General features: G+C 59.4%; 108 protein-coding genes and 2 pseudogenes (1 of these 110 running past the window's edge). 57 read left to right on the forward strand and 53 right to left on the reverse strand.

Annotated features, from left to right (window positions below):
- The 4 genes from pstS to AWB69_RS14295 all read left to right on the forward strand — a co-directional run.
- A partial coding sequence (gene pstS / locus AWB69_RS14280) for a phosphate ABC transporter substrate-binding protein PstS (protein ID WP_331712672.1) occupies positions 1–1,242 on the forward strand: 1,242 nt, incomplete at its 5' end.
- A gap of 230 nt (positions 1,243–1,472) precedes the next feature.
- Positions 1,473–2,165 carry a CBS domain-containing protein gene (locus AWB69_RS14285; RefSeq protein WP_062085694.1) on the forward strand — a complete coding sequence of 231 codons (693 nt, stop codon included), beginning with the start codon at positions 1,473–1,475 and terminating at the stop codon, positions 2,163–2,165.
- Positions 2,166–2,530: 365 nt separating this feature from the next.
- Positions 2,531–3,205: a peroxiredoxin-like family protein gene (locus AWB69_RS14290; protein WP_062085696.1), complete on the forward strand. Its 675-nt coding sequence runs from the start codon at positions 2,531–2,533 to the stop codon at positions 3,203–3,205.
- Positions 3,206–3,295: 90 nt separating this feature from the next.
- The gene (locus AWB69_RS14295) at positions 3,296–4,018 is read left to right on the forward strand and encodes an SDR family oxidoreductase (RefSeq protein WP_062085698.1); all 723 of its coding nucleotides are present in this window, start codon (positions 3,296–3,298) and stop codon (positions 4,016–4,018) included.
- On the opposite strand, the gene AWB69_RS14300 is transcribed toward AWB69_RS14295, so the two are convergent.
- Positions 3,967–4,899 carry a LysR family transcriptional regulator gene (locus AWB69_RS14300; RefSeq protein ID WP_062085699.1) on the reverse strand — a complete coding sequence of 311 codons (933 nt, stop codon included), beginning with the start codon at positions 4,897–4,899 and terminating at the stop codon, positions 3,967–3,969. The two genes, AWB69_RS14295 and AWB69_RS14300, sit on opposite strands and share 52 nt — an antisense overlap.
- A 429-nt stretch (positions 4,900–5,328) precedes the next feature.
- Between AWB69_RS14300 and AWB69_RS14305 the strand changes: the two genes are divergently transcribed.
- Together AWB69_RS14305 and AWB69_RS14310 are read left to right on the forward strand one after the other, a co-directional pair.
- Complete coding sequence (locus AWB69_RS14305; protein WP_062085701.1) at positions 5,329–6,432, forward strand: alkene reductase; 1,104 nt, start codon at positions 5,329–5,331, stop codon at positions 6,430–6,432.
- A gap of 170 nt (positions 6,433–6,602) precedes the next feature.
- A complete protein-coding gene (locus AWB69_RS14310; RefSeq protein WP_062085703.1) occupies positions 6,603–7,436 on the forward strand; it encodes an NHL repeat-containing protein in 834 nt (277 codons plus the stop codon).
- A gap of 269 nt (positions 7,437–7,705) precedes the next feature.
- On the opposite strand, the gene AWB69_RS14315 is transcribed toward AWB69_RS14310, so the two are convergent.
- Positions 7,706–8,722: an Ldh family oxidoreductase gene (locus AWB69_RS14315; protein ID WP_062085705.1), complete on the reverse strand. Its 1,017-nt coding sequence runs from the start codon at positions 8,720–8,722 to the stop codon at positions 7,706–7,708.
- Positions 8,723–8,990: 268 nt separating this feature from the next.
- Between AWB69_RS14315 and AWB69_RS14320 the strand changes: the two genes are divergently transcribed.
- The 10 genes and pseudogenes from AWB69_RS14320 (at position 8,991) to AWB69_RS14365 (ending at position 20,187) form a co-directional block, all read left to right on the forward strand.
- Positions 8,991–10,403 (forward strand): MFS transporter, encoded by a 1,413-nt coding sequence (locus AWB69_RS14320; RefSeq protein WP_062085707.1) that lies wholly within the window; start codon positions 8,991–8,993, stop codon positions 10,401–10,403.
- Between the two features lie 2 nt (positions 10,404–10,405).
- Positions 10,406–10,945, forward strand: coding sequence for a GAF domain-containing protein (locus tag AWB69_RS14325; RefSeq protein WP_062085709.1), 540 nt, complete (start codon positions 10,406–10,408; stop codon positions 10,943–10,945).
- Between the two features lie 55 nt (positions 10,946–11,000).
- Positions 11,001–12,275, forward strand: a complete 1,275-nt coding sequence (locus tag AWB69_RS14330; protein WP_062085711.1) for an NAD(P)/FAD-dependent oxidoreductase — start codon at positions 11,001–11,003, stop codon at positions 12,273–12,275.
- Positions 12,276–12,350: 75 nt separating this feature from the next.
- Positions 12,351–13,250, forward strand: coding sequence for a dihydrodipicolinate synthase family protein (locus tag AWB69_RS14335; RefSeq protein ID WP_062085713.1), 900 nt, complete (start codon positions 12,351–12,353; stop codon positions 13,248–13,250).
- 119 nt (positions 13,251–13,369) lie between these two features.
- Complete coding sequence (locus AWB69_RS14340; protein ID WP_062085715.1) at positions 13,370–14,368, forward strand: 4-hydroxyproline epimerase; 999 nt, start codon at positions 13,370–13,372, stop codon at positions 14,366–14,368.
- Between the two features lie 41 nt (positions 14,369–14,409).
- Positions 14,410–15,645, forward strand: a complete 1,236-nt coding sequence (locus AWB69_RS14345) for a metal-dependent hydrolase family protein (protein ID WP_062085717.1) — start codon at positions 14,410–14,412, stop codon at positions 15,643–15,645.
- Positions 15,646–15,769: 124 nt separating this feature from the next.
- Complete coding sequence (locus tag AWB69_RS14350; protein WP_062085719.1) at positions 15,770–16,471, forward strand: GntR family transcriptional regulator; 702 nt, start codon at positions 15,770–15,772, stop codon at positions 16,469–16,471.
- Positions 16,472–16,738: 267 nt separating this feature from the next.
- A pseudogene (locus AWB69_RS14355) lies at positions 16,739–17,122 on the forward strand (ATP-binding cassette domain-containing protein); the annotation flags it as partial.
- A 16-nt stretch (positions 17,123–17,138) separates the two neighbouring features.
- The gene (locus tag AWB69_RS14360; RefSeq protein WP_062085721.1) at positions 17,139–19,592 is read left to right on the forward strand and encodes a penicillin acylase family protein; all 2,454 of its coding nucleotides are present in this window, start codon (positions 17,139–17,141) and stop codon (positions 19,590–19,592) included.
- Positions 19,593–19,680: 88 nt separating this feature from the next.
- Positions 19,681–20,187, forward strand: a complete 507-nt coding sequence (locus tag AWB69_RS14365) for a GAF domain-containing protein (protein WP_062085916.1) — start codon at positions 19,681–19,683, stop codon at positions 20,185–20,187.
- A 136-nt stretch (positions 20,188–20,323) separates the two neighbouring features.
- On the opposite strand, the gene AWB69_RS14370 is transcribed toward AWB69_RS14365, so the two are convergent.
- A complete protein-coding gene (locus AWB69_RS14370; RefSeq protein WP_062085723.1) occupies positions 20,324–21,322 on the reverse strand; it encodes an SDR family NAD(P)-dependent oxidoreductase in 999 nt (332 codons plus the stop codon).
- A gap of 115 nt (positions 21,323–21,437) precedes the next feature.
- Here AWB69_RS14370 and AWB69_RS14375 point away from each other — a divergent pair, with 115 nt between their 5' ends.
- Positions 21,438–22,469, forward strand: coding sequence for an AraC family transcriptional regulator (locus AWB69_RS14375; protein ID WP_063977810.1), 1,032 nt, complete (start codon positions 21,438–21,440; stop codon positions 22,467–22,469).
- A gap of 66 nt (positions 22,470–22,535) precedes the next feature.
- On the opposite strand, the gene AWB69_RS47690 is transcribed toward AWB69_RS14375, so the two are convergent.
- The 4 genes from AWB69_RS47690 to AWB69_RS14395 all read right to left on the reverse strand — a co-directional run bounded on the left by AWB69_RS47690 (position 22,536) and on the right by AWB69_RS14395 (position 24,657).
- Positions 22,536–22,724, reverse strand: a complete 189-nt coding sequence (locus AWB69_RS47690; protein WP_062085727.1) for a hypothetical protein — start codon at positions 22,722–22,724, stop codon at positions 22,536–22,538.
- Between the two features lie 54 nt (positions 22,725–22,778).
- The gene (locus tag AWB69_RS14385) at positions 22,779–23,393 is read right to left on the reverse strand and encodes an HAD family hydrolase (RefSeq protein ID WP_062085729.1); all 615 of its coding nucleotides are present in this window, start codon (positions 23,391–23,393) and stop codon (positions 22,779–22,781) included.
- A gap of 245 nt (positions 23,394–23,638) precedes the next feature.
- The gene (locus AWB69_RS14390) at positions 23,639–24,025 is read right to left on the reverse strand and encodes a potassium channel family protein (RefSeq protein ID WP_062085731.1); all 387 of its coding nucleotides are present in this window, start codon (positions 24,023–24,025) and stop codon (positions 23,639–23,641) included.
- Between the two features lie 197 nt (positions 24,026–24,222).
- The gene (locus AWB69_RS14395) at positions 24,223–24,657 is read right to left on the reverse strand and encodes a hypothetical protein (protein ID WP_062085732.1); all 435 of its coding nucleotides are present in this window, start codon (positions 24,655–24,657) and stop codon (positions 24,223–24,225) included.
- Between the two features lie 394 nt (positions 24,658–25,051).
- Between AWB69_RS14395 and AWB69_RS14400 the strand changes: the two genes are divergently transcribed.
- From AWB69_RS14400 to AWB69_RS14410, 3 genes are all read left to right on the forward strand, one after another.
- Positions 25,052–25,969: a PilZ domain-containing protein gene (locus AWB69_RS14400; RefSeq protein ID WP_062085734.1), complete on the forward strand. Its 918-nt coding sequence runs from the start codon at positions 25,052–25,054 to the stop codon at positions 25,967–25,969.
- 369 nt (positions 25,970–26,338) lie between these two features.
- Positions 26,339–29,152: a putative bifunctional diguanylate cyclase/phosphodiesterase gene (locus tag AWB69_RS14405; protein WP_062085736.1), complete on the forward strand. Its 2,814-nt coding sequence runs from the start codon at positions 26,339–26,341 to the stop codon at positions 29,150–29,152.
- Between the two features lie 123 nt (positions 29,153–29,275).
- On the forward strand, positions 29,276–30,682 hold the full coding sequence (locus AWB69_RS14410) for a phospholipase D-like domain-containing protein (protein ID WP_062085738.1): 1,407 nt from the start codon (positions 29,276–29,278) through the stop codon (positions 30,680–30,682).
- Between the two features lie 34 nt (positions 30,683–30,716).
- On the opposite strand, the gene AWB69_RS14415 is transcribed toward AWB69_RS14410, so the two are convergent.
- Together AWB69_RS14415 and AWB69_RS14420 are read right to left on the reverse strand one after the other, a co-directional pair.
- Complete coding sequence (locus AWB69_RS14415; protein WP_062085740.1) at positions 30,717–31,748, reverse strand: threonine aldolase family protein; 1,032 nt, start codon at positions 31,746–31,748, stop codon at positions 30,717–30,719.
- Positions 31,749–31,954: 206 nt separating this feature from the next.
- Positions 31,955–32,851, reverse strand: coding sequence for a LysR family transcriptional regulator (locus AWB69_RS14420; protein ID WP_062085918.1), 897 nt, complete (start codon positions 32,849–32,851; stop codon positions 31,955–31,957).
- 162 nt (positions 32,852–33,013) lie between these two features.
- Between AWB69_RS14420 and AWB69_RS14425 the strand changes: the two genes are divergently transcribed.
- Both AWB69_RS14425 and AWB69_RS14430 read left to right on the forward strand, forming a co-directional pair.
- Positions 33,014–34,393, forward strand: coding sequence for an NAD(P)H-dependent oxidoreductase (locus tag AWB69_RS14425; RefSeq protein ID WP_062085742.1), 1,380 nt, complete (start codon positions 33,014–33,016; stop codon positions 34,391–34,393).
- A gap of 76 nt (positions 34,394–34,469) precedes the next feature.
- Positions 34,470–35,774, forward strand: coding sequence for an MFS transporter (locus tag AWB69_RS14430; protein ID WP_062085744.1), 1,305 nt, complete (start codon positions 34,470–34,472; stop codon positions 35,772–35,774).
- 3 nt (positions 35,775–35,777) lie between these two features.
- On the opposite strand, the gene AWB69_RS14435 is transcribed toward AWB69_RS14430, so the two are convergent.
- Positions 35,778–37,043 (reverse strand): MFS transporter, encoded by a 1,266-nt coding sequence (locus AWB69_RS14435; protein WP_062085746.1) that lies wholly within the window; start codon positions 37,041–37,043, stop codon positions 35,778–35,780.
- Positions 37,044–37,177: 134 nt separating this feature from the next.
- Here AWB69_RS14435 and AWB69_RS14440 point away from each other — a divergent pair, with 134 nt between their 5' ends.
- The 3 genes from AWB69_RS14440 to AWB69_RS14450 all read left to right on the forward strand — a co-directional run bounded on the left by AWB69_RS14440 (position 37,178) and on the right by AWB69_RS14450 (position 39,030).
- Positions 37,178–38,128: a LysR family transcriptional regulator gene (locus tag AWB69_RS14440; protein WP_062085748.1), complete on the forward strand. Its 951-nt coding sequence runs from the start codon at positions 37,178–37,180 to the stop codon at positions 38,126–38,128.
- A gap of 270 nt (positions 38,129–38,398) precedes the next feature.
- Positions 38,399–38,689 (forward strand): hypothetical protein, encoded by a 291-nt coding sequence (locus AWB69_RS14445; RefSeq protein WP_082913401.1) that lies wholly within the window; start codon positions 38,399–38,401, stop codon positions 38,687–38,689.
- Positions 38,690–38,814: 125 nt separating this feature from the next.
- Entirely contained in the window at positions 38,815–39,030 is a 216-nt protein-coding gene (locus AWB69_RS14450; RefSeq protein WP_062085752.1) for a hypothetical protein, read from the forward strand.
- A gap of 39 nt (positions 39,031–39,069) precedes the next feature.
- On the opposite strand, the gene AWB69_RS14455 is transcribed toward AWB69_RS14450, so the two are convergent.
- Positions 39,070–39,993, reverse strand: a complete 924-nt coding sequence (locus AWB69_RS14455; RefSeq protein WP_062085754.1) for a LysR family transcriptional regulator — start codon at positions 39,991–39,993, stop codon at positions 39,070–39,072.
- Positions 39,994–40,125: 132 nt separating this feature from the next.
- Here AWB69_RS14455 and AWB69_RS14460 point away from each other — a divergent pair, with 132 nt between their 5' ends.
- From AWB69_RS14460 to AWB69_RS14475, 4 genes are all read left to right on the forward strand, one after another.
- On the forward strand, positions 40,126–41,010 hold the full coding sequence (locus AWB69_RS14460) for an intradiol ring-cleavage dioxygenase (protein WP_062085755.1): 885 nt from the start codon (positions 40,126–40,128) through the stop codon (positions 41,008–41,010).
- The gene (locus AWB69_RS14465) at positions 41,007–41,354 is read left to right on the forward strand and encodes a Dabb family protein (protein WP_062085757.1); all 348 of its coding nucleotides are present in this window, start codon (positions 41,007–41,009) and stop codon (positions 41,352–41,354) included. The genes AWB69_RS14460 and AWB69_RS14465 overlap by 4 nt, the downstream gene beginning before the upstream one ends.
- Positions 41,341–42,411 (forward strand): maleylacetate reductase, encoded by a 1,071-nt coding sequence (locus AWB69_RS14470; RefSeq protein ID WP_062085759.1) that lies wholly within the window; start codon positions 41,341–41,343, stop codon positions 42,409–42,411. The genes AWB69_RS14465 and AWB69_RS14470 overlap by 14 nt, the downstream gene beginning before the upstream one ends.
- A gap of 221 nt (positions 42,412–42,632) precedes the next feature.
- Positions 42,633–43,178 (forward strand): glutathione peroxidase, encoded by a 546-nt coding sequence (locus AWB69_RS14475; RefSeq protein ID WP_062085762.1) that lies wholly within the window; start codon positions 42,633–42,635, stop codon positions 43,176–43,178.
- A gap of 227 nt (positions 43,179–43,405) precedes the next feature.
- Here AWB69_RS14475 and AWB69_RS14480 read toward each other — a convergent pair whose 3' ends face one another.
- The 3 genes from AWB69_RS14480 to AWB69_RS14485 all read right to left on the reverse strand — a co-directional run bounded on the left by AWB69_RS14480 (position 43,406) and on the right by AWB69_RS14485 (position 45,548).
- On the reverse strand, positions 43,406–44,620 hold the full coding sequence (locus AWB69_RS14480) for an MFS transporter (protein ID WP_062085764.1): 1,215 nt from the start codon (positions 44,618–44,620) through the stop codon (positions 43,406–43,408).
- 12 nt (positions 44,621–44,632) lie between these two features.
- Positions 44,633–44,782, reverse strand: a complete 150-nt coding sequence (locus tag AWB69_RS50780; protein WP_231937113.1) for a hypothetical protein — start codon at positions 44,780–44,782, stop codon at positions 44,633–44,635.
- A gap of 112 nt (positions 44,783–44,894) precedes the next feature.
- Entirely contained in the window at positions 44,895–45,548 is a 654-nt protein-coding gene (locus tag AWB69_RS14485; RefSeq protein WP_062085766.1) for a DsbA family oxidoreductase, read from the reverse strand.
- A gap of 122 nt (positions 45,549–45,670) precedes the next feature.
- Here AWB69_RS14485 and AWB69_RS14490 point away from each other — a divergent pair, with 122 nt between their 5' ends.
- Positions 45,671–46,594, forward strand: a complete 924-nt coding sequence (locus AWB69_RS14490) for a LysR family transcriptional regulator (RefSeq protein ID WP_062085769.1) — start codon at positions 45,671–45,673, stop codon at positions 46,592–46,594.
- A 20-nt stretch (positions 46,595–46,614) separates the two neighbouring features.
- On the opposite strand, the gene AWB69_RS14495 is transcribed toward AWB69_RS14490, so the two are convergent.
- Positions 46,615–47,679, reverse strand: coding sequence for a HoxN/HupN/NixA family nickel/cobalt transporter (locus AWB69_RS14495; RefSeq protein ID WP_062085770.1), 1,065 nt, complete (start codon positions 47,677–47,679; stop codon positions 46,615–46,617).
- A gap of 293 nt (positions 47,680–47,972) precedes the next feature.
- Positions 47,973–49,727 (reverse strand): GGDEF domain-containing protein, encoded by a 1,755-nt coding sequence (locus AWB69_RS14500; protein WP_062085773.1) that lies wholly within the window; start codon positions 49,725–49,727, stop codon positions 47,973–47,975.
- Between the two features lie 441 nt (positions 49,728–50,168).
- Between AWB69_RS14500 and AWB69_RS14505 the strand changes: the two genes are divergently transcribed.
- Entirely contained in the window at positions 50,169–50,864 is a 696-nt protein-coding gene (locus AWB69_RS14505) for a P-loop NTPase family protein (RefSeq protein ID WP_062085775.1), read from the forward strand.
- A 181-nt stretch (positions 50,865–51,045) separates the two neighbouring features.
- On the opposite strand, the gene AWB69_RS14510 is transcribed toward AWB69_RS14505, so the two are convergent.
- The 5 genes from AWB69_RS14510 to phnF form a co-directional block, all read right to left on the reverse strand.
- Complete coding sequence (locus AWB69_RS14510; RefSeq protein ID WP_062085777.1) at positions 51,046–53,283, reverse strand: NADP-dependent isocitrate dehydrogenase; 2,238 nt, start codon at positions 53,281–53,283, stop codon at positions 51,046–51,048.
- Between the two features lie 387 nt (positions 53,284–53,670).
- Positions 53,671–53,967, reverse strand: coding sequence for a 4Fe-4S binding protein (locus AWB69_RS14515; protein ID WP_062085779.1), 297 nt, complete (start codon positions 53,965–53,967; stop codon positions 53,671–53,673).
- On the reverse strand, positions 53,964–54,284 hold the full coding sequence (locus AWB69_RS14520; protein WP_062085782.1) for a hypothetical protein: 321 nt from the start codon (positions 54,282–54,284) through the stop codon (positions 53,964–53,966). Before AWB69_RS14520 ends, AWB69_RS14515 begins: the two co-directional genes overlap by 4 nt.
- A 12-nt stretch (positions 54,285–54,296) precedes the next feature.
- Positions 54,297–54,884 carry an RNA polymerase sigma factor gene (locus tag AWB69_RS14525; protein ID WP_062085784.1) on the reverse strand — a complete coding sequence of 196 codons (588 nt, stop codon included), beginning with the start codon at positions 54,882–54,884 and terminating at the stop codon, positions 54,297–54,299.
- Positions 54,885–55,097: 213 nt separating this feature from the next.
- Positions 55,098–55,856, reverse strand: coding sequence for a phosphonate metabolism transcriptional regulator PhnF (gene phnF / locus AWB69_RS14530; RefSeq protein WP_062085786.1), 759 nt, complete (start codon positions 55,854–55,856; stop codon positions 55,098–55,100).
- Between the two features lie 477 nt (positions 55,857–56,333).
- Between phnF and AWB69_RS14535 the strand changes: the two genes are divergently transcribed.
- The 4 genes from AWB69_RS14535 to AWB69_RS14550 all read left to right on the forward strand — a co-directional run bounded on the left by AWB69_RS14535 (position 56,334) and on the right by AWB69_RS14550 (position 59,627).
- Positions 56,334–57,233, forward strand: coding sequence for a phosphate/phosphite/phosphonate ABC transporter substrate-binding protein (locus tag AWB69_RS14535; protein WP_062085788.1), 900 nt, complete (start codon positions 56,334–56,336; stop codon positions 57,231–57,233).
- Complete coding sequence (phnC, locus tag AWB69_RS14540; protein WP_231937103.1) at positions 57,230–58,090, forward strand: phosphonate ABC transporter ATP-binding protein; 861 nt, start codon at positions 57,230–57,232, stop codon at positions 58,088–58,090. The genes AWB69_RS14535 and phnC overlap by 4 nt, the downstream gene beginning before the upstream one ends.
- A complete protein-coding gene (gene phnE / locus AWB69_RS14545; protein WP_062085790.1) occupies positions 58,087–58,887 on the forward strand; it encodes a phosphonate ABC transporter, permease protein PhnE in 801 nt (266 codons plus the stop codon). The genes phnC and phnE overlap by 4 nt, the downstream gene beginning before the upstream one ends.
- Before the next feature lie 83 nt (positions 58,888–58,970).
- The gene (locus tag AWB69_RS14550) at positions 58,971–59,627 is read left to right on the forward strand and encodes an LbetaH domain-containing protein (protein WP_062085793.1); all 657 of its coding nucleotides are present in this window, start codon (positions 58,971–58,973) and stop codon (positions 59,625–59,627) included.
- A 219-nt stretch (positions 59,628–59,846) separates the two neighbouring features.
- On the opposite strand, the gene AWB69_RS14555 is transcribed toward AWB69_RS14550, so the two are convergent.
- Together AWB69_RS14555 and AWB69_RS14560 are read right to left on the reverse strand one after the other, a co-directional pair.
- Positions 59,847–60,692 (reverse strand): oxidoreductase, encoded by an 846-nt coding sequence (locus AWB69_RS14555; protein WP_231937104.1) that lies wholly within the window; start codon positions 60,690–60,692, stop codon positions 59,847–59,849.
- Between the two features lie 164 nt (positions 60,693–60,856).
- A complete protein-coding gene (locus AWB69_RS14560; protein ID WP_097273200.1) occupies positions 60,857–61,141 on the reverse strand; it encodes a hypothetical protein in 285 nt (94 codons plus the stop codon).
- A 311-nt stretch (positions 61,142–61,452) separates the two neighbouring features.
- Between AWB69_RS14560 and AWB69_RS14565 the strand changes: the two genes are divergently transcribed.
- A complete protein-coding gene (locus AWB69_RS14565) occupies positions 61,453–61,899 on the forward strand; it encodes a cupin domain-containing protein (protein ID WP_062085799.1) in 447 nt (148 codons plus the stop codon).
- A 6-nt stretch (positions 61,900–61,905) separates the two neighbouring features.
- On the opposite strand, the gene AWB69_RS14570 is transcribed toward AWB69_RS14565, so the two are convergent.
- Entirely contained in the window at positions 61,906–63,249 is a 1,344-nt protein-coding gene (locus AWB69_RS14570; RefSeq protein WP_062085801.1) for a polyhydroxyalkanoate depolymerase, read from the reverse strand.
- A gap of 244 nt (positions 63,250–63,493) precedes the next feature.
- Here AWB69_RS14570 and AWB69_RS14575 point away from each other — a divergent pair, with 244 nt between their 5' ends.
- Positions 63,494–64,147, forward strand: a complete 654-nt coding sequence (locus AWB69_RS14575; RefSeq protein WP_062085803.1) for a glutathione S-transferase family protein — start codon at positions 63,494–63,496, stop codon at positions 64,145–64,147.
- Between the two features lie 20 nt (positions 64,148–64,167).
- Here the strand turns inward: AWB69_RS14575 and AWB69_RS14580 are convergent, their stop codons facing one another.
- From AWB69_RS14580 to AWB69_RS14600, 5 genes are read right to left on the reverse strand one after another with little or no spacing between them, the layout of a single operon-like run.
- A complete protein-coding gene (locus AWB69_RS14580; RefSeq protein ID WP_062085806.1) occupies positions 64,168–64,533 on the reverse strand; it encodes a response regulator in 366 nt (121 codons plus the stop codon).
- 18 nt (positions 64,534–64,551) lie between these two features.
- Positions 64,552–65,511, reverse strand: a complete 960-nt coding sequence (locus tag AWB69_RS14585) for a chemotaxis protein CheX (protein WP_062890651.1) — start codon at positions 65,509–65,511, stop codon at positions 64,552–64,554.
- 30 nt (positions 65,512–65,541) lie between these two features.
- Positions 65,542–66,081 (reverse strand): hypothetical protein, encoded by a 540-nt coding sequence (locus AWB69_RS14590; protein WP_062085810.1) that lies wholly within the window; start codon positions 66,079–66,081, stop codon positions 65,542–65,544.
- A gap of 8 nt (positions 66,082–66,089) precedes the next feature.
- Positions 66,090–66,812, reverse strand: coding sequence for a methyl-accepting chemotaxis protein (locus AWB69_RS14595; RefSeq protein ID WP_062085922.1), 723 nt, complete (start codon positions 66,810–66,812; stop codon positions 66,090–66,092).
- Positions 66,813–66,867: 55 nt separating this feature from the next.
- A complete protein-coding gene (locus AWB69_RS14600; protein WP_062085812.1) occupies positions 66,868–69,234 on the reverse strand; it encodes an ATP-binding protein in 2,367 nt (788 codons plus the stop codon).
- A 497-nt stretch (positions 69,235–69,731) separates the two neighbouring features.
- Between AWB69_RS14600 and AWB69_RS14605 the strand changes: the two genes are divergently transcribed.
- Positions 69,732–71,102 carry an MFS transporter gene (locus AWB69_RS14605; protein ID WP_062085813.1) on the forward strand — a complete coding sequence of 457 codons (1,371 nt, stop codon included), beginning with the start codon at positions 69,732–69,734 and terminating at the stop codon, positions 71,100–71,102.
- Between the two features lie 480 nt (positions 71,103–71,582).
- Here AWB69_RS14605 and AWB69_RS14615 read toward each other — a convergent pair whose 3' ends face one another.
- The gene (locus AWB69_RS14615) at positions 71,583–72,539 is read right to left on the reverse strand and encodes an SDR family oxidoreductase (RefSeq protein ID WP_062085815.1); all 957 of its coding nucleotides are present in this window, start codon (positions 72,537–72,539) and stop codon (positions 71,583–71,585) included.
- 90 nt (positions 72,540–72,629) lie between these two features.
- On the opposite strand from AWB69_RS14615, the gene AWB69_RS14620 reads away from it, so the two are divergent.
- Positions 72,630–73,559, forward strand: coding sequence for a LysR family transcriptional regulator (locus AWB69_RS14620; RefSeq protein ID WP_062085817.1), 930 nt, complete (start codon positions 72,630–72,632; stop codon positions 73,557–73,559).
- Positions 73,560–73,581: 22 nt separating this feature from the next.
- Here AWB69_RS14620 and AWB69_RS14625 read toward each other — a convergent pair whose 3' ends face one another.
- The 4 genes from AWB69_RS14625 to AWB69_RS14640 all read right to left on the reverse strand — a co-directional run bounded on the left by AWB69_RS14625 (position 73,582) and on the right by AWB69_RS14640 (position 77,921).
- Positions 73,582–74,796 (reverse strand): O-antigen ligase family protein, encoded by a 1,215-nt coding sequence (locus AWB69_RS14625; RefSeq protein ID WP_062085818.1) that lies wholly within the window; start codon positions 74,794–74,796, stop codon positions 73,582–73,584.
- A gap of 570 nt (positions 74,797–75,366) precedes the next feature.
- Entirely contained in the window at positions 75,367–76,686 is a 1,320-nt protein-coding gene (locus tag AWB69_RS14630; RefSeq protein ID WP_062085822.1) for an ATP-binding protein, read from the reverse strand.
- Positions 76,683–77,423, reverse strand: coding sequence for a response regulator (locus AWB69_RS14635; protein ID WP_062085823.1), 741 nt, complete (start codon positions 77,421–77,423; stop codon positions 76,683–76,685). The genes AWB69_RS14630 and AWB69_RS14635 overlap by 4 nt, the downstream gene beginning before the upstream one ends.
- Positions 77,424–77,549: 126 nt before the next feature.
- Positions 77,550–77,921 carry a GFA family protein gene (locus AWB69_RS14640; RefSeq protein ID WP_062085924.1) on the reverse strand — a complete coding sequence of 124 codons (372 nt, stop codon included), beginning with the start codon at positions 77,919–77,921 and terminating at the stop codon, positions 77,550–77,552.
- A 182-nt stretch (positions 77,922–78,103) separates the two neighbouring features.
- Here AWB69_RS14640 and AWB69_RS14645 point away from each other — a divergent pair.
- A pseudogene (locus AWB69_RS14645) lies at positions 78,104–78,918 on the forward strand (epoxide hydrolase N-terminal domain-containing protein).
- Positions 78,919–78,975: 57 nt separating this feature from the next.
- Here AWB69_RS14645 and AWB69_RS14650 read toward each other — a convergent pair.
- Positions 78,976–79,896, reverse strand: a complete 921-nt coding sequence (locus AWB69_RS14650) for a PTS sugar transporter subunit IIA (RefSeq protein ID WP_075643918.1) — start codon at positions 79,894–79,896, stop codon at positions 78,976–78,978.
- Between the two features lie 120 nt (positions 79,897–80,016).
- Positions 80,017–80,457, reverse strand: coding sequence for a hypothetical protein (locus tag AWB69_RS14655; RefSeq protein WP_062085824.1), 441 nt, complete (start codon positions 80,455–80,457; stop codon positions 80,017–80,019).
- Between the two features lie 391 nt (positions 80,458–80,848).
- Here AWB69_RS14655 and dapA point away from each other — a divergent pair, with 391 nt between their 5' ends.
- Positions 80,849–81,721, forward strand: coding sequence for a 4-hydroxy-tetrahydrodipicolinate synthase (gene dapA / locus AWB69_RS14660; protein ID WP_062085928.1), 873 nt, complete (start codon positions 80,849–80,851; stop codon positions 81,719–81,721).
- A gap of 115 nt (positions 81,722–81,836) precedes the next feature.
- A complete protein-coding gene (locus AWB69_RS14665) occupies positions 81,837–83,012 on the forward strand; it encodes a porin (RefSeq protein ID WP_062085825.1) in 1,176 nt (391 codons plus the stop codon).
- A 192-nt stretch (positions 83,013–83,204) separates the two neighbouring features.
- Here the strand turns inward: AWB69_RS14665 and AWB69_RS14670 are convergent, their stop codons facing one another.
- On the reverse strand, positions 83,205–83,969 hold the full coding sequence (locus AWB69_RS14670; protein WP_197500234.1) for a transporter substrate-binding domain-containing protein: 765 nt from the start codon (positions 83,967–83,969) through the stop codon (positions 83,205–83,207).
- 443 nt (positions 83,970–84,412) lie between these two features.
- Here AWB69_RS14670 and AWB69_RS14675 point away from each other — a divergent pair, with 443 nt between their 5' ends.
- Genes AWB69_RS14675 through AWB69_RS14690 form a run of 4 tightly spaced genes read left to right on the forward strand, consistent with a single transcriptional unit; the run spans position 84,413 to position 88,418 of the window.
- The gene (locus tag AWB69_RS14675; protein ID WP_062085827.1) at positions 84,413–84,757 is read left to right on the forward strand and encodes a hypothetical protein; all 345 of its coding nucleotides are present in this window, start codon (positions 84,413–84,415) and stop codon (positions 84,755–84,757) included.
- Positions 84,758–84,769: 12 nt separating this feature from the next.
- Positions 84,770–85,960, forward strand: a complete 1,191-nt coding sequence (locus AWB69_RS14680) for a flavin-containing monooxygenase (RefSeq protein WP_062085829.1) — start codon at positions 84,770–84,772, stop codon at positions 85,958–85,960.
- Complete coding sequence (locus AWB69_RS14685; RefSeq protein ID WP_062085831.1) at positions 85,957–87,600, forward strand: acyl-CoA synthetase; 1,644 nt, start codon at positions 85,957–85,959, stop codon at positions 87,598–87,600. Before AWB69_RS14680 ends, AWB69_RS14685 begins: the two co-directional genes overlap by 4 nt.
- Before the next feature lie 11 nt (positions 87,601–87,611).
- The gene (locus tag AWB69_RS14690) at positions 87,612–88,418 is read left to right on the forward strand and encodes an enoyl-CoA hydratase (RefSeq protein WP_062085833.1); all 807 of its coding nucleotides are present in this window, start codon (positions 87,612–87,614) and stop codon (positions 88,416–88,418) included.
- 21 nt (positions 88,419–88,439) lie between these two features.
- Here AWB69_RS14690 and AWB69_RS14695 read toward each other — a convergent pair whose 3' ends face one another.
- Positions 88,440–89,144, reverse strand: a complete 705-nt coding sequence (locus AWB69_RS14695) for an SDR family NAD(P)-dependent oxidoreductase (RefSeq protein WP_062085836.1) — start codon at positions 89,142–89,144, stop codon at positions 88,440–88,442.
- Between the two features lie 173 nt (positions 89,145–89,317).
- On the opposite strand from AWB69_RS14695, the gene AWB69_RS14700 reads away from it, so the two are divergent.
- Both AWB69_RS14700 and AWB69_RS14705 read left to right on the forward strand, forming a co-directional pair.
- Positions 89,318–90,253 carry a LysR family transcriptional regulator gene (locus AWB69_RS14700; RefSeq protein ID WP_062085930.1) on the forward strand — a complete coding sequence of 312 codons (936 nt, stop codon included), beginning with the start codon at positions 89,318–89,320 and terminating at the stop codon, positions 90,251–90,253.
- A 140-nt stretch (positions 90,254–90,393) separates the two neighbouring features.
- The gene (locus AWB69_RS14705; protein WP_062085838.1) at positions 90,394–90,639 is read left to right on the forward strand and encodes a hypothetical protein; all 246 of its coding nucleotides are present in this window, start codon (positions 90,394–90,396) and stop codon (positions 90,637–90,639) included.
- Positions 90,640–90,930: 291 nt separating this feature from the next.
- Here AWB69_RS14705 and AWB69_RS14715 read toward each other — a convergent pair whose 3' ends face one another.
- Entirely contained in the window at positions 90,931–91,842 is a 912-nt protein-coding gene (locus AWB69_RS14715) for a CHAD domain-containing protein (protein WP_062085932.1), read from the reverse strand.
- Positions 91,843–92,095: 253 nt separating this feature from the next.
- Between AWB69_RS14715 and AWB69_RS14720 the strand changes: the two genes are divergently transcribed.
- Positions 92,096–92,464, forward strand: coding sequence for an NUDIX hydrolase (locus AWB69_RS14720; protein WP_062085842.1), 369 nt, complete (start codon positions 92,096–92,098; stop codon positions 92,462–92,464).
- Positions 92,465–92,622: 158 nt separating this feature from the next.
- Here AWB69_RS14720 and AWB69_RS14725 read toward each other — a convergent pair whose 3' ends face one another.
- Entirely contained in the window at positions 92,623–93,504 is an 882-nt protein-coding gene (locus AWB69_RS14725) for a LysR family transcriptional regulator (protein WP_062085844.1), read from the reverse strand.
- 106 nt (positions 93,505–93,610) lie between these two features.
- Between AWB69_RS14725 and AWB69_RS14730 the strand changes: the two genes are divergently transcribed.
- The 4 genes from AWB69_RS14730 (at position 93,611) to AWB69_RS14740 (ending at position 95,462) form a co-directional block, all read left to right on the forward strand.
- Entirely contained in the window at positions 93,611–93,889 is a 279-nt protein-coding gene (locus AWB69_RS14730) for a hypothetical protein (RefSeq protein ID WP_062085846.1), read from the forward strand.
- A gap of 270 nt (positions 93,890–94,159) precedes the next feature.
- A complete protein-coding gene (locus AWB69_RS49345) occupies positions 94,160–94,645 on the forward strand; it encodes a hypothetical protein (protein WP_231937105.1) in 486 nt (161 codons plus the stop codon).
- Between the two features lie 26 nt (positions 94,646–94,671).
- Positions 94,672–94,995 carry a helix-turn-helix transcriptional regulator gene (locus AWB69_RS49350; RefSeq protein ID WP_231937106.1) on the forward strand — a complete coding sequence of 108 codons (324 nt, stop codon included), beginning with the start codon at positions 94,672–94,674 and terminating at the stop codon, positions 94,993–94,995.
- A gap of 89 nt (positions 94,996–95,084) precedes the next feature.
- The gene (locus AWB69_RS14740; protein WP_231937107.1) at positions 95,085–95,462 is read left to right on the forward strand and encodes a cupin domain-containing protein; all 378 of its coding nucleotides are present in this window, start codon (positions 95,085–95,087) and stop codon (positions 95,460–95,462) included.
- A 126-nt stretch (positions 95,463–95,588) separates the two neighbouring features.
- Here the strand turns inward: AWB69_RS14740 and AWB69_RS14745 are convergent, their stop codons facing one another.
- The gene (locus tag AWB69_RS14745) at positions 95,589–97,283 is read right to left on the reverse strand and encodes a hypothetical protein (protein ID WP_062085850.1); all 1,695 of its coding nucleotides are present in this window, start codon (positions 97,281–97,283) and stop codon (positions 95,589–95,591) included.
- Positions 97,284–97,960: 677 nt separating this feature from the next.
- Here AWB69_RS14745 and AWB69_RS14755 point away from each other — a divergent pair.
- The gene (locus AWB69_RS14755) at positions 97,961–98,710 is read left to right on the forward strand and encodes a response regulator transcription factor (protein WP_062085855.1); all 750 of its coding nucleotides are present in this window, start codon (positions 97,961–97,963) and stop codon (positions 98,708–98,710) included.
- On the opposite strand, the gene AWB69_RS14760 is transcribed toward AWB69_RS14755, so the two are convergent.
- Both AWB69_RS14760 and AWB69_RS14765 read right to left on the reverse strand, forming a co-directional pair.
- Complete coding sequence (locus tag AWB69_RS14760; RefSeq protein WP_062085857.1) at positions 98,652–99,950, reverse strand: hybrid sensor histidine kinase/response regulator; 1,299 nt, start codon at positions 99,948–99,950, stop codon at positions 98,652–98,654. The two genes, AWB69_RS14755 and AWB69_RS14760, sit on opposite strands and share 59 nt — an antisense overlap.
- Positions 99,951–100,817: 867 nt before the next feature.
- A complete protein-coding gene (locus AWB69_RS14765) occupies positions 100,818–102,620 on the reverse strand; it encodes a hybrid sensor histidine kinase/response regulator (protein WP_062085859.1) in 1,803 nt (600 codons plus the stop codon).
- 630 nt (positions 102,621–103,250) lie between these two features.
- On the opposite strand from AWB69_RS14765, the gene AWB69_RS14770 reads away from it, so the two are divergent.
- Positions 103,251–103,517: a hypothetical protein gene (locus AWB69_RS14770; protein WP_062085861.1), complete on the forward strand. Its 267-nt coding sequence runs from the start codon at positions 103,251–103,253 to the stop codon at positions 103,515–103,517.
- A 1,088-nt stretch (positions 103,518–104,605) separates the two neighbouring features.
- Entirely contained in the window at positions 104,606–104,875 is a 270-nt protein-coding gene (locus AWB69_RS14775) for a hypothetical protein (protein ID WP_062085863.1), read from the forward strand.
- A gap of 70 nt (positions 104,876–104,945) precedes the next feature.
- Here AWB69_RS14775 and AWB69_RS14780 read toward each other — a convergent pair whose 3' ends face one another.
- The 4 genes from AWB69_RS14780 to AWB69_RS14795 are packed head-to-tail and all read right to left on the reverse strand — an operon-like array spanning position 104,946 to position 108,673.
- Positions 104,946–105,821: a type 2 periplasmic-binding domain-containing protein gene (locus tag AWB69_RS14780; RefSeq protein ID WP_062085865.1), complete on the reverse strand. Its 876-nt coding sequence runs from the start codon at positions 105,819–105,821 to the stop codon at positions 104,946–104,948.
- Positions 105,814–106,698 carry an ABC transporter permease gene (locus AWB69_RS14785; RefSeq protein ID WP_082913406.1) on the reverse strand — a complete coding sequence of 295 codons (885 nt, stop codon included), beginning with the start codon at positions 106,696–106,698 and terminating at the stop codon, positions 105,814–105,816. The genes AWB69_RS14780 and AWB69_RS14785 overlap by 8 nt, the downstream gene beginning before the upstream one ends.
- A gap of 23 nt (positions 106,699–106,721) precedes the next feature.
- The gene (locus AWB69_RS14790) at positions 106,722–107,537 is read right to left on the reverse strand and encodes an ABC transporter ATP-binding protein (protein ID WP_407923038.1); all 816 of its coding nucleotides are present in this window, start codon (positions 107,535–107,537) and stop codon (positions 106,722–106,724) included.
- Complete coding sequence (locus AWB69_RS14795; protein WP_082913407.1) at positions 107,534–108,673, reverse strand: ABC transporter substrate-binding protein; 1,140 nt, start codon at positions 108,671–108,673, stop codon at positions 107,534–107,536. The genes AWB69_RS14790 and AWB69_RS14795 overlap by 4 nt, the downstream gene beginning before the upstream one ends.
- 863 nt (positions 108,674–109,536) lie before the next feature.
- Between AWB69_RS14795 and AWB69_RS14800 the strand changes: the two genes are divergently transcribed.
- Positions 109,537–110,586: a DUF3466 family protein gene (locus AWB69_RS14800; protein WP_063977812.1), complete on the forward strand. Its 1,050-nt coding sequence runs from the start codon at positions 109,537–109,539 to the stop codon at positions 110,584–110,586.
- 169 nt (positions 110,587–110,755) lie between these two features.
- On the opposite strand, the gene AWB69_RS14805 is transcribed toward AWB69_RS14800, so the two are convergent.
- The 6 genes from AWB69_RS14805 to AWB69_RS14825 all read right to left on the reverse strand — a co-directional run.
- On the reverse strand, positions 110,756–111,226 hold the full coding sequence (locus AWB69_RS14805) for an RES family NAD+ phosphorylase (protein ID WP_156528851.1): 471 nt from the start codon (positions 111,224–111,226) through the stop codon (positions 110,756–110,758).
- Positions 111,223–111,678, reverse strand: a complete 456-nt coding sequence (gene parS / locus AWB69_RS14810; RefSeq protein WP_062085869.1) for a type II RES/Xre toxin-antitoxin system antitoxin — start codon at positions 111,676–111,678, stop codon at positions 111,223–111,225. Before parS ends, AWB69_RS14805 begins: the two co-directional genes overlap by 4 nt.
- Positions 111,679–111,815: 137 nt before the next feature.
- Entirely contained in the window at positions 111,816–112,037 is a 222-nt protein-coding gene (locus AWB69_RS50785; protein WP_075643919.1) for an FmdB family zinc ribbon protein, read from the reverse strand.
- 12 nt (positions 112,038–112,049) lie between these two features.
- Entirely contained in the window at positions 112,050–113,477 is a 1,428-nt protein-coding gene (gene hydA / locus AWB69_RS14815) for a dihydropyrimidinase (RefSeq protein WP_062085871.1), read from the reverse strand.
- Entirely contained in the window at positions 113,474–114,424 is a 951-nt protein-coding gene (locus tag AWB69_RS14820) for a dihydrodipicolinate synthase family protein (RefSeq protein WP_062085873.1), read from the reverse strand. Before AWB69_RS14820 ends, hydA begins: the two co-directional genes overlap by 4 nt.
- Positions 114,421–114,866, reverse strand: the end of a protein-coding gene (locus tag AWB69_RS14825) for an NAD(P)/FAD-dependent oxidoreductase (RefSeq protein WP_062085875.1). 718 nt of this gene lie beyond the right edge of the window; 446 of the gene's 1,164 nt are visible here — the last part of the coding sequence; the start codon falls outside the window, past its right edge; it ends in the stop codon at positions 114,421–114,423. The genes AWB69_RS14820 and AWB69_RS14825 overlap by 4 nt, the downstream gene beginning before the upstream one ends.

A 114,866-nucleotide genomic window follows, 5' to 3' on the forward strand; every position in this document is an offset into this window, starting at 1 on the left:
CGGCGAGCCGCAATCCTTGGGCGGGAGGGGCAGGCGCAACCCAAAAGCTCCATGGGAGTCGCTGCCGTGAACACCAAAGTCCAGCGAACCGCTGTCGCTCTGATCTCCGTACTGATTCCTGGAACGGCCCGCGACCTATGGCCGGTGTTTCGATGTATCGCGGTGACGTGCCTCCTCGCGAGTCAAGCGCTGGCGGCGCAGGCGGCAGGAGGAATCACGGGCGCCGGCTCAAGCTTCTTCGATCCCCTGGTGCAGAAGTGGGCCGCCTCCTATTACGACAAAACCGGCCAGCAAGTGAGTTTTCATCCCATTGGCTCCGGGAACGGCATCGATCAGCTGAAAGCGGCTACAGTGAGTTTTAGTGCCTCGGACATGCCGCTGAAACCAGACGAATTGCGCGCATCGGGACTCATCCAGTTTCCGGTGGCGGCCGGCGGCCTCGTGCCGGTGGTCCACCTGGATGGCATTGCGCCGGGACAGCTTCGCTTGACGGGTGCGCTGCTGGCGGACATCTACATCGGCAAGATCACCGAATGGAACGACCCGGCCATCAAGGCGGTCAATCCCGGACTCGCGCTCCCCGATCTGAAAATCGTCGTGATTCATCGCGGTGATCGGTCCGGGTCGACCTTCAACTGGACGAGCTACCTGTGCGCCGTGAGTGCGCAATGGCGCGAGCAGGTGGGCAGCGGCCTGACGGTCAAATGGCCAGTGGGGCTCAACGCCTCAAGCAGCCAGATTGTTGCCACCTATGTCAAGCGGATCACGGGCGCGATCGGCTATGTTGAGCTGGCCTACACGGGCCCTGCGCCCTTCGCCTATGCGACCATTCAGAATAAAACTGGCGCGTTCGTCGAGCCATCGGCCGCGAGTTTCAAGGCTGCGGTGGAAACAGTGGCCTGGGGCCGTGCGGATGATTTCTACCAGCTCGTCACCAATCCGCCGGGCGACCGAGCCTGGCCGATTCCTGGTGTCGTATTCATCTTGATGAGAACCGACTCCAAGCACAAGGCTGACGCGAACGCTGCGCTAGCGTTCTTCCGGTGGGCTCTCAATGAGGGCCGGGAAGAGGCAGCCGCTGAAAATTATGGGACCCCGCCGCCGGACCTGATCGGGAAGATAGAAGCGTACTGGGCGCAGAACCTGCCCAACGGGCAAGTTAGCGAAGTCGCCGCCGGCGGCTCGCCGAAGAGCCTCACAAGCATGGTCCGCGTAACCAGATCGCTGCCGCCAGGCTTTTGAGAGCCCTCCACGATTCGAGTAGACAGATCTGCAGCCGCTTTCAGATGGTTGCCCCGTGGATAGGGAATCGCGTCGTTCGTGTTTTTCTATTCATGTCGCGATTCGCGGCGTCAGCCTCATGAACCTGTCGGTGCCCCAGCGCCGCGCGCTTTGCCGCCGGTGCGTTTGCCGAAATCGTGCGACGGGAGCAACAGATGGGGACCCGTCGCGAACACACTGGAGGAGCGACCATGCGAGCACTCGACATCATGAATATGTCCGTCATCACCGCCACACCGGACATGACGATTCACGAGGCGGCACGACTGTTCGTTGACAACCGTATCAGCGGCATGCCGGTCGTCGATGCGAACAAACAGGTCGTTGGCATCGTCAGCCAGGGCGATCTGTTACATCGCGTGGAGAACGGCACTGTCCGTGGGAAGCGCAACTGGTGGCTTGAATTTCTGCTGTCGTCGCCTCGCGGGCAAGCTGCAAGGTATGTGAAGGAGCACGGGCAGGTCGTCGGCGACGTGATGTGCGGCCATGTGATTTCGATTTCCGAGGACATGCAGCTCGATCAGATCGCCGACCTCATGGAGCGCCGGCACCTCAAACGCGTGCCGGTACTGAAAGACGGCAAACTGGTCGGAATCGTCAGCCGTTCAAATCTGATCCGCGCACTCGCGAGCGTTGCTCCGGCCGCAGATTCGGTTTCGCACGATGATGCGAGCCTGCGCAACGCGATAGTCACGGAAATGCACGGGCAGCGCTGGGGGTTGCCGAAACAGGGCGTGCTCGTCAAGGACGGTGTCGCGCATCTATGGGGCGTGATCGAATCCGAAGAGGAAAAGCGCGCCATCCACATTGCGGCCGAGGGCGTGGCGGGCATCAAGCGCGTGGAGGACCATCTTGAGACTCCGAGCGTCATTCCGGCGCTGTAGTCCGGACACGGTGGCAAGACGCGTGCAGATTGGTCCGGGGTGAACGATGACTGCGATCGTGACGGTCACGTTCAATCCGGTGGTCGAGGTATCGATGGGTGTCAATCTGATTCAACGCGGTGCCGCTCCAGCCCACACTTCGCGCAATGGAGTAGCTGGCAGCAGGCACTCTCACCTGACTCTACGGGTTCGTGCGACGCCAAGTCTGCTGTTTGATGCGGAGCGGCCGCTCTGTTCTCTTTGTCGTCTCCCATGCCCAGCAGGAATGACAGTTATGCATTCGTGCTGTCTTCTCCGCCGGTTTCCATTGGCTGACTATCCCTACCACGCAATGTGCGTTAAACCTCATCAGGAAAGGGATTGTCATGTCACTTCAAACCAGGCTCGACGCATTCAAGGCCGATTTCAAAGGCGGAAAAGCCCCGTACTTTGCACCGCCGGAAATCCATCCGATCATGGAACGTGCGACAGCCGAACTCGTGGCGTCCGGTCAGGCCGCACGCGCTCTGAAAGCGGGCGACGTCGCGCCGGAATTTACCCTCAATGATCCGGACGGCAAACCCGTGTCGTCGGTCGACCTGCTGAAGCAGGGGCCGCTCGTGATCAGCTTCTACCGTGGCGTATGGTGCCCGTATTGCAATCTTGAACTGACGGCCCTTGAGGAAGCGCTGCCCTTGTTCAAGGCCGAAGGTGCCAGCCTGGTCGCGATCTCGCCGCAGAATGCCGTGAACAGCCGTAAATCGATCCGTACCAACAAGCTGAGCTTCCCGATCCTGAGCGACACGCGCAACGATGTGGCGGCCGCATTCGGCATCCGCTTTGCATTGCCCGACTATCTGGTGGATCTGTACAAGAACCTCAAGAACGATCTGCCGGCGTTCAACGGAGACGACAGTTGGACGTTGCCGATGCCGGCGCGCTACGTGGTCGGGCAAGACGGAACGATCCTGTACTCGGAAGTCAACCCGGACTATACGCACCGTCCTGAGCCGCAGGACATGTTGCCGGTTCTCCGCAAGAAGCTCGCTTCGGCGTCTTGATCCGGTCCTGCTTCGGTCCTGCTTCGTTCCCGGCCATGAACCGTCGGGAACGATGGGACAGGCAAGCTGATACATGAACATCGAGGCAATATGAAATCACGTACTTTTCTCGTAACCGGCGCCAGCAGGGGCATCGGGAGGGCCGTCGCACAGCGGCTGAACGCAGACGGGCACCGCGTAGTGGGGCTGGCACGTCATGGGGACGACCCTGGATTTCCAGGAACGCTCGTTTCTGTCGACCTGTCCGACCGCGTGAAAACGCAGGCCACGCTCGATAAGCTTGTGGCGGACTACAAGTTCGACGGCCTGGTCAATAACGTTGGGCTGGTCAAACCGCAGAGGCTGGGCGCCATCGATCTGGACGCGCTTGACTCCGTCATGTCGCTCAATCTGCATCCGGCTATCCAGGCGGCGCAAGCACTCCTGCCCAATATGAACGCCCAAGGCTGGGGGCGAATCGTCAACGTATCGAGCCTCACTATCCTTGGCATTGTGGAACGTACGGCTTATGCCGCCGCCAAGTCGGCCCTGGTGAGTTTTTCACGCTCCTGGGCGCTCGAGTTGGCGAGCACCGGCATCACGGTCAATTCCGTGGCTCCCGGCCCCACGGAAACCGAACTGTTTCGAGCCAATAACGCGCCAGGAAGCGAAGGAGAGCAGCGCTATCTCGCCTCCGTCCCAATGAAACGCTTCGGCAAGCCAGACGAGATTGCTGCAGCCATCACGTTCCTGCTGTCCGAAGATGCGGCTTTCATCACGGGTCAAACGTTGTTTGTCGATGGCGGCGCCTCGATCGGCAAGGCTTCAATCTGAGGGCCGAACATCTCCCCGATCCAGGCGACGAAAGCGCGTGCTTTTGCACTGACCATGCGCCCACTGGGAAAAACGGCCCACAGGTCGATACCCGGCAGTTCCCAGTCGGTCAGCACGCGTTTTACCGCACCGCTCGCGAGTTCCGGCGTGAACATCCATTCCGAAGCGATCGCGACGCCCATGTCGGCGAGCACGGCCGCGCGCACGCCTTCCGCCGCGTTCACGCGGACGCGCCCGGTGACGACAATCGCCGTTTCCGAATTGCCTTGCCTGAACGACCACACACTCCCGCCGCCGCCCTGCTCATACACGATCGCCTGATGCGATAGCAGATCCGCAGGTACCCGAGGTTCGCCGGCTTTTGCGAACCAGGCGGGCGTGCCGACGACGCAACGCCGACCGTGAGTGACCTTGCGTGCAGTCATGTTCGAGTCGCCAAGCACCCCCATCCTGAGTGCTACGTCGATGCCGCGTTCCAGCAGATCGATGTTTTCATCGTCGAGCACAATGTCGATGTTGAGTTCAGGGTGTTGATCAAGAAATGTCTGGAGCCGCGGAAGGATGTGAATCCGCGCAAAGGTCACCCCTGCTGAAATCCTGAGACGACCCGAGAGGGCGCCAGCCGATCCTCTTGCCGCAACCTCCGCCTCGTCGGCCTCTTCGATCGCCCGCTTTGCGCGCTCGTAAAATGCGTGACCCGCCTCAGTCGGCGTCAGCCCGCGCGTCGAGCGCAGCAGCAGTCGAACCGCGAGCCGCTCTTCGAGTTGCGCGATGGACTTGGAAACGGCGGGCTGCCCAACGTTCAGCAACCGCGCTGCCGCCGAAAAGGAACCGGACTCCACCACGCACACAAACGTTTCCATCGCTGTCAGTCGGTCCACGGTCGTCCCTCCAGGAACGGATGCCCGGGGCTCGAGCGTCGCCCCGTCAAACACGCACGGCAAAACCTGCTTGCCGGAAGATACACCGCCGCGCTGCGCTGTGTTACGTAGCGCTGTCATAACACCCACTGCGCACAGGCATACGGTAACGCGTTCTTATCCTCAGCGACTTCCGTTGCGCCGCAAGCTGTTCACCTACAGAGATGAGGTCCGCCCGATATGCCCCAAGGGAATGACTGTTATGCAATGACGCTGTCTACCCTGGCCAGTTCAATTCAGCGACGATGTTTCTGTGTCTGGCGAGCCGCTACCAGGCTCGTCTGACAGCAAGTCGCCGTTGTGGCTCTCTCCGCAGTTGCAAGAGCCATCGAACGTGTTACCGCACTCGTACCGCAAGCCGGTGCTAACTGATCCGCAAGGAGTAACTCCATGAGCAAGCTGTTTTCAGCCGTCAAAGTCGGTCCCTACACCCTTTCCCATCGCGTCGCGATGGCGCCATTGACACGTATGCGTTCGGAGCCCGGTGACGTGCCGGGCGATCTGATGGTCGAGTACTACACGCAGCGCGCAACCGAAGGTGGCCTTATCGTCACGGAGGCAACCCCCGTTTCGGTACAGGGCTACGGCTATGCAATGGCCCCCGGAATCTACTCTGACGATCAGATTGCAGGATGGCGCCGGATTACCGATGCCGTGCACGCCAAAGGCGCTCGCATCTTCCTCCAGTTGTGGCATGTCGGCCGTCAGTCTCACCCCGATCTTCAGCCAGGCGGCTCGGCGCCCGTCGCTCCGTCTGCGCTGAAAGCCGAAGGCCATGCGTATTCAGTGAACGGCGAAGTCGAATTCACGATGCCCCGCGCGCTTGAATTGCACGAAATTCCCGCCATTGTCGAGGACTTCCGCAGGGGGGCAGAGCGAGCATTGCGCGCGGGCTTCGACGGTGTGGAACTGCACGGCGCAAACGGCTACCTGCCGGACCAGTTTCTCCAGGACGGTTCGAATGCTCGCACCGACGAGTACGGTGGGCCGATCGAAAATCGCGCCCGTTTCCTCCTCGAAGTAGCGGACGCACTAATTTCCGTGTGGGGAGCGGATCGGGTTGGCGTGCGCATTGCACCGAGCGGCACCTATGGCTCGATGCATGACAGCGATCCGGAAACGACCTTCGGTTACGTGACGGAGCAGTTGGACAAGCGTGGCATTGGCTATCTCCACGTGGTCGAGCCACGCATCAAGGGCACGGAAACGATCGGCGAAGTTCACGATCCGGTCGCGGCGCGCCATCTGCGCCCGAAGTTCACCGGCACGCTGATCGCTGCAGGCGGCTTCACGAAAGAGACTGCGGGCGCGATCATCGAAGCGGGCCACGCGGACATCGTCGCGTTTGGCCGCCACTTCATCGCCAACCCCGATCTGCCCGAGCGCCTGCGGTTGAATCTGCCGCTCAACCGGTACGACCGTAGTACTTTTTATGGCGGCGACGCAAGCGGTTACACCGACTACCCGTTCCACGCTGAAACGCGGGCGGCGTAATTCTGCACCCCGCCATCCGGACCCGGAAGAGCGGATTCCGGTACCTGACTCCCTTCACACAAGCACGCCCTGAAGGACGCAACGACCCGCGTTAACGCAGCGCCGGTCGTTGCGTTGGCCACTACGGCACGGCAGGGTGAAAGGTTCTAATCTATCTCTTAGGACTCGATATGAGCATTCTGGTTACCAGCGCGTCTGGTTCGAACGGCGATGGATACGGGGCGCTCCTGTCATTCCGCCTCGACGGTACTTTCATTGGCTCGTTCAGCGACGACCCTCGCATCGTCGATCCTCGCGGCATGAGCGTCAGTCCGGATCGGCAGCATCTTTATGTCAATAGCGGAAACGACCGCATCCTTGCGCTCGACACCAAAGGGAGGGTGGTACGTGACACGGATTCCGTTCCGGGACTGAATGCCGGAGGCGGTAGCCTTGGGCCCGATGGGCGCTATTACGTTGGATTGCGTAGCGCGCGGACGATTGCTGCGTTTCCCCCCCATCTCGACGGCGTCGCGCAATCTGTGCTGCCCGCCAGTGCGGTTCCGTATCCTCGCGGGTTCGCCTTCGGTCCGGATGGCAAGCTTTTCCTTGCTTCCGGCATCGGTCCGGACGGTGAGGGTGAGAACAACATCGTCGTGTTTGACCCGGACGGCGGACTGCATGCTTCCCGATTCATTGCGGACGACGCTGTGAGTCCACTGGATCTCACGATTGGGCCGAACGGAAATGTGCTTGTGTCCAGCGAGTTTCCCTTCGGAAAGCCGGACGCGGTATGCACTGTACGCGAATACGACAGTTCAACCGGTAGCCTTGTCCGCGTGTTCCGGGTGGATCGGAATATGAGCTTTCATCGTCCCCGGGGTCTGCGCTTCGACCCTGAGGGAGTTTTGTTTTGCGTCGCTCGGGATACCGTCATTGCGTTCGACTTCGTCGACGGACGCTGCCTGGGCCCCGTTATCGATATGCCAGGGTTGAACGGCCAGGCGATCGCATTCTTTGCCTGACGCACCGATTCGACACGGACGTCATTCATCCAGTCTCCCGCGTTTCGGCGTTGCATCAGCCGCCCGGACGAGATCGCAGCGTTGCTGTTCCTGCGCTTGCCTCATGTGGTCGCGTCCGACTGGCTCGGCCGCTGGGTCCTGTTCCCGCAGGAGATGCCGGCGGGCGTGATGGCGACGCTGCTGGGCGGCGTATAGCTCATTGTCACGATGTTCAAACGCAGCCCGCGTGATACATCCGGTGCGTGATGCTTCGGGCTGTCAACTATGGCTCAGCTCGGGATCAGGGCCAACACATCGGCGAGAAGTTGGCGCGGCACTTGCACACCGTTGGCTTCGCTTCTAAGGCGGGCGTCAAACCGTCGTTGCGATGGCAAGCGAGCACCCTGGCCGACAATGCCGCCAAAAAGAGCTTCGGCACGCTGAAGGTCGTCAGCACTGTTGCCACTTGAAAACATGGCTGGATTAAACGCAAGGATCAATTCGCCGTGACACGGTGTTGCTCCAACACCTTGGTCGAAAGCCATCGACTCGGCAGAGGTGAGGTCTCCAATGAGTGGCCCAGCCAGTAGTTCGACCATCGCGGAGAGGGCGGAGCCCTTGTGACCGCCGAATGTCATCATCGCGCCGCGCATCGCAGCAGCGGGATCGTCAGTTGGTTGACCATTCGCGTCCATAGCCCAGTCCAGAGGAATTGTTTTTCCCGCGCGCCGGTGAAGCTCGATGTCACCACGCGCTATCGCGCTTGTCGCGAAATCAAACACGTATGGAAAACGCCCTGGTCGAGGCCACGCAAAGGCGATTGGGTTCGTGCCGAATAGAGGTTTGGTTCCTCCCGCAGGTGCAACCCAACTATGGCTCGGCGTCATTGCCAAAGCTGCAAGGCCCTCGCCTGCGAGATATTCCACCTCGGGCCACAGCGCCGAAAAGTGGAAGCAGTTGTTGATAGCCAGCGCTGCTATCCCGACCTGTCGGGCCTTTTGAACAAGCACCTTGCTTCCCATCTGAAACGCCAACTGGGAATAGCCGAACCTGGCATCTACACGCACCAGCGCTGGCGAAACATCAACCAGTTCAGGCTTCGCATCACGAACCACTTTGCCGTTTCGTAGCGTGTTGACGCAGACGATCAACCGGTAGATTCCGTGTGATTGACATTCATCACGCTGGCCCGCGACGATCACTTCCGCGATCGCTTGAGCGTGATCGGCTGCCATTCCGTTTGCAGCGAGGACCCGGTTGGAGAGTTCGGATAGCTCCGCCAGAGTCAAATTAACTGTGTTGTTCATGTCAGCCTAAGGAGTGATTCAAGCACCAATCTGCGTTTGCAAATGCTGGATCCAATATCCTACACTGCAAATTTAGTCCGAACCTTCGCCGCACAAAGGCAAGCGTACCCAAAGGATCCGGCTGGCAAGGGTTTACCCGTCAAAAAAGTGGCATAGGGCACATCCGGCTTGACACGGGATTTTGGATCCAAGATATTGGACGCACTCAAGATTGACCCGACGGTCGTTGTTCAAAATTGTTCAGCGATTCCTTCACTGCGGAGTCTATATGTCCCCCATTGCAGCGCGGCTTGAGCGGCTACCGTTCAGTCGTTTCCACTTCATACTGCTCATCATGGGCGGTTTGGGATTCATGTTTGAAGCGGTTGATGCCGGCATCATTGCTTTCATCCTTCCCGTGGTGCGTGCGAAGTGGCATCTGACCAGTTTCGAGACCGGGCTCCTCGGAAGCAGCACCTACGTGGGCTTCCTGGTGGGTGCGCTGTTTGCCGGACTGCTTGGCGATCGCTTCGGTCGCAAAGTCGTCATGATGTGGGCGCTTACGTTCTTCTGCGTCCTTACGTTTGCCAATGCGTTTGTGAGCGACTGGCACACATTTGCGCTGCTACGGGCGATCGCGGGCATTGGCATGGGTGCGGAAGGTGCAATCATCGCTCCGTTCCTTGTCGAGTTTGTGAGCAACCGCTACCGCGGCGCTTTCACGGGCGCACTCGCAGGATTTTTCTCTTTCGGTTTCGTTGCTTCGGCACTGATCGGTTACTTTTTGATCCCTCTCAACCCCGAAGGCTGGCGCATTTCACTGATAGTCGTCTCACTGCCCGTCGTGGTCCTGCTGTGGTGGCGCCGGTCGTTGCACGAATCACCACGCTGGCTGGAAATGCGTGGACGGCACGACGAAGCAGACGCAGTTGTCTCGGACATTGAACGTCGTATTGAGCGCTCCGGCGTGACGCTGCCGCCGGTTGTTCCGGTCGCGGGATGGACTTTCGAATCTCGGGAGTCGGGCTCTTTCTTCAGCAATCTGAAGCTTCTGTGGAAACCACCGCTGGCCAAAACGACCGCCATGTCCTGGTGTTTGTGGCTCTCAGTCACTTTCTGCTCATACGCGTTCTTCGTGTGGATCCCGGGCCTGCTGGTGGCGCGCGGCATGACGATTACGAAGAGCTTCTCCGTATCGATCCTGATCTATCTGGCGCAGATTCCCGGCTACTACTCGTCCGCCTATTTCTGCGAGAAGCTTGGCCGGAAGGTGACGATCGTCAGCTATATGGGGCTTGCCTGCCTCGCCGGCCTCTGGTTGGCGTATGCGCAAGGCGACACCGCGGTCGTACTCGCATCCATCTTCATGTCATTCGCAATGAATGGCGTGAATGCCGGTGAATATGCCTATACGCCTGAAGTCTTCCCGACGCATCTCAGGGCTACGGGCATGGGAACGGCTTCCGCGTTTGGCCGCATTGGCGCGATTTGCTCTCCAATGCTGGTGGGCTACATCTACCCGATCTGGGGTTTCGCCGGTGTATTTGGAATGACTACGTCCATCCTGCTGGTCGGCGCCCTTGCAGTGATCATCCTGGGTGTGTCAACCAGCGGTAAAACGCTGGAAGAGATCACGGCGGATGAATACGGCGTCGGTGACGGTCATGGCGGAAGCCTCCCTCACGCGAAGGCGAGGGTATAGATATGTCTGAAGCCAGTTCGATATCTGCAATCAGCGCGCTAGCATTTTCCTTGCATCGGAACGAGGCGGTTGACACCTTCTGGAAAGAGCTGGATCGCGGCTTGCAGGATGCGTTTGGTCACAAACTGTTCACGGTGCTGGCGTATGACGCTTCGAGCGGACTGCTGGGTCGCGTTTACAGCACGCAGCAGCAAATCAATCCGGTAGGTGGTCGAAAGCGTGTGACGAAGAGCATCTGGACCCAGCAGGTGCTTGAGGACGGAAAGGTGTTTCGCGGAGCAACGCGCGAAGACATCAAGGCGGTCTTCTCCGATTACGAGGTGTTGTGGTCGATCGGCTGTGAGAGCGTGTTGAATATCCCGATCCGTCAGCGAGGAATCGTCATCGGCTCGCTCAATCTCCTTGATGGTGCGGGGCACTATGACGAAGCGCGCATTGAGCTGGCCTACGTGTTCGCTCAGCTTGCCATTACTCCGTTAGAGGCGTGCCGTGAGGCGCTCCAACTTGACGGCGCTGACAGCGGTGATCTGGAGTACGTGTAAGTGTTTCTATTAAGCGGGCGGCAGCGCCGGTCGTCAGACGGGGGTTTTCAACGTAATGTCTAACCAGACGACCTCGACTGCAAGCATTTCCGATGTCCTCGTGATTGGAGCGGGGGTCGTTGGGCTTGCTTGCGCGTGGTCTGCACTCAAGGAGGGGTTGACGGTCACGATCGTCGATCGCGATTTCGACGGTGACCGTACCTCACACGGTAACGCGGGTGGTATTGCAGTGACCGAAAGCACGCCGATCTCGGTGCCCGGCCTGTTTTTCAAAGCGACGAAATGGCTGTTCGATCCGCTTGGTCCGCTCGCGCTCGATTGGAAGCACGTGCCAAGCGCGTTGCCTTGGTTCCTGGAGTTTCAGCGCGCTAGTAATCCTGCGAGGTTCAAGGAAATTTCCGTGGCGCTCGCAGCCCTTAATAACCGTGTTTATGACGACCTGATTCCGCTATTCGAAGACGTTGGTGCGATGAGCACATTTTATCGTCGTGGCGCGTTGACCTTATATGAAACCGACGAGGCCTTTCACGCCGATGCGGAAGAATGGAAGTTGAAAAAAGAGCTTGGCGTTCGTTGGCGCGCGCTGAACCAGCAAGAGGTGCAGGAGTGCGAACCCGCGCTGGCGCCGGTGTTCAGGCACGGGGTGTTTCTCGAAGACTGGTCGCATATCGGGGACCCGAAGCAGCTGGTTTCGCAGATTTGCACACGGGTCAAGGCTCTAGGCGCCCGCTTCGTCGAAGGGGCTGTGACCAGACTGGACGTAGCAAACCAGGACGCGCCATCTGCAGTTCTTCAGACCGGAGCATCAATCGCCGCGCGGCAGATAGTTGTTGCCACCGGGGCATGGTCGGCGTCGTTGGCTGAATCAGTGGGAGACAGGGTGTTGCTCGATAGCGAGCGCGGGTACAACACAACACTGCCGCAACCCGGCATTGCGCTGTCGAGAGAGGTCATTTTTGCGGAGCGCAAATTCGTGGCGACGCCGCTTGATATTGGCATTCGGATCGGGGGAGCGGCGGAGTTCGCAGGACTCGAGGCCAAGCCGAACTACAAGCGTAGCGATGCCTTGCTCACGTTAGGGAAGAGGTTCCTGCCTGGCATCCAGGACGAGGGCGCGGTGCAATGGATGGGACACAGGCCGGCCACGCCCGATTCTTTGCCGGTGATCGGTAAATCACCCTCAGCGAAGTCGGTGATCTATGCGTTCGGCCACGGGCATCTTGGGCTTACCCAAGCTGCCACGACCGGCGCACTCGTGGCAGATTTATTAGTGAATCGAATACCCCGGACGCCGCTGGATGAATATTCCATCGGGCGATTCCGGAAATAAGCGAGGCGTCCACGCGACCTCGGTTCTCGCGGCACAGCCCGCTTAAGCTTTTAGTTCATTCTCAGAGGTGTTGTCATGCAAGTTAACTGGAAAGGTGTTTTTCCCGCGGTTACAACGAAATTGAAGGACGATGGTTCGCTCGATCAGGAAGCCATCAAGGCGGGTCTGAATCGCCTCATCGACAACGGCGTAGGCGGCGTTGTCATGATGGGCATGGTGGGCGAAAATGCCCAACTGACGCCGGACGAAAAGCGCACCGTCCTCAAGATCGCGGTTGAAACGGTCAAGGGCCGTGTGCCGGTTGTGTCGGGTCTTGCTGAAACGAACACGGACAGCGCGATTCAGTTTGCGCGAGATGCAGAAGAAATTGGTGTGCAGGGCCTGATGGTTTTCCCCGGCCTGACCTACAAGTCCGATGATCGTGAAACGGTCGAGTTTTATCGCGCTATTGCTCGCTCCACCAGACTTGGCATCATGATCTACAACAATCCGCGCGGCTATGGCGTGGATATGCGTCCGGATCTGCTTGAGCAACTGAAGGGCGAAGCGAATATTGTCGCTGTGAAGGAAGAGTCATACGACACAACACGCGTGACCGATATCTACAACCAGTTCGGCGATCGCTTCCTGGTGTTCTGTGGTGTCGATGATCTGGTGCTTGAGTCGGCAGCGCTGGGTGTGACGGGCTGGGTGTCAGGTATGGCCAACGCTGTGCCGAAGGAATCGGTTGAGCTACTCGATCTGGCGGTGAAGGGCGACTTCGAAAAGGCTCGCAAGCTGTATCGCGTGCTTACGCCGCTGTTCCACCTTGACGTCCATGTCAAGCTGGTCCAATACATCAAACTCGCCGAAAACATCACTGCCGGCTACTCGGAAAACCTGAAGGCTCCGCGCCTCAAACTCGAAGGTGAAGAGCGTCAAAGGGTCGTCGCCATCATCGAGAAAACAATGAACGACTTGAAGGCATTGTCGTAAGCCTCTCGCGTGCTCTTTGCCGTGCCTGGGCTGGCATGGCAAAGACGATTCGAGGTTGAGCGTCGCGGGCAGCGGCAGCATACTCTCGAGCGAGGTTTAACGATGAACGGAGTCAAGCAATGAAAAGCACCTTCTTCTGTATCGACGGTCACACTTGCGGTAACCCGGTCCGCGTGGTCGCGGGCGGTGCGCCCGTGCTCCAGGGCGCGAACATGATTGAGAAACGGGCCTATTTCGAGCAGGAGTTCGACTGGATCCGCACAGCCCTGATGTTCGAACCGCGGGGGCATGAGGTGATGTCCGGGTCGATTTTGTATCCGTCGACCCGGCCGGATTGCGACATCTCCATCCTGTTCATCGAGGTCAGCGGCTGTCTGCCGATGTGCGGTCATGGAACGATAGGAACGGTCACGACCGCTATCGAGAACGGGCTTGTGCGTCCGCGTGAACCGGGCGTCGTCCGGCTCGACACACCTGCCGGCCTCGTGGTTGCCCGCTACAAGTTGAACGGGGATAATGTCGATTCAGTTCAACTGATCAATGTTCCCTCGTTCCTGCATTCGACCGACCTCAGCGTGGATCTGGCCGGGCTCGGTGAGATCCGTTTCGATGTGGCCTATGGCGGCAACTTCTACGCCATCATCGAGCCGCAACAGAACTTCGCGGGCATGCATACCTTGCGCCCAACTGATATCCAGCGGCTGAGCCCGATTCTTCGGCAGAAGGCGAATGAAAAATACCAGTTCGTTCATCCGGAAAAGCCCGAGATAAATGGCTTGAGTCATGTGATGTGGACGGGCGAGCCAACGGTAGCCGGTGCGAGCGCGCGAAATGCCGTCTTTTATGGCGACAAGGCGATCGACAGGTCGCCTTGCGGAACAGGCACGTCCGCTCGCATGGCGCACCTGGTGGCCAAGGGAAAACTCAGGATTGGTGAGACCTTTGTCCACGAAAGCATTATTGGCACGCTCTTTAACGGCGTTGCGACCGAGGCAACGAAGGTTGGCGAATACGACGCGATCATTCCAAGCATCGAAGGCTGGGCGCGAGTCACAGGCTTTAACACAATCTTTGTGGATGATCAAGACCCGCTTGCCAAGGGTTTCTTGCTCAAATGAATTCGAAGGAGTTCATCGGCCTGCTTGCAATGGAGTATTGAATGATTATCTTGAAGAACGCGCGGGTGCTGGACGCGAATCATGAACTCGACAAAGCCCTGTATTCGATCGTGATCGAGGGAAACCTGATCACTGACGTGTCGCGCGAGCCGGTTCCGGAACAAGGCGCGGAGATCATTGACGTGGCCGGCCGCACGGTCATGCCTGGCCTGATCGACTGTCATGCACACGTAATTGCGTCGGTGGCGAATCTGGGATCGAACAGCCGCTTGCCCAACACCTTTGCGGTGCTCAAGGCGGTGCCTATTCTTGAACGCATGCTCAATCGTGGCTTCACGACCGTGCGGGACGCCGGCGGTGCGGACTATGCATTGGCAAAAGCGATTGATGAAGGTGTGATTGCGGGACCACGCCTTTTCGTTGCAGGAAAAGCGCTCTCTCAAACAGGCGGTCATGGAGATTTCCGCGACAGATTCGACAATACCGATCCCGATCCATGCGGGTGCAATCGCAATCTCGGTGCCATTGGACGCATCGTTGACGGCGTGGATGAGATGCGCAAGGCAGTGCGCGAGGAAATGCGCGCCGGCGCCAACCACGTCAAGATCATGGCGTCAGGTGGAGTCGCATCGCCGACTGATCCGATCGGCAATTTTCAGTTTTCCGTCGACGAAGTCAAGGCGGCAGTAGAAGAAGCTCATTCGCACCAGACCTATGTGATGGCGCATGCCTACACGGGTGCGGCAATCAAGCGCGTGGTTGAACTGGGCGTTCGCACCATTGAGCACGGTAACTTGATTGATGATGAAGCGGCTGCGGTGATGGCGAAACACGGTGCCTATGCGGTCCCGACCTTGGTGACCTACGACGCAATGAGCAAGGTCGGCGCGAAATCCGGTGTTTCCGAGAGCGCGCTGAAGAAGAACGAGGACGTACGAACGCAAGGCTTGCGTGCACTTGAGATTCTCAAACGCAACGGTGTAAAGGTTGGATTGGGAACCGACCTGCTCGGTGACATGCATCAGTTCCAGAGCGACGAGTTGTCAATTCGGGCAGCTATCGTAGGGGCATTCGAGACCATCTGCCAGGCAACGAAGATTGGCGCCGAAATTGTTGGAATGGAGGGCAAGCTGGGCGTTGTTGCGAAGGATGCGTTCGCTGACCTGCTGATCGTCGATGGCGATCCTTTGGAGGATATCAACGTGTTAACGGGCCAGGGCGAACGTATTGCAGCCGTCATGAAAGATGGCTCATGGATACGGCGCGCGGCAATGTAAACAGGCATAAACAGCAGATTGGATTTTGGATACGAAAGCCGGTTCATGGTACATTTGTTTGTCCCTACCAAACAGACAGTCGGCAATGGCCACCGCAACTCCCACGAAAAGATCTTCCAGGACCATGACTTCTCCGGAACCGGAAGTCGTGGAGCGTGTGACGCGAAAAATTGTTCGCCCCACCGCGGTGGAACTCGTCACTGATGAAATTCGGCAGATGATCTTGAGTGGTCAGATCTCGCCGGGCAGTGTTTTGCGTCAGGAAGTGTTGGCCGAAGAGCTGGGTGTGAGCCGCGTGCCGGTCCGCGAAGCGATCACCAGGCTCCATTCAGAAGGCCTTTTGAATGTGGTTCCGCATAAGGGCGCGTACGTTCAGGAATTGTCGGTTGACGAGGTGCGAGAGACATTTAACATTCGCCTCCGCCTCGAACCGTGGGTATTCTCTGAAGCCATTCCTTTGATCACAGACGCGGAAATCGGCAAGGCAGAGCGAATCGTCAAGGACATGGACAAGGCGACGGGTGGGGAGTGGGGCTCGTTGAATTGGAAGCTTCACGAAACGCTTTATCGTCCCGCACGTTGCGACATCACGCTCCAGATGCTTCGCGTCTTGCATGACCGTTGCGACCGGTATTTCCGCTTTCAAGTGGTGAAGGTGCCTATTCGTGAGCAATCGCATGCAGAACACATGGCGATCATCGATGCCTGCCGTAATCGTGATGTAAAACTCGGTACCAAGTTGCTCGAGACGCACGTGAAAATCGCAAGTCAGCAGATCATGAGCATTGTTGAGGCGGTCATGGCGAAGGCGGAACGCGCTCGATAAGAAACGTTCAGGGAAGCGGGTGCCGACGAACATACTTCTACCTGGCGTCTCGCAGCCGGTCCCGGATGTTTGCAACTACGGCATATGGGTCGTTTGATCTTCCTCCGGATACCCGTCCAGCTTTTCTAAGCGTGGCCAAAGCTCCATCGTGCGGAGCTTGCGAAACACGAATAGCCGAATCACCCAATCCCTCCTGGAACACCCCTTTCCTGCATCAGGCCGAAAGCAGCACGGCGCGCTTCCTTGCGAGCCTGTCCTCCTTGCCCGCGTTTCGCGCACCGCACGGTGGACAGCCTCTCCGGCGGCGAGCGCCAGCGTGTGTGGATCGCCATGCTTGTTGCGCAGGACAGCGAATGCCTGCTGCGTGACGAACCTGTTTCGGCGCTGGACATTGCGCATCAGATCGAGGTTTTGCCCCTGGTGCGGATCTTGAGCGTGGAGCGCGGACTGGGCGTGGTGGTAGTGCTGCACGATGTCAACATGGCCGCGCGTTTCTGCGACAATCTGCTGGCGCTCAAGGGCGGCCGGCTGCTGGCATCGGGTACTCCTGCGGACCTGATGCGCGGTGAGACGCTCGGCGCAATCTACGGCATTCCGATGGGCACGGTCCCGCACCCTCACGGCGGTTCACCAATCGGTTTCGCCCATTGATTCGAGGCTCAATGTCATGAAGCAAGTTCTCAGGCTCACGGCTGCGGTGGTGTTCGCCACAGCCATGTTGAGCGGCTGTGTACAGTCTCCCCGAAACCTCGCGAGCGCCCAGTCGCGCTTTAGTGTCGAGATCCGCCGCACGCAAGATGGGATCCCGCATATCAAGGCCGACGATTGGGCCAGCCTCGGTTACGGCTACGGATACGTGCAGGCGCAAGATAACCTGTGCACGCTCGCAGATGGTTTCGTCACGTTTCGCGGCGAACGTTCGTCATATTTCGGCGCCGATGCCCATCCGCCATCAGAGGCTTCCTTCGGACAGCCTCGCAACCTTCAGGCCGACTTCTTCTTTCGTTTCGTCGACGACTCGAGCACCGTCGAGCGCTACAAGTCCGCTCAGTCCGCGCCCATTCGCGAGTTGATGGACGGTTTCGTGGCGGGCTATAACCGATACGTCGACGAACTGGACGCGGGACGCATGGGCGGCGCGAATGCCGAGTGCAAAGGCAAGCCGTGGGTCGGCAAGATCACTTCCGACGATATGATCCGGCGGCTCGTGGCAGCCAATCTCGCGGGGGGCGCTGCACGGTTTTTGCCGCAGATAGCGCACGCGCAGCCTCCTGCGAAACACGCACCGTCAGCGCCGGGCGTGCAAACCGGCGCTGTCGATATTGCACCTTCGCAGCTCGATATAGGCGGGCGGCGGGGTATCGGCAGTAATGCGCTCGCGTTTGGCGCGCCGGTCACGCAGGAAGGCCGCAGCCTCCTGTTCGGCAACCCGCACTGGTTCTGGCGCGGGCCTGACCGCTTCTACGAAGTGCAGTTGACCATCCCCGGTCAACTGAACGTGGCGGGCGTGTCGTTTCTCGGCGTGCCGGTCGTGATGATCGGCTTTAACAACGACATCGCGTGGACGCATACCGTGTCGAGCGCGCGGCGCTTCGGCATCTTCCAGCTGTCGCTCGATCCCGCCGATCCCACGCGCTACGTGTACCACGGCGTCAGCGAGCCAATGACACACGTGCCCGTCACGGTCCAGACCCGCAACGCCGACGGCTCGCTGACGTCCGTCACGCGCACGCTGTACCGCTCGCGATTTGGTCCGCTCGTCGATCTGTCTTCCATGTCACCGGCGCTCGCATGGAATGCGCAACATGCGTTCGCGCTGCGCGACGTGAACACCGACAACACGCGGTCCTTCGAGAACTTCCTGTTGTGGGACCAGGCGCGCTCCCTCGATGACTTCATCGCGATCCAGAAGCGCCTCGCGGCTACGCCGTGGGTCAACACCCTAGCGATCGGCCGCGACGATCCACGCGCATGGTTCGCTGACCTCGGCGCTGTGCCGGACGTGCCTGACTCACTCGCTGCCGCTTGCACGACGCCGCTTGGCCGCGCGTTCGACGCGAAAGCGCCCGGCGTGCCGTTTCTCGATGGGTCGAAAAGTGCGTGCGGATGGCGCGTAGACGCATCGAGCGCGCAGCCGGGCGCATTGCCGGTCGCCGAGATGCCGAGCATGGCGCGCGGTGATTACGTCGGCAACTTCAACGGCAGTTACTGGCTGACCAACGCCAATGCGCCAATGACGGGTTATCCGAATGTGGCCGGCATTACCGGCACGGAGCAGTCGCTGCGCACGCGTTTTGGCCACACGCTTGCGGCCGAATTGCAAGTGCAGAAGGGCGGCGTGACGCGACTCGCGCTTGAGACGAAGGTGCTGGATAGCCAGTCCATGTCGGAGCAATTGTTCCGCAAGCCTATCCTCGATACGGTTTGTGCTGATGAATCGGATTCGGTGGTTTCAGTCACGCAAGGCATGCCCGGCGGCAAGGCGCAAACGGTGGATCTCGGACCGGCGTGCAAGGTACTGCGTGAGTGGGACGGCACGGCCAACACCAATGCGCGTGGCGCCAATCTCTGGGACGAATTCTGGCGTCGCCTGGATGGGGCGGGGCTGGCGCATTTCTATCGCGTGCCGTTCGATCCAGCCGCACCGCTTGCGACACCACGCGGTCTCGACGTCTCCAATCCCGCGCTTAAACCCGCTCTTCAGCAGGCGCTTGGCGGGGCGGTGCTTGCCATGCAGCGCTACGGTTTTGCACTCGACTCCACGCGTGGCGAACTGCTGCACGTCGAGCGTAACGGCGAGCGTGTCCCGCTCTTTGGCGGTTGTGACGATGCGGGTTATTTCACGGTGATGTGCGCGGTCCATCCACTCGATGCAGGCGGCTACGCAATCGATCGCAGCGGCCACGGCGAGAGCTATTTGCAAGTGGTTTCGTTTGACGCGAACGGCGTGCAGGCGGACACCATGCTCGCGCATTCGGAATCCGACGACCCCGCCTCGCCCCATTTCAGCGATGCAACCCGCCGCTTCGCCGGCAAGCAATGGCTGCGCTTTCCGTTCACCGAAGAGGCCATTGCCGCTGACCCTGGCGTTACGACCGTGAAGCTGCAGGCGCCGAGGTAAGCCGGCTTCGGCGCGCTGTGCTATGGTCAAAAGACTCTCTTCTTTTAACAGCCATGACCTCACCGGTCATGGCTTCGACCCTGCCATCATGTCCTTCACCGTCCAGCCATCAACCGGTTCAAAAGCGGCGCAATACGACGAGCTTGTTGCTCAGGCGCGCTCGCTTCTCAGCGATGAAACTGATCGCATTGCCAATGCGGCCAACTTTTCGGCGCTGGTGTATCACACGCTGCCCGACCTGAACTGGAGCGGCTTTTATTTCTTCGATGGCGTTGAACTCGTCGTCGGTCCTTTCCAGGGCAAACCGGCCTGCGTTCGCATCGCGCTTGGGAAGGGCGTATGCGGCACCGCCGCGCAAACCCGGCTCACACAGGTGGTGCAGGACGTTCATGAGTTTCCCGGACACATTGCATGCGACTCGGCATCGCAATCAGAGATTGTCGTGCCGCTGGTTGCCAAGGACGGCAGCCTGGCCGGTGTGTGGGACGTGGACAGCCCGTCAGTGGCCCGCTTTGACGCGGACGACGCCAAGGGAATGGAAGCACTGTGCCGCGTATTCATGGAACTGGCATGGGAGCCGCGGGCGCCGGCATGAGGCGCTGCTGAAGCACTTGAAAGCTAGCCGGCGGATACAGCGGAGATCGCGGACAACCGGTCCAGCTCAGTGGTCCTCAGGATCTTGGCGGCGTTGCCATCCATGGCGAGCCGGAGCATCGCTTTAGCGAGAGTTCTCACACGGGCTCGAATGGCGCAAGCCCCAGCAGTGCTTCACTCACGCGCCAGAGACGATCGGCCGCTTGCGGGTCGACAGCATGGGGCATCACGCCGAGTGCCATCGAGCCGAACTGATTGGCCGCGATCTCATCAAGCACTAGCGGAGCGATGTCACTGTTGTGGCAATAGACGCCGCCCAAACCATCGAGTTGCGGGCTCGTTGCGCACCAGACGCTCGTTGCCGCGCCTTGTTCTACTGTCTTCAGGTTCCTGGCCGGATCGATGAGGGCCCTGCCTTGTTCATCGATAAGACGGGCCGCACGAAGCAGCTCGGGCGAGAGATATCTGGACAAACCCGTGTTGACGATACTGCCCGGATGCAAGGAAAAAGCCCGCACGCCGTGGGACTTGCCGCGTTCATCCAGTGCCAGCGCGAACAGGATGTTTGACGTCTTCGACTGGCCGTAACCCAACCACGGCGTATAGTCGCGACGCTCGAAATGAATGTCCTCGAACACCATGGGCGAGCGGCTATGCGCCCACGCCGATACCGCTACGACACGCGCGCCATTCGCTTGCCGCAAAGCGGGCCATAAGCGCATGACCAGCTGAAAATGGCCAAGATGATTCGTTGCGAAATGCAGTTCGTAACCGCGCGCATCGCGGGTCAGGGGCGCCCCGCCAATGCCCGCACTGTTGACGAGGATGTGCAGCGGCTCGCCGGAAGCGAGAAACTGATTGGCGAAGGTATCGATCGAGGACGGATCGAGCAGGTCCATGGTTTCGGTCTCGACATCGATACCTCGCAGCGCGATTGCGGCCTTGTCTCGGTCGCGTGCCGGCACGATGACTCTTGCGCCAGCCGCGCGCAATACTCGCGCGGTTTCCACGCCAATGCCCGAATAACCGCCGGTCACGATCGCAGTCTTGCCGGACAGGTCGATGTCTCCGATGACGTCGGCGGCGGTGGATGCCGGGCCGAAGCCGGAGCTAATGGGTTGTTGCAAGGTGACCATTGGATGTGCCTTATTAGTGAAGTACGCCGTTCTCGCAGGGTTCGCGCGTTTCCTCCCGTTCGGGGAAGGATTCGATGCGTTTCGACCAGTGTAGGGACGCTCTTCCAGTCTATGAATACTTGTAAATCCGCTTTACTTGCGCGATCGTACGGAAATGAGCGCTGACCCTTTCTCCGACATCCTCAAGCTGGTGAACGCCGAAACCGTGGTGTCGGGCGGATTCACCGCGGGCGGCGCATGGGCGATCCGTTTTCCAGCACCGGACAAGATCAAGTTCAGCGTGGTGGTGAAGGGGACGTGCTGGGTCATCATGGACGGCGAAGAAGAGCCGGTGCGCGCTGAAACCGGCGACGTATTCCTGCTCTCGGCGCAACGTTCCTTTGTTCTCGCGAGCGACCTGACAACGCCAGCGGTCGACGCGCATGCCCTGTTCTCCGGCAACCTGAGCAAGATCGCGAAACTTGGCGCTGGCGAGGACTTCATTCAGATCGGCGGCCATGTCCGCCTGGACCCAACCAACGGGGGCCTTCTGGCGGAGGTGCTGCCGCCGTTCATTCACATTCGCGCCGGCGCGCCTCAGGCAACGGCCTTGCGATGGATTCTGGACCAGCTTGTCAGGGAGCGCGAGGAAGGACTCCCGGGTGCGCACATTGCGTCATCGCAGCTCGCCCAGCTCATGTTTGTCCAGATCTTGCGCGTGCATTTGAAAGCCGCGGGTCCCCTTGCAGCCGGATGGCTTCGGGTCGCTGGCGATCAGCGGCTCGCGCCTGCCCTCCGGTTGATGCACGGCGACCCCGGCCGCTCGTGGCAGCTTGAAGAGCTTGCCAGGGCCGTCGCGATGTCCCGCACAACGTTCGCGTCGCACTTCAAGGCTGCTGCGGGTGTTGCTCCGCTGACGTACCTGACGCAGTGGCGCATGCATTTGGCGGAGCGGGCGCTGCGGGAGGAGGGCATCGCCGTTGTGGCTCTCGCGCGCTCGCTGGGTTATACGTCCGAGAGCGCGTTCAGCAACGCCTTCAAGCGCGCAACCGGCAAGGCCCCGAAACATTATCGAAGCGCGGCGCGAAGAGCTGCTTCACGTGGCGGGCCACAAGATCAAGGCGGCGCAAGTCTGGATCTGCTGGAGCCTGCCGAACTTGCGCAGTGAGAGAGTGGGTGTCCCGAGCAGCGGATGGAATTTGCCACCGCCTTTCGTCGTTCCAGTACGAGAGAATCATCGGGCGTCAGTCTTGACGACAAACTGCGCAAGATCGGCACGCACTGAGCGAGCCTTAAGCCGCTTGACTTCTACACCCAGTGCGGTCTGGGCAAGGTGGTCGACGTGTTGCGCCATGGCGCAGGCGGCATGTCGCTTGCGAATGAGTCGATTCGCGGCAAGCTCACTGATCGATTTGGCGTTCAATGGATGCTCGGTTGCGCGGCTTGATTTCCTTTGAACCTGGACTGATTGCACGCGCTAAAGCAATTGCCGGCGCGCCAGCTCTTCTGATAACGCATCGGCGTTGACGAACTTGTATCCGTGCAGACCGGCATCCATAGCCCCAGCTACGTTGGGGTCGGAGTCGTCGATGAAAAGCGTTTCGTCCGGGCTTACGCCGATCTGTTCGAGACAGCGAAGATAGGCTTGAGCCGCCGGCTTTGCTGCGCCGAACGAAGCGGATGCATACACGTGAAGACCGAAGAGTTGCGCCACGGGAGGATTCAGATAGCCGATATGGTCGGTGACCAGGCGGCAGTTGTTTGTCAGCACGGCAATCCGGGAGCGTTCGGCAACACGTGCGGCAAGTGCGATCACTTCCGTGTAAGGCGTGATCGACGCGCGGCGGGCAGCCAGCCAGTCGTCTCGATGGATCGGGCAGCCTAGCAACACGCCCAGTGCGTTCAAATACTCGTCGTCGCTGATCTGCCCTGCGTCGGCGCGCGCTTCGAGTCCGGAGCCCCAGATAGCGTGACGCACGGCGTCGGGCGTCTGGCCTGATACGGCGGACAAGTGCTCGACCCGCGCGGAGCGGTCGTAGTGAGACAGTACGCCTTCCATGTCGAACAGGACCAGCGCGGGGGATGCTGTCATGGTGTGGGTCTCGCGGCGAAAGCTTCCAGAAGGCAAAGCATTCATCGGGTGATATGCCTGCAGGCCGCTGGAAGTTTCTATTGTGCCTCGACGAAAAACACCGTGGTTACCTGGCTAAGCAACGCTTGACGCCGCTGGCCAGGTTGCTTGTATCGGCCTCAGTGCTTAACTCTCACATCGTGGCCTGATCATTGGGTGATAGAGCGCGGGGAGATATTCATCGGTCGGCCAGCAGCCATCCGCGCCTACCGGGGTAACAGGCCGGCCCGTTGCCCAGCCACCTGAATACCATACACAGCGGAAGCTGTTACCACGCCGGTCATCAATACGCCGAGCAACCCAAGCAATACCGCAACAATCCGGCCAAGCACGGTGGTGGGTACTGCGTCGCCGTAACCGATGGTCAGCGCCGTGACTGCACAAAAGTAGAAGGTTTGACCCAGCGATGATGGTGTTCGCGTGCTTGTGTCGACTGTGCCGCCAAAGTAATGCATTGTGACCGACAAAATGAGGAAAAGGATCAGCAGAAAAGTCAGAAAACTTCGCAGGTGCCAGAGGACCCTGGCAATCTCGGCAATCGCATGCCTTGGTTGGATCTGGGCGCGAACCGGGTTCTTGGGTGTATCGTTCATGTGATGAATCTCGCAGTGCTTCAGGCCACGTTTTCTAAATAAGAAATCGATAGTACTACGTGGTTTATCCTAAAAATGAGCGAAATCCGACATGGATTGAATCGATCGGCAGCGCTGCGGCTCCGCTACAGCGCCTGAAAGCCGCGGGTTTTTGACGACCTGCCCGGCACTGAGATAGTCGAATAGCTCGTGCCCTTCTATGCCGGCTTGTTGCCAACCGCCAGGAGGAGCTTTCTGGCGGGCCCGCTCATGTCCGTAGAGTCGTTGTCCAGGCCAGTGGGCCTCTTGACAATGTAGTCAGTCAAAGCGCCGGCCATGCACGCCTGCATGATACGGTTCCCCACCTTATTCGTGTCATGGTGCTCCTCGCCCGAGCCGTGAACCTCAATCTGCTTGATTGGCAAACCGGCTTTCAAGCCTTGCCGCGCGTAGTTATGTTGCGACGTGAAGCTGACCGCGCCGTCTGTCATGTCACTGGCAACGAACATACCGAAGCCCGGCATCGGACGCACGCGCGGCAACTGATCAACCGGATCCCACATTTGCGAGAACGGCGTGTGCGTTTCGACGTCTGCGCCCAAGCCCTTTTCCCAACACACGCTGACGGCAGCATTGAGCGCAACACCTGGCATCGTGACGTTCCATGGCTAAGCACCAGACACCACTTGAGAAAAAGAGGCTGAGCAGTATTTCGCGCTCGGTTTTGACTTCCAGAGTGAGCGTCCTTGAAGAGAGCCCTGCGCAATGGGTACTTGAACATGACCTCGCTCATCTTGCTCAGCCTCTGGTTTTGTCAACGCTGCATGAAGAAGGCGTATGAACCTTCAGTGCCGGCGCCGCCCAGCGCGGTTTGCTTGCCGGCCAATCACTGACCTTGATAAGACTATTGGTATGACATATTGAATTCATCTTGGAATGAGATCCTGTGAAATATTTGCGTCATATCAAAGTTTCGACTGGCTTACGCCGAAATTTCGGCGAAGGCATTCTGGAGGTCCGCGCGCACGGTTTGACTATATGCCTTTAATGAAAATCACTCGCCGCGACATCGCGCTGGATAGGGAAACTGATTTTCCGATTTATAGCCTCGACGGACAGCTTCTTCTCCAGAAAGGCCAGATCGTCTCATCAGAAAGCCTGCTGGAACGTCTGTATCGCCTTGGTCATCGGCAAGACGACGCTCCGCTGAATAAATCGACTTCGGGGCTTGCCGCGAAGCCCCCTGACCATAAGACCAATACTCAAGCGCAACGGCTCTTTGGGACTGCTGGCGTGAGAGATATCTCCACTCAGACGGCGCTGCCTGTCGCGGAAAAGCCGGCAGTATTGCCCGACCTGCAGCAGAAAATTGAATTCTTTCAGCTCACGCCGGTGGGTGTTGCCGAAGCCGTTCCAGTCGAGCTGGTAGGGGTTATTCAGGACAAGGCCGTGATTGTTCGCAGCCTCGGGGAGGAGGCGGCGTTGACTTTAGTCGCTGACACCCGGTACGAGGCACGACTCTTTACGGGGGCGCGCCTTTTCAAATTCTCCACGCAGTTGCTTCTTGACGTAGCGGGCCCTTTTGGTTGCTTCTATCTCGAATATCCCGCGAGCGTCGCTCAGGCGGCTGTTCGCAAGCACCAGCGAGTGACCACGTCGTTCCGAGGCAAGCTGCAATCAGGTGAATATAACCGCCCGACTGTCGATGTCACTGTCAATAACATTAGCTCTATCGGCGCTGGTGTTTCGGCGACGGAGGATTTTCTGTTGGTTGGTCAAAGCGCCCGGCTGTCCATGAATCTGGAGTTTGACCATCGCGTTCGCCCTGTCATGGCATTGGTCGAAGTACGCAATCGCCGGGAAGAAGCCGACGGCATTTCCTATGGCCTCGAGTTCGTTCGAATTCCTGAAGAAGTTCGCCGGGAGATCAAGGATTTCGTGCTCCACATCGTGGCGACGATGTAAGTTGGCTGCGGTCACGCCCAACGGGGCGAGGCTGCGGCCAAGGAGGTCGGGCCGGAAAAGTTTTTTCAGGGTGCTCAAACCCATAATTGAGGTGCGGCGCCGCTCCAATGTCACGGCACTGACAAATTGTGTCTGTAGCGTCCGCGCGAAAAATAACGGCCATCAAATTGGGGTAGCACCATGAATGCCAAATGCAAGGTCCTGTTCCTCTGTCGTGCGAATTCTGCGCGCAGCATCATGTCGCGATGAGTGCTTTCCGACAGATACGCGCGCTGAAGAGATTTGCAGCTCGATTGTCAGCAAGACGCCTCAAGAATCCTCAGTTTCGTCCGTTATACCGACGACGTGATGGGCTAATAGGCGGTTGAAGTGAAGCAAGCCGATGTTGCAACTGGCGAGATGTTCGAGAAGTATCGCGAGGGTACCCGCACAGCCGAACTCAAGGGCTCAGTGTCCCGCCGGACTCAGGTACTGACTTTTCTTGCGGTAGTTTTTATTCTTTCCGCCATTGGGTTGAACACCGTCCTGGCTACGCGCCAGACGCAGGAGCAGAACGGCGCGCTTGCCGCGTTGCAAGCATCGGGTAAAGTCAAACACAATCTTGACGCGCTCCAGCAGTTGTTACTCGAAGAGCATGCGGAGCTCTATACGCGCGTCGGAACGCGTCCATTTTATGCCCGGGCTCCTTACATCTTTCCCTCGGACCAGGTTACTGCGCTGACCCGAGCGGCCAGAGAGGGATGCAAGTCCCGGACTAGTTGCATCGGTCATTTGGACGAGTTGGACCGGATGGTGCATACCCTTTCGGAGCAAAGTGAGGCGGTCGCGACACGGGTATCGCTTCATTTCGGCAGCGTAAAGCTAAGTGACCCTGCGCTAGCGGAACTCGACGCCTTTTTTTATAGCGTCGTCGCGAAGGTGGTCGAAATACGCGTGGATGCCGATGCGGCGGTCGACGCGACAGTGAGTCGCGCAACATTCGATACCAAGCGAACCTCCAGCGTGCTTCTGGGCTCGGCTCTTTCCGCATCCTTGATTCTTCTCGCGCTCATACTCAGAAACGCGCGAAGCGCTCAACGGCTTCGGCTTGCGTGGCTCGTTGCGGACAGGGCGCGGGCTGACCTGTTTCGCTCCAAGCAAACACTCGAGTACGTCCTCGACCACATTCCTCACGGTATAGCCTGGAAGGACGCAGAACATCGTTATGGCGGCGGCAACGAGGTGTACGCTCATGATGCGGGTTTGACCTCGCGCGCGGACCTCGCAGGTCTTACTGATTGGGCCTTACGCTGGGGTGATGACCCGAAAGCAGTGCAAGCCGAGGACGTTCAAGTCATGGCCGGCGCACTCAGCAAGAAGCATTTTGAGCGGGAAGTCAATGCGGTAGATGGGTCGAAGCAATGGATTTCCGAAACCAAGTTACCCCTTATCGACCAGGACGGGGCGGTTACCGGCGTCCTTACGGCGTACGAGAATATTACCGCGCGACGGCATGCCGAACTCGCGCTACGGTTGCAGAGCCGTGCGCTGGATGCAAGCGTTAACGGGATTGTCATTACCGAGCCCGGCAACAACACTCATGTCGTCTTGTATGCCAACTCGGCCTTTGAGCGCATCACGGGCTATGCAAAGGACGAGGTCGTGGGTGTTGGCTGCGACATCCTGTTTGGAATTGCAGGGGAGCCGGAGAAATGGCACGCAGTGCGTGACGCACTGGACAAGAGTATTGAAGCCAACGTTACTCTTCGGTGTATCAAGAAAGATGGCGAGCTGTTCTGGAACAACGTCCTGGTTGCACCGGTTCGAGATGGCGATGGAAGGGTTACGCACCATGTCGGCGTCATGAGCGACGTCACCGCTCTCGTGAACTACCAATCGGAACTGCAGCATCAAGCACATTACGATAGTTTGACTGGCCTGCCGAATCGCGCGGCTCTGGACAATCGGTTAAACGAAGCTATCGTCCGGGCACGCAGCTCGGGCGGTGAAGTGTCGGTCCTGTTTGTCGACCTTGACAGGTTTAAGCAGGTGAACGACTCGCTTGGGCACCGTGTAGGTGATGCGCTATTGGCACAGATGGCCGAACGCTTGCGCCGCGTGGTGCGTTCCACCGACCTCGTCGCCCGCTACGGCGGGGATGAATTTATGGTCATTGCTGAACGATCAGGCGGAGCGCAGCTTGGGCCGATGGTCGCACGACTGCTTGCCTCGATGGCCGAACCGCTTCGCATTGCGGAGCATGAACTGTATGTCGAGGTTAGCATTGGGATTAGCACGTTCCCGCAAGACGGTATCGATGCTGACACCTTAATTCGCAATGCCGATGCCGCAATGTATCTCGCCAAGGAAAACGGGCGTAATGGATACCAATACTATCGCTCGGAACTGAACAGCTTCGCAGCCGACAAACTAACGCTATCTACCAAGCTGCGTCGCGCTGTCAATACCGACGCGTTATACCTGGATTACCAACCCCAATTTGATATGGTCACCGGTCGCCTCTGCGGGGCAGAAGCACTTTTACGCTGGCACGACAGCGAGCTGGGCAATATCGCTCCGACAGTGTTCATTCCGCTCGCGGAAGAGGTCGGGCTGATCTCGAAACTTGGTGATTGGGTAATCCGGGCGGCTTGCAGCCAGGTGAGGGTTTGGCTCGACGAGGGGATAGACTGCATCCGCATGTCTGTCAATGTCTCGCCGTTGCAGTTGGAGCGCTCCAACCTGGTCAAGACTGTGTGTGAAGCCCTCGATGCGGCCAGGCTACCCGCGAGCATGCTGGAACTTGAGCTCACGGAAGGCGCGTTGATGCGCGATCCTGACGAGGTGGCGAGAGTGCTTCGGGACCTCCGAAAATTGGGCGTCACCATAGCAATAGATGATTTTGGAACGGGCTACTCCAGCTTGAGCTATCTCAAGCGATTTAGTATCGACCGAATCAAGATTGACCGAGCTTTTGTTCAAGAAATCGGTAGCGATACCGAGTACGAGGCGCTCACCCTCACTGTCATTGCCATGGCGGATGCGCTTAAATTTGACGTCATCGCTGAAGGTGTCGAGACAGAGATGCAGCGGCGCTTTCTGGTTGAACACGGATGCATCAAGGGCCAGGGATTCTTGTTCAGTCCCGCCGTGTCCGCCTCGCGTTTTGCGGAGCTGGCCGCCGGTCAACCTGCGCTCACTTGAAGGCGAAGCACATCGTCTCGACGAGATCGCGCGATAGTGTCCGCTTTCTGCCGTGTCACGGATTTCCGGTATCGTGACCTGCCCATTTCAAACACGGCCGACAGCGCGGATAAGGAGTCCCCGATGGATCAACATGACGCGCCCGCCACCACTGAAGCCGCGCCACACATTCCGTTCATCGCGCACGGATCCTATCCGAGGCGGGGAGGGAATCGGGTCCGGCCTTTGATCGATAGCGGCCCGGCTTTCCGCCGGATTTGCGAAGCGGTGGAGCACGCGCGGCACAGCGTCTGGATCACGGTCACTTTCATCGCCACGGATTTCCAGATGCCGGATGGACGCGGCTCGATTTTCGATGTCCTCGACCGCGCGGTCGAACGAGGCGTGGACGTTCGTGTGATTTTCTGGCGGCCCAACCCGGAGAGCAGTGGATACGGGCAGATGTTCGCCGGCACAACTGCGGACTTCGATCTGCTCGCCGTACGCGGCTCGCGTTTTCGCGCTCGCTGGGACCGTGCTCCTCTCGCTTATTGTCATCACCAGAAGATCTGGCTGATCGATGCGGGCGGGCAATCGGAAACGGCTTTTGTCGGCGGGATCAATCCAACTTTTGCGGCGGTCGAACCGGGTCACATGGGTGAAGGGCAACGCCACGATATCTATGTCGAGGTCACAGGGCCGTCCGCTAGCGACGTGCATCACAATTTCGTGCAGCGATGGAATGAGGCAAGCGAGCGGAACATGGCGTTGGGAGTATGGGGGCATGACAGCGGGGAGTGTTTGCCCTTCCCTCACGACCTGTCCGATGCACGAGGCAGCAGCGTCGTCCAGATTCAGCGCAACGTGCATGCGGGTTGTTATGGCGACCCTCATGCTGCGCCTGGAAGCGCTGCGTATGACATCGCCGGCGGCGAGCGGTCGATCACCCATCAATACCTGCTGGCGCTCAACGCGGCCCGCCGCACGATCTACCTGGAGAATCAGGCGCTCCCGGTGCCCGAGATTGCGTTCGCGCTCGAGGACGCGCTTGAACGAGGCGTGCAGGTCGTCCTTCTCGTGCCGGGTGAGCCCGAGGAATATCTGGGTCTGTGGCGGCAACGTCCCGAGCGCAAGCCGTTTTTCGACCGGCTGGAAGCACTCGGCCAATACGAGCATTTCACGCTGACGGGCATCGCCGGGCGAACGCAATCCGGCGCTCGGGCATACGTCTACGTTCACGCGAAGATCATGCTGGTCGACGACGAGTGGGCGACGATCGGCTCGTGCAACCTGCACGCCAATTCCCTGTGTGGACACAGCGAGATGAATGCAACGGTGTGGGATCGTGACGTGGTGCGAGCGCTGCGCTGCCAGCTTCTGCTTGAACATCTCGGACAAGATACCGGGCATCTGGACGACCGCCCGGCACTGCAGCTATACCAACGTATAGCCGACGAAAATGCGGCTCGATGGCAGGCCGGCAATGTCGACTGGCAAGGTCTCGCATGCAGCCTGGATCCCGTGACGTATGGCGAATCGCGGGCGCGTTAGATGACGCAAGGGGTATGCTTCGTGATCCGAATCATTACCCTGGAAGTGCCTCAAACGCATTGCTCACCGTGTCGATAGCCGTATCGTCAATATGCCGGTGAATCACAAGACGCATCGCTTGCCGGCCGCTCGCCCGCACTGCAACGCCCCGAGTCGCGAGCCATCGTGCATGGTCTTCCGCGCGGCCGTCCGGTACCGCGAGCCGCAGGATATTAGTTTGCGGCGCAGGACGGTCAGTCTCCACGCGCGTGTTTTCCCGTAGCCTTTCCCAAAGCATCAGGGTGCGTCGATGATCATCGGCAAGCTTCGCGGGCATGGTCCGTAACGCGACCAGACCGGCAGCGGCCATGATGCCCGCTTGCCTGAGTCCGCCACCAATGGTCCGGCGCAGCGTCCTTGCGCGTTCGATGAATTCACGCGAGCCGAGCAACACCGAACCCATTGGTGCGCTCAGTCCTTTTGACAGGCAGAACGTGACGCTATCGCCATGCAGGGCAATCTCGCGGGCTTCGACACCCAGCGCTACCGCCGCGTTGAACAGACGCGCGCCATCCAGATGGACCGCCGCGCCACGCTCGCGTGCAATGCCCGCTACCCGAGAAAAATAGTCGAGCCCTTGAACGCAACCGCCCGCAGCGTTATGACTTGTCTCGATAGCGACCATGGCCGTTGGTTCGCCGTAGCGTGAATACCCGCCGCGGACGTTGTCGCTCAGAAGGTCCAGGTCCATTTCCCCGCGATGCGAGGCAATCGTGCGACAGAACAGGCCCGCGAGCCGCGAGACGCCGCCGCCTTCCGAGTTGGCCATGTGCGCGTGCTGGTCGAGGACGGCTTCGCCGCCGCGGTTCGCGTGAACGAGTGTGGCGAGGACATTGCCCATCGTGCCGCTGCATACGAAGAGAGCATCCTCTTTCCCGAGCAAGGCTGCCGCTTCCTGTTCCAGCGCCTGGACGGTTGCGTCGCCCTCCACCGTGTCGTCGCCAAGCGTTGCTTCTTGCATCGCGGCCCACATGGCATCGGTCGGGCGCGTCACGGTATCGCTGCGCAGATCAATCATGCCGGTCATGCAAGCCCCCTCGGTGCATTCGCCGCGTGCTGCGGCGAACTTGAGTCCTGTGCGGGCTCGACCTCCCGTTCTTCATAAGCCACGTGCGCCAGTTTCATCACCAGCTTGACGGCGACCGTGTTGCAATAGTCCGTGTGATGCGCAGTGCGCGCCAGCGGCGCATGCGATGCGAGAGCTTTAGATTTTCAGGTGGCCTTCAGGTGGCGTTATGCCACCCAGAACAATCCGGACGCGCTGCATTCGGCGCGAATGAAATCCGCCATCAGCTTGACTCGCGCTACATCATGCGAGTCCGCATGCGAGACCAGCCAGTAAGAGCGGCTAAGCGAAATTTCATCCGGGAGAATACGAACAAGGGTGGGATCGATGCGCGCAATAAAGCATGGCAATACGCCAATGCCCGCGCCGCCGCTCACCGCTGCCGCCTGGCTGATGACGTTCGAAATACGCACGGACGGCGTGAGCGAAGTGGAGATCTGCGACAAGTAATCGAGCTCAGCGCTCCACATCAGATCTTCGACATAACCAATCCACGGATGATTGAAGATGTCCTGGAACGTCTTGATGGGCGCATGCGTATCCAGGTACTGGGGCGCTGCATACACCCCGAGCGAATAGTCGTTGAGCTTGTGGGCATAAACGCGGCCCTGGCTCGGGCGCGTCATGGTCACCGCAATATCGGCTTCGCGTTTGGAGAGGCTGAACGTTCGCGGATTGGCGACCAGTTCTATCTCCAGGTCGGGGTGCATGGCCGTGAGCTTCGCAAGCCTCGGCGCAAGAAAGTAAGTGCCGAATCCTTCAGGCGTGCCGACCCTGACCGTTCCCGTCAGGCCGACTGACGGATCGCCCAGACGCGCGTTGATACGCAGCGCCAGACTCTCCATGGCCTCGGCATCGGTCATCAGGCGTTCGCCTTCGGGTGTCAGCAGAAAGCCGACCGACCGCCGCTCGAACAACTGCACGCCGATGCTTGCTTCAAGCGACGCCACGCGCCGGCTCAGCGTGGAATGGTCAATGCCCATTTGCTGCGCCGCGACAGTGAGACGTCCCGCGCGAGCGACAGCGAGGAAAGCTTGCAGGGAATCCCAATCAAATCTTCGCATGGGAATTTTTGCACAGCGCGGTTGTTGAATTGCCCATTCTATTGCAAAAAGTTGGCTGCTATCTTTGGCTTCATGTTCTTCCCCGACGAAGGCGCGCGGCTCGATCCCGGTATGACGAGCCATGACGAACCGCGATTCAACCGTATGAAAAAAGGAGACAGCATGTCGCTTATTGCGAAGCTTGAAGCTCGTGCCCAGGCCGGGCGTCCCGTCAGAGTAGGGCTGATCGGCGCGGGTAAATTCGGTTCGATGTACCTGTCGCAGGCGCCGCGTACGCCGGGCATTCATCTGGTCGGCATTGCGGATCTGTCGCCGGCCCGGGCACGCAGCGCCATGCAACGCGCAGGCTGGGAAGAAGCACGTTACTCGGCCGGTTCGTGGGCGGAGGCCTTGCGTAGCGGCTCGACTTTCATCACCGACGACGCCGATGCAATGATCGCAAGCGACCACGTCGATATCGTCATAGATGCAACGGGGAGCCCCGCTGCGGGCATTCATCACGCGCTGCTGTGCTGCAAGCACAAGAAACACATTGTGATGGTCAACGTTGAAGCCGACGTCCTCGCCGGTCCGTTGCTTGCACGGCGCGCGGCTGAGGCGGGCATCATCTATTCGATGGCTTCGGGGGATCAGCCGGCATTGATTGCGGAACTGGTGGACTGGGCTCGCACGATCGGTTTTGAAGTCATCTGCGCGGGCAAGGGCACCAAGTACTTGCCGGTCTATCACCAGTCGACTCCCGACACCGTCTGGAGCTACTACGGCTTCACGGAAGAGCAGGTTGCTTCAGGCGACTTCAACGCGCAGATGTTCAACTCCTTCCTCGACGGCACGAAGTCGGCGCTGGAAATGGCGGCGGTATCGAACGCGTGCGATCTGCGCCCGCCTCCCGACGGCCTGGCGTTTCCTGCCTGTGGCGTCGACGATCTGCCGGAGTTGCTGCGCCCGGCTTCCGAGGGCGGAATCCTTCCGCATCGCGGCAGCGTGGAAGTGGTGTCGTCGCTTGAACGCGATGGACGTCCCGTGTTCCGTGACTTGCGCTGGGGTGTCTATGCGGTATTTGAAGCTCCCTCCGAATACGTCCGCGACTGCTTCGCGCAATACGGTCTGAAGACTGACAAGAGCGGGCGTTTCGCCGCCATGTATAAGCCGTATCACCTGATTGGCCTTGAACTCGGGGTATCGATTGCAAGCATCGCGGTGCGGGGAGAGGCCACGGGTGCAACTACCGGATTCCACGGCGACGTGGCGGCTACCGCCAAGCGCGACCTGCGAGCAGGCGAACGTCTGGACGGCGAGGGCGGCCACACCGTCTACGGCAAGCTGATGCCCGCGGTGGACTCACTGCTGCACGGCGCGTTGCCTATTGGCCTTGCGCACAACATGGTGCTGCAGCGGCCGGTAGCGGCAGGGCAACCGGTTCGCTGGAGCGATGTGGCCTTCGACTCCACGAAGGAAGCCGTGCGCGTGCGTCTCGAGATGGAGGCGCTGTTCCGCAAGGAACTCGGCGTGGAGATCGCAGCCGAAAAACTCGCATCATAATAAGTATCCCTGATCGATGGCCGGACGTCCGTCCGGCCGCACTCTATAACGTCCGGCAAAGGGCGACGGAGGAGACATGAGCCATATCAGCGAAACCCTTTTGGTGGCGCCGGCGGCGCGTACCGACGTGTACCGCAAGATCAGCTGGCGCATCATGCCGTTCATCGTGCTGTGTTATCTGTGCGGTTATCTCGACCGGGTGAACGTGGGCTTCGCCAAGTTGCAGATGCTGAACGACCTGCACATGAGCGATGCTGTTTATGGCCTGGGCGCGGGCATCTTCTTCATCGGCTATTTTATTTTTGAAGTGCCCAGCAACCTGATCCTGCACCGGGTTGGCGCCCGTCTCTGGATCGCGCGCATCATGATCACGTGGGCGATTATTTCCGCGCTCACGCTGCTGGTGAAAACGCCGATGCAGTTCTACACCGCCCGCTTTTTCCTGGGCGTGGCCGAAGCCGGTTTTTCGCCGGGCATCATGTTGTATCTGACCTATTGGTTTCCCGCGAGAAAACGGGGCTTCGCGCTGGGCGTGTATTACATCGCGATCCCGTTGTCAGGTGTGGTAGGCGGTCCGTTGTCGGGCTGGGTACTCAGCAGCTTCAGCCATTCCACCGTGATGGCGGGGTGGCAGTGGCTGTTCCTGATCGAAGCGCTTCCGGCCCTGCTTTGCGGCATAGCAGTGCTTGCCCTGATGGTCGACCGGCCCACGCAGGCGAAGTGGCTGACCGAGGCTGAAAAAGCCCAGGTGACCGGAGAGATCGATCGAGAGGACTCCGAGAAGACGACACATCACAACCTGGGCGCCATTCTTTCCGATCGCCACATCTGGAAACTCTGCGCCGTCTATTTCTGCCAGATCATCGGCCTGTATGGCATCAGCTTCTGGTTGCCGTCGATCATCAAGGACTCGGGGCTCAGCGACGTCTCGACCATAGGCTGGTTATCGGCCATTCCCTATCTCGTCGCCATCCCTGCGATTGTGCTGACCGGAATGAGCTCGGACCGCTTCCGCTCGCGCCGGATGCATTTCTCCGTGCTGGCGGTGATCGGCGCGATCGGGTTCGCTGCAAGTGGGTACGTGGGCCACCATCCCACACTCGCGGTGATCTGGTTGAGCGTGGCGGCTGCGGGCATATTGTCGGCGCTGTCGCTGTTCTGGAGCATTCCATCGTCGTTCCTTGCCGGCACCTCTGTGGCGGTCGGGATTGCGGGAATCAACTGCGTGGGTAACCTCGCGGGGTTTGTCTCGCCCTATGCGGTGGGGTGGCTCAACGTGACCACCCACGACAATCGCATGGGGTTGTATTTTGTTGCCGCGTGTCTGGTGCTCGGTGCGCTGCTGGTGCGAACCATCTCGGGCAAACTCGCGGATCGTTGATCATCAATGTTGGTTCAACTGGCCTCGCCGCGTCAGCCGGAGAACGAAAGCGAGGCCGGTGAAAACGAATCCCACAACACAGACGCCGGTCCAGCCGGCCATCGCCCACGCGGCACCGGAAAGCGCTGCGCCTAACGCACCGCCGACGAAAAACACCCCGACGAACAGACCGTTCAACCTTCCGCGCGCAGCAGGATCCATCAGGTTGATCGCCCGCCGCCCCAGGGTCTGGTCGGTGACAACGCCTGCGTCGAGCGCGGCCGCGCCCGCGACAAGCATTGCAACCGCCAGCACCGGATGGGCTCCCGCCGAAAAGCCTCCCCAGCCCGCGCCCGCCATGCCGATTGCCACAAGCGCGAGGAGCATGGTCAGGTGGCCGGCGAGCAACGTCCTGCGGCCCCACCCGCGGTCGCCGGCGCGGCCGGCGAGCGGCGTCACGATCGCACCCGCCGCGCCGGCGAAGGCGAACAGCGCGACGCCATTCATATCGAAGCTGAACGGCGGTTGCACGAGCCGCAGGCCGATCGCAGTCCAGAACGCGCTGAACGCGCCCATCACCAACGCCGCCGATACAGCGTTCCGTTGCAACACAGGCTCGGTGCGCATCAGCGTCCAGAGCGAGTACAGGAGCGCCGGGTAGCGCGTCGGGATGGCTGGCACGCGCGCAGGCAGCTTCATGTAGAGGACGACGGCAAGTAGCGCATTGATCACCGCGGCAAGCCCGTAGAAAGCACGCCAGCCGATTGACCCGGCAATGATGCTGGCGGCCGGACGCGACAACAGGATGCCGAGCATCAAGCCGCTCATCACGTTGCCGACTGCACGCCCGCGATGACTTTCCGGCGCCATCGAAGCGGCCATGGGCACCAGCATCTGGATCACGCTGGAGGCGGCGCCGGCCAGGAAGACAGCGACCAGAAACACGACGCGTGAATCGGTAAGCATCGCGATGGCGAGAAAAGCGGCGCCGCACGTCAGCGTGCGCACGATCAGCCGGCGGTTCTCCAGCAGGTCGCACAGGGGCACGAGCAACACCAGGCCGACTGCGTAGCCGAGCTGCGGCAGCATGGCGGCGAGGCCGGCGAACTCAGGGGCGAGATGCAAGCTGCGGCTGATCGCGCCGGTCAGCGTTTGCGCGGCAAACAGGTTCATCACAATCACGCCGACTGCCGTCGCGAAGAAGACTGTCAGCGGCCCGGTGAGTCTGTGCGGGCTGTCGGCTTCCTGCGCGGTGATGGCACGGGCGGGACTTTCTGCGGAGGGATTCATCGAACGGTTTCTCAAAACGGGGTCTGAGAAACCATCCTAGTGATGCATCTACTATGCGGCAATTGAAATATGTTGATAATGATTATGCGATATAGTTTAAGCGCTCGTTTTGAATCCCCATTTGGAGCACCCGTTTGAATACGCGCGATCTACAGGCGTTCGTTGCGGTCGTCGACAGCGGTTCGATGGTGCGCGCCGCAGAAAAACTCCATCTCACGCAGCCCGGGTTGACGCGGCGCGTGCAAAACCTTGAAAGCATGCTGGGTGCGGAATTGCTCGATCGCCAGAGCAAGCCGCTCAAGCCGACCGCTGCGGGCAACGAGGTGTATGCGCTGGCGCGCACCGTGTTGCGCGCGGTGGACGATCTGCTGCTTGCCGCCTCTCCCGAAAGCGAGCCGTCCGGCGAGTTGAGAATTGGCATGCCGCCGTTTCTGGCGGAAGTGGCGCTCGAGAAGCCCGTCGACCTCCTGCGCGGTGCCTTTCCGCGACTTACCTTGCGCGTGACAGCGGGTTGGTCACCGGCTCTGTTGCAGAGTGTCGAACGGGCATCGCTTGATGCATCCATCGTGTTGATGCCGTCCGGCACCGTACCGCCCGAGACGTTGCACGCTGCGCTCCTTGCGTTCCTGCCGACCGTGATTGTCGCGGCGCGGACCCTCGGCCTGCCCGATACGCCAATGACACTGGCGGATCTGGCGAGTTACGAATGGGTACTCAATCAGGACGGCTGCGGGTTGCGTTCGGCGTTAAGGCGGGCGATGGAAGCGGCGGGAGTGCCATTCAATGTCGCCGTTGAAGCGTTTGGCTCAGAGCTGCAATTGTCTCTGGTCGCGCGTGGCCTTGGTATCGGGCTCGTTACGCCGGACATGCTGGAACGCACGGCGCATCGCCCGGCGCTCCAGGTGATAGAGACCACTGACTTTCGCACGGGAGTCGATGTCTGGTTCGTCCATGGTTCAGTCCCCGGCCGGTTGATGCGCGCTATCGATCTGTTGCGCGGTTCGCTTACTGAAGTGCTGACCAACGGCAAGACGGTGATGCAAGGGGAAGACACAAAACGCGCGCGAATAAAACGCCAACCATAGGCGGGCCAGCGCAACGGCCGCCGACATGCCGCTCATCTACTGCACCAGCGCAATTTCGATCCGCTCCTTCCTTTTGCCCGTATTCTCGCGCTTGAGCCTGACCGGACCGACACCGAAGCCGGCGTGAGGAAAGTCATGCCGTTTTTACAGAACCTATACGCTGGAAAGCGCTCTTTCGACGCGGCCATTACCGTCGAAGATCAACAATAACGAGCGATCCGAAGAAAGGACGGTTGTCGCGACATCGAAACTATAAAAAGCGGGGGTAACATGACCGATGACGTTGGAGCCTTGATTGAAGAAATTCAGCGATATGCGGGAAACCGTGCGCAGGATGTGGCTCGTGGCGCAGAAACGCCGGCGCTTGCAGCGCTGATGGTCGAGAAGTTTGGTGAGGGTCTGGTCAAGGCGGGTTACTTGCTGGGAGTCGGTCGCGCCGACGAACTCAAGCATGAAATCGACCGTCTGGTACGTAAGATCGACGTGCACTACCCCACGCATCTTCAATATCGTTTTGAAGCGCGCCCGGCGGGACTGGCCATCAACGGTACGGCTCATTGAGCCGTACCGAGCGGTGCTCGTACCAATGTGAAGGTTGCCGCTAGAGAGCACTACGAAGTATATGGATTGATTGTTTTTTTATGCGCGTTCCGCCAAGCGGTCCGCGAAAATTCATGGAGGATGCCATGGCATTCAAACAAACCAAGGGGAACGTGACCGTTGAGGCGTGTGTCCTGCCGTCGCCTGGTCAGATGTTCAAAGGCGCGCTTCGCGTGACAACCGTGCGTGACACGAAGACGATCGAGCGCGTGACGGGGCGCGGCTGCGGACGTCCAATGCGCGACGCTAACGCAGCATTGGCAATGGCCGAAACAGCCGCTAGACAGATGCTCGGTGTTTAAGCTTTTGACGGCATGATCGCAGCAGGGGTGTGCCGTCGCTCATGGAGGCAGTGCGCTCCACTTTCTTGCAAGGTCCAGCTGCTCGACACGATCGATCAACGCCTGCGTGAAGACGCGAATCTTGGCCGGCTGGTGCCGCCTGCTCTGGTAAGCCATATTTATCGTAAGACGGGGTAGTTGCCAGTCTTTGAGCAGGGGTACGAGACGCCCGGCAACAATGTCGTCGTGAACAATGTAGAGCGGCTGTATGACGATACCCATGCCGGCGTACCCCGCCGCGCAGATTACCTGCCCTTCGTTTGAATCGAGTGCGCTGGTGATCGGGACATGGCGGCTTTCTTCTCCCCGCGTAAGGTGCAGCACGTAGGGATCCAGCGCGAGGTTGTAGACAAGCATCCGGTGGCCGGCAAGGTCTTCGGGTGTCTTGGGACGACCGTGCCTGGCGAGGTACCCGGGCGACGCCGCCAGCACCCGCCGTGTCTGGGCCAGACGCCTTACCGTGATGCCCGAATCGCCTTCGTATTCACGCGTGCGAATGGCCACGTCAATACCTGCTTCGATGAAATCCGGATACCGGTTGGCCGCCACGATCTGCACCGATAGTTCCGGATACTGCAGGCTGAATTCAGGCAGCCACGGCGCGATATGCATCATGGCGAACGAGACGGAACTGGTCACCCGCAACGTGCCGCGCGGGTTCAGCGCGGCGTCGCCGGCAGCCGCGTCCGCTTCGGCCATCTCCGCCAGTATGGTGCTGCAGCGGCGGTGATAGTCGCGCCCGGCGTCGGTCAACCAGAGGCGGCGCGTGGTTCGTTCCACCAGCCTTGCGCCTAGCCGCTCTTCCAGCGCATTCAATGTCCGGCTGGCCGCGGCGTTCGACATGTTCAGTTTCTCCGCCGCTTTCGAAAGACTGCCTGTCTCCGCCGTCAGGACAAAAAATTCGATCTGGGTCAATCGGTCCATAAGGGATTTTTCCGCAGGGTGGAAATATCTTTTCACTATAGCTCGTTTTATTCCACCGGACCAAGGGCTAATATCGACGGAATCAGGCTCGCTGATCGTCATGAACAGCGGCTATAAAAGGAGACATCCACCATGCGCAATATTGACGAAGACACCATCACGCAGGCCGTCCTTGCATCAATGGATGGATGCCGCAACCCACGCCTTCTCACTGTCATGACGAGCCTCGTGCAGCATCTGCACGCGTTCGCCCGCGAGGTAAAGCTCACCGAGGACGAGTGGTTCACGGCCATCAAGTTCCTGACCGACGTGGGCCACATCACCGACGACAAACGCCAGGAGTTCGTCCTGCTGTCCGACACGCTGGGACTTTCCATGCTGGTCACCACGCAGAACAACAGGAAGCCTGCGGCGTGCACCGAGGCAACTGTATTGGGCCCCTTCTTTGTCGACGGTGCGCCGGAGTATCAGAACGGTGACGACGTATCCAACGGCGCGGTGGGTGCGCCGTGTTTTGTGCAGGGTCAGATTCGCGGCGTGAACGGCAAGCCTGTTGCCGATGCGTCAATCGATGTCTGGCAATCCGATGAGGATGGTTTCTACGACGTGCAGAAAACGACCGAAGACGTCGGCAACATGGTGCATAGCGCACGTGGCAAGTTGCGCTCGCTGGCCGATGGGCGCTTTCATTTCCGGTCGATTCTCGCCGAGGCCTATCCGATCCCTCACGATGGCCCGGTCGGAAAAATGCTCGATGCACTCGGGCGACATCCGTGGCGCCCCGCCCATCTGCATTTCTGGATCAAGGCGCCGGGCTACGACACGCTGATCACCCACGTGTTTCGCGACGGCGACCAATATCTGGATTCGGATGCGGTGTTTGGCGTGCGGTCGAACCTGGTCGTGGAATGGGTGAAGCACGAACCCGGCATTGCGCCCGACGGCACCGTGATGACCACGCCGTTCTATACGCTCGACTATGACTTTGTTCTGAACCGCCAGGAGGCTGCGGCATGATCCGGCATATTGTCATGTGGCGTGTGAGCGGAGAGTCGCCGGAGGAAAACCGCGCGTCGCGGTTACTCGTCAAGCGTAGCTTCGAGGGACTGCGGGGACGTATCCCCGGCATGATTCATCTGGAAGTTGGGTTGGACTCCAGCGCCGTGGACCATGCCTGCGACGTTGTCCTGGTGACGGAATTCGAATCGCAGCAAGCGCTTGACGCCTATGCCGGTCACCCCGAGCATCTGCGCGTCAGGCAGCAACTCGGCAGTCTCCGGACTGCCCGTTTTCAAGTTGATTACCCGGTCGAGCCCTTGGCTTTGGCTTCACCGTCGGAGGCGGCCAATGCAGACATCTGACTTCGTCTATTCGGCGCGAGCAGCGCGGGTGGTGTTCGGTGCGGGAAGCTTGCAACATGTTGAACGTGAAGTACTGAACCTGAACGCCGGGCGTGCGCTGATCCTGTGCACTCCGCAACATCGCGATGTTGCCGAAGCGCTTGCCGAACGGCTCGGGTCACGCGCTGCAGGTATCTTCGATCGCGCTGTCATGCACGTGCCGGTCGAACTCGCGGTCGAGGCCCGGGAACTCGCGAGAAAATTGAATGCGGATTGCGCGATTGCGCTGGGCGGCGGCTCGACCATTGGACTTGGCAAGGCAATTGCCCTCGAATCGGATCTATCGATACTCGCCATTCCCACGACCTACGCCGGCAGCGAAATGACGCCTATTTTCGGTTTGACGGAAGGGGGACTGAAGCGGACGGGAACCGACTTGCGGGTGCTTCCCAAGACTGTCATCTACGATCCCGAACTGACGCTGACGCTTCCGGCGCAACTGTCGGTGACTAGCGGAATCAATGCGATTGCGCACGCCGCCGAAGGACTCTATTCCCGCGATGCCAATCCGATCATCAGTTTGATGGCGGAGGAGGGCATTGCGGCGCTGGCGCGTGCATTGCCGGTGATCGTTGCTCATCCGGAGGACAAGCACGCGAGGTCGCAGGCGCTGTACGGCGCGTGGTTGTGCGGCACGATGCTCGGAAGCGTTGGCATGGCCTTGCATCACAAGCTGTGTCATACGCTTGGCGGCAGTTTCAATCTGCCGCATGCGGAGACGCACACGATCATCCTGCCCCATGCGCTGTCCTACAACGCGGGCGCCGCGCCCGAGGCAATGAAGCGGATTGCGCGCGCACTTGGGCATGACAACGCGGCGATGGGTGTGTATGAACTGGCAAAGGCGAATGGTGCTCCGGTGGCGCTCAAGGACATTGGCATGAACGTGTCGCAGCTTGATCAGGCGGCGGAGATTGCGAGTGCCAATCCGTACTGGAATCCGCGTGCGGTTGAATACAACGCGATTCGTACGCTGCTTCAGGATGCGTTTGAGGGTGTACCACCGCGCGAGTATTGATGCGGTTTGATGCGATGTCACTTGGCTTGCGCAAAGCTGCGCGTCAGTTCGGCGGAAGCGCTGGCAATCGCGCTGCCGGGAGGACAGTCCGCGACAAAGGTCCATTGAAGAAACGGCGGCCCTGTGCAGACATTCTTGGTTCCGGAGTAGGATAGGACGCGCTTGCCTGAATGACCCGAAGCCTGATCCCTGCTTGATCCCTTTCTCCACTGAGTCCAAACATGAGCCAGACAATCTACGATATTCCCGTGAAATCCATCGACGGCGCGGCGCTTACGCTGCAGCCGTTCAAGGGCAAGGTCTTGCTGATCGTCAACGTAGCCTCCAAGTGCGGGCTGACGCCGCAATATGAAGCCCTGGAGAAACTCTATGAGGACAAGCGGGCTGACGGCCTGGAAGTGCTGGGCTTTCCCGCGAACAACTTCAAGGGTCAGGAACCGGGCACCGACGAAGAGATCAAGGAATTCTGCAGCTCGACCTATGACGTGACATTCCCGATGTTTTCGAAGGTATCAGTGGTCGGCGCCGACCAGCATCCGCTGTATCAGACGCTGACCAGCACGCACCCCGACGCGACCGGCGACGGCCCGTTCCGCGAGCGGCTCAAAGGCTACGGCATTGAGCCGAACCCGGCGCCGGATGTGTTGTGGAACTTCGAGAAGTTCGTGATCGGCAGGGATGGCCGCGTAGTGGGCCGTTTCTCGCCCGATGTCACGGCAGACGATCCGCGCCTGCTCGAAACGATCCAGACCGCGCTGTCGAACTGAGGTCAGCGGTACCACCGCGGCGGGGGTGGTGACTGACATTCAGACCTGCCTTCCAAAATACCGAAGTGGGGACCTGAACCTTCGCTATGAGTTGCCCGGGAGCGTCACTATTCCGCTCTGCAACATGATCCCGGGCCAGGGCACTCAAGAAGAATTCAGCCTTGTATAAAGCTTGATTCCGTCTTCACGGTAGCGCTCCCGCCCATGCGAGGAGCGCTTGATGCTGTTCAAGCCGTTGCCATTGCAACCGACCTGCCGACCGCCAGGTAGTGAACCAGCGCGATAAGAGGGAACACGCTTGCGACCGTCGCGGTCAACGTCCATCCGCCGTGGTCGTACAGGCTGCTGGCCAGCGCTGACCCAATCGCGCCGCCAATGAAGATGCTGGTCATATAAAGCGCGTTCAGACGGTTCCGGCTGGCCGCATGCAACGCATAGATCTCGCGTTGGCCGAGCACCATGTTCATCTGCACGGCGAAGTCCAGCACGACGCCGGTCACGACCAGTCCCCCCACACCCCACGCCGGATGAATCAGCGCCGGTGTGAATGCGAACGCTCCGACTACAAGCGCGATCAACGTGGCGCCGGCCGTTCGCCCCGAATCGGCAAGCCTTCCTGCCACGGGCGCGGACGTTGCGCCTATCGCACCAACCAGCGCGAATAATGCGATCGCGTTTTGCGACAAACCGTAGTGACGTGTCAGCTCGATCGGCACCGCGGTCCAGAAGAGACTGAAGGTGGCAAACATCAGCCCTTGATAAAGCGCGCGATGGCGCAGTACCGGCAAGGTCACAACCAGCTCGCCAAGCGAACGGATCAACTGGAAGTAGGTAGCCTGATGCGAGGGCTGGCGGCGCGGGATCGTCGAAGCGAGGACCGTCGTCACGATCGCCATCAATACGGAGGCGGATCCAAATACCACGCGCCAGCCAAAATGACCGGCCACCACGCTGGATATCGGGCGTGACAGCAAGATGCCGAGCAGAAGGCCGCTCATGATGTTGCCGACCACGCGGCCACGCGATTCGTCGGGTGCAAGGTGAGCGGCAAGCGGGATCAGGATCTGCACCGCGACCGAACTGAATCCGACCAGCAACGAGACCGCCAGGAACGCGTTCGGCTGATGCGTGACGGAGGCCAGCGCGAGACTGAAGATCGAGACGATGGCTGTCGTGATCATCAGCTTGCGGTTCTCCAGCAGGTCGCCGAGCGGAACCAGGAAGAACAGGCCGAACGCGTAGCCAATCTGCGTGAGGGAGACGATCAGGCTCGCCGTACCGCCCGACATATGAATGTCCGGCGCGATGAGCTCGGTGATCGGTTGCGCGTAGTAGAGGTTGGCGACAATCGCGCCGCAGCAGAACGCGAACAGCGCGATCATGCCCTGGGTCAGCTTGACTGTGCCACCGTTCTGGCCGGCGTCAGGTGCGTTGGGCGTCATGTGATGGATCCTTCAGTGGCTAAAAGTGGTGTTATGTTCGATGTTCATCAAGCGGTTCCCGAGCGACACGCCAAGCCGTTTCGGGAACGCAACCCCCGCGAAGCGGAACGCAGCCAGCACGTCGGGTTGCGACGATGCCGCCGCCACGGCTGCCCGATTCATTCGGCGACAGTTCGAATACATCGACGTCCCAGCCCGCCCGGCGCAAGGTGGTCGCCGTGAACAGTCCGCTCAACGATCCGCCGACAACAACAGCACCCGTTCACTGAAGTGCTCATGCCGGGCTCCGTTCGAGCGCCGCCCTCAACGCCGTGGCGAACACCGCCGGGGGTTGCGCGCCGCTGATTGCCTCGCCTGCAATAAACACGGTCGGCACCGAACGAATGCCTTGCTGTTGAGCGAGCCGCTGCGCTTCAAGCACCTGTGCAAGGCCTCGGCCCTGCGAAAGGTATTCCTCTGCGGCGGTAGCGTCGAAGCCACTTTTCGCGGCGATATCAACCAATGTGGCGGCCAGCCCAATATCGCGGCCCTCCGAAAAGTACGCAGTGAATATCGACTGATACAGCGCTTCGGTTTTCTGCGCGTCGCCTATGCTCATCGCGTACTGCATCAACTGATGGGCGAGGCGTGTGTTCGGTGTTCTGCTGACCTTGTCGTAGTTGAAGTGCGCGCCTGCGGCGAGACCCGTCGCCGCTACCTGCGCGTCCATCCCTTGCGAGCGTACCCAACTGCCGAACTTGGCCGTCCGGTATTCGCGGCGGTCCATTCCGTCCGCAGGCATCGTGGGGTTCAGTTCGAACGGTACATACCGGATTGACGCGGGCACGGGCAGGTTGGCTGCGCGGATTCCCGATGCAAGATTCAGGTGGCCGATCCAGCACCACGGACAAATGAAGTCGTAGTTGACGGAGATTTCGATGGCTTGCACGGCGCGCTCCTGAGGAAGATTACCTACAGGATATCGATTGCAATTCGTTAGTAGAATACGTTCGCAGAGCAATCTCGCGTTGCGTGCCACGCAACGGAACGTTCAGACAGCGGAGCCATCAAGTGGACAAACTCGTTGCATTGACGACGTTGCTGGAAGTGGCCGAGGCCGGCGGCTTTTCCAAGGCGGCGCAACGCCTGGGGGTGGCCACTTCGTCGGTGACGCGGCTGATGGATGCGCTCGAAGCGTCGCTTGGCACGGCGCTGCTGACGCGCACCACGCGCCTTGTGAGCCTGACCGACGCCGGCACCGCTTACGTGGAGCAAATCAGCAAGGTGCTGGACGACCTGGCTGAAGCCGACGACAGCATCTTCGACAGCGGCGCGGCGCCCGTTGGCGCGCTGCGTATTTCCGTGCCTACCGCCTATAGCCGGCTTTGCCTGGCGCCGCACTTGTCCACATTCCTCAGCGAGTACCCGCGCGTGGTGCTCGATGTTGTGGTCGCCGACCACTACCTGGACCTTGCTGCGGAACGTATCGATGTCGCGATTCGAATCGGCTTGCCCTCACGCGACGAAAACCTGGTCGTCAGGAAGCTGGCCGATAACAAGCGATTTGTCGTGGCAAGCCATGAGTACCTGGAGCGTCGCGGCACGCCTGCTGATCCGCAGGCGCTAGCCGACCACGAGTGCCTGCGCTTCGCCTATGGCGGACCGCATCGGGCTGCACGTCAGGTGTGGACGTTCCGCCACGGAGCTGCTGAAGAGCGGGTCGAAGTGCGCGGCCACCTGATTGCCAACAACCCGGACGTGCTGTTCGAAGCCGTCCTCGCGGGCCGGGGCATAGCGTTGCTGCCCGAGTGGCTGGTGGCCCCCGAGATAGGCGCCGGGCACCTGATGCGCCTCTTTGAAAATGCCGATGTCAATCCGCATGCGGGCGATTCGGTGATCTACGCTGCCTACCTGCCGAATCGCCGCCATTCGAGCAAGGTACGCACCTTCGTGCAGTTTCTCGCCGCACGCGTGCAAACACCGGTAGTGGAATGAACGGTCGTAGCACGCTCCGCTTATTGATTGCCTCTGCCCACTTCCAGATCGTCGAAACGTTTGAAGCGGTAGATCAGCACCGACGCCGCCCAGCTCAGCGCGAAGATCCCGATGATGACGTAGCCCAAGGTGCCGAAGTTATCGTTCAGCGCGCCTATGGCATCCCATATCGGGCCTTGCAGTTTCAACCGGTCTGCCAGCAGCCCAAGCGCCTCGATACTGCCAACCACAACCGCCACGATCACCGACACCATTGTGATGGTCATGTTGTAGTAGATCTTGCGGACCGGTTTCAGGTATGCCCAACCGTATGCGCCGAGCATTAAATGGCCGTCAAGCGTGTCGACCAGGGACATGCCTGCGCTGAAGAGCAGGGGGAACACCATGATGGCCCACGGCGACAAACCTTGCGCCGCCTGGTTGGCGGAAATGCCCAGCAGGGCGATTTCAGTGGCGGTATCGAAGCCGAGACCAAACAGGAATCCGAGCGGGAACATATGCCAGCTACGGGTGATGATCCTGAACAACGGGCGGAAAAGGCGGGCAAAGAATCCACGGTCGGCGAGCAGCATGTCGAAGTCGTCGTCGACATACTTGCCGCCGTTCCTGACATTGCGCCACGCCTTGAAAATCGATCTCAGGATGATCAGGTTCATCAACGCGATCAGAAACAGGAACAGAGCCGACACTGACGTGCCCACCACTCCGCCTATGTCCTTGTAGTGATCAAGACGTCCCTTCATGGCCGATGTCACCACGGCGACACCCAGCGACGCGAGGACAACGACAGTCGAATGCCCGAGCGAAAAGAAAAAGCCTACCGTGACCGGACGTTTCTTCTCCTGCATCAGTTTGCGGGTGACATTGTCGATCGCGGCAATATGGTCCGCGTCCACCGCATGGCGCAAGCCAAAACCGTAGGCCAGCAAAGCTGTACCGAGCAACACGGGATGGTGACGAAAAGCGACTAAAGCCCAGAGCCATACCAGCACGTTTGCGGCAAGCAGTACGCCATAGATGCCGAAAAGCTTGCCCCGCACTTTGGTGTTGGAATCGCTGAAGACGTGGCCGAGTTGGGAAAACACATGCAGCTCCTTGGGATTACGCGTCCCGAATGGCGTTGGAAGAAAGACGAAGAGAGGTCTGGCTGCTGGTTCGACAAGCCTGCTATTTGCCAACCAGATACAGTGGCGCGACCGCGCCGGATTTTCACCGGCTTCTCTCTGCGCGAATTGAACGACGCAAGGGGGTCATTCGCGCTTATACACGTTTTCGCTTTCGCTATCGACCATTTCAAAAAAGGGCTGGGAAAGGGCTGGGAAAGGGCTGGGAAAGGGCTGGGAAAGGGCTGGGTCTTGCACCCGGCTCACAGGCGAGGCTAGTGGCTCGTCGAGCTTTCGATGTCCGACACAATGCAGTTACGGCCACCCAGCTTGGCGCTGTAAAGCAGCTTGTCGGCGCGTAACAGAAGGGCATCGAGCGTCTCTCGCCCGGTTTGCGAAGCCAGCGAGATCCCGAAGCTCAACGTGACCGTAAAGCGGACACCGTCAAGTTCCAGTGCCGTGGATGCGAGACGCCGACGCAGTTCGTTGGCGGCGGCAATGGCTTCGAAGGCGTCATCAACCCTTGTCAGCACCGCGAACTCCTCACCGCCGAGGCGCGCGACAATATCGGGCTGACGCCATATCTCGCTGCATAGTCTTCCAATCGTCTGCAGAGCCAGATCACCGGCGGCGTGGCCCAGGGTGTCGTTGATCTGCTTGAAGCGGTCCGCGTCGAACATGATGAGGACCTGCTTGGCTTGCGTTCCTCCACGTCTGCCAAGCGTTGCGGTCGCCTTGCGTTCGAACGCACGGCGGTTGAGCAAGCGGGTGAGGAAGTCGGTGTCGGCAACGGTCTCGAGTTCGCGCAGCAGGATATTGCGCTCATGTTCAAGCCGCATTTTTTCGATGCTATTTTCTTTCAGCACGAGGATTGCGTGAAAGAGGCTACGGATCTCAAGCCGGTATTCGCCGTGAGGAACGGGTGTTTCCAGCTTTCCATCGGCGATCGCCATGATGATGTCCGCGGCTTCGATAAACGGTTGCACGAACCGCCGCCGGAAGTATACGGATGCAATCAGCAAAAAGTAGAGAACGGCCGCGGTACCGATCCCGCTTGCAACCAGCAACACCAGCGCATCATTACGATGTCCCTTGACTTCGGTGTCCGCCAGATCCAGCACATAGTCACGAAATTGCACGATGGGCCGCATGGTGGGCACATACTCCGCGGCCAGTTCGGCTGCCGTGAGATTGGCGCCTTCCGGGTGCAATGCCATGGCGCGCACACGCGCCATGTAGTTCAAGCCATTGTCGTAATAGACGCTGGTGAGACGTTGATAAATGGCTGTACCGACCGGTGTATGTTCTACGCGCGCAGCTATCAGGCTGCGCAATTCGTCTATACGTCCCTTAGCCCGCTCTTGCGCGAATAATTCGGTTTCGCTCAAGCGCCGGTGTGCGGTCAGCGCCGCAGTGAAGGTCGATCCGAGAAGCCCTGCCTGTTCACGCAACTGAGCGGTCAGCCGCGCGACCAGAACGCAATTCAGTGCGTTGGGGTCGCCGCGCACAACGCTGGCTGAGCTGGCATTTGCCAGTGGTCCGAAGCTGGGAATGACGGCGATCATCTGGTTGACCGCGCTCAGGACGGCATCATGTTCGCGTTGTTCCAGGGGCTGGGAGATCAGGCTGTCCACCTGCTTGCGGGCAGCAGCAAGCTGCGTTTGCACGGCATCTACAGAGGCGCGTTCAACCGTGCAGCCGGGACATGCCTGACTCGTGACCAGTGAGCGCAGCACCGCCAGGCGCCGGTCGCTTTCGGCACGCGCGTTGATCAAGGGGAGTCGCAGCGACGGCGCATTCAGGGCGTCTGCGCCGAGCGCGCCGTTGGCGGGACCGCGTTCCGCCGATACGCTTTCCATGGCGAGCAACGTGGCGCGAAAGCGGTCTAGCGATCGAACCCCGTTCTCCGCCAATGCATAAGCGCGCGATTGATGCAGGAGCAAAGGCGTCGCAAGGCTTAAGACCAACACGCACAGAGCCGCTGTTGTCAGCTTGAGCCGGTTGGCAAGCAAGATCCGGGTTGAGGGCATTTTTGTTAATTCGCAGCAGGTCGCTTGCCAGACACGTTCTTGGAACAGGGCGACTTATTGCAGCCGGTAATTCAACATACCGCAGCCCACCGGAATCGTCTACTCGGACAAAACACGATCGTTAGACCGTTTCTTCAGAAAAAAGCGGCGTGTTGTTCATCTGGAACCGGAGAGCTGTTGTCGGGGGAAATGTTGGTCGGAGATGATTTCCCTTTGTTAACGGCACATTAGCCGCTTTATTTAGCGCCGCGAGTGCGTGGCTCATGCGGGCCGCGTTATGCCGCTTCCGGCCGATTTAACAATTCCGTGCGAGAGCACAGCAAGCTGCTGTCACGTATTTCTTTTCCGTGTAGCCTAAGTCGCTGTTGCTTCATGTTATGTCACCGAAACTCGTTATTCTTGTTTGCACCCAGCCCGCTCCTCGACAAAGGATTCGCAGAAATGAGCTACATCCACTTCATCGGTGGCGAAAAAGGCGGCGTCGGCAAATCGCTTGTCGCCCGCGTATTGGCCCAGCATTTCGTTGATCAGAACATCCCGTTCATGGGCTTCGACACCGATAAATCGCATGGCGCGCTATTGCGCTTCTATGCGGATTTTGCCGCTCCGGCCGTGCTTGACCGGCACGACAGCCTCGATCCCATCATCGAACATGCGCTTGCAGATCCCCAGCGCCGCATCCTGGTTGATCTTGCCGCGCAGACGCAACAGTCTCTCGGGAAATGGCTCGACGACGCGGATGTTCTTGGTCTCGCGCAAGAGCATGGCCTGACACTGACCTGGTGGCACGTCATGGACGCCGGGCGTGATTCGGTCGGTCTGCTGCGGCAATGGCTCGATCAGTTCGGCGGACGGATCAAGCTGGTCATCGTCCTGAATGAGATTCGCGGCGACCGTTTCGAGATTCTGGAAACGTCAGGGGAACTCGCCCGGGCCGAAGCGCTGGGCGCCAGCGTGATCAGCCTGCGGCGTCTTCCTGATACCACGATGCAGAAAATCGATCAGCATGGTGCCAGTTTCTGGGCAGCCGTCAATCATCCGGATCGAGCCACCTCAGGGCTCGGTTTGCTCGAGCGGCAGCGTGTCAAGGTGTGGTTGAATCGCGCCTATGGGGAGATGGGTAGTCTGGCGTTGTAGCGGGGGAGACCGGTCGGGGATGGAGAACACCCCGGTCGTCAATGAATAGATAGTTATACGAATTAAATCGGACGAAAACCAGCGCGGAGGATCGTGTTGATCTATCCGCGCTGATACCTGCAGGAAATCACGCCGTTGACACTTTCTTCCGGCCGAAGCCGGAAGAAAACGGTCAAATTCATCAAGCCTGAGCAGTCGCCAGCGCGGCGTTCAGCGTCTTGCTCGGGCGCATTACCGACTCCAGCTTCTCGAAGTCCGGCTTGTAATACCCGCCAATGTCCGCCGGTTCGCCCTGAACTGCCGACAGTTCACCCACAATGGTCTGTTCGTCGGCCGTCAGGCGCTTCGCCAGCGGCGCGAACTGAGCAGCCAGTTCCGCGTCGTCGGTTTGTGCCGCCAGTTCCTGCGCCCAGTACATCGCGAGATAGAACTGGCTGCCGCGGTTGTCCAGTTGCCCGGTCTTGGGCGACGGGTTCTTGTTGTTCTCAAGGAGTTGACCCGTGGCGGCGTCCAGCGTCTTCGCCAGGACCTTGGCCCGCGTATTGCCGGTCTTGATGCCGAGGTCTTCCAGCGACACCGCCAGCGCCAGGAATTCACCCAGTGAATCCCAACGCAGATGGTTTTCTTCCACCAGTTGCTTGACGTGCTTGGGAGCCGAACCGCCCGCGCCAGTCTCGTACATGCCGCCGCCCGCCATCAACGGGACGATGGAAAGCATCTTGGCGCTGGTGCCGAGTTCCATGATCGGGAACAGGTCGGTCAGGTAGTCGCGCAGGATGTTACCCGTGACCGAGATGGTGTCCAGTCCGCGGATGACACGCTCAAGCGTATAACGCATGGCACGTACCTGCGACATGATCTGGATGTCCAGGCCGCTGGTGTCGTGATCCTTCAGGTAGGTCTCGACCTTCTTGATGACTTCGGCTTCATGCGGACGGTACGGGTCCAGCCAGAAAATGGCCGGCATGCCGGAGTTGCGGGCACGCGTGACGGCCAGCTTGACCCAGTCGCGGATCGGCGCGTCCTTGACCTGGCACATACGCCAGATGTCGCCTTCTTCCACGTTCTGCGTGAGCAGCACTTCACCCGTGGCGATGTCGACAATGCGCGCTTCGCCCGCTTCCGGCACTTCAAACGTCTTGTCGTGCGAGCCGTATTCCTCGGCTTGCTGAGCCATCAGCCCAACGTTAGGCACCGTGCCCATGGTGACCGGGTCGAAGTTGCCGTTGGTCTTGCAGAAGTTGATGATCTCCTGATAGATCCGCGCAAACGTGCTCTCTGGAATCACGGCCTTGGTGTCCTTCGGACGGCCGTCGGCGCCCCACATCTTGCCGCCAATGCGAATCATGGCGGGCATGGATGCATCCACGATGATGTCGTTGGGCGCGTGCAGGTTCGAGATGCCCTTGGCTGAATCGACCATCGCCAGTTCAGGACGATGCTCGTGGCACGCATGCATGTCGCGAATAATTTCTTCGTGCTTGGAAGTCGGCAGGCTTTCCAGCTTGTCGTACAGGTTGACGAGGCCGTTGTTGACGTTCACGCCCAGCTCGTCAAACAGCTTGCCGTGTTTCTCGAAGGCTTCCTTGTAGAAGATCTTCACGGCATGACCGAAGACGATAGGGTGCGAGACCTTCATCATCGTGGCCTTCACGTGCAGCGAGAACATCACGCCGGTCTTGCGCGCGTCTTCCATCTGTTCTTCATAGAAGTCGCACAGCGCCTTCTTGCTCATAAACATGCTGTCGATAATCTCGCCGTCCAGCAGCGACACCTTCGGCTTGAGCACGATGGTCTTGCCGCTCTGGGTGACCAGTTCCATCTTCACGTCGCGAGCCTTGTCCACGGTCATGGACTTTTCGCCATGATAGAAGTCGCCATGCTTCATATGGGCCACGTGGGTGCGCGAAGCCATGCTCCACTCGCCCATGCTGTGCGGGTTCTTGCGAGCGTAGTTCTTGACGGCGGCAGGCGCGCGGCGGTCCGAGTTACCTTCGCGCAGCACCGGATTCACGGCGCTGCCCAGGCACTTCGAATAACGCTGGCGGATAGCCTTTTCGGCGTCGGTCTTCGGTTCCTCGGGGAAATCCGGGATCTTGTAGCCCTTGCCCTGCAGTTCCTTGATCGCGCCGATCAACTGGTGCTGGGATGCGCTGATGTTGGGCAGCTTGATGATGTTGGTTTCGGGCAGCAGGGTCAGGCGGCCCAGCTCGGCCAGGTTGTCCGGTACGCGTTGCTCTTCCGTCAGGAATTCCGGGAACTCGCCCAGGATACGGCCGGCGACCGAGATGTCGCTGGTGGTGACGCGGATTCCGGCAGGCGCGGTGAACGTGCGGATGATGGGCAGGAAGGCGCTGGTCGCCAGCAGCGGGGCCTCGTCGGTGAGGGTGTAGATAATTGTGGGTTGCTCGGTACTCATCGCATATCTCAAGAAAAATGGGTTGGGGGCGCCGCCGGCTGCGTCAACGACCGGGGTTAACCATCGAATTTTGCCTGATTTTGCTTTCAAGAGGGCTGAACCCGCCCTGCGTTTAGCGTCACAACCCGCAATTTGCGGGTTTTTGGGGTGTGCGAGGCGGGCGGCGCGACCTTCTCGTTCACCCGGCAGAAGCGCTTAAGCACCTAAATTTAAAGGGTAAATCGCCAGGCGGGTTGCCTGGGCTGCCCACCGGTGGCCGGTGTATCGGCTCAAAGCTGCTGGTGCGACATTAAGGGCGAAAAAACCCGCGCTTGCCTTGGTGCCGGGTGCGAACGGCGGCCGGAGAGGTGTCCGGGAAGAGGGTTTGCCCGCCCGGCCGGGGTGCTGTCACGTCATCCGTGCCAATGTAATCGCCCGCTCGGGACAGGCGCTCACGCACAAGCCACAGGCCCGGCAGGCATCGGCGTTCGGCGTGTACGCGACCTTCATGCCGTGAACGCGCAGCTTGAATTTCTGCAGCGGTCCCAGGCGCTCATAGTCCGCGGTGTCGATCCGGCGGATATCGAAGACGTTCTCGGGACACACGACCGCACAATCGGCCTTGCCCTCGCACCGGCCGAAGTTCACAACGGGCACGATCACGCCCGGCACCTGTTTGCAGGAGGATGCCGACGCATTGCTCATACAACATCCTCCTGAGGTTTAGCTCGGCCGCGGCCGCAGCGCATGCCCTTTTGAAACTTCTCGCGTTCCTCCGGCGTCATCTGTTCCCACCGGCGCCAATGCTGGCGGGATCGCCAGCCGCCATGGCCCCGGAATCCACCGAACAAGATCCGGCTCAGGATCAACAGTCCCAGCGCATGGGCGAAATCGATCGCACGCGCGCCCACGAACAGCGCCGGAATAACCCAGTTCCACAAGGTCATCACCATCCATCCGAGCACTGCAACGCCCACGATGACCAGCAGCGCCTTGCTCAGGAATCTCAGTCTGAAACTCATCTGCTTTCTCCTTTAAATATCCAGTTCGTCATACACGGCTTGCAAGCGGGCACGCAGATGCAGCACCGCGTATCGCTTGCGCGCCAGCAGCGTGTTCAGGCCCACGCCGCTTTCCACAGCCAGTTCCTTGAAGCTGCGGCCCTCGATTTCGTGAGCAATGAAAATGTCGCGCTGGTTGTCCGGCAGTTCGTCGAGCGCGTGCTGCAAGGCTGCCAACAGCACCGACCGGGCATACGCGGCTTCGGGGCCGGCATCGTGCGAGGGCAGGGCCAGATCCAGCCGGTATTCGTCGTTGGCATCAGCGGTACCGATCTCGTCCGCTGTCTCGTTCAGGGGCTGCACTTTCTTCTTGCGAAAGCGGTCGATGATGCGGTTGCGCGCCACCCGGAACAGCCATGCGCTGACTTGTTCAATCGGTTCGGGAAGCCGGTACGCCTGCACGAACTCGTGAAGCACGTCTTGCAGGATGTCTTCGGCGTCGCCTGGATCACGCACGCGACGCCGGATGAAGTTCCCGAGTTTTGTACGCTCACGCAGGACGGTCGCGGTGATGTCGCTATCTCTGTCGATCATCGGGTTGGTGGGCGGCGGCTGTTCCATACAGGTGAAGACGTTTCACGATCGGGAATATTGTGCGCGGCAGGAAAAAAATGGCGTCACGGCCCGTCGACGCCCAGGCGGAGCGCCTGCGACGTGAAGTGACAGGAGACCACGATTTTGTCTGTGGCGGTGAAACTGCGGTTCAGGCGAGGGGATGGGGGCAGGTCAGAACGGTTTTCTGCTTAGGGAGTACGCGAGTGATGGAAGCCGCGCTTACGTATCGCTTCCTACCATCAGTTGCACCCGGTCCGTGGCGAAATGCGTCACACCGTATTTGATCGGCGTGTCCTGGAGATCAACGTCGACATTCTCAACCCACAGCACCGGCTGCTGACGGTTGATGTTCAGTCTTTGCATGACTTCCGGATCGGGCAAGGTGCTGCCGATACGACTCCACTTGCGCAAATAGTCGGTCACGCCGAATTCGGCCAGCGCACTCGTGATGCTGCTATTGGATGCGAGCACCTGCGGCAGATTCGCGAAACGCCTCGCCGGATACCAGTTGCGCGCAAAACTCAGTGGCACACCGTTCGATTCATGCAGGGACTCGATCTGATAGACAGGTGAGCCGGCGCGTAATGCAAGCGCCCTGGCAATCTCTGGCTCAGCGCTCACCTTGAGCGCGCGGAGCATCGTAGCCGCCGCTGTGTGATGCAGTTGACGCAGGTTTTCCGAGAAGCGCGTGCGTTGCCCGATCGTATAGTCGATCGCTCCTGGTTGCGCGAACGTGCCTCGCCCCTGCCTGACGCTGACAAGGCCGCGTGCTGCCAGCCCGATCATTGCGCGGCGCACCGTGTGGCGATTGACGTCGAACCTTTTAGCCAGCTCGGCTTCGCTTGGCATGCGGCCGTCCTTGCCAAACCGGCCCGTTCCAATCTCGGCGGCAAGTATCTGTTCGATCTGACTCCACATGGCAACGCCCGCCCCGCGCGCGAGCGCGGTGCCCGGCATGGCGTTATCCATCACTGTCATTGTGTCGTCATTCCGGTCGGTTCAAATGAATCTCTGTCGCGAATTGTAGAGGGCGGTCCGTGATGAAAATGTGAGGGTTTGCTTGCGTAACGGTAAGGTTAGGCGCGCGTGGATACGTCTAGATGTCCGGATGAATTATTGCTTTCATAGATATAACAAATTGCTGACACTATCAAACTCGCACAGGCCGACTGCTGCATATTCTTTCGGCAGATCATGTGTCCCCGAATTTTCTGAGCGCCGCCCGCAATGGCGAGCGTTCCGGTCGTATCTGTCCGCCCTAATCGTCTGAAGGTCTGTTAGCAAAAAACTAATTCATCTAGACGTCTCGATAAATACATCGATGTGTCACACGATGTTTATAGAGTGGCACCGCTCGATAGAAGTCCGGACGCGCACTGATGACCTGCACGGGGCAGGCTCGAATTCTTGAATCGTCGTTAGCTCGGCACAAGCGAAATCTTAGTTGAGGAACATATGAAGTTATCCAACGTTCTGGCTGCTGTGTTGTTCGCAGCGGGTCTTGTCTCCGTGACCGCCCACGCGGCCGGCACCTGTCCGAATGACGGCGTGGTGCGTTTCGGCGTCGAGCCGTACGAATCAGCGCAACGCATGCTGCCGGTCTACGAGGATCTGGCCAAGATGATCGGCGACAAGATCGGCTGCAAGGTGCAGCTTTATGTGGCAACCAGCTACAACGCTGAAATCGAGGCGATGCGGAACAACAAGCTTGAATTCGGCGAATTTGGCCCGCTCGGTTATGTGCTGGCTCACCAGGTCGCGCACGCGCAGGCCGTCGCCACGTTCGCAGGTGTGCAGGGCAAGCCGGCCACCTATTACGCTTCCATCGTCACGTGGCCGGGTTCGGGCGTGAAGACGCTGGCGGACGTCAAGGGCCGTTCGTTCGCTTATGCCGATCCGGCCTCCACGTCCGGGCACCTGTTTCCCGCGTTCGGCCTGAGCAAGAACGGCATTGATCCGGACAAGGGCGTGAAGGGCGTTTATGCAGGCAGCCACACTGCGTCGTTCGAGGCACTGCGCAACCATAAGGTCGACGCGGGCGAACTGAACAGTGAAGAAATCGAGAGCGCCAAGTTGCACAACGAATACGATCCTTCGGCTTACGTAACGTTGTGGAAATCGGAGCCCATCCCCCTCGATCCGTTGGCAATTCGTGGCGACTTGCCCGATGATTTCAAGGCTCGGCTGGCAAGCGTGCTGAGTTCACTTGACCTGCACCAACTGCCGGAAGTCGATCAGAAATTCCTGGCATCGAACGAAAACCCGGAGTTGAGGACCGTGCCCCAGACGGACGCGGCCTATGACCAGATCCGCGACCTGGTCTCGACACTCCACATCGACCTGGCGAAGCTGTGAACACTCCCTTTAGTACATCGCGGGATATGTCCCTCGGTCCGGCGGCTGCGTTCGGGTCCGCCGGGTCGGACACGCCGGGGGCGGTCAAGCCCGCCGTGCGGGCCTCCGGTGTCAGGTTGGCGGTTCGCGACCTGACGATGTGTTACGCGAACGGTCATACCGCGCTGCGCAACCTGAATCTGTCAGTCAATGCCGGGGAGATGGTGGTGGTGCTCGGCAGTAACGGCAGCGGCAAGTCGACCTTCATGAAGTGCGTGGTCGGACTGAACCGGCCGACCGGGGGCTCAGTGAAAGTCGGCGGTCGAGACCTGGCCGCGCTCTCCGGCGAAGCACTGCGGGAAGCACGTTTGCCGCTCGCGCTTATTTCGCAGAATGCCAACCTCGTCAAGCGGCGCAGCGTACTGGCGAACGTCTGCTGCGGCGCGCTGGGCCGGCACCGGACGCTGATGAGCGCGTTCGGGCGCTTGCCACGCGACGAAATTGAACCGGCAATGAGCTATCTGGACGAAGTTGGCTTGCTGCACCTGGCGCGCCAGCGGGCCAGCACGCTCTCGGGCGGACAGGCACAGCGCGTGGCGGTTGCCCGTGCGCTGGCGCAGCGTCCCGACGTCCTGCTTGCGGACGAGCCGGTGGCCAGCCTGGATCCCGAAGCCGCTGACGAGGTCATGCGGTTGCTGCGCCGCCTCGCCACCGAGGACGGTCTCGCGGTGGTATGCGTGCTGCACCAGCCAGAGCTCGCCGCGCGCTATGCGGACCGGTTGGTCGGACTACGCAGCGGTCTGCTGGAATTCGACCGGCCTGCGTCCGACGTTTCCAGTCAGCAGATCGCGGGTCTTTATCTCGCCGAGGCATCATGAGCAAGGTTATGGAAATGCGCACCCCAGCGGGTGCGCCGGGCGCACGCACGGTTTGGTACGTGCTTGGCGCCGTTGTCGCACTCGCGTTGTTTGTACAGGCATGGATCGTTGTTCAGGCAAGGCCGCAGGACCTGGTTACCGGCGCGCATGGCATGGCCGACATCATGTCGCGCGCCATGCCGCCTGCGTTCGATCAGTTCGTCCCGAATCTGTGGCCGGTGCTCGAGACAATTGACCTCGCGATCTTCGGTACCGTGTTCGGTGTGTTACTCGCGTTCCCGCTCTCGATTCTGGCCGCCTCGAACCTCACGCCGGCGCTGCCGCTTTACTACGCCGCGCGAGCAGTGATTGGCGTCACCCGGGCGGTGCCGGACCTGGTGTGGGCGCTGCTGTTCGTCACCGCGGTGGGACTCGGGCCGTTCCCGGGCGCACTCGCGCTGGCGGTCCATTCGGTCGGCATGCTTGGGCGGCTGTTTGCAGAAGTGATCGAAGACATGGACATGGGTCCTGTCGAAGCGCTGACGCTGACCGGTGCCGGCCGCGTGCAGGTGTTGGCCCACGCGGTGGTGCCGGGTGTGTTGCCGTCACTGCTGGGCATTGGCCTTTTCCGCTTCGATGAAAACCTGCGCTCGTCCCTCGTGCTCGGTTTCGTTGGTGCGGGCGGGATTGGTTTCCAGTTGTTGACCGCGATGAACCTGTTCCAGTACCAGACCGTGTCGTTCCTGTTGATCGCTACCTTCATACTGGTTACATGCGCCGAACGCATTTCCGCTTATCTGCGCAAGCTTTTCCTGTGAGCGTGGGCTGATCATCGGCGTTGCCGTCCTCCCGGGGGCGGCCTGCGCCAGCACTTCATTACCGAACTCCGAGATTTCTTCTTATGTTGATCAATCATGGGGTCGGCGTCGATCCCTGGACGCTTGGCCAAACCCTGTCAATAGAACCCGAGATTCATCCGACAGCCCTGGTTCGCGCCAGCGACTTCGGCCGCTACACGTATCTCGGCCCGCGCAGCCATGTTGCCGCATCGGTGATCGGTGACTACGGCTACGCGATGGGCGACAACCAGATCGCCCATGCAAACATCGGCAAGTTCGCCAACATCGCTACTGGCGTGCGTATCAATCCGCCTAACCACCCTTCGTGGCGCGCGACTCACCACCACTTTACCTATCGCTCACGCTCGTACGGTCTCTCGCTCGACGACGACACCGAGATTTTCCAATGGCGCGCGCAGGACAGGGTGGAGATGGGCCACGATGTGTGGCTTGGCCACGACGCGATTGTCATGCCTGGCGTGAAGATCGGCACCGGTGCGGCTGTCGGTTCGGGAGCGGTCGTGACCAAGGACGTGCCGCCCTTTGCGATTGTTGTGGGCGTGCCCGCACGCGTGCTGCGTTTTCGCGTCGAGCCCCACATAGCGGAACGCCTGCAGCAGATCGCGTGGTGGGATTGGGATGCCGCGCAGATCGACGCGGCGTTAGCCGACTTCCGCTCGCTCAGCGCGGCGGAGTTCGCGGAGAAGTACGGCGGCTAGCGCTTCCAGGGTTCATCAGGCAGGCGATCAACGCTTGATACGATCTTGCAGCACGTGGAATTTAGCGCGTCGTGTCCAATTGGAATCCGACGCGCAGCCTGCTAAGAGCGATCCATCGCGGGCACTTCGGCGCCCTTGATGTTGTGCCGTGCAAGCGACCCGGCGACAAAGCCCGAAGCCTTCATGCATTCGACAAAGCTCGTCAGATACGCGAAACCGCTAGGCGACATAGTCACCGTCAGTGGCGACCGAACGCGGGCGCCAGCGGTCGAGTTCGGCTTGCATGCCGGCGAGTTTCGCCTCTGCGGCATTCACGGCAACCGATCCTGCGATAAAACGCATAGGCGGCTCAGCCTCGTTTGCCAGTTCCACCATCGCTCGTGCGAGTTTCTCGGGGTCGCCCGGTTGCTGGCCATTACGTTGTTCGAAGGAAGAGCGCAGCCGCTCGCGCCGGTCGTCGTAGTCGGCCACTACGTTGTCGCCAAAGCGAAGCGATTCGCGGGTGAGGAAGTCTGTGCGGAAAGGACCGGGCTCGACAATCGTCACGAAGAGGCCGAACGGGGCAATTTCCTTAGCCAACGACTCCGAGAAACCTTCGAGCGCAAACTTGCTGGCGCAGTAAAGCGAGCACACTTCGACGCCAAGGATGCCGGCAAGCGACGAGATGTTGAAGATGCGTCCTCGGCGAGCGGAGCGCATGACCGGCAGCGCGGCCCAGGTCACGTTGAAAACACCGAACAGATTGGTGGCGAACTGGGCTTGCGCGTCCTGGATCGTGTTCTCTTCGAAGAATCCGAGGTGGCCGTATCCCGCGTTGTTCACCAGCACATCGATCCCGCCGAAACGCGACACCGCGGCTTGAACGGCGGCGTTCGCCTGTGCTGCGTCGCCTACATCCAGTGCAACGCCAAGCAGCTGGTCGTTGTCCTGCCCCAGGCTCCTGGCGATATCTTCCCGCTTGCGCCCGGTGGCGACAACCCGGTCACCGGCCTGAATCGCGGCCTTTGCGATAAGCGCACCAAGGCCGCGGCTTGCGCCCGTGATAAACCATGTTTTCTGCATCATTGGCTCCTTTATTGATTGAACCTTCATGGAACCATGATGCAATGCCCGCACGATAGACCGATCCTCGCGCGTTCTTGCCTGAACGTGCAAAGCATAAGTCGGGGATGGATCAGGCTTCTTGCGGGTGATGGAGATAAACCGTGCTCTTATTAAGCGCTATGGGCTCAATCGTCGAGCTCGCTTGTGCAACCGATCAGCCTGGAGGGATTGGCGAGGAAGTCTTCAATGGTTCCCTCGTCCTCGAACAGCATCTTGAGAACACATGCTTCGTCATCGGTCAGACCTGCTTCGGCTGACTCGCCGTCACGCCCGATGGTGTCGCAGTCCTCAAGGGTCAACTCTGCAATGACGGCAGAGGACAGTTTGACGGGCCATTTTTCACTGAAGGCGACAGTGACCACTTTCCGCGCTTCATCGTAGGCTCTGATCTCGACGCTGATGTAGGACATGGTGTCGATTTCTCCAGTGAACGTCCCCAGGATGGCTCGCGCTGCAACCCGCCACGAAACCAAGTTTAGCAACACACTCCTGGTTATGCGCAATGTCTTTCGAGGAATTTGTGCGCGTTTCGCCAGCGATTGAATGTGCTTTTGAAATGCCGCTTTAAATGCGTGAATGCCTTCGCTTCTGTCCGCTTGAGTGCCGTTCCATTGATCCCTTCAAGTTGGAACACTTGATGCATATCAAAACGGCTAGCCTTTTCATTCGACAGTTTTGCTGCCTGATTTGCTACTTAATTTGTTGCTAACGGAGCGCGCCCATGTCATCCGAAACGTTCGAACTTGCCACTCACTTTTCGCATATCCGGCCACAAGACACCCCTTATGAGGATCAGGGGTTGCGCGATTTTTTTCTTTATCGTGATTTAGGCATTGCAGAGGCGACCGGCGGCAAGGTGATCGCGCAACTCGTCAAGGCGAACAATGCACCAGAGCAAGGCACGGGTTGGCACCGTCATGAGGCCGAATTCCACATTGTGATCATGCTCAAGGGCTGGGCGCGCTTCATGTACGGCGACAAGGAGACGCTGGTCGCCACCGGAGACTGCGTCCATCAGGCGCCGGGCATTGTGCATTACCTCTTCGACTACTCCGAGGATATGGAGTATCTGGAGGTAGTCGGTCCTGCCAACTTCACCACTCTCGAGGCAAAGGGGCCTTGCGACGTTCCCGCGTGTACGCCCTGGAAGAGCCGGCAACCCGCGTAGGGCTTGTCACGGCCCTTCGGGCTGCGCATTCACGTCCATGCGCACATCCATGCGCGGTTTGACGGCGCGCGCGAGCGGCGCCAATGATTGCAATGGCTGGGCGCGTGCGTTGATGACAATAGGGCTGGGTTCGTTGTCGTGGATCATCGCGCGCACGCGTGGATAGATATGACGCTCCCAGCGTTTGCCGTTGAACACGCCATAGTGCCCCACACCCGTTTGCACGTGGTGGGTCTTCATGTACGGGCGCAACTTGTTGCACAGTTCCTGCGCGGCCAGCGTCTGGCCGACCGCGCAGATATCGTCGCGCTCGCCTTCAACGGTAAGCAGGGCGGTTCGCCTGATCAATGACGGATCAATCCCGCGGCCACGCACTTCCAGTTCATGCAGCGGCAGCGCGTGCCGTTGGAAGACGGTGTCGATAGTCTCGAGATAGAAATCGGCCGTCAAATCCATGGTCGCGAAGTATTCTTCATAGAATACGCGGATCGCCTCGGCCTTCGCGGGGTCGCCCTTCGCGCGCTGATACACCATGTCTTCGAATGCATCGAAGTGACGCGCCGGGTTCATTGCCATGAACGCCATCAGTTGTGTGTGGCCCGGATAAACGCGCCGGCCTGCGCCCGCAAAACCCCACGGCACGGCGCTGATCAGGTTCCGCTCGAACCATTCAATCGGCTTGCTCTTCGCGAGCGCGTTCACCGAAGTCGGGTTGATCCGCGTGTCGATAGGACCGGCCATCAGCGTCATGCTGGCGGGCTGCAGCGGATGATCGTCTGCTGCCATCAGCGAAACCGCCGCGAGGGCCGCCACGGTCGGCTGGCAGACAGCCAGCAAGTGGGAGTTGGGTCCCAGCGCGACGATAAAGTCGATGACATGCTGGACGTATTCGTCAAAGCCGAAGGGTCCCTGCATCAGCGAGACATCGCGAGGGTTGATCCAGTCCGTGATGTAGACGTCGTGGTCAGGCAGCAGGGTGCGCACCGTGCCGCGCAGGAGCGTGGCGAAGTGGCCGGACATGGGGGCGATCACCAGCACGCGAGGTTGTTTTGGTCCGCCTTCCTTCGCAAAATGCAGCAGCGAACAGAACGGCGTGGCGAGGGTGATCTCCTCGACGACGGGTACGCTTTTACCTTCCAGCTCCACCGAGTCGATAGCGAATGGACGCCGGCTATGCGTGAGCGCCGAGAGTGCCAGCAGATCGCACGTGGCTCGCAGTGACCGGCCTCGAGGGGTATTGGCGAGCAACGGCCACGCATCGAGCGCGTGGTTGATGAGTGCCGCGCCGTGGCGTACCGGCAGCGTGAGGTCCGCCATCGCCTGATAGCCGGAGTATGCGAATGGGTTCATCGCCTTTCGCTTGAGCGCGTAGTGTCTGGTCGCGCAAAATAACGCAATACATATGCCAAGCGCGCGTTAGCGCCGGCATCGGCATGAGGGTGGTTGAAGTGATACATGAAACTGGTACATGAAAGTGGCACATCCCTTGCAGCATTCCTGAACACGCCCTGAACGTGCCGTCTTTTGGTGCGTGTGTGCACTGCGCCGCGCACCCGGGCGAGCGTGTTTCGCTTGAACCGCCGAGGACCTTCAAATGACGAACGCTACGCTTACGATCAGCAGCAAGAACTATTCGTCGTGGTCGCTACGAGGCTGGCTGCTCACGAAATTCAGCGGGCTGCCGTTCGAAGAGTTCGTGATGCCGGTGGACGATCCCGGCGCGCGGGCCGAACTGCTGCTGCTGTCGCCGTCCATTCTCGTTCCGTGCCTGGTCCACGACGGCATCAAGGTATGGGACACGCTCGCGATTGCGGAGTACCTGAACGAGGTGCGCCCGAAAGCAGGGTTGTTGCCTGCTGACCGGCGCATGCGCGCGCATTGTCGTTCCATTTGCGGAGAAATGCATTCGGGCTTCGCTTCGTTGCGCTCGGCGTTGCCGATGAATATCAAAGCGCATTTCCCGAACTTCACGATCTGGGCGCGTGCCCAGACGGATATCGAGCGCATTACGGCAATCTGGCTTGAATGCCTCAAGCAATACGACGGCCCTTATCTGTTTGGAGCGCTTAGCGCTGCCGATGCAATGTTCGCACCGGTCGTCACGCGCTTTGTCACTTACGACGTCAAGCTCGAGCCGGAGATTGTCGCCTATTCGCAGCGCATTCTCGCCTTGCCGGAGATGCAGCAATGGATAGCTGATGCGCAGCAGGAGGTCGAGGAGATCGACGAGCTTGACGCCGAGTTTTAAGGTCCGGTTTCAGGGTTCGCTTAGCTGGCCAGCTTCCTGAAGGTTTCCAGCACGGCTTCCCCTTTGAACGGCTTGACGATCCAGCCCTTGACGCCGGCGGCCTTGCCGCGCTCTTTCATGGCCGGGCTGCTCTCGGTGGTCAGCATGATGATATTGACCGTGGTGTTTACGAGCTCGCCGCGGATCTTTTCGACCATGGTCAGGCCGTCCATGTTGGGCATGTTGACGTCGCTGATCACCAGCTTGATCCCGGGACTCGACTTCATCTTGGAGAGTCCGTCTTTCCCATCGACGGCGGTCTCCACATCCAGCCCGTTCTTTCTCAGGAAACCGGCGACCTCGTCGCGTACGGTGCTGGAGTCATCGACAACAAGAATTTTCGACATGATTTTTCCTCTAAGGAATCAGAACAGATCCAGTTCGCCCGCTTCAACCACGGCGCCGATATCTTTCGCGACTTCGCTGAAGTCCTCGGGCGACCAGCTCAGATTGAAGATGAAGCGTTGATGAAGTCTTACTGTATGGCCCGACAGTTCGTCGGTCAGGTGATAGATGAAACACAACTGCGGATTCGACGTGCCGAACGAGATGTACTTCTGCTTGTGATTGACCAGCAGCGGCACTTGTACCTGACTGCGCGCGAGCGCGTCGGCGTCGCCCATGTAGCGGTTCTTGAATGAGCCCCAGATCAGGTTGGTGATCTCGCCCAGCAGGCTGTTGAGGTCGCGGAAGTCGGCGGGACCGTCACACATCTCGTGCCGTTCAAGCAGTTCGAGGATAGGCTGCTCTTCGGCCTGCATCATCATGTAGCCGCGGCACCAGGTACTCTCGAGCGGAATCAGGCTGAACACTTCGCCGAAAATGATCCGGTCGCGCACAATGCACGGCGTGTCCCAGGTGATGGCGACGTTCTTGAACAGGCTGCTCAGTATCGACTCCGTGATCTCCAGTATGCCGCGTACCAGAGCGTTCGGATAAGCCAGGCTGAAGATGTATTCGTCAATGACCTTGCGCAACGGCGCCATGTCCTCGGCCAGGTAGGCGGCGCACAAGACCCGGCGCAGGCCGTCAGGCAAGCCGTCGAATGTCGGACTCGAATCGCGGCGGATGATGATGGGCAGTTCGGGACGCACGGTGTTGATCTTGATCGCGATCTCGGCGCTCTCTTCCAGGGAGCCGCCGTAGCTTTCGGAGAATAGGATGGCGCCCAGGTCTATGTTCGATCGCAGCACGGACAGCAAGCGGTTCTTGCGTACCTTCAGGCCGACCAGATTGTGTTCGTCGCAGAAGCGCTTGATCGCATTCGCATGCACCGGGGAGTCGTCGAGGACCAGCACTTTGCTGACCGGCTTGTTCTCGTTCAAATCGCTTGTCATCATGGTGTTTGCGCCAAATTAGAACAACTCGAGCTCGCCGCTGGTTTCTTCAACGGCCGTCATGTCGGCCACGAAGTCGATGGGCGCATGGGCGCACACACAGACTGTCGCGGCAAGCCGGAATGACCCGTTGATCGTGATCGCGTACGACGAAAGATAGTCAGGCTTCAGGCCTTCAAGGTAGGGCAGGCAGCGGGCGCTGAGGACATACGGCGTCGACATTCCCAGATCCTGGAAATACCGGAGCAGGTCCTGATTCATGGCTCCGCAGCAAAGATTGCAGACCTCCAGAAGCACGTCCTGAAGTGAAACGTCCCCGGTCTGCCTGGCGAAGTAATCGCGCGTGCTTGTGTCGTCGTCGAAATGAAAAACCAGCAGCAGCCGGAACAGAATGGACGAGATGGTCAGGATGATGACGTTGGCGTCGGGCCGCGTGCTGTCATGGGCGTGCGCCACCGGGACGATCTTGCACGTATCGTCCGGTTGTTGCGGCAGTCTCGAGCGTGTCGCTTTGAACAGGATGCTTTCAAAACCGGCTTGTGCGTTGCTACTGATCATTTCGATGCCTAGTGGAGCCTTGCCTGGAATTGATCGGCAAGCACCTCGACGCTGCTAAGCGACGCGGTGATCATCTTTCCGCCAGCCTGGATGTCCTGGAACGTGGCGGTCGTTGTCAGGTCATTGCGGTGCAGGCTGTCACGGTAGCTCCTCGACAGTTCTTCCGAACGTGCCGCGAGGGCCCGCACTTCGCTGGCCACCACAGCAAATCCACGCCCCGCGTTGCCCGCACGCGCGGCTTCAATGGACGCGTTCAACGAAACGATCACCACATGCTTGACGATAGACGACAGCTCGTGATTTTTCGCATGCATGTCCTGGTTCTGCGTCATCAGCGAAATCATCTGCTCGTGCCACCGTTCGAACGTGGCCGCGAGACTCTTGAGCCGCGATGCTTCGCCGGCAATCCGTCTTGCCTGATCGAGCAGTTGCTCCTTGTCTCCAAGAGCCGCTGCCAGCGCTGCACGATCCTCGCCCGCACTCTTCGATTGCCTGGCGAGATCCTCGCTCAGCCGGGCAATTGAAGATTCCAGTTGCCGGGTCTTGTGCTCCGCCTCATTGATCGACGCACTTTGCTGCGCATTGGTTTGCGTTAGCGTCTTGATCTTGCCGTCCGCTTCCGATTGAAGCCGGTCCAGGGTTCGCGCGTTATCCCACTTGTGCAAGAGCACGGCCAGGATGGCCGTCGCCACGGCCCCTGCCATTGCTGCCAACAGATACTGTTCCATCACAATCAATCCTTCCGGGGTTCAACCGATGCGCTTCTGCTTGGGTTCGTTGTGAGTGCTAGGCTGAAACTTCGTCGGCCTCGCGTTGCGCTTGCGCTCCGCTACCGTCTACGGCGACGTTGTCCGGTAAGCAAACAACCGTTTCGAAGCGGCGGAATTCCGCACCCGCATGATCATCGGTAAAGCGCAGCTTGATGCTGCCGTCTTTGCGCTTGAGGAAGTCGCGCACGGCGTCCATGCCCACGCCACGGCCCGACACTTCCGTGACCTGCTCCGCCGTCGAGAAGCCCGGGCGGAAGATGAGGTCGGCAATCTCCTCGTCGCTGGTCTTGTCGTCGCTGCCAATCCAGCCGCGCTCGACTGCAATATTGCGAATCCGCCTCAGGGCGAGGCCGCGGCCGTCGTCTTTCAGCGTAATGCGGACTGTGTCTTCCGCGAGACTCATGTCGATATCGATCGTGCCGCCCGCTGTCTTTCCTTGCGCCACGCGCGCCTCGGCCGTCTCGATGCCGTGGTCCATCGAATTGCGCAGCAGATGCATGAACACGTTTTTCAACACGCCGCTGGCGTGACCATGCAACCGGGTGTTGTTGTCACGAATACGTACCACGGGCGCTTCCTTGCCCAGTTCCTTCGCGAGCGAGGGGAGTGAGTCGAGCACACCGGAGAGCACCTGGCCAAGACTTTCAGTTCCGAGCAGGCGCAAGGTCTGATGCAACGCGTCGCGCATTTCGATCAGGTCGCCGGGAGTGCCCACATTCATGGCTTCGAGCTGACGCAGGCTTTCCTGAATATGTTCGATATCGATTGTCAGGTACCGTTGCGCGTCACCGCCCTGGCCAGGTCCCTTGCGTCCCAGGCTGACCTCGTTGATCTCGGCGTAACTCTCGACCACTTCACGTACGCGAGCCAGTTCCTGTGCAAGGCTTTCCTGATCCCAGGTCCGCTGCGCGTCGGGCTTGCGCAGTTCGTCGTAGCTCTGCTCGGTCTCGTGAACAATGTCGGTCAGGTACTGGAGGCTGTAGGTACGCGCGTTGCCCTTGATCGTATGCATGTTGCGGAACAGTTCGGCAATGGCGGCGCCGTTCGCCTGGCGGTGCTCGCGAATGATCCGTTCGTTCTCGCTGATAAAGGTGGTTGAGCTTTCGATGAAGTGGTGGAACTTCTCCTGGTTGATCGCGAGGATTTCACCGATCATTTCCAGCCTGCGTTTCTGCTCGGTCGTTTCCGCAGCCAGTGCGCGCAACTCCGTGACGTCGCGCACGCACAGCATCAGGCGCACGATGGTGTCGGTTTCGTCGGTGATGGCGGACCAGCTGAGGTCAAGAATTTTCACGCGGCCGTCGGGCATGCGCTTCGCGGTTTCGTGTACCAGCAGGTGTTGATTGAACTCGAAGTTGATGCTGTCTTCGCCGAGGCATGCATGGCTGGCTGCGTCTACTTGCGAGAGCACGTCGGCGCCAAGATCGGTGTCCGAGAACACCAGGTCCATGAGGCTGCGGCCGGCAATGTCCTTCGTTTCGAAGATCGCTTCAAGATGCGCCGAGTACTCGGCATGGACAACGGCCCCGGATACGACCGTCAGGATGCCCTGTTGCATGTTTTGCAGCATGGCCTGGATGTCTGCGGTCTTCTGCGTCAGCAAGGCCGAGTTCTCCTGGATCTTTTCGATCATGCCGTTGAACGCGACAATAGAGTGGCCGATCTCGTCCATCCGTCCCACCGGCACGCGGCGCGTGAAGTCCTGGCTGGAGGCAATCTCGCTCATCATGGCCTGCATGCGGCTTAGCGGTTGCGTGATCTGGCGGTAGAGCAGGGAACCGATCAGGCTCAGCAGCACGATGGCGACACCCGTCACAATGGCGATAGCGGTCGTTGTTGTCGCGAGCGTGTGGTTCAGCGCGGTGATTGCATCGTCCTTCTCGCGGTTCTTCTCAATGCGAAGGGTCTCGACTATGCCTTCCAGTTCGTCGCGATACTGCGCCACGTTGGCGAACAAAAACGCTTGCGCGAGCTCGTTCTTGCCCGCGGCTTTCATCTTTGCCGTGTCATTGATCGCCGAGAAGTAGTTCTCGAGGCTGTCGTTAGCTTGGCTTACCAATCCGACTTGTGCGTGGCTGTGCGCGTTACGTGCCTGGAAGGCGAGCGCTTGCTGCAGGGACGCCTTCTTCGCTTTCAATGCATCCTGCGCCTGGGCGACGACGTTGCCGTCCGGCGAATACACAAGCGTCATGGTGGCAAGTTGCACGTCCTTGACCTGCGAAACCAGGTCGGCGGAAGCCAGCGCGCTGGGCACCACGCCTTCGGTGACTTGCTTGACCTCCGATGCGCTGTGCCGCGTCTGGTAGACGGCGTAACCGCCGATCGCCGATAAGGCGACGAACATCAGGATGACCAATAGCGTAATGCGATGACGGATAGTCATTCGAGAAACTCCCCGGGCGAAACTGGCGTATCAAGGCCTGGCCAGGAACAGGCCGGCCTTGTGGAATAGGTGCTTCTTTTAAGAGACTCGAATAGTGTTGATTTAATGTTACTAATGCGTGACCGCTGAGGAAAAATAACGTTGTTTACCCTACTGGCCCTTGCTGGGCTTAGGTATTCGGTTATGCTTAATTACGCAAAATAATTAGTGCGAAAATAGCTCTAAAGTTTTATCAAATATTGCCGTTAATAGAGGGTTCGTTTTTACCGATGGGCGGATTTCGTCGTTCGGGCCGATTTAGCCGCGTTCTCTTTGAAACTGATTTTTGTGCGTGGCGAATAACCACTTGAGCGCGCCTCGAGGACCCCGGTGTGCCGGGTCAAACGTCACGCTAACGATTGCGAAGCATGCTGCCAGTCGTACCGGGCGCCACTGGAACCTCTAATCACTTAAATTGTCTATGTGTGATGTGGTCCTCTTTTTGGGGAGGCTTCCAAATGGCTGCCACGCAATCAGGGGCGATGCCCCTCTCCGATGAGGACGCCCGGCGTCAGTTGCGCCGCGCCGTCATCGCAAGCACGATCGGTACGACGATCGAATGGTACGACTTCTTCCTCTACAGTACGGTGACTGGGCTGGTTTTCGCCAAGCTGTATTTTCCGGAATCGGCCCCGCTCGTCGGCACCTTGCAGGCCTTCCTGATCTACGCCGTCGGCTTCGCGGCACGGCCGGTTGGCGCGGCCATTTTCGGGCACTACGGCGATCGCATCGGACGCAAGGCCACGCTGATCGTAACGCTTTTGCTGATGGGAATCGCCACGTTTGCCGTAGCCTTTGTTCCTACTTATGCGGTGATCGGCATCTGGGGCGCCGTCTTGCTCACGGTGCTGCGCTTCATCCAGGGTGTGGGCGTCGGCGGCGAATGGGGTGGCTCGGTCTTGATGTCGATGGAATGGGCACGCACCAACTCGCATCGCGGTTTTGTCGCCTCCTGGCCGCAGTTCGGAGTGCCGGTGGGACTGTTCCTCGCCAACCTGGCCGTGCTTGCCATGAGCCAGATCTCCGGCAGCGGTTTCCTCACATGGGGCTGGCGCGTACCTTTCCTCCTCAGCATCGTGCTGGTCGGGATCGGCCTCTACATCCGCGTGAATATTCTCGAGACGCCGATCTTCGCGCGGCTCCTGGCTGAGCGCAAGATCGAGAGGACTCCGATGCTCGAGGTACTGCGCCGCCAGCCGAAAGACATCCTTCTCTCGGCCTTTGCACGCATGGCCGAACAGGCTCCTTTCTATATTTTCACGGCCTTTGTCTTCACCTATGGCGTCACGACACTGGGCGTGTCACGCGACCTGCTGCTGACGGCGGTGCTGGCGGCTTCCGTGCTGGAGTTCTTCACCATCCCGCTGTTTGGCCACGTGTCCGATCTGATCGGACGGCGGCGGATGTATATGATCGGCGCCGCCGTCGTGGGCGTATTCGGCTTCCTCTATTTTGCGATGGTCGACAGCCGCGATCCGATGTGGATCTTCGTGGCCATTGTGCTCTCGCTGGTACCGCATTCGATGTTGTACGGTCCCCAGGCCGCTTTGATCGCTGAGTCCTTCACTGGGCGGCTGCGTTACAGCGGTGCGTCCATGGGCTATCAGTTGGCTTCGGTCATTGCCGGCGGCCCTGCGCCGCTGATTGCGACCGCGCTCTTCGCTTACTACCATTCGGGCTATGCAATCGCGGCTTATATCCTCGCGTGCGCGGTGGTCAGCCTGATTGCCGCTTCGCGGCTAGGTGACTACACGAACAAGGACATCTCGCGGGAATACGACGACGCGCGGACGAAGGGCGACAGCGGACATGCGAACCCGGCTACATGATCGATCAGCTCGCCGCTGCTTGCGTCAACACGCGCTTGGCGGTGTTGATGCGGCAGCGGGTGAACGCCCGTCGAGCTATAAGTAAAAGGAATCGCCACATCAGATATTTTCACTAGACGGGTATCGCTGGATTGAACAGACTTTGTCTCCAATCGCTTAGGCCAGTACACGAAGCCTGAGTACCTCACATAAGAAGCGCCTGAAGGCGCAAGCGTGTTGAGCGCCGCATCCTGAAGCACACGGGCAACGTGGTGGCGGCACGGCGTAACGTTCCAAGGTAATTGTCGCTATCAACAAGGACGCAGAGGCGCCAATTTTCAGCGTCGCGGACTATGGTCTGGTTGGCGACGTGTTTGATTGTGTTCCTTCGATAGTCCGCGAGTTGAACGCAAAGGTCAGGTTCGACGGCCCTGAAAAACGGTGATGACTTGTTGATTTTAAATTGCATGCTCTGACACCCAGTTCAATGAAGGCGTTGTTTTAGATGCAGTGCAGCGCGCTCAGCGTGGTCTTGACCGCCTCGTCCCAAGGCGTGTGCGGTTCCTCGCCAAGCGTGGTCAGCAGCGAAGCATTCTCCATGCGTATGGGCTCCTTCCACAAATAGCGCATCTCCCGCATCTCGCGGAACATCTGGGAGAATGGCGACATCAGAGGAAGGATCCACCACGGGAACGCGCGCACCTTTGCGGGCTGGCCGACCGAGCGTTTGATTGCACCGATCATTCGCGTGCCGTCGGCGTCCCAATGACCCCGCATGTGAAAGGCCGCGAAGACGGGCAGTCTGTCTTCCTGCTCGATCAGGCGCACCATGGTTCGCGCTACGTCGGGCACATAGGCCCACTGATGTCCAACACCGGACTTGCCCGGATAGAACATGGCGCGAACGGGTTTACCCGGTTTGACGAGACCCCCTGAAAACCAGCTATTGCCGGTACTGCCGGGGCCGAAAAAATCGCCAGCCCGGACGACAAGACTGCGTACGCCCTTCGAACTTGCCGCTTGCAGACGGCGCTCCAGCTCGGCGCGGATTGCTCCCTTGTGCGTGAGGGGTTCCTGAGGCGACGATTCGCGTAACACAGGGAACGCGTTCGGGCCGTAGTTATAGACTGTGCCGGGCAACACGATCCTCGCGCCTGAAGCGTGCGCCGCAGCAATGGTGTTGTCGATCATGGGGAGCACGAGTTCGGCCCAGTTGCGATATCCCGGTGGATTGACCGCGTGGAGAATGAGTTGCACGCCTTTCGCGGCGGCAATCACATCCTGACGATTCATCGCGTCGCCCTTGATCCATTCGAATCGATCGTCGCGGTTAGTCAGCGCCATGGGGTTGCGATGCAACGCGCGCACCTTCCAGCCACGCGCAGCAAGTTGCCGCGCCACTTCGCCACCTATGCCGCCGGTCGCTCCCAAAACCAGTGCCGTACGAATGTCTGTCATGTTTGCCTCCTGATGTCATGGCGATTATTCTTGCGCAGGCGGCAGTTAAATGAAATTATCGATACCAATAGAGCGGATATACATTTTTGTATGACTGAGACTGAACCTAGCTGGGACCTCTACCGGACTTTTCTGGGCGTCGTGCGCGAGGGTTCGCTCTCGGCGGCGGCGCGTGCGCTGGGACTGACGCAGCCTACGGTAGGACGTCATGTGGATGCGCTTGAACAAATCATGGGTTATGCGCTTTTTATCCGTACGCAACAGGGCCTTAGCCCTACGCAGGAAGCGCTGGCATTGAAGCCGTTTGCCGAAGCGCTGGAATCGAATAGTGCCGCGTTATTGCGGGCCGCATCGAGTCAGGGAGTGGGAGTCCGCGGCACCATCCGCATCACTGCCAGCGACGTCATCAGCGTGGAAGTACTGCCGCCCATCATCACTGCGCTGCACGCCGCTTACCCTGAACTGGTCATTGAACTGATGCCGTCCAACCGGATTGAAGACCTGCTGCAGCGCGAAGCGGATATAGCAGTCCGGATGCAACGGCCAAGCCAGGGCGTGTTGATTGCACGCCGGATAGGTGACGTCGAGCTTGGGCTCCATGCGCACAAGCGTTATCTCGAACGGCGCGGCAAGCCTGGGAATATTGACGACCTTGCTAACCATGCGTTGATTGGTTTCGACAAGGAAACCGCTTTTATTCGCAGCATGAAACCCCAGCTACCGGAGATACGCCGGGAAATGATGGCGTTACGCACGGACAGCGATCTGGCTTCGCTTGCGATGTTGCGGGCGGGTTTTGGTGTTGGCATGTGTCAGGTGGGGCTGGCTCGCCGGGACCCTGATCTGATTCGTCTTTTTCCCAAGAAGATATCGCTTCGGCTGGATACCTGGCTTGCCATGCATGAAGACTTGCGCGACAACCCGAGTTGTAAGGTCGCGTTTGCAGCCCTGGCTAAGGGACTGGATGAATACGTTCACTCGGCCTATGGAAAAGGCCTATTCCTTAACCTAAGTCCTTAAGCCGCTAACTCTTTTCCGGTCGTCAGCCGACAGCTTCCAACTCACGTTCAGCGGGCTTGGCGTCGACAGAATGCGGCGCTTCCCGATATCCGCCCGTTGTCGCGCCGAGCGTATTCAGGCGAATGGCGGATTGCCCTAACAGCCAGCCGCAATAGGACCAGAACATCAGCATGGTCGACTGCCACATGAAGTCATCGGTCAGATTCTTGGCGAGCATGCCCAGGATCAGCGCAAGGCCTGCGCGATACCACTGAGGATGAGTCAAGCGCACCGCGAAAAACTGGTAAGCGAGGCACCCCAAGGCTGCAAGCTGGAGGATCAGCCCCACAATGCCGACCTGAAGCAGCGTATTGAGAAAGAGGTTGTGCGCATGCGTGCGCACGTTGCCGTCCAGCTTGAACAGGTCGTCCGGGACCAGGCTTCCGTAAGCCAGCGAGGGTAGGGGTTTGCCAAAACCAATGCCTATCCAGGGGTGCTTGGCGACCTGACTTCCATAGAACTCCCAGATCCTTGGCCGCGCATCCGAGCGCATTGCCCGATTTATGCCGCTGACCACGCGCAGATGCTCGATCAACGTGACGGGTTTGGGCGCCGGCGCGCTTTCAATAGCCGCGAGTTGTAAATCAGGGGCGCGGGCGACCACGCGCAGAACCTCAGGTGTCGAACTGGACACTTGAACCGCGGGAGCGGCCACGCTGCCCACAGCGGGGCTCATGAGCCGCAGCTTGTTGCTGAACGCAACAGCCACCAACGTCACTACCAGCAGTGCGCCCAGTGCGGTCCATGCCCTTACGCGCTCGCGTGAAGAACGGGGCCACACCAGCACCACGGCAACCACGGCTAACGCAATCCAGAAGAAGCGGTTCAACGTCGCGCCGCCGATCACCACGCAAAATAGCACGCCCGTCAGGCCGCGAATTCTTGTTTCGGTCTTGGCGGCCATGGTCGCAAAGAGGGGAATGGCCATGAGCGCCAGCGTGCTGGAATGCCCGACGCGAGCGTAGAAATGCATCAGCCCCGGCTTGGGTGCGCCGGGGTCAAGATAGTGGAAATAGACAACACTGATCGCGGCCAGGATGAGGCACGTGGCCCATGCCACGTTCTGTAGCAGGCGCTGTTGCTTAAGCGGTGATTGTCCAACTAGCCAGAAGGCGTAGAACGCCGCTAGCGGATAAGCTATCTCGTCAAGCCATGCATGCAGGGTCGCGTCTGGATTGACTGACCACGCTGCGGACATCAAGGTCCAAAGCGCCCAGACGCCAAGCGCTATTAGCAAGGAAGAGGCAGGGAAATCGCGCTCGCGGGAATTTGTTAGCAAAGACTTAACAGCAAACGAAGCGACAATTGCTATAAGAATGCCGATGCCAATGTATTTAATGGCTGTCATATGGTCGAACATCCCCACGAATAACAGCACTGCGCATACAACGGACAGGGCTTCCCCGGCCCAAGATTGCAACCTCAGGTTAATCATTGCGATTCCGGAGTTTGATAATCGATCTGGTGGCGGCGAATTGTACGATAAGCGCTAATTTTCCGGGCCGATTGTGTCGCGGCGTAATAAAACAATCTTGCCGTAGAGACTGACCCTGATTGCCGAATGGACTTTCTTTTTCCTTTAACGGGTCGCTTTAGCTCCGGTCCTAATTTTTCTCCAGGCGCTTAGTGCGGCTGCAAGGTCACAAGAAAATGAATGCACCGTTCTTATCCATTCCATTGCGCTCCATTCCGCTGTCTTCCGTCTGATCAAAGGCGAGTGGCGTCCCTACGCTGATTTTTCTTAAGGAAGTCGTCGCGCTATCGGACCTTAGCTGACGCCTTTCAATAGAAGCCTGGCTTCCAGGCCACCGTCGGGCCGGTTGTGCAATGACAGCGCCGCGTCCATCGCCAAAGCGAGTTGCCGCGCAATCGCAAGCCCTAGTCCGGTGCCGCCGGTTCCCCGATTGCGCGATCCTTCCAGCCGATAGAACGGTTCGAACACCGCTTCCAGCGACTCAGCCGGAATACCCGGTCCGCGATCGAGCACCGAGACCGTCACGTGCCCATCCTCTGAGGCGGCGACCCTGATCTCAGCCGCGCCGCCAAACTTCAACGCGTTATCCACGAGGTTGCCAACGATCCGGCGCAACGCCTGAGGGCGCGTCACCAGCGCAGTGTCAATTCGCCCTTGCAGCGAGACTTCCTTGCCGGCATCGACATAGTCGAACACGAGGCTGTCGAACAGCGCGTCCGGGTCGATACGGAGAGGCGCCTCACTGGCGCCGTGCATGGTGCGTGCGTACGTGACGCCTTCCTTGACCATCGTCTCCATCTCCTGCAGGTCCTGCTGCAGCTTTGCTCCCTCGGGGCTGTCGTCCATCACGTCGAGGCGCAGACGCATGCGGGTAATCGGCGTTTGCAGGTCGTGCGAAATCGCCGCGAGGATCTGCAGGCGCTCGGTCATGTATAGCCTGATGCGATCCTGCATGGCGTTGAACGCCCGCGCCGCGCGCGCCACTTCGTCCGGTCCGTCTTCGGACAGGCGCTCCGCCTTCAGGTCGGGCCCCAGGGTATCGGCCGCTCGCGCCAAGTGGCTCAGCGGACGTGTCGCCAGCCGTACCGCCAGCCAGCAGCAGGCCGCCAGCACTACCAGTTGCAGGATGAGCAGCCACGACAGCCACGGCGACAACGGCGCACCCGGCATGGGGCGGTAGTCGATCGTCAGGGGCGTGCCGTCACTCAACTGCAGATGGACTTGCAGGCGGTCGGGTTCACCCGGGATGGCGTTGACCGTTAGCGGATAGCGCTTGCCAATACCGTCTGCAATGGACTGAGCCACCCTCGCTGAGAGCTGCGCATCAGGAGGAGCACCCGGGATACCCGGGCCGAGAATGAAGCTATAGCTGCGCCGCGCCAGCCTTGGCAGCCATTCGGCACGTTCGTTGGCAGGCAGATGATCGAGGAGCGCGACGGAACTGGTGACCTCGCGTTCGATGTAACCCATCATCACGTTGGTCATGGTCTGGTCCCGTTCCGTCACGGTGAGCCAGACCGACAGCGTTTGCACCAGTGCAAGGCTGACAAACAGAATCAGGGCAAGCCGCGCGAACAGCGTGCGCGGCCAGTGCAGCAACGCATTCAGTTTCATGGGTTGCCTTCGATCATGATCACGGCCGCTGAAAATACATAACCTTCGCTGCGCAGTGTCTTGATGTAACGCGGCTCGCGCGCCGTATCCTGCAGGCGCTGCCGCAAGCGGCTGACCAGCAGATCGATCGAGCGGTCGAACGGATCGGCCTGGCGGCCCTGGGTCAGATTGAGCAATTGATCCCGGGTGAGCACGCGCTGGGGATGATCGAGGAATACGCGCAGCAAGCGGTACTCCGCGCCGCTCAGGGCCACCATGGTGCCCTCGGCGTCGAGCAGATGGCGTGCGGTGGTGTCGAGCCGCCAGTCGCCGAAGCCGATCATCGGCGCGGTTTCCGTCACCTGCATGCCGGGCGGCAGCATACGAGTGCGGCGCAACACGGAGCGGATGCGCGCCAGCAGTTCGCGCACTGCAAACGGTTTGGCCAGGTAATCGTCGGCGCCCATTTCCAGCCCGACAATGCGATCCGCCTCCTCGCTGCGGGCGGTCAGCATCAATACCGGCACCGCGCGAAACTTGCCGGCACGCAATTCCCGGCACAGCACGAGGCCGTCTTCGCCGGGCATCATCAGGTCAAGCACGATCAGATCAGGCGCACCTTGCTCGAGGACCGCGCGCATCTGGCGGCCGTTGGCGGCCAGCGAAACGCGCATCCCGTTCTTCTCGAGATAGGTGGCAAGCAGTTCGCGGATACCGCGATCGTCGTCGACGATCAGCACGTGGTCGGCGTTTTCCATCAATGAATCAATCCCTCCGACGGTTAACGCGCACCTGGTTCACGTTGACAAGCGAACAGCGCACGGGGTGCGCCAGTTCCGCTGCCAATCCGCCCGCCAGGAAGGCGAGAATTGCCATGAGCCGTCTCATGCGTCTTCCACGACGGACAGGCTGGCGCCATTGGCGACGGCGGCTTCCAGCGTATACGGATCGATGCCTTCCAGGCAACCAATGTTGGCACGCCAGCGCCGCGGATCCGTACGCGTCTGGTGGAACGGATAAATGCCGCAATGCTTGCAGAAGTAGTGCTTCGCCGTGCGCGTATTGAACTGGTAGAGCGTTAGCGCTTCCTCACCCTGCAGGATCTTCAGTTCGCCCGCGGCGAACGCCGGCGTCATCAGCGCGCCCTTGCGCCGGCACAGGCTGCAATTGCAACGCGCAGCAGGGGCGACGGCAGTACGGACTTCAAATTTCACGGTCCCGCAATGACAGGATCCGTGCAGCAATTCGGTGCTCATGTGGTTCTCCGCAACAGGCATGGCTGCTTTATAGCCCAATACGCGCGACGCTTTGTATCGCAATGTATCTGGGCGGTCTCCTGACATACAACATTGCACCCAAGCCGCTTTGGCGACACAAGCGAGATACATCCGCACGGTCCAATACGCTCAACCAAGCGTTATCGCCAATCGGAGATTTTATGTCGGACAACACCGGTCCCCAATCGTCGTCTCGCCGTCGTTTTGTCAGTGTGGCCGCGGCGACCATTGCTGCGGGCTCATTGAGTCAGCTCGCCTTAGCAGAACCTGACCAGGCAATTACCGAAGTTGCCCAATCGACGAGCGGCGACAAGACCGCTATTCGTCCACTTCGTGTCCATGTCCCGGAGTCGCAACTGATCGATTTGCGAAGACGCATCAAAGCGACCAGGTGGCCTGAGCGCGAGACGGTCACCGACGACTCGCAAGGCGTGCCGCTTGCAATGATTCAGGAACTCGCGCGCCATTGGGCGACCGACTACGACTGGCGCAAGTGCGAGGCAAAACTGAACGCCTTGCCGCAGTTCGTGACCGAGATCGATGGGCTGGACATTCATTTCGTCCATGTTCGTTCGAAGCATGACAATGCTGCGACGGGTATGTGCAGCCGGCGGCGGCACTGACCTCGGCCGTGTTCGGGCGCTCAGTCAATGGAGAATCAGCAGGCGAGCTGACACGGGACGATGTGCTCGATGACATCACGCTCTACTGGTTGACGAACACGGGGATTTCCGCCGCGCGCTTTTATTGGGAGTCTCACTTCAACTTCCTGGCCGCCGCCGATGTATCAGTCCCGGCTGCCGTGAGCGTCTTTCCTCGCGAGAACTATCAGGCACCGCGGAGTTGGACGGAGCGTGCGTATCACAACCTTATCTATTACAACCGGGTGGATAAAGGCGGGCACTTCGCCGCATGGGAACAGCCGCAGTTATTTGCAGAGGAGGTTCGGGCGGGCTTAAGACCACTGCGCACATAACGAACCATATACCCGTTGCCGGCTGACCGGTCACCTCAACGTGACGGGCGTAAGAACCTATCGGCCTCTGCCGAATGATTTAACCGGTGCATGAGGACGACCGGACAGACCGGCATCCGGTGCGTTGTAGCCAACGAACAACTGGCACACGGCCTGTGCATCGACACAAGCATGGAGTTGCTCTCGAAAGTGGTGATCGCAGAAGCGCTGCGCTACGTCGGCTAGCAGATGCAGATGCGTGCTGTTGGCCGATTCCGGGACCAATAGCACGACCAGGTCGCTGACCGTATTTCCGTCAGGCGCATCAAACGGAATGGGTGTCGCCGGACGAACATACAACGCTATGGCCCGCCGCAGCCCCTTGATCTGGCCATGCGGAACGGCGACCCCCTGGCCCAGCGCGGTCGAGCCTAACGATTCGCGTGCCGCGAGGCCCGCAATCACGGTCGCCGCTGGCAGCCCGAAGTGGTGTTCACAGAAACGGCCAAGGTGCGCGAAGAGTGACTCCCGGCTGGCGACCTCCAGACCGAGCAGGACGTGATCCTGGGCGAGCAGTTGCGCGAGGGCGTTTCCAGGAGTCATGTCGTCTGATTGACCAGCCGGGTCGAGACTCGGAGGAGACACGGGATGCATCAAATCCCGCCAGGCCACGGTGGGAGTTTGAGGGATCTCAAACAGTTGCCCCACCTCGGCATCCGGCGCCAGATGCGCGACTCGCTGGATCGCTCCGCTCACGGCCTCCCTCGGGAGATAGAGCGACAGACGGACGCGGTCGGTTCCGTACAAAGGCACAAGGCGAATGGTCCACGGCTGCCCCGCACAATCACGGATCAGAGCCTGACGCAGCGGCGTGGCGTGTTGCGCGTCAAGCGTGATGTGCATCATCACATTGCGGCCAGGTGCGCGAGGTGGCCGATGCTGGGCCGGAGCCTTGCCCGATGAGAGAAGCGCCCGCAGGGCCGCCAATGTGTGCGTCATACCGCCCCCGTTTTTCGTTGCCTTTTTCAAGGCTAGCAAAACCGGCGTTAACGTTTCGTAAAAAGTTCTGTAAAAATCGCTGTCTCAACAATAGAAACCGACCTTGCTGAAGGGCAGACCCTACAGGCCGACCAGAGCCGGATTCAGCTCTATGTAAAGAACCACGAGCCATCGTTTCGGACAGTTGGCCGCGATATGCGGCGCCCGGTTCGTGGCGTTGACGCGTGCTATGTAGCCTCTGTCGCGAGCGAAAAGATACGCGCGCCGGGCATCTGCCTGAAACCAGAAGCCCACCATTGCACACGTCGTGAAGCTGAATACGGTAGCCGTGACAGGCGGCAAGCCGGGATCGACTTGTTGGGAGACATACATGAACACGGAGTTCAGGAGCTCATTGATAGCGCCGGCGATCAGAATGACTTTGACCGCTCCCCTCATGCGCATGATCCACTTCGTTGGCAGCATTGCCCTTTCGAACATGCCCGACGGTGCTTGATTGTGCTGCTTCACGTTTGCGTCATGCCGTCCCGGGCTTTTAGTTGCTGTGCGCTGCTTGGACATGAAATCTCCGGCGTCATCGGTCCATGGAAGTGTAGGATTCCTTCTTTATAGCAGGAAAAATTCCATAACTACTTGATGTTTACGCCGAATGTACGCAAACCCCGTCGGGTTTTACACCGTTTTTATTCGCACCGTCCCGCGCCTTGAAACACACTCGGAAACCCACGTTCTATACGCACGAATCGTGTTTTTTAACAGGACATTTACACCCGATCCTATAGGCTTCGTTTGATGCAATTGAATGGAACTCGAAGCAAATCATCATGACGTTCGAAGATGTCTCAACGAGCATTCACGTCGGGCAAGCAGTGCGCCCGGCAGAGGTTTCAAACGCGGTGAACCCATTGACTACTTTGCGTGCGGCCGGTCGCCGCGCGCAGCGGAGTTGATCATGGTGTCTGGAATATGGTTGCCTATTGTCACGCCGTTCAAGGATAAGCAAGTTGACGTCGACGCGCTCCAGCGCCTTGCCGAGCGCTATCTCAGCCAGGAGATCAGCGGGTTCGTCGCACTGGGAACAACCGGCGAAGCGGCGTTGCTCGATCACAGCGAGCGGCATAAAGTGCTGCGCTCCCTGTTCGAGGTGATTGGGACGCGCCTGACGGTGGTGGTGGGTGTCGGCGGCATGAATACGCGCGACATGGTGCAGGAAATCCGCGAGCTGGACCGCTGGGATATCGGCGGATACCTGGTCTCCGCGCCAGCCTACATCTGCCCTGATCAAAACGGCATTCGCTGGCACTTCGATGAGGTTGCGCGTGTCACCGAACGGCCCATCATTTTGTACGACGTGCCGCATCGAACCGGCGTCTCCATCGAGACGAGCACGGTTGAGCGTCTTATCGAACGTGCCAATATTGTCGCCATCAAGGCGTGCGCGCCGGCGACTTTCCAAAAGCTTGGCCAAATGCCGATCAGCTTGCTGTGCGGCAACGACGACGCCTATGTCGACTGCCTGATCGCCGGCGGATCGGGTGGCATCCTGACGAGCGCCCATCTTTTCGCCGATGTTCTTGCCGAGATCCATGAACGGGTTTTATCCGAGAGAACGGACGACGCTGTTGCGTTTTTCGAAGCGCTCAAGCCGGTCATCAAGCTCCTGTTCAGCGCACCCAACCCGGCCGGCGTGAAGGCGGCGCTGGCACTGGACGGCCTGATTGGAAGCGAGACGCGCCGGCCGATCATGGAAGCTTCAGTCACGCTCAAAGAGCAACTCCGGATCGCGCTTGATGCCTGCACCCGGCAGCTTTCGGTCATGGCCTGAACGCGACCTTTCCCTTTTTAAACATCCGGTCTCCGTTTGCCCCTGGTCGAAGCTTCGACCAGGCGGCAAGCGGTTTTAAGCGCGCTCAGCGCCGCAATACCATGGAGTTGTCTATATGAATAAATCCCTGAACACGTCTTTCCTGGTCGCAGCCTTATCCGCAGGTTGTGTGGTTTCAGCACATGCCCAAAGCAGTGTGACGCTGTATGGCGTAATCGATGCCGGCCTTATCTACACGAACAACCAGGGTGGCCACAGCGCTTGGCAGGAAACGAGTTCCGCAACAGAAAACACCGTCTTCGGACTTAAAGGCGCAGAAGACCTGGGCGGTGGCCTCCAGGCTGTATTCAAGCTCGAGAACGGCTTCAACCTGAACAACGGTACGCAGTTCAACAGCGGCGATGCCTTTGGTGAACAAGCGTACGTGGGCTTGCAAAGCAGTCGGTTCGGCACCGTGCTGCTCGGCCGGCAGTTCGATTCGGTGAATGACTATCTCGGCCCGTTATCGGCGGCCGGCAGCGGCTATGGCGGCAATCTTTCGGCGCATCCGTTCAACAACGATAACCTCGCGGCTGACTCGCTGAGCCTGAACAACACGGTCAAGTACGTCAGCACGTCCTATGCGGGCCTCACGTTCGGCGGCGCGTATTCGTTCAGCAACAACGCAAACGGTTTCTCGAACAATCGCGCCTATGGTTTTGGCGCGACCTATGCGCATGGTCCGTTTAACGTGGCGGCGGCCTATCTGCAGATGAACAACGCGGGCGGCGGTGTGTTGGGCACGAATCCCAATGGCGCGGTGTCACTAGCCGATGGCAGCGCAGATTTCGTCGCGGCGCGTCAGCGGATCTGGGGCGTGGGCGGCAACTATGCGTTTGGCCCGGCGACTGTCGGCTTGCTGTGGACGCATTCGCAGATCGACAATATGGCTAGCGTGTTTGCCGGTGGCGAGGGAAATGTGGCGTTGAACGGTGGCTTGCGCTTGAACAACTACGAGCTCAACGCCCGTTATGCGTTGACCCCTGCTTTGAGTCTGGCAGGTGCCTATACCTTCACTGACGGCGCATATAGCACGGGCGGCACGTCGTCATCGCCGAGGTGGCATGAGGTGACGCTGCAGACAGATTACTCGATCAGCAAGCGCACGGACTTGTATGCCGAAGGCGTCTATCAGCACGTTAGCGGCGGTGCTGCCGGCTCGGTGCTTGACAGCGCCACCATCAACACGCTGTCGCCTTCGTCGACGAACAGTCAGGTCGCTGTCACTGTCGGCGTCAAGCACACGTTCTAAGGGTCGAAGGAGCGCTGTGCATCGGGGGGAGTGCGACTCCGCCGATGCACGGTGCTTTTTGCAGGTATGCCGCCGTCGCTGGAACAGCAAGTTCAGTTGCCGGGCAGTTTTACGACCTGGCTATTTGAACATTCCTATGGACGTTGTTTCGATACGCCCGGATATCCAGACGCCAGCGGGCGGAGCCCGTCTTCAGTGTTGAGTTCCGGTGGCCGAAATGACATTTGCGGCTGAGTTGTCGAGGAGTTTGAACTTCGCCAGTGCCTTTGCGTAGGTACCGTCCGTCACCGCGTCACGAAGCGCCGCGGCAACCTGATCCCGCAACTCATCCGCTCCTTTCGGAAAGCCGATTGCGATCCGGGAAGATGGCAGCGGCTGGCCGATCCGCACGTAGGTTCCCGGTTGAAGATCCATGGTGTACGGTACGGACTCGCTGCTCTGAACGATGGCGTCCACTCGCCCCTGCTGCAATTCCAGCCTCGCGGCCTGTGTGCCATCGGTCTCCTCCACCGCGACAGGAGGCTTGTTGGCGGCAACACAATTAGTGTCGCTCCAGCTTCGCATGATCTGTCCAAAACCGTTGCGCCGATTGGCGCCGAGTTTCTGGCCGCATAGGTCAGTCAAGGTTTTGATCGGATTATGGCTTGCAAGCGTATAAGCCTGAATGCCCGAAAGAAGATAGTCGACATAGTCGAGCCGGCTCCGTGAGGCCGGCTCATCCAGCAAACTAAACGCCAGATCGACCCGCCTCGTCACCAGCGCGGGAATAGCCTGCTCGTAAGACACGTCTTGCCATATAACCGGACGGTGCAACTTTTTCGCCACGTAGTCTGCCAGGTCGACATCCACGCCGACGAGCTGCCCAGTTTCCGGAACGCGATATGCCATTGGCGGGAACGACGCGAACAGCGCTATCCGCAGAGGTGCTGTCTGAGCCATGACCGCGACCGGCAGCAAGCTGACACAGATTGCCAGTGCGTACGTCACGGGTTTGCGCCAGATGCCTCGAACTTTCATAAGACGATGTCGGCTTGCCATCGCCGACGCAGTATGCACACGTGTTCGTGCACCTTCTTCTGAAACAGAGGTCATGCCCGATCCCTACAAAGCGAATGAATTGCCAGAGGGGCCAACGCGAGGCGGCCCGGCCACTCTCATGCATGAATCAAAAACGATTTCCGGCGGTTGAGTTCGCTCTACTGTACGCATCCAGTTTTTCTTCTTGTAGCGAGAATTAAATTCAGTTCAAGTGAAATTTCTCTCAGCATCTCTTCGCAACTCATCAGGAACCGTCCGTTTCCGCCACGTATCCGTGTGGAATTTTCTATTGGAAACATAATCCTATGATGAGAATTTTTCCGCGCTGCACACCTCTAAGGTGTTCCAAGCGGAATATGTAAATGGACTACGCATCGATTCAACCTGCGTTGACCATCCTGTTGCGCAACCGCCCGCCCGGCACCACTGCCGACATTAACAACCGGACGGTTGCCTACTGGGACGGCCATGAGATCAGGGGCATTCACTTACGGAATGACAAAAGCGGCCGGCTTGACGAAGATTTCGACTTCGACGAGCGCACAATCAACCAGCTGCATGCAGATCTGGTCGAGTGGATGGCCGCACCTCGTTATACGGTACGGCCTGAACTCGCGGACTGGCTGAAGGGCGCGCCTACGTTCAACGTGGGCGGTCCGACAGCAACGGGCGCCGGCTCACGCAGTGCGTCCTCGTCTGCTCGCTGATACGCTCGGGTCTTGACCGTCGAATTCATTGCGTTGCGGGAATCCGGCCTCGTGAGGTCGCAGATGGAACACCGGGTAGATACGCTTGTGATAGGCGCCGGGCCTGCGGGCCTTGCGGTTGCTGCGTGCCTGAAGAAGCGGGGTGCGTCCTGCATCATTGTGGATCGGGCGGCCGAGGTCGGTTCGAGCTGGCGCCATCACTATGACCGGCTGCACCTTCACTCCGACCGTGACCGTTCGACCCTGCCTTATCTTTCGTTTCCCGCTGGAACGCCACGTTATCCGTCGCGTGAGCAAGTGATTGAGTATCTCGAACTGTATGCGCGGCATTTCGAACTCGTACCGCATTTCAACGAAGAGGTCAGGACTGTACGGCCACATGACTCCGGATGGATCACGACCACACCGGCCAGCGTCTATCATTCGCAGCGGGTGGTCGTGGCCACCGGCTACAACGCCGTTCCCTACCTGCCACGATGGCGCGGCCAGGAACGCTTCGGCGGGCGCATGCTGCATAGCAGCGAATACCGCAGCGGCGAGTCATTCCGCTGCCAGAGCGTTCTGGTCGTAGGCTTCGGCAACAGTGGCGGAGAGATAGCGATCGATCTCCACGAACACGGCGCGCGAGTGGCAATGGCGGTGCGCGGGCCGGTGAACATTGTCCCTCGCGAGATCTTCGGTATCTCCGTACTCGCAATCTCCATCGTGTTGAGCCGCCTTCCTGCCCGGCTCGCTGACGTCCTGGCGGCGCCACTCGTGCGACTGAGCATTGGAGACGTCACCCGGCTGGGTTTCCGCAAGCCCCCGATGGGTCCGTTTACGCAAATCAAGGCGACGAGAAGAATCCCGCTCCTCGACATTGGTACAGTTAAACTGATCCGCGAGGGCCACATCGAGGTGCTGGGAGACATCCGGGAAATAGGGGATACCCGGGTGACATTTGATGACGGGCGTTCGCGGGACTTTGACGCAATCGTTGCCGCGACCGGGTTTCACCCACGAATCGATTGTTTCCTGGCGCCGCAGGGCGATATCCTCGATGAGCAGCCGCAACCGCCGGGCGGCGGGGAGAAAAAATCCGGGCTGCATTACTGTGGGTTTATCGTCTCGGCGACCGGTATGTTGCGCGAAATCGGAATCGAGGCGCAACGGGTTGCGGACGAAATAACACGCATCGAGCACCACCCAAGGGAGACGCGATGAATAACGACATGTACGAAGAGGGATTGAACAAAACCGCTGCCAACTTCGCGGCCCTGACGCCCTTGAGCTTCATCGAACGCGCGGCGTCGGTCTATCCGAACATGCCAGCCATTTCGCACGGCGCGGTGCGGCGTGACTGGGCCCAGACTTATGCACGCACACGGCGTCTGGCCTCTGCATTGAGTGCCAGGGGCATTGGCGTTGGCGATACGGTCGCTGCGATGCTGCCAAACATTCCCGAGATGGTCGAGGCTCATTTCGGTATCCCGATGATCGGTGCAGTCCTTAATACGCTCAACACGCGACTCGATGCAAACACGCTCGCGTTCATGCTGAACCATGGCGAAGCGAAAGCGGTGCTGGTCGACCGCGAATTCTCCGTCGTGATGCGCGAGGCGATCGCGAATGTGGCCCGGCCGATTCTGGTTATCGACGTCGACGACTCCGAATATGCGGGACCGGGCGAGCGTATTGGCGAACTCGATTACGAAGCGCTGCTGGCAAGCGGCAATCCTGAATTCGAATGGGCGCCCCCATCCGATGAGTGGAATGCTATCTGCCTGAACTACACATCGGGGACAACAGGATCTCCGAAGGGCGTCGTGTATCACCATCGCGGGGCATACACCAACGCGGTCAGCAATATCCTGGAATGGGATATGCCAAAGCACGCGGTGTACCTGTGGACGCTGCCAATGTTCCATTGCAACGGCTGGTGTTTTCCGTGGACCGTGGCCGCGCGGGCGGGCGTCAACGTGTGCTTGCGCAAGGTCGATGCGAAAACGATCTTCGACCTGATTCGCCGCGAGCGAGTGACGCATTATTGCGGCGCGCCGATCGTACATAATCTGCTGGTCAATGCTCCCGACGAATTGAAAACCGGGATTGAGCATCGCGTCCACGCAATGGTCGCCGGCGCGGCGCCACCTGCGTCAATGATCGAGGGAATGGAGCGGCTTGGCTTCGAGCTGACGCATGTGTACGGCTTGACTGAGGTTTATGGTCCGGCGACCGTGTGCGCGCAGCAAGCGCAATGGAGCACGCTCGACATAGGTGAACGCGCGCGCCTGAATGCGCGGCAGGGCGTGCGCTACCACTTGCAGGACGCCGTGACGGTCCGCGATCCCCAGACGATGGAGGCAGTGCCGGCGGATGGAGAGACAATCGGCGAGATCATGTTTCGCGGCAACATCATGATGAAGGGTTACCTGAAGAACCCGGCCGCCACGCAGGAAGCGTTTCGCGGCGGCTGGTTTCATACCGGGGACCTGGCGGTCGCCAGTCCGGACGGCTACGTCCGGATCAAGGACCGCAGCAAGGACATCATCATTTCAGGTGGCGAGAATATTTCGAGCATCGAAATTGAAGATGTGCTGTATCGCCATCCAGCGGTACTCGCGGCGGCCGTCGTTGCAAAGCCGGACCCTCGTTGGGGTGAGACGCCTTGCGCGTTCGTCGAGTTAAAGGCGGGTGCAACGACAAGCGCTGCAGAATTGGTCGCGCATTGCAGAGCCCATCTCGCCGGTTTCAAAGTGCCACGCGCGGTGGAATTCTGCGAGTTGCCGAAGACATCGACCGGCAAGATACAGAAGTTCGAACTGCGCAAGCGCGCCGGGTCGGTCGCGGCTATCGACGTATGACGGAGGCGGAGATGAACGAAAACGCAGGTCGAGAACCGCTGGTGGTCATCGAGCAGGATGTCTACGGAGTACCCGGCGCCGTGCGGATAACGCTGAACCGGCCCGACGCATTTAACGCGTTGTCCGAAGCATTGACTGACGCGCTGCAAAGCAGCCTGGATGAAGTGGCCGCATCGAATGCGTGCGTCGTTGTGCTTGCCGGCGCGGGCAGAGCATTTTGCGCAGGCCACGATCTGAAAGAGATGCGCGCCCAACCGTCGTTCGAGTACTACCAAGCTTTGTTTGCTCGTTGCTCGCAGATGATGTTGACCATCCAGCGCATGCCGCAGCCTGTGATCGCACGCGTGCATGGAGTCGCGACGGCGGCGGGCTGTCAACTGGTCGCGATGTGCGATCTGGCAGTGGCTGCAAGCGATGCCCGCTTCGCCGTGTCCGGAGTCAATCTGGGATTGTTCTGCTCGACGCCTAGTGTGCCGCTGTCGCGTAATCTGTCTCGCAAGGCCGCATTCGAAATGCTTGTGACCGGCGACTATATCGATGCACAAACCGCGTGTGAGCGAGGTCTTGTGAATCGAGTCGCCACGCCCGAACGGCTGGACGACGCGATTCGTGCACTCGTGGTGAGTATCAGTGAGAAGCCGCGTGTAGCGATCGCCGCCGGCAAGCGTCTCTTCTATCGGCAACTGGAGGCTGGCATAGATACAGCGTACCAACTGGCAGGAGACACAATGGCGCGCAACATGCTGGACGACGCAGCGCTCGAGGGAACCGAGGCGTTCATTCAGAAACGCACGCCGCGGTGGCGGGAGACGGGGTGACTTTGGAGTTTTCGTCGTAGCTCACCAGGGAACGACTCTTCCAAGATAGTCCAGGTAATGCAATCCGGAGCGCCCTTCGTAAGCCTCGATCGTGCTCACCAGGTTCGGGATACTTTCGTCGATACTCAGACGCCCGTCAGGGCCGCCCATATCAGTCCTTACCCATCCAGGCGCCATCAATAGCAAGGTTTTCGCGTCGTTTTGGTGGCGCGCCGCAAAGCTGCGCATAAACATGTTGAGAGCCGCCTTGCTGCCCCGGTAGACCTCGTAATTGCCGTTAGTATTGTTGGTGAGGCTACCTTGCCCGGATGACATGACACCGATTGTTCCGGTCGGCTGAACGAGGTGTTGAAACGCCTCGATGACTCTCATCGGACTCAGCGAGTTCGTCACCATGACGCGTACAAATTCCTCGGTCGAGACATCGGCGATCGTTTCCCAATTGTCGTTCTTGACGCCGGCATTCACGAAAAGGCCATCGAGTCGCCGACCTTTAAGACGACCGTATAACGCGGCGACCTGATCGGGAATCGTGATATCGACTGCTTCAACTTCCAGCGAGCCCTCGGTGCTTTCCGAGAGTTGGCGCAGCTTTTCTGTTGAGCCCGCCCTCCCGGTGGCGATCACTCGCCAGCGACGCTTGAGATATTCCTCGACCATTGCAAATCCGAGGCCGCGGGATGCACCGATGAGGAGGATGGTTTTCTGCGGAGATGTGTCTTGCATGGATAGCTCCCTGTAAACGAGACTCGATGGAACCTGGCTTTGAGGTGCCACGCGTTCGGTCATGAGTCAGTACATGGAATATATCGACGAGACAGCCATGGCGGAAGGCGCAGCAGTTGCACTTATAACGTGCGCCAAACGCCATGTCTGAACAGTTGGTGCTACGATCGGGCATGCCCGAACCCGATCTGAATTTACTCATTGCGCTCGACGTATTGCTCGCCGACGGCAGCGTGATTGGCGCTGCGCGTCGACTGGGATTGAGTGCCTCGGCAATGAGCCGGACCTTGACCCGGCTTCGCGAGGTGACCGGGGACCCGTTATTGGTTCGGGCGGGGCGCGGTATGGTATTGACGCCTCATGCGGAGGCACTGCGTCAGCTTACTCAGAATGCGGTTCATGAGGCACGTGCCGTGCTTCGTCCCTCAACCACGGAACCGGATTTTTCAACGTTACAGCGAACCTTTACCATTCGCGCGAACGACGGTTTTGTGGATGCTCTCGGCGCTTCACTGATCGCAGCGGTGGCCGCGGTTGCGCCACTCGTGTGTTTGCGTTTTGCACCCAAGCTTGAGAAGACGGCGGCGTACTTGCGAGACGGCTCCGCTGATCTCGAGATTGGTGTTCTGAGCGAAATGGGGCCGGAAGTCCGCGTGCAGGCATTATTCCGGGATCGCTTTCTTGGTGTTGTCCGGCAGGGCCATCCTCTCGCCATGGAGCGCGAGGTGACGGCCGTACGGTACACCGCCTTCGGCCATGTCGTCGCTTCACGACACGGTCGCACAAGCGGACCGGTTGATGAAGCGCTGGCCGCTTTAGGACTGGAACGAACGATTGTTGCCGTCGTTCCGAGTTTTCCCGCCGCGCTCGCCGTGGCGCGAGGCTCGGACCTGATAGCGCTCGTGCCCGCGTCTCTTCTGAGCAATCAGTCTGAACCGCAGGAACTGCCCGCATCCACCATCGCTACCGCTTACGCCTTCGAGCTTCCTGTAAAGACCGCGGAGATTACGGTGTCGCAGATGTGGCATCCCCGGGTAGAGGTTGATCCTGTTCATCGTTGGCTTCGGCAACTGATGCTAACTGTATGTCGGGAACGGCTGCCCCTGTGAAACGTTAGCTATAGCGTGCCACTGTCGCTCTTCAACATTCTTGAGCGGGGTTGCGACGCCTCCGGCTTAATATCGATTGTCGGTGTGTCGGGCCTGCCGCTAAGATCGCCACCATCTCATCCAAACAGCTACGACTCTCGATGAATAAGAAAATCCGCCTTCGGGTCACGCTGGCTATCTCGGCCTTTGCGATCTACCGTGTATTCACGTACGTTCGACAGGTTCAGACCGGCTGCATCCAGATCGGCAATCATCAGCGATGCAGTTTTGAAAACACGGCGAATTTCGAGGGGTTGCAGAACGTCGATCTGCTTTTCACATGTGGCTGGGTCGCGGGCGCGGTGCTGTGCTGGATCGGTGTCGTGCAAACTGGCAAGACGCGCTAGTAGCCGATGCACCACCACACTCCCTGCACGGCGTAACCTAAGCGATTCATGAGCGCGAAAGTACTGGCGTATGGCAGGCGGGTTCAAGCTCTACGGCACTGCAATCGCGCACGGTCTTCAGGCCATTGGAGAAGCCCAAATGAAGCGCACGTGGACGATCATTGGGGTCGGCAATGTGGCTGGCAGCTTCAAATGGTATCAGTCGCTTTTTGGCCAGCCATGCATCAGCTTTGGCCTAATCCAGGTAACTCGGTGACACTGCTGCACCGGGTGCTGCAGGTCTTGCCAGGATTAACTTGCGATGGCACGAACACGCCGTGATGCGGCACGCATTCGTCGGCACTTCTGCTTTTCAAGCCATTGCAGCGACTCCTGCACGACTTCGGGTGGAACGTCGTTGAATGATGCGCCCCGAATCAAGGTCTCACTTGCGGCAATGTCGTTGAACTGGCCGAGCTTGTTCTGCACGGACGTCAACTCTTTTATGGTGCGGTCGTGTCCGTCCTTGATGACGGGTTGAAAAAACTCGAGCAGATACCTCAGCTTTTTGCCGGCCTTGCGAACATCGTGGAGATCCTCTTCATGGGTGTTCTCGTGACGAGATGCGTACCTGCTGCGCTTCTTCAGTGCGCGCTGCGCACGACGAACGCGATCCTCGGCGAACTCACGAATGGGAAGCTCGTTGCAACTGGACTCCAACGTCGCTTGCGCGCGAAGCAAGACGTCGTTCAAGAAAGCCTCAACGTCGTCGCTTTTTATCATCGTCTGGCTATGCACCACTGCCTGTGCGCGTTTTTCCCTCGCGGCGGCCACGAGCAATCCCATCGATGCGCGCGACGTTTGCGCGGCTTTCAAAAGATCGCCAGCGATGTCCCAGTCACGCGTTCCACCGGCTAGCGCAGCAAGGCGCTTGAACTCTTCGATGGCCTGCGCGGTTGCCTCTTCACCGAGATAGGGGGAATAAGCCCAGTACAAGGCACGCAGCTTTCTGAATGCGACGCGAAGCTGGTGGAATTCTTCAGCATTGCAATTGGTGGCCAGCTCTCTCGCCCGCCGCACAGCCTCGGCGACAACGGGAGTCGCCAATGATGAGAAGGTGCTTGCGATTGAACCTGTTCTTGATGGCGATGAAACAGCTGGCCGCCGATCTTCCTTAAAGAGATTGATTGGCCGCGGCAAGGGCCAGTCAGCATCCATATCCACCATTGAAGCCTCGAGTCGGACAAAAAATATGTTTCGCCCCGACATTACCACAGTGATATTCTCGCTTTCCAATTTTTGTGACGATTTGATGAACAGCTTTCAAGTTGTCGCGTGCAGGCCGCGCCCACGTCGAGACGTTGCCGAGCATCTACGGTTTTGTATTAGCATGCTTGGCTATATCAAGCATTGAGCGATACGCTGGCGCATCGAGCGCGCCTCGAGGATACCTGGAAGAGATAAGTGGGAGTTCAGTTTGAAGACACGCGCCACCGTTATTTGTCGCCGAGGCAAGCGAATTCTCCTGGTCGCACGTAGTCAGTCGAAGTGGGCTTTGCCGGGCGGGATCCTGAAGCGCGGAGAACATCTCTCGGACGCCGCACTTCGGGAGCTCAAGGAAGAGACGCGGCTTTCCGGGAAGTCAGCCAGATATCTCTTCGACTTTCGTGGCAAGCAAAAGCACCATCACGTGTTCTCCTGCGAAATCTCGAATCGCGCCAAGGCTCGCCCAAGCAACGAGATCTCCAAATGCCGTTGGGTCCACCTCGAAGACATCCCTCGCCTCTTAACCAGTGCGCCGACGACCGGCATCGTGAAGCTCATGGGTCAACGGCGTAAAAAGTAGCTGCACCGGGTTGGCACAGGCACCAGACGACCGCCCTCGAGATCCGGGACGGCAAGGTCACAGCCATCTATGTCGTGCGCAACCCGGACAAGCTGCGGCGTCTGCGCCAGGCCGTATAGCCGACCCGAAAGCGGCACGGTCATCCTCCGGCGGACGAGTCAGCAGGTCAGGTCTCGCAGCACGTCAAGCACATGCTGCGTCGAACGTTCCACGTGCTTAGCGTGTGCGATGCCGAGCCGTCGCCATAGTGCCGGGCGTAGCGGTCGTACGGTCGTACCCGCATCCTGTCCGGGAATCGTGCTGTCCTCGTGAGGCAGCAGTGCGGCTCCATAGCCTGCTGCGACCAGCCTTCTGATAGCGTCGTTGTAGTTGAGTTCGATTCGGGCGACTGGCTGTTGTCCGCCCGCTGCGAACCATTTAGCGGTCAACTGTGAAAGCCGTGTAGTTGAGTCATTGAGAATGAGTGGCTTGCTGGCGAGCCATTTGGGTGTTACGCCGGCCGGGCATTGCCACTGGACCGGCATGAAAGCCATGACAGGATCCCTGCGCCATGGCTTGATCACAAGGCCGGCAATCGCGGGCTGCGGTAGCGCGACCAGTCCGACATCCAGCGACCCTTGCGCCAGGCGGGCGAGCGTGTCCTGCGACGTCAGCACCGTAACCTGCACGTCGATGGCAGGATGTTGCCGCCCCAACACTTCGAGAGCCCGGGGCAGCAGGTGTGCGATTGCGCCGGTCGACGCGCCGAGTCGTACACGTCCCTCCAGCCCCTGCACTTGCCGCCGAACATCGTCCAGCGCCTGCCCGGCATCGGCCAGAAGGTGGCGTGCCTTTGCCAGAAGCGTTTCCCCGATCGCCGTGGGCTGAACGTGTCCCCGCTTGCGCGACAGCAGCGGAGCACCGACGCGCTCCTCCAGTTCCTGAATGTGAAGGCTGACTGTGGGCGCAGCCAGATGAAGGACACGCGCGGCCTCCGCGAAGGAACGATGGTCCGCGATTGTCACCAACGTGCGCAAGCGGTCCAGACTAATCTCTCTCATACCCGTACCAGATTAAGAAAAACTGAACGTCGATTTCAGGAAATTCAACTTTTCATATTCTATCCCCGGAACGAAGATCGGAGTTCTCAGGCTCCGGGGACGGAAGATGATTGATATAAGAGCAAGCGGCGAGGGCGATGAAGACAGGCAATTACCGGGTGACGATGCGGAGGTGAAACGAAGGGTCTCTGCACTGACGTTCACCGGACTATTGATGACCATTCTGGTCATCGCCGGACTGTATCTCGCGATGACTCCACGTAACGTGAATCAGGCGTGTTTCCAGCAGCAGATGAACGACGAGCACACACTCATGGAAGCTTTTTTCCAGGCGCCGCCGGAGCAGGATGCAGTCGTCGAGGCGATGCGTGCCTGTTCGCACTGACGTAGCCGGCAATCGGGTAATAGCCGTGACATCGGCTGCGAAGATCTCGATTAGCGGCTACACGACCTGGGTTCTCTGCAAGATCATCCTGGCGGGCCGCATCGCGCTCGGTCTATGCCATCACCGTGTGCGACGGCAGGTCAGGATAACGTGTGATGTCAATGCTATCCGCGTTTGATACGCGATGAAACACGCGCCGGATTGCGGCCCGTTAAACGGTTCCACGGACGCGTGTAAAATCGACGTCGACGTCTCTTCTGGAGCAGTCTCATGCTAAGAGTACTTGAACCAGGCGACTACTTCGGCACACCAACCCAGCGATATCGCGATGACGGCATCTCGATTGTGGAAACTGATTTCGCAACCGACCTGGTCATCCCTCAGCACGAACACGTCAATCCGTTTTTCTGTTTCGTGCTGGACGGTCGCGGCACACGCTCCTGGCCGGCACGCCATGGCCACGATGCGCCCATGTCACTGACACTTTTCCCTGCCGGCCTGCCGCATGAAAATTGCTGGTACGGGGCTGGCGGCAAAGCGCTTCACGTTGAGTTTTCATCCCTGTGGTTGCAACGGCTTGACGGCCGGACCCGGATTCTCGATTGTCCGAATGACTTTGCCGGCGGTACGCCGGCGTCTCTCATGCGGCGTCTGGTCCACGAATGCCGCGAGCAGGATTCGGCCACGTCACTGGGGTTGAAGGCATCGTACTGGAGCTTCTGGCGGCCTGTGAGCGGTCGGAAGGGCGCACCGTGACCGGTTCGCGCCGATGGCTCGCTCGCGTGGAAGCATTACTGCTCGAACGCTTTCATGAGGGGCTGACGCTGGATGAGATCGCCACCGACAGCCATGTCTCCGCGGACCACCTCGCGCGGGAGTTCCGCAAGCATTTTGGCGTTACTGTAGGAGAGTATGTGCGCCAGATCAGGGTCGATTTCGCCTGTGGGCAATTGGCCGGCGGACGCCAGTCGCTTGCGGCCATTGCGGAGGCTGCCGGGTTCGCTGACCAGAGCCATTTCACGCGTGTCTTTCGGCGCAGGATGGGCGTTACACCAGCCGTATACCGTTCACAGTTGCGCGGAGATCGCTCTGGTTCCAAAGATTGACTCTCCCGTACAAGACCGGCTGAGTCCTTAAGGCCTAAAGTTGCTCGCACGTTCCAGGAACGCGCACTCTCATCTTCATGGAGACCGATGTGAGCACTGAAGCCTTTCCATATTTGACGCGCCTCGACATTCTCTACGCCGCCGGCGAAGTCATGGACGTTCCGGCCATCGTCGCTGCAAACAGTCATCCCTGGTACAACCAGACGCTATGCCAGGTGAATCAGTCGGTGGTTCGGCTCGGTGTCGTGCAGGGCCAATATCATTGGCACAAGCACGACACCGAGGACGAATTTTTCTACGTCGTCAGCGGCCACTTCCTGATCGACCTGGAAGATCGCGTCATCGATTTGCAGCCAGGACAGGGGTTCGTCGTGCGCAAAGGCTTACTGCACCGTCCTCGCGCACCCGAGAAGACGGTGATCCTGATGGTGGAGAACGCGGGGATTGTTCCGACCGGCGACGCATGACCTGCTGATTGTCCACAAGGGGCCAACATTCAGCAGTTCGGTACATGCGATGGGCAGGCTCCGGGCGGTTCAATTAGAACTTGACAGGTGAATAGCACGACTGCAGGTGCGTCTCACCACCTATCATCAGTGCGTGCCGTCCCTGCCGTCATTTGTGCCCGGCGTAAACGAGACTCCACGCAGCACTTCGCCGAACTTGGCAGAGCCGAGCGTGACAAAATTCGCGTTCGCAGCAGCTGCCGGGCGGGTATTTTTCAGCTCATCCCGGATTGCAACGAGCTTGTTCGGATCCGCGCCGGTATCGCCGTTCCCGCTGACTGTGGACGTCGTTGCCCAGAGCGTGACGGTGCCATCGCGGCTAACGGAACCAATCAGGTTACGGAGGCCATCAGTCGCGGGCGACCATGGCAGTCCGGTTGCCGCGTTGCTGCCGACCGGATAGTTTTGCACCGTGTAAGGCTTACCCAGGTCCAATCCGCTTTGCAGCGTATAGGCCAGCACCCATTTCTTCGTGGGCGCATTGAACACCCATTTCTGAAGACCCGCGGTGGATTGCGCAGCTGCGTGCGTGAAGAGATCGGCACCACCCGTATAGCCGTCGCCTTCATCGGCCACATAGAGTGTGTTGGCGTCGGCGAACCAGAGGCCGAACGGGAAACTGAGGGTCGTCGCGGTCTTGTTCGGAGTCGACGGGAAGCCGCTCAGGATGCACATGTTGCTCGGCAGCCCTGTTGTCGCGAGAGTCGAAGCAGCGTAACTGAGCGGTGCACTTGGCAGCACCGCTTTCGGCGAAGGCACACCGGTACCGTTCGGGCACGCGGTCCCGGTGGTGTCGACGAAGTAGACGGTGTTGACGCCATTGCTGCCGCTGCCCTTGGTCATGTAGACCACGTTATTGAAAACTGTCATCCCGCGAAAGTTGTCGTCCTTGCCGATCTTGTCGGCGGGCGCGCCCAGTTGGGTGACCGAGAAGCTTGCAAGCGGACTTGGCGTGCCAGGAGCTTGCTGCGCCTCGGGCTGCGTCGCCTCCGCAATGAATTGCGAGCCTGCGCCGAGGACCACGCCGGCCGGCTGGGGATTGCTTCCATTGCCCGCGTTGCCGGTCGTGAAGAAGAAGCGCTTTCCGCCGTGGTCGATCAGGATCGCAGCGCGGCCGTTGTTGCCGCTATAGGCATTCGTTTCGGTGAAGCTGAACTGTCCGTTGCGATCGACCTTGGCCACTGCACGGTAGAAGCTCTGCCCGTCGGGATTGGTCGGATCGACGACGCCTGGCGTGTTTGAATTCGACACATCCAGCATGTTGATCGGAGCGACATAGCCCATGAAGGTCAGGTACTTTCCATCGTCTGAGAGGTGAAGCCCGATTTCCGATTTCGAACTGAAGCTGGTTACCATCTGGTCTGCCGTGGTGCCCGCATTCGTCACGCTCGGCACCTCCAGCGTACTGATCCGCCAGCCGGATGGCGCTAGCTGATCCAGGAAAATCTTCGACGTGATACCGAAGCTCCCGTCATAAAGGGCGTTGTTCCAAACGAATGGGTAGGTGCCGTCGTTCGGCGCGCCGGTTGCCGCGCCGCACCCGCCCGTCGTTTGCGCGCAGCCGGGTGGCAGGATCGAGCCAACCTGTACGTTGGCCGAGCGGTTGTCGTAAACGCTGCGACTGACGACAAGATTTCCCGGTTGAAATGCGGCGTTGTGCCCGTTTTGCGGCTCTTGCGCCATTGCAGTGAGGCTAATGCCCAATGGAAGCAGCGCTAGCGCTGAAATGCCTCGGGCAAGGGAACGCTGACGAGTCGGAAACGGGCGAAAAACAGGCTGCATGTCATTTCTCCGGGAAAGGGAATTGAAGTTACACGGCGTCCAACGCAAACAGTTGCGTGACGTTAGCAGCGGCGTGTGTAGGATTATTTACAGGCCCGGAAAGAATTTGTAATGGTTTTCCCGCGACAGAGTTTGGTTCTTGGGGAACGGTATATTGCGTGGCGGCCGGCCATCGACTGCATCCTGCGAGAGTCTGCCCAGACGCAGGCAGTTCACTTAGCTGCTTGGCCTGAAGCTTTTGATGAGATGTTTGCGCGCTTGAGCAAGATCGAAGGGCTGCGACGAATCTTGCGCGGTGCTCTTTTTGAATTCATCAGTGGATATGGCGCGTCAAATGTTGTCGCAGCGCGTCCGGATCACTGTTATTTTTAAAGCACCAACCGGCGAGAAGGCTGAAGCAGACGTCCAGTCCGAGAAGATCAATCTGTGAGGTTAATCGGATGCAATGGGTATGGGCCATTCGGAACCGTGCCGGAGAACTACATTGTGCAGTGGCTGGAGACGAAGATTCCCTCGGTCGATCGGGAAGCACAAAGACATCCGGCTGGCGTAGCCTGAAACTGCAAGATGTGCGGCGTGTACTATTCGATTTAAATACAGCGGATGATGCTACCTATCCAGCATCATCCGCTATGTAATTGCAGCTCGCCTCGAAGGTATTCCTGGGAGACGATGGAATGCGCGTACTGATCGTCGATGATCACGAGCTGTTCAGAGCCGGATTGGCGCTGCTGCTTAGGGAGCTCTTTCCGAGCATCGAACTGCTGCACGCGAGTACGTTGTCGCAATGCATGAGTCACGCGCTTGGCGAGCTCCTCAACATCGTTTTTCTTGATCTCGACCTTCCCGATGGCCACGGCTGCAGCGCGCTTGGCCGATTGAAGGAGTCGCGCCCGTCGTTACCGGTGATTGTGATATCGGCCGATGAGAGCGTGGAAACCATCAGTCGATGCATCGAACTTCGCGCCATGGGATATGTGCCCAAATCGTCGCCTCCTGAAGCGCTTCATGCAGCAATAAGCGCAGTGCTTGCCGGGGGCGTATTCCTGCCCGCCGCCAGCATCGCGAAACTCAGGCATGACATGGGCACGGAGGAAGCGCCGGCAAATGGACCTGGGAAAGCGCAGCCGAGCGGTAATTCGGAAATGAGCACGGCATCCGAGTTGGGACTCAGCCCGAGAGAGTTCGAAACGCTGGCGTGGCTGGTGCGTGGACTTCCCTCCAAGGCAATAGCCCTGAAAATGGGGCTTGAGGACATTACCGTCCGGAAGTACGTCAGTCATCTGCTTGCGCATTTCAATCTTCGGCGCCGCACGGAACTCATCGTCATGCTGGCGGATAAAGGGATCAAACTCGGTGTCCCGCCGGTCACGGATCCCGCACATGATCGAAACCTGCCGCCTGTTGAGCGGCAACGAAACGACTGACTTCAGCGAGCGTGCTTTCCGGCGCGGAAGACTTGCGCAACAGCACGAACGGCTCGGCGAAATCGCGAAGTGCGTGAGGAGACACCAGTTCGCCCGTGATGAACGCGACGGGAAGCACGCCCGCCCAGGCGAAATGCTGCCGGATCCGTTCGGCAACCTCGATACCGGTTGGTCCGTCGCGAAGCCGGATATCGGTGACGATGATGTCAGGTATGCGGCCGTCATCGGCCAGAATCGCATCGAATCCCGCCATTGACTCGGCGGTATCCACCAATGCGCCGGCACTGAGGAACAACCTGCGGAGGCCCTCGAGAACAGTCGGTTCGTCGTCGCACAGCAGGACGTATTTGCCCTGGAGGACGGACGTGGATGCGTCGCTCTTTGGATCGTCCGTCTCGATGACCGGTGTCATTTTGGATATTGGCGCGTACAGGGAAAAGCGGGACCCGCGCTCCTCGACCGACCAGAAACTCATGCTGTGTTTCGGCAGAATGCCAATGACCCGGTGGACGATAGACAGCCCGAGCCCCAGGCCTTTCGAGCGATCGCGACCCGGGTTGTTGATCTGATAGTACTCGGCGAATATCGCCTCCCGATGCGCGGGCGAGATGCCGACGCCCGTGTCCCGTACGTCTATGCGAAGCCGTTCCCCGATCTCCACCCAGCCGATGACGACACCACCCGTGGAGGTGTTCTTGATCGCATTCGATACGAAATTGGACAAAACCCGCTTGAACAAGGAGCGATCACTTTCAATGGGCGGCGGGCGGCGCCGACGCCCGCTGATTCTTAATTCGATACCCCGTGACCTTGCCGGTTCAAGGTATTGCTCGTAGACCTCCGTCAGCACGGCCTGCGTATCAAGGGGCGCCATGTGCGGGATGTAAGACCCTAGTTCGCTGTAGTCCTGAATATCCTTGAACATGTCGAGAATATCGCGTGCCGTTTCCTCGACGACGTCGAGATCATGACTTGCTGCGTGTTCACCTTCGAGTTTTATCCGCGCGCTACGAATGAAGAGGTTAATCGCGGCGAGGGGCTGCTGGATGTCGTGGTAGGCCGATGAAAAGAACCGCTCCTTCTCTCTGACGATTTCTCTCATACGGTCATTCTGCTGATTGACAGCCAGGGACGCCGCTTCAACGCGTGCCTTGGCTGCGCGCAACGTCCGCCGGAACACAAATTCGCGTCGGGCAGCGCGTTCAAACTGGATGCAGACGACAATGCCAGCGAGATACATGAGAGACACCGTATTCCCACGGTGAACCCAGGAAAGCGAGTGAAACCCCGGCGTGGAAACATTACCCCGTATCCAGAGATAAATGGTAAGACGGAAGGTTACAACGCATAGTCCGACCAACCACGCTGCTGTGATTGCACGGAGTCGGAACGATGTGAATATCAGGAAAGTGATAATAAAAAGTTCGGGGGAAATTGCGTCGAAGGCCTGGTTTGCCGGGTAAACGCTCATCAACCCCAATTGGGCGAACCAACAACTCAGCATCACTACACAAAGTAATCTGACGGCCCGGCGTTCGTCAAAGGCGCGTGGTCCCCACATTAACCATACCGGCACAGCCATACCCACGGCACCTGCAAGTCGCACATGACCAACGCGCAGGAGGATGTTGGGATCAAGCGTGTTCAGCAGCAACCAATCACGGCCAACAAACAGGATCCATAACAGTATGAGGCTGGCGCCAGCCAGCCTGCGTTGGCCCGCGTAGCGACGCGCATAGTCCATAAGGAACGCACGCTCTTCAGCCGCCGATCTAAACTTGCGTACTACGAAGCGTGACGATCTCATAAGGCTGCTTGATCAGGAAAGCCGCCGTGGGCGGATAGTGCGCAGCATTGAGAGGCCTTATCAACGCACCATAAATACAGAATAACAGGTCGCCATCCCTACGATCAGCCACAAATGTATCAGCAGCGTGATGTGTCCTTGCCCGCAACCGGACGGTTTGGCAAGGAGTTCGGTCATGGAAGGCGACTATCTGATGCGTCACCCGGATCGGCCAACCCTCGTACTGCCGCTGCGTAATGGGGACTAATGGGGACATCTGCGTAATAGGGACATATTTCTATCTGAGGTCGGTCCCGCCAGTCACGGATCCCGCACCCGACCGAAGCCTGTCAGCTGCCAGTCGGCAACGAGCCGACTGACTTCTGCGAGCGTGCTGTCGGGCGCGGAAGACTTTCGCAACAGCACGAACGGCTCGGCGAAATCGCGAAGTGCGAGAGGGGACACCAGTTCGCCCGTGATGAACGCGACGGGAAGCACGCCCGCCCAGGCGAAATGCTGCCGGATCCGTTCGGCAACCTCGATACCGGTTGGTCCGTCGCGAAGCCGGATATCGGTGACGATGATGTCAGGTATGCGGCCGTCATCGGCCAGAATCGCATCGAATCCCGCCATTGACTCGGCGGTATCCACCAATGCGCCGGCACTGAGGAACAACCTGCGGAGGCCCTCGAGAACAGTCGGTTCGTCGTCGCACAGCAGGACGTATTTGCCCTGGAGGACGGACGTGGATGCGTCGCTCTTTGGATCGTCCGTCTCGATGACCGGTGTCATTTTGGATATTGGCGCGTACAGGGAAAAGCGGGACCCGCGCTCCTCGACCGACCAGAAACTCATGCTGTGTTTCGGCAGAATGCCAATGACCCGGTGGACGATAGACAGCCCGAGCCCCAGGCCTTTCGAGCGATCGCGACCCGGGTTGTTGATCTGATAGTACTCGGCGAATATCGCCTCCCGATGCGCGGGCGAGATGCCGACGCCCGTGTCCCGTACGTCTATGCGAAGCCGTTCCCCGATCTCCACCCAGCCGATGACGACACCACCCGTGGAGGTGTTCTTGATCGCATTCGATACGAAATTGGACAAAACCCGCTTGAACAAGGAGCGATCACTTTCAATGGGCGGCGGGCGGCGCCGACGCCCGCTGATTCTTAATTCGATACCCCGTGACCTTGCCGGTTCAAGGTATTGCTCGTAGACCTCCGTCAGCACGGCCTGCGTATCAAGGGGCGCCATGTGCGGGATGTAAGACCCTAGTTCGCTGTAGTCCTGAATATCCTTGAACATGTCGAGAATATCGCGTGCCGTTTCCTCGACGACGTCGAGATCATGACTTGCTGCGTGTTCACCTTCGAGTTTTATCCGCGCGCTACGAATGAAGAGGTTAATCGCGGCGAGGGGCTGCTGGATGTCGTGGTAGGCCGATGAAAAGAACCGCTCCTTCTCTCTGACGATTTCTCTCATACGGTCATTCTGCTGATTGACAGCCAGGGACGCCGCTTCAACGCGTGCCTTGGCTGCGCGCAACGTCCGCCGGAACACAAATTCGCGCCGGGCAACACGTTCAAACTGAATGCAGACGACAATGCCGACAACATACATGATAAACATCATGGCCCCACCGGAAAGCCAGTGAACCATCATCGTGGAAACATCACTTCGTGGCGAGATTTCAATGTCCAGTTCTAAAAGATTAAAGGTTACAACGCATAGTCCGACTAACCACGCTGCCGTGATTGCACGAAGTCGGAACAATGTGAATACCAGAAAAAGGGCATTATAAAAAGCCGGGACAATCTCCGATTCGATCCGGGTCGGCGGGTAAACGTTCACCAACCCCAATAGCTCGAACCAGCAGCTCATCGTCACTGCACAAAGTAATCTGACGGCCCGGCTTTCGTCAAAGGCACGCGGCCCCCACATCAACCATACCGGCACAGCCATACCCACGGCACCTGCAAGTCGCACATAGCCAACGTGGAGGACGATACTGGGATCAAGTGTGTTCAGCAGCACCCAATCGCGGACAGTACCCGTGATCCATATTAGTATGAAGATGGCACCAGCCAGCCTGCGTTGGCCCGCGTAGCGACGCGCGTAGTCCATACGGAACGCACGCTCCTGAGCCGCCGATCTAAACTTGCGTACCACGAAGCCTGACGATCTCATAAGGCTGCTTGATCAGGAAAGCCGCCGTGGGCGGATAGTGCGCAACATTGAGGGGCTTTATTGGCGCACCACGCGTTAGACAGGTTCCCACCGAACGTGGCTAACGAAGTAAGACGGCAAATTCCAGCGAAAGCGGTGCGGGTGGCCATGGGTGCACAACACCCTCGTGCGCGGCCACAGCGCGATAAAAACAGAATAACAGGTCGCGATCCCTGCGATCAGCCACAAATGTATCGGCGGCGTGATGTGTCCTTGCCCGCAGCTGGACGGTTTGGCAAGGAGTCTAGGTCATGAAAGGCGACTACCTGATACATCGCCGGGATCGGCCAACGGGAGTGCATACATCTTTCATCTGCGTTACTTGTCCGTCGCCTACGCATGTGCGTTGCGACGGCGTGTCGTCGGACCAAAAATGACTATGACAGCAACGCTGCAAGGCATTCGTCAAACGCGCCCGGATCTGGTTGGCCGTCGCATCGAGCGAACCTGCCTTAGCTTATGTGACGACCGCTGTCGGTCGGCGAACGATGCACAGGCCGATCCCTCAGACTCCAAAGGAGAACGCTCATGAAACTTCATCAATCGATCGCCGTTTGTCTTGCCGTGATGGCTGGCGTCACGGCAGACGGATGCTTCGCCCAATCAACAACCAATCAGAACGAGTCGGTAGCCGTTGACAACGCCCCGCAAGATCCAGCGATCGCAGTTCCGGCTGTTACACAGCCCGCCATGTCCCTTGGAAGAACACGCGAGCAAGTCATGCGCGAGCAAGCGGATTTCCAGAACAGTGACCAGGCGGCGCAGATGCGGGAACTTTACCGAGGCAGTAAGTAACGAGGCGTCGCCGGCCACGAGGGTGTTTCGACCATCGAACCGTCGTCAGCGTGTTCCGGCCCGTCAGTTTTGGACATCTGAAGTAGAAACTGCAACGACTATCAAGTCTTCGTTACGGAGTATCGAACAACGACTGTGCGACCGACCGTTACACCCTTGGAAGCTCTCCTCCTGCGCATAGAGACTGACGCCCTCGATCGATTGCTCAACCGTAAAACCGGCGCGCTCCGCTTCTCTGTGACTTTTGGCGTGGCGCAAAGCGAATGTAATCTCGCCCGTGCTTAGTGCTCGAGAGGATTCGAAGCCAAAAACCTTTTGGTTATTTAGACGTCTACCAACCGGCATAGCGAGATGGCAGTATCAACAAGAGATGCAATTTTGTCTCTGCAATATTTGTTAGGATTACAAACATATTAGGCTAAAAAATTTTAATGAATTAATTGGCCACGGCGGCTCGGATCTCCAAGAACGGCAACTTTTTGACTGATCGGTCTTCTGTGCGAGCAGGCGGATTGCCTTCGTTTTCAGGTTTAACACCTTTATACAAGGAGCCGGTGTGAACCGAGCCAATGTGTGGCGGTGGGTAGCCTCAACGCGAGTGATGTGTGCTTTCGAACGTGGCTAACGGAGCAGGACGGAAAATTCCAGCGAAAGCGGTGCCGGCGGCCATGGGTGCACAACACCCTCGTATGCAGCCCCAGTGCGATAAAAACAGAATAACAGGTCGCCATTCCTGCCATCAGCCACAAATGTATCCGCAACGTGACGTGTCCTTGCCCCTAGCCGGACGGTTTGGCAAGGAGCCCGGTCATGGAAGGCGACTACCTGATACGTCGCCCGGATTGGCCAACGGGAGTGCATACATCTTTCACTTGCGTTATGTGTCCGTTGGCTACGCATGTGCGTTGCAACGGTGTGTCGCCCGACCAAGAATGATTATGACAGCAGCGCTGCAATGGCATTCGTCAAGTGCATCCGGATCTGGTTGGCCGTTACCGGAGCCGAACCTGCCTTGGCTCGTGCGAAGACTGCTGCCGGTCGGCGAACGAAGCGCAGGCCGATCTCTTAAACCCCGAGGGAGAACGCGCATGAAACTTCATCAATCGATCGCCGTCTGTCTTGCCATGATGGCAGGAGTCACAGCAGACGGATGCTTCGCCCAGTCGGCGACCAATCAGACCGAGTCGGTAGCGGTGGGCACCGTCTCGCAGGATCCAGCGGTCGCGGTTCCGGCTGCCATGCCGACGCCTCCCGTTTCCTTTGGAAAAACACGCGAGCAAGTGATGCGCGAGCTGCACGATTTTCAGAACAGTGATCAGGCAGCGCAGATGCGCGAGCTTTACCGAGGAGGAAGCTAACGAGACTTGAAGTTTTTTATACAGACCTCTACGACCAGCTTTACCACGTCTGGCAAAACCGGCCATCAGGTCAATGACAGTACAAGTCGTTTTCGGCGATGAACATGTCGAACGCGAGTTGCTTCGCCACGCTTTCGCGTGCTGTCGTCAGCCATCGGCTCTTGCGCCAGGCGCGAATGGTGCTATCGACGAACCGCATGCTTGCTGTATCTCCGCCTGCGGTCGCAACGAACGAGGGTGTTGGAGCGATGTCACCGGGAAGCACGCTGTAATAGCTCCAGTCGGGCTGCTTCAATAGCGACTTGATAACGAGTTCATCGTCCACCAACGCGGTGCATTCGCCAGCCTGGAATGCCAGCAGTGCGTCGAGCGGCCGGTCGTAGGTAATGAGACGCGCGCCATGCAGCCGCGCGGCGCGGGGTCCGTAAGCATTACCTGTCGACGTGCAGATAGAGCCTCCGCGCAAGGCTGCCCAATCGTGCACGTTGCCGTGACGCAGCACAAGCGCTTGTCCCCGACCGGTCGCATAGGAGACAGGCGAGAAAGACAGCTTGGAACTGGGTTGGAACGGCAAGCCGCCGATGGCGACATCGGCCTTGCCGGTGGCGACTGCGGTTGCCGCGGCACCGGGCTCGCTAAGCAGCAAGTCGACGGGCAACCCCAGACGCCGTCCGAGATCCTCGGCCAATGCAGCCGCGAAAGGATCGGGCGAGCGCAGCGTGCGATCCACGTGCCCGACTGTGAGCACGGGCGCGGGCCGCGGTGGCACCGCGACAATCAGCCGGCCACGAAGAGCGGCCGTCGCGAACGGTTTTTCAAGCGTGACGAACCGGCTCAATGTCGCGCTGATACACGCCAGCACCAGCAGAAAAACAATCGTGCGGTTGCGCGCGCCTGACCCATAGCGCGGACCGAGCCGACCCGCGCTGATTCCGTCGCTAGCCATTCTGCGCAATGCCGACGCGCCAGCGCAGCAGCTTGCGCTCGAGCATCGAGAGTCCGTAGTTGATCAGCAAACCAAAGAGCGCAAGCAGCACGATACCCGCGTACATATCGGGGATCTGGAATGTTTCCTGTGAGTTGAGCGTGTAGAAACCTAGCCCCGAGCGTGCGCCGATCATCTCGGCTGCGACCAGTGCGGTGATGCTGTACGCGCCGGCAAGCCGGACACCGGTCAGTATCTGCGGCAAGGCCGCCAGCAAGATGACCTTGGTGAATATGAATCTTTGCGTGGCGCCCATCGACCGCGCGCAATCGATAAAGATCCGCTCCACTTGCTTGACGCCGGCGAGGGTATTGAGCAGCACAGGCCAGAATGCGGCCCACACAATGATCGCTATCTTCGACGATTCTCCAATGCCCAGGAACAGCATAAAGACAGGGAACAGCGCGAAGGCGGAGACCTGCCGCAATAGTTGATAAAGCGGATCGGCAATTCGCTCAGCGCGACGGAACCAGCCCAGCAAGAAACCGCTTACGATTCCGGCCGCAACGGCAAGCAACAAACCCGCGATAGAACGAAATGCACTACTGCCAAGATGCTTCCACACCTCGCCGGTAGCGAAGAGATGCGCGATCGCGACTATCACCGCGGAAGGCGGGCTGAGATAAGCCGAGCTGACAATGCCAAGGCGTGGCAGCAGTTCCCATAACAACAGGAATGCAACCAGCGCGATGCTGCGTTCGAAGATGCGCACGGCGTGAGCGCGCACTCCTGAAGGCGCTGCGGGCAGCGCGGGTTGTTTTGATTGCGAGGCGGCGGCGCCGGAAGCGAACGACTCGCTAGCGGGAAGGGACGCCGTCGCGGAAGATCGATTATGCATGGATGGTCCTCGTATGTTCGCGTTCAGGCGGGCTGCGCTGTCTCGGCGACCTCGGTCTTCAGCAACTCCCACGCGCGCTGCCGCAACGCCAGGAATTCCGCTGAATTGCGCACGGAGTCGTCGCGTGGGCGCGGCAAGGGAATGTCCATGATCGCCTTCACTTTCCCGGGACCGCGCGTCATGATCGCTACGCGGTCGGAGAGGAAGATCGCTTCATCAATGCTGTGGGTGATGAAGACCACGGTCCTGGCGCTTTTTTCCCAGATGGCAAGCAGTTCGCTTTGGAGGGACTCGCGGGTCTGCGCGTCGAGCGCGCCAAAGGGCTCGTCCATCAGCAGGACTTCGGGTCCGTAAGCGAGCGCTCGCGCAATGGCCGCGCGCTGACGCATGCCGCCGGAAAGCTGGTGCGGATAATGATTGCCGTACGCTTGCAATCCGACCAGCGAAAGAAAATGCGCGGCTTGCTCACGGCGTTCCGCACGTTTTACGTCGCGTATTTCAAGGCCGATTTCCACGTTCTCAATGACCGTGCGCCACGGGAACAGCGCATATCCCTGGAATACGACACCGAGCTTCCGGCTGACGCCGCTCAGAATCTGTCCGTCGATACGAACATCGCCTTGCGTTTGCCGCACGAGCCCGGCGAGTACGTTGAGGAGGCTCGACTTGCCGCAGCCGCTTGGTCCCAGCACCGAGAGAAATTCGCCTTCGCGCACCGACAGGTTGAAATCCTGGAGCACGACATTCCTGCGCGCCTGCCCCGGCGTTCCCTCGTCCACGTAGGTCAGGCCAAGATGCTCGGCGACGATCTTGTCGGGGCGCAATGACACGCTGCTCACGATGCCGCTTCCACGGACGCCAGCGGTCTTGCATCGTGACACGGCGTGGTCGACGCGGACCTGTTCGAGCCCGCAGGTGCATTCGCGCGCGCGCGGGGCTGAGCGTAGGGGTTGTACTCGTTGGTGTACACGTCTTCCACCTTGACCTTGCCCTTCGGGATCTTGCCCGCTTGTTCGAGGATATCGATGTAGTACTGGATAGGCGGCGTAGTGACGACGAGGTCCTTGACGTAGGCATAACGTTCGACCACATCGACGTCGATTCCGAGCCGCTCGGCCGTCAGTTTGCGTGCTTCGTCCGGGTGCGCGTTGACCCAGTTCCCGGCCTTGGCAATGGCGGCCACGAAGTCGCGCACCGCTTGCGGATGGGCCCGCGCAAACGCACCGTTCACGCTGTACGGCGCCATCCCGCCAAGGCCGTGATCCTCATCCCAGTCGCTCCACAGTTTGTGCAATTGCGGGTCATGTTCGGCGGCGCCGGAGAACGGCGGATGAATGATCGCGATGTCCACGTTCTTCGTGACCAACGCCTGTTGGGACTGATTGTCGGGCACGACCAGCCAGTTCACCTTCGACACGTCCACGCCATGCTGCGACAGGTATTTCTTCGTGACGAACTCGGCGCACGCGCCGAAGCTGTTGAACGCAACAGTCTTCCCTTCGAAGTCCTTGGGCTCCCTGATGCCGGAGTCCTTGCGCGAGAAGTACTTCATGTGCGGTGCGTCGGGCAGGGTCTCGCCGCCGGCGGAAATGACCTTGATGTCGGCACCGCTGGCGATTGCCGAGATGACAAGCGGAACCATGCGCGTGCCGAAGTCGATCTCACCCGTGCCGACCAGCGGAATGATCTGCGGCGCCGAGACCTTCCCGACATACTTCGGGCGCGTACTTGTACCGTCGAAGTAGCCGCGCTTGTCCGCCAGATAAACGAGGTCGAACGCGGGGTTGTCGGGGTACTTGAAATACGTCACGTTCCTGGCTTCTGCACCGTTAGCGGACGCGACGCTGGTCGCGTCCGTGGCGCCATCGCGGGAATTGCAGCCGCTCTGGAGGAGCAGCAGCGACGCCGCAATCGATGCGACAGCAACGGAGATCGTGCGGTCACGCAGGCGGGACCGGGTCGGGATAGAGAGCATCGGGATACCTGACAAAAGGAAGCGGCGAAATCGACAGGCACGAACGCGGCGGGGGCATAAAAGCGCCCAGGCTCGCGACCTGAAGCAACGACGATTTTCTCTTTTGCGGGTCCTGTGCCTAACCAATTAAAAATGCTTTCAATAGCAGGGAAAATGCAAGGCGAGGCGTATCTGGACAATCGAACCACCGCCAGGTCGCTGCACAAATGCGGAGGATTGGCGGTTTTCTGACCAGCCACCTCAGGGCATTCTTAAAGTCAAAGCGACCGAAGTGTCAGACCTTACCCCGCTGGTATTCGCTGTGCAGACGAGCTCCCGTTGTTTAGCGCGACGCGTTCCCAATCGCGGCGAGTGTCTCGCTCCGGGGCACGTCAAAGGCGGGGGGCAGTGTCATTAATCTGCCTCACCATTTAAGAAGTTGAAGAAAACATTCCTTAGACTAAACTGATCGATAACTTCTATCTGCACACATTTTTAATCCCAATAGGGGAGCGGCTGATGGGCGATCACGGTGATCCATGGCGCACATACCGGATTTTTTTATTTATAAAAAACTCGACGTTTTATCGACCTCCACTTACATTGAGACGCAAGGTGTACCGCATTGCGCCGCACATGAATCGAAGTCGTGCGGACGTTGACGTCGATGTTGGTGCATGTCGTATCCGGCTCTGGACGTCGAACCATCGCACAGGGCTTGGCGCTACGCCGCTTATTGGATAGCTGTATAGCAGTTCCCCGGCCCGAATGAAGTCCGGGCTCGTCCACGATTCTCAGGTAGTCCTTGGCAAAACGCATTCGGCACGCCTGCGCTCAGGTCGCCGATTGTGATCCAGCTTGTGTCTCACAAAAAGGGAGTCGTCATGAAATCCGTAGGCAAGCCAATTAGTAATTCGAACTATGTTAACCGCGCCTTGATTGTTTTTACCCTGCTCACGGTCGCCGCATTCCAGCCCGCCGCAGGCCAAAGTTTCGTCATCAAGGATCTCGGCACGCTCCCCGGTGGTAACAGCAGCCAGGCTGTCTCGATCAATGAGCTCGGCCAGGTGGTCGGTTGCTCGTTCGACGCACGCGGGGATCAGCACGCTTCCCTGTTTGAAAACGGAGTGGTGACCGACCTGCACACACTCCCCGGTGGCGATACGCTTTCTGCCGCTTACGGGATCAACAATCGCGGCCAGGCGGCCGGTTACTCGTTCAACTCGAGCGGGTACCCGCGCGCTACCCTGTTCGAAAAGGGACAGGTGATCGACCTGGGGACGCTCCCCGGCGGCGACAACAGTGCCGCTAGCGCAATCAACGAGCGCGGCCAGGTGGTCGGCTGGTCGTTTAACGCAAGCCGGGCGTCGCAAGCTTTTTTGTTTGAAAACGGGGTGATGACCGACCTCGGCACGCTCCCCGGTGGCTACTACAGCTCCGCTTACGGCATCAACGAGCGCGGCCAGGTGGTCGGCTGGTCCACTGGAAGCGACAACAACGAGCGCGCGTTTTTGTTTGAAAAAGGCGTGATGACCAACCTGGGCACGCTCCCCGGCGGCAACAGCAGCGCCGCTTATGGGATCAACAATCGCGGCCAGATAGTCGGCTCGTCGACTACCCCAAGCGGAGATCAGCACGCTTTTCTGTTTGAAAAGGGGGTAATGACCGACCTGGGCACGCTCCCCGGTGGCAACCAGAGTGCCGCTTACGGGATCAATGAGCGCGGCCAGGTGGTCGGCTCGTCGAACACCGCAAGCGGGTGGGAGCAGCATGCCTTTTTGTTTGAAAAAGGCGTGATGACCGACTTGGGCACGCTCCCCGGTGACAGCCAAAGTATCGCTCAGGGGATCAATAATCGCGGTCAGGTCGTGGGCTATTCCGCACCGGATTCCTCCGTGTGGCACGCTGTCCTTTGGACACGAGAAAAAAAATGACTGCCGACCTCTAGCGGTCAGCAAAAAGCGTTGAAACTGCGGGACCCGCCATAGCGCGTGGTCTCGCAGCGCTTTCGGGTTCTCTTCAACGTCGGGGCTCGTGCTTCGTGCTTGGTGGTCGTGCGACAGGCATTTAGCGACGGCCCGGCCAAATGGACAGAACGGATATTCAGCCCCGAGTCAGAAGCTTGAGGATCCGGTCGTCGTGCTTTACATGGAGCGCGTCAACAATCCGCACGGAGTCAGCGGCGGGATGGGCTGGGTTGAACAGGAAGTTATGGGCGAAGGGAACGACCGCGCTCGGTACCTTCAACACGGCGCTCGTTTCTGTCTGCAGCCACTCCGTACCCGCGCCGCGTGACCAGTCGGGATTTTGCCGCCAGTCGTCCGGGACATCGGCGTCCGCGATCTCAGCGACTGGAACGTCGTCGCCGACATCGACGCGCAACAATTGATAGCCGTCAGGCAACTGGCCGACGCTGCCGATCTCCATGTGGACAAGAATCTCAAGGAGAGCCAGCGCCGGGTGTTCGGTCAGATAGACGATAGGCTGTCCCGCAAAATGCCATCGCCCCGGAGCGCGGAGTCCACCTATACCTCTCAGATCCGCGTAGTTGCTTATTCTCCAAAGGACCATCAGGCGAAGTAACCTTCGTCTATCTGGACAAGCGCTTCCTCTACGAGACGTGCCCCATGCTCGGTGCTGGTCATATCCAGTGCCGACTTTCCACCAAAGCGCACCTGATCGTTCCTGAGCCAGGCCATTGCTTTGTCCGGGTCACCGAAGATCGACATGGCTTGAGCAAGAATCTTCGCGAGCCGGATCGCCTTGTCGGACTCGTCGGTCGATAGTCGCTCGTGATGCTGGCGCCGATGTGTCAGCGTGCGTCGCGGGATGATGAAAGAGAGCTCGTCCATCTTCAGGCCACGCTCTGAGAGCCGGTCGATCACGGTAACGTCCACACGGGCGTTTGCTATCTCTGCGAGATCTGCACCGGACTGAATCCGGGCGTCGAGGAGTTGCTCCAGCATGTTGAACTCGGCCCGTCGCGGATCGGCCGCGCCAGTCGGTTTAAACGAAACAAGGGTCATGGAGCCTCCTTCGGCAATATGCCCATACATTATAGGCGTTTTGCCGAATTCTTGGCTAGTAGCGCTCGGATGTGCTGTCAACGGCTTCGACTCGCGTCGTTTTTCTGCCCACGCAAGATCGCGACAGACGTGGATTTCTACGAACAGCAACGGCAAGCGCCTTGATGCCTGTAACCATAGGTTCCTTCATCCGCTGGCATTTTCCGGTCGCGCGTCTCCAGCAGCACCGTCGAACCGCTGGTGACACGCGGCGACAACACCCCGCACCCGGGGCAGGACGCCTGCTCGTCGCGTCTGGAAACCGGGCGCATGGAATCGAACGCACCGCAGGTATCGCAGGCATGTTCATAGATTGGCATAAGGCTCTCGCTCTACAAGTGGCCGCCCAGTTCGCCGCGCGCGACGAACTCTCCCTGACCGGTCCGTCCGACCCAGTCGCCGTTGTCGATCAGCAACTCTCCTCGTAGCAACACAGTCTTTACCCGGCCCGTGACCTCACGTCCCTCAAACAGCGTGAAGTCGCAATCGCTGTGCTGCGTGTCCGCGCTGATCGTGTGCGGCTCGTTCGGATCGAACAGGACGATATCGGCGTCGCTGCCAACCGCAAGCGTTCCCTTTTTCGGAAAGAGGCCGAAAAGCTTGGCCGGCGCAGTCGACATCAACTCGACGAAGCGATTGAGCGTGATGCGCCCGCTCCGTACACCGCCGTCGTAGACCACAGTCATGCGCGTTTCGACGCCAGGCACGCCGTTCGGGATCTTCGAAAAATCGTCGCGCCCGAGCGGCTTCTGGTTGATGTTGCCGCGATGGCCTTCCTTCATGCAATAGGGACAGTGATCGGTCGAGATCAGTTGCAGATCGTCGGTCTTGAGCGCCGTCCAGAGTGCTTTCTGCGCCTCCTTCGATCGCAACGGCGGGCTCATCACGTAACGCGCGAGATCGAAGCTGTCGTCAGCGTACGCTGAGTCGTCGAAGAAAAGATAATGCGGACAGGTCTCCGCGAACACGGGAATGCCGAGGTCGCGCGCCTCGATCACATGCTTCAACGCTTCTTTAGCCGAGAGGTGGACGAAGTAGACCGGCGCTTCGGCGAGTTCGGCGAGCTTGATGCCGCGATGTGTCGCTTCACCCTCCATGATCGCGGGCCTGGTCAACGCGTGATAACGCGGCGCGGTGTGGCCCTGCGCGAGCGCCTCGCGAATCAACAGGTCGATAATCGTGCCGTTCTCTGCATGCAGCGCGATCATGCCGCCGTGCTGGCCTACCATTCGCATCGCCTGGAAAATGGCGGCGTCGTCCGACATGACTGTGCCGGGATACGCCATGAACATCTTGAAGCTCGATACCCCTTCGTGACGGATCGCATATTGCATGTCACCGAGTACGCGCTCGTCCACCTGCGTCACGATCACGTGAAAGCCGTAGTCGATGCTTGCCACCGACGCGGCCTTCGACTGCGCGCGCGAGATCGCATCAAGCGGGCTCGTACCTGCGGTTTGCAGCGCGAAATCGATAATCGTCGTCGTGCCGCCAAAGGCCGCTGAGCGCGTGCCTGACGCAAAATTGTCGGCCGTCACCGACGGCCCGAAGGTGTTCTCCATATGCGTATGGCAATCGACGCCGCCCGGAAAGACCAGCAGCCCTGCCGCATCGATCACGCGGGCGTCCGGTCCGGCGTCGAGGTCCAGCCCGATGCTGACGATGCGCTCGCCTTCCACGAGGATGTCGGCGACATAGTCGTCAACTGCCGTAATGATGCGGCCGCCTTTGATGAGGGTTGGGGTCAGGGTTGGCGTCATGAGTCACTCCGTTGAGCGCTGGTGGCGATGGCGAGCGCGTCTTCGAGACGCGCCATTTCCGCATGGGAGAGCGGCGGGATGGGCGGGCGCATCGACGCATGCGGGAACTGGCCGAGCAAATACAGGCAGGCTTTCAGGCGTGCATTGGCGTGCGAGCCGGGCGCGGTTCCGTAGATGGCTTTCGCAAGCGGATAGACGCGCTCATGAAGCCGCCGGGCCTGGTCGAGATCGCCGTGTTCAACGGCCCGATACAGCGCTACGATCAGTTCAGGCACGACGGCCGCGAGGCTGACGAGGCTGCCTTCGGTGCCGAGCGCAAAACACGTGAACAGATGCTCATCGCCGGAAGCCATGACGGCTACATGCGGCGCGATCGACTTGATCAACCGGCGGTTCGCTTCGTAGGCAGCGGTTTCCCAACTGCCTTCCTTGATGGCCACGACCTCGGGCAAGCCGACGAGTTCGGTGAGCATCTGCGGCGTGTAGGCCATGCCGCCCGTGGCGACGCCGGCCTGGTACAGCATCATGGGTAAATGAGCCTGCGCGTTGGCGACGCGGTGATGCATGAGAACAGTGTCGATATCGGTCGACAGCGCCCACGAGAACGGGGGGAACAGCAGCATGGCGTCGGCGCCGGCCTGTTTCGCATCGTTGGTGTGGGCCTGCGCTTCATAGCTGTCCTCGGAGTTCACGCCCGCTACGATGATCAGGCGGTCCCCGCACACGGCGTGCGCAATGTTCACTACGCGCCGTTTGTCCGCTGCAGAGAGCGCGAAGTTCTCGCCGGCGTGGCCGTTCACCAACAGGCCCGCAATGCCGTCGACGTTCGCCACCGTCTGGATATGCCGTGCGAGCGCGGTTTCGTCCAGGTGTCGGCCATCCGCGTCGAGGGGGCACAGCGTGGCGGCATAAACGCCGTTGAATGGGTCGGCATGCGTGGGAATCATTCTGTCTTTTCTCGATGAGATTGGGTGAGCGCGGCGGCGGCAGGAACGACGAGCCGCGCCGGATCGAAGAGGGGCAACTCGGGTTTTTCGCCGAGGATGGCCTGGGCAAGCAGCTTGCCCATGTAGGGGCCGCTGGTGTAACCGGAGTGCACGCAACCGATCACCCAGACATTCGCAAGACCGGGAAGCGCGCCGATCATCGGCATGGCGTCGGCGGTTTCGGATTCGAGGCCGAGCCAGATGCGGGCCACGCGCGCCCTGGCGAGCGCGGGGATCACATGCTGCGCGAGCCGGAGATTGCCGATCAGGTTGTCCGGCATGGTTTCCACGCCGCCACGCTCGCGATCGCCAATGCCTTGCCAGCCGCCGCCTATCAGCACGCTGCCGTTGGCGAACTGCTTCATCGACAGCAATCCATTCGCAATGCTTAGTACTGACCGCA

This window comes from Caballeronia udeis, assembly GCF_001544555.2.
Taxonomy (GTDB): domain Bacteria; phylum Pseudomonadota; class Gammaproteobacteria; order Burkholderiales; family Burkholderiaceae; genus Caballeronia; species Caballeronia udeis.

Coding starts and splice junctions, on each gene's coding strand:
- AWB69_RS14285 (WP_062085694.1), top strand. CDS start 1,473: ATGCGAGCACTCGACATCATGAATATGTCCGTCATCACCGCCACACCG.
- AWB69_RS14290 (WP_062085696.1), top strand. CDS start 2,531: ATGTCACTTCAAACCAGGCTCGACGCATTCAAGGCCGATTTCAAAGGC.
- AWB69_RS14295 (WP_062085698.1), top strand. CDS start 3,296: ATGAAATCACGTACTTTTCTCGTAACCGGCGCCAGCAGGGGCATCGGG.
- AWB69_RS14305 (WP_062085701.1), top strand. CDS start 5,329: ATGAGCAAGCTGTTTTCAGCCGTCAAAGTCGGTCCCTACACCCTTTCC.
- AWB69_RS14310 (WP_062085703.1), top strand. CDS start 6,603: ATGAGCATTCTGGTTACCAGCGCGTCTGGTTCGAACGGCGATGGATAC.
- AWB69_RS14315 (WP_062085705.1), bottom strand. CDS start 8,722: ATGAACAACACAGTTAATTTGACTCTGGCGGAGCTATCCGAACTCTCC.
- AWB69_RS14320 (WP_062085707.1), top strand. CDS start 8,991: ATGTCCCCCATTGCAGCGCGGCTTGAGCGGCTACCGTTCAGTCGTTTC.
- AWB69_RS14325 (WP_062085709.1), top strand. CDS start 10,406: ATGTCTGAAGCCAGTTCGATATCTGCAATCAGCGCGCTAGCATTTTCC.
- AWB69_RS14330 (WP_062085711.1), top strand. CDS start 11,001: ATGTCTAACCAGACGACCTCGACTGCAAGCATTTCCGATGTCCTCGTG.
- AWB69_RS14335 (WP_062085713.1), top strand. CDS start 12,351: ATGCAAGTTAACTGGAAAGGTGTTTTTCCCGCGGTTACAACGAAATTG.
- AWB69_RS14340 (WP_062085715.1), top strand. CDS start 13,370: ATGAAAAGCACCTTCTTCTGTATCGACGGTCACACTTGCGGTAACCCG.
- AWB69_RS14345 (WP_062085717.1), top strand. CDS start 14,410: ATGATTATCTTGAAGAACGCGCGGGTGCTGGACGCGAATCATGAACTC.
- AWB69_RS14350 (WP_062085719.1), top strand. CDS start 15,770: ATGACTTCTCCGGAACCGGAAGTCGTGGAGCGTGTGACGCGAAAAATT.
- AWB69_RS14360 (WP_062085721.1), top strand. CDS start 17,139: ATGAAGCAAGTTCTCAGGCTCACGGCTGCGGTGGTGTTCGCCACAGCC.
- AWB69_RS14365 (WP_062085916.1), top strand. CDS start 19,681: ATGTCCTTCACCGTCCAGCCATCAACCGGTTCAAAAGCGGCGCAATAC.
- AWB69_RS14370 (WP_062085723.1), bottom strand. CDS start 21,322: ATGGTCACCTTGCAACAACCCATTAGCTCCGGCTTCGGCCCGGCATCC.
- AWB69_RS14385 (WP_062085729.1), bottom strand. CDS start 23,393: ATGACAGCATCCCCCGCGCTGGTCCTGTTCGACATGGAAGGCGTACTG.
- AWB69_RS14390 (WP_062085731.1), bottom strand. CDS start 24,025: ATGAACGATACACCCAAGAACCCGGTTCGCGCCCAGATCCAACCAAGG.
- AWB69_RS14395 (WP_062085732.1), bottom strand. CDS start 24,657: ATGCCAGGTGTTGCGCTCAATGCTGCCGTCAGCGTGTGTTGGGAAAAG.
- AWB69_RS14400 (WP_062085734.1), top strand. CDS start 25,052: ATGAAAATCACTCGCCGCGACATCGCGCTGGATAGGGAAACTGATTTT.
- AWB69_RS14410 (WP_062085738.1), top strand. CDS start 29,276: ATGGATCAACATGACGCGCCCGCCACCACTGAAGCCGCGCCACACATT.
- AWB69_RS14415 (WP_062085740.1), bottom strand. CDS start 31,748: ATGACCGGCATGATTGATCTGCGCAGCGATACCGTGACGCGCCCGACC.
- AWB69_RS14420 (WP_062085918.1), bottom strand. CDS start 32,851: ATGCGAAGATTTGATTGGGATTCCCTGCAAGCTTTCCTCGCTGTCGCT.
- AWB69_RS14425 (WP_062085742.1), top strand. CDS start 33,014: ATGTCGCTTATTGCGAAGCTTGAAGCTCGTGCCCAGGCCGGGCGTCCC.
- AWB69_RS14430 (WP_062085744.1), top strand. CDS start 34,470: ATGAGCCATATCAGCGAAACCCTTTTGGTGGCGCCGGCGGCGCGTACC.
- AWB69_RS14435 (WP_062085746.1), bottom strand. CDS start 37,043: ATGAATCCCTCCGCAGAAAGTCCCGCCCGTGCCATCACCGCGCAGGAA.
- AWB69_RS14445 (WP_082913401.1), top strand. CDS start 38,399: ATGACCGATGACGTTGGAGCCTTGATTGAAGAAATTCAGCGATATGCG.
- AWB69_RS14450 (WP_062085752.1), top strand. CDS start 38,815: ATGGCATTCAAACAAACCAAGGGGAACGTGACCGTTGAGGCGTGTGTC.
- AWB69_RS14455 (WP_062085754.1), bottom strand. CDS start 39,993: ATGGACCGATTGACCCAGATCGAATTTTTTGTCCTGACGGCGGAGACA.
- AWB69_RS14460 (WP_062085755.1), top strand. CDS start 40,126: ATGCGCAATATTGACGAAGACACCATCACGCAGGCCGTCCTTGCATCA.
- AWB69_RS14465 (WP_062085757.1), top strand. CDS start 41,007: ATGATCCGGCATATTGTCATGTGGCGTGTGAGCGGAGAGTCGCCGGAG.
- AWB69_RS14470 (WP_062085759.1), top strand. CDS start 41,341: ATGCAGACATCTGACTTCGTCTATTCGGCGCGAGCAGCGCGGGTGGTG.
- AWB69_RS14475 (WP_062085762.1), top strand. CDS start 42,633: ATGAGCCAGACAATCTACGATATTCCCGTGAAATCCATCGACGGCGCG.
- AWB69_RS14480 (WP_062085764.1), bottom strand. CDS start 44,620: ATGACGCCCAACGCACCTGACGCCGGCCAGAACGGTGGCACAGTCAAG.
- AWB69_RS50780 (WP_231937113.1), bottom strand. CDS start 44,782: ATGAATCGGGCAGCCGTGGCGGCGGCATCGTCGCAACCCGACGTGCTG.
- AWB69_RS14500 (WP_062085773.1), bottom strand. CDS start 49,727: ATGCCCTCAACCCGGATCTTGCTTGCCAACCGGCTCAAGCTGACAACA.
- AWB69_RS14505 (WP_062085775.1), top strand. CDS start 50,169: ATGAGCTACATCCACTTCATCGGTGGCGAAAAAGGCGGCGTCGGCAAA.
- AWB69_RS14510 (WP_062085777.1), bottom strand. CDS start 53,283: ATGAGTACCGAGCAACCCACAATTATCTACACCCTCACCGACGAGGCC.
- AWB69_RS14515 (WP_062085779.1), bottom strand. CDS start 53,967: ATGAGCAATGCGTCGGCATCCTCCTGCAAACAGGTGCCGGGCGTGATC.
- AWB69_RS14520 (WP_062085782.1), bottom strand. CDS start 54,284: ATGAGTTTCAGACTGAGATTCCTGAGCAAGGCGCTGCTGGTCATCGTG.
- AWB69_RS14525 (WP_062085784.1), bottom strand. CDS start 54,884: ATGGAACAGCCGCCGCCCACCAACCCGATGATCGACAGAGATAGCGAC.
- phnF (WP_062085786.1), bottom strand. CDS start 55,856: ATGACAGTGATGGATAACGCCATGCCGGGCACCGCGCTCGCGCGCGGG.
- AWB69_RS14535 (WP_062085788.1), top strand. CDS start 56,334: ATGAAGTTATCCAACGTTCTGGCTGCTGTGTTGTTCGCAGCGGGTCTT.
- phnE (WP_062085790.1), top strand. CDS start 58,087: ATGAGCAAGGTTATGGAAATGCGCACCCCAGCGGGTGCGCCGGGCGCA.
- AWB69_RS14550 (WP_062085793.1), top strand. CDS start 58,971: ATGTTGATCAATCATGGGGTCGGCGTCGATCCCTGGACGCTTGGCCAA.
- AWB69_RS14555 (WP_231937104.1), bottom strand. CDS start 60,692: ATGATGCAGAAAACATGGTTTATCACGGGCGCAAGCCGCGGCCTTGGT.
- AWB69_RS14560 (WP_097273200.1), bottom strand. CDS start 61,141: ATGTCCTACATCAGCGTCGAGATCAGAGCCTACGATGAAGCGCGGAAA.
- AWB69_RS14565 (WP_062085799.1), top strand. CDS start 61,453: ATGTCATCCGAAACGTTCGAACTTGCCACTCACTTTTCGCATATCCGG.
- AWB69_RS14570 (WP_062085801.1), bottom strand. CDS start 63,249: ATGAACCCATTCGCATACTCCGGCTATCAGGCGATGGCGGACCTCACG.
- AWB69_RS14575 (WP_062085803.1), top strand. CDS start 63,494: ATGACGAACGCTACGCTTACGATCAGCAGCAAGAACTATTCGTCGTGG.
- AWB69_RS14580 (WP_062085806.1), bottom strand. CDS start 64,533: ATGTCGAAAATTCTTGTTGTCGATGACTCCAGCACCGTACGCGACGAG.
- AWB69_RS14590 (WP_062085810.1), bottom strand. CDS start 66,081: ATGATCAGTAGCAACGCACAAGCCGGTTTTGAAAGCATCCTGTTCAAA.
- AWB69_RS14600 (WP_062085812.1), bottom strand. CDS start 69,234: ATGACTATCCGTCATCGCATTACGCTATTGGTCATCCTGATGTTCGTC.
- AWB69_RS14605 (WP_062085813.1), top strand. CDS start 69,732: ATGGCTGCCACGCAATCAGGGGCGATGCCCCTCTCCGATGAGGACGCC.
- AWB69_RS14615 (WP_062085815.1), bottom strand. CDS start 72,539: ATGACAGACATTCGTACGGCACTGGTTTTGGGAGCGACCGGCGGCATA.
- AWB69_RS14620 (WP_062085817.1), top strand. CDS start 72,630: ATGACTGAGACTGAACCTAGCTGGGACCTCTACCGGACTTTTCTGGGC.
- AWB69_RS14625 (WP_062085818.1), bottom strand. CDS start 74,796: ATGTCCGCAGCGTGGTCAGTCAATCCAGACGCGACCCTGCATGCATGG.
- AWB69_RS14630 (WP_062085822.1), bottom strand. CDS start 76,686: ATGAAACTGAATGCGTTGCTGCACTGGCCGCGCACGCTGTTCGCGCGG.
- AWB69_RS14635 (WP_062085823.1), bottom strand. CDS start 77,423: ATGGAAAACGCCGACCACGTGCTGATCGTCGACGACGATCGCGGTATC.
- AWB69_RS14640 (WP_062085924.1), bottom strand. CDS start 77,921: ATGAGCACCGAATTGCTGCACGGATCCTGTCATTGCGGGACCGTGAAA.
- AWB69_RS14650 (WP_075643918.1), bottom strand. CDS start 79,896: ATGACGCACACATTGGCGGCCCTGCGGGCGCTTCTCTCATCGGGCAAG.
- AWB69_RS14655 (WP_062085824.1), bottom strand. CDS start 80,457: ATGTCCAAGCAGCGCACAGCAACTAAAAGCCCGGGACGGCATGACGCA.
- dapA (WP_062085928.1), top strand. CDS start 80,849: ATGGTGTCTGGAATATGGTTGCCTATTGTCACGCCGTTCAAGGATAAG.
- AWB69_RS14665 (WP_062085825.1), top strand. CDS start 81,837: ATGAATAAATCCCTGAACACGTCTTTCCTGGTCGCAGCCTTATCCGCA.
- AWB69_RS14675 (WP_062085827.1), top strand. CDS start 84,413: ATGGACTACGCATCGATTCAACCTGCGTTGACCATCCTGTTGCGCAAC.
- AWB69_RS14685 (WP_062085831.1), top strand. CDS start 85,957: ATGAATAACGACATGTACGAAGAGGGATTGAACAAAACCGCTGCCAAC.
- AWB69_RS14690 (WP_062085833.1), top strand. CDS start 87,612: ATGAACGAAAACGCAGGTCGAGAACCGCTGGTGGTCATCGAGCAGGAT.
- AWB69_RS14695 (WP_062085836.1), bottom strand. CDS start 89,144: ATGCAAGACACATCTCCGCAGAAAACCATCCTCCTCATCGGTGCATCC.
- AWB69_RS14700 (WP_062085930.1), top strand. CDS start 89,318: ATGCCCGAACCCGATCTGAATTTACTCATTGCGCTCGACGTATTGCTC.
- AWB69_RS14705 (WP_062085838.1), top strand. CDS start 90,394: ATGAATAAGAAAATCCGCCTTCGGGTCACGCTGGCTATCTCGGCCTTT.
- AWB69_RS14725 (WP_062085844.1), bottom strand. CDS start 93,504: ATGAGAGAGATTAGTCTGGACCGCTTGCGCACGTTGGTGACAATCGCG.
- AWB69_RS14730 (WP_062085846.1), top strand. CDS start 93,611: ATGATTGATATAAGAGCAAGCGGCGAGGGCGATGAAGACAGGCAATTA.
- AWB69_RS49345 (WP_231937105.1), top strand. CDS start 94,160: ATGCTAAGAGTACTTGAACCAGGCGACTACTTCGGCACACCAACCCAG.
- AWB69_RS14745 (WP_062085850.1), bottom strand. CDS start 97,283: ATGCAGCCTGTTTTTCGCCCGTTTCCGACTCGTCAGCGTTCCCTTGCC.
- AWB69_RS14755 (WP_062085855.1), top strand. CDS start 97,961: ATGCGCGTACTGATCGTCGATGATCACGAGCTGTTCAGAGCCGGATTG.
- AWB69_RS14760 (WP_062085857.1), bottom strand. CDS start 99,950: ATGTATCTCGCTGGCATTGTCGTCTGCATCCAGTTTGAACGCGCTGCC.
- AWB69_RS14765 (WP_062085859.1), bottom strand. CDS start 102,620: ATGGACTACGCGCGTCGCTACGCGGGCCAACGCAGGCTGGCTGGTGCC.
- AWB69_RS14770 (WP_062085861.1), top strand. CDS start 103,251: ATGAAACTTCATCAATCGATCGCCGTTTGTCTTGCCGTGATGGCTGGC.
- AWB69_RS14775 (WP_062085863.1), top strand. CDS start 104,606: ATGAAACTTCATCAATCGATCGCCGTCTGTCTTGCCATGATGGCAGGA.
- AWB69_RS14780 (WP_062085865.1), bottom strand. CDS start 105,821: ATGGCTAGCGACGGAATCAGCGCGGGTCGGCTCGGTCCGCGCTATGGG.
- AWB69_RS14785 (WP_082913406.1), bottom strand. CDS start 106,698: ATGCATAATCGATCTTCCGCGACGGCGTCCCTTCCCGCTAGCGAGTCG.
- AWB69_RS14795 (WP_082913407.1), bottom strand. CDS start 108,673: ATGCTCTCTATCCCGACCCGGTCCCGCCTGCGTGACCGCACGATCTCC.
- AWB69_RS14800 (WP_063977812.1), top strand. CDS start 109,537: ATGAAATCCGTAGGCAAGCCAATTAGTAATTCGAACTATGTTAACCGC.
- parS (WP_062085869.1), bottom strand. CDS start 111,678: ATGACCCTTGTTTCGTTTAAACCGACTGGCGCGGCCGATCCGCGACGG.
- AWB69_RS50785 (WP_075643919.1), bottom strand. CDS start 112,037: ATGCCAATCTATGAACATGCCTGCGATACCTGCGGTGCGTTCGATTCC.
- hydA (WP_062085871.1), bottom strand. CDS start 113,477: ATGACGCCAACCCTGACCCCAACCCTCATCAAAGGCGGCCGCATCATT.
- AWB69_RS14820 (WP_062085873.1), bottom strand. CDS start 114,424: ATGATTCCCACGCATGCCGACCCATTCAACGGCGTTTATGCCGCCACG.